79 protein-coding genes and 1 pseudogene (2 of these 80 cut by a window edge) are annotated in these 115,343 nt (G+C 64.8%); 45 read left to right on the top strand and 35 right to left on the bottom strand.

What is annotated here, in order from left to right:
- A protein-coding gene (locus ACODTW_RS00930; protein WP_488943986.1) for a TonB-dependent receptor crosses the window boundary here: on the bottom strand, positions 1-2,698 show its 5' portion. The gene continues 368 nt to the left of window position 1, outside the view; 2,698 of the gene's 3,066 nt are visible here — the first part of the coding sequence; it begins with the start codon at positions 2,696-2,698; its stop codon lies beyond the left edge, outside the window.
- Positions 2,699-3,396: 698 nt separating this feature from the next.
- Between ACODTW_RS00930 and ACODTW_RS00925 the strand changes: the two genes are divergently transcribed.
- Positions 3,397-5,670: a beta-glucosidase family protein gene (locus ACODTW_RS00925; protein WP_488943985.1), complete on the top strand. Its 2,274-nt coding sequence runs from the start codon at positions 3,397-3,399 to the stop codon at positions 5,668-5,670.
- A gap of 37 nt (positions 5,671-5,707) precedes the next feature.
- Here ACODTW_RS00925 and ACODTW_RS00920 read toward each other — a convergent pair whose 3' ends face one another.
- From ACODTW_RS00920 to ACODTW_RS00900, 5 genes are all read right to left on the bottom strand, one after another.
- Positions 5,708-6,667, bottom strand: coding sequence for a nucleoside hydrolase (locus tag ACODTW_RS00920; protein WP_488943984.1), 960 nt, complete (start codon positions 6,665-6,667; stop codon positions 5,708-5,710).
- Positions 6,668-6,733: 66 nt separating this feature from the next.
- Positions 6,734-8,680 carry a GGDEF domain-containing protein gene (locus tag ACODTW_RS00915; protein WP_488943983.1) on the bottom strand — a complete coding sequence of 649 codons (1,947 nt, stop codon included), beginning with the start codon at positions 8,678-8,680 and terminating at the stop codon, positions 6,734-6,736.
- A 136-nt stretch (positions 8,681-8,816) separates the two neighbouring features.
- Positions 8,817-9,935: a TAXI family TRAP transporter solute-binding subunit gene (locus ACODTW_RS00910; RefSeq protein WP_488943982.1), complete on the bottom strand. Its 1,119-nt coding sequence runs from the start codon at positions 9,933-9,935 to the stop codon at positions 8,817-8,819.
- Between the two features lie 155 nt (positions 9,936-10,090).
- Positions 10,091-10,675: a HupE/UreJ family protein gene (locus ACODTW_RS00905; protein ID WP_488943981.1), complete on the bottom strand. Its 585-nt coding sequence runs from the start codon at positions 10,673-10,675 to the stop codon at positions 10,091-10,093.
- Between the two features lie 65 nt (positions 10,676-10,740).
- A complete protein-coding gene (locus ACODTW_RS00900; RefSeq protein ID WP_488943980.1) occupies positions 10,741-11,319 on the bottom strand; it encodes a PAS domain-containing protein in 579 nt (192 codons plus the stop codon).
- A gap of 150 nt (positions 11,320-11,469) precedes the next feature.
- Between ACODTW_RS00900 and ACODTW_RS00895 the strand changes: the two genes are divergently transcribed.
- The 5 genes from ACODTW_RS00895 to ACODTW_RS00875 all read left to right on the top strand — a co-directional run bounded on the left by ACODTW_RS00895 (position 11,470) and on the right by ACODTW_RS00875 (position 20,125).
- Positions 11,470-12,150, top strand: coding sequence for a glutathione S-transferase family protein (locus tag ACODTW_RS00895; protein WP_488943979.1), 681 nt, complete (start codon positions 11,470-11,472; stop codon positions 12,148-12,150).
- Between the two features lie 158 nt (positions 12,151-12,308).
- Positions 12,309-14,384 carry a S46 family peptidase gene (locus ACODTW_RS00890; RefSeq protein ID WP_488943978.1) on the top strand — a complete coding sequence of 692 codons (2,076 nt, stop codon included), beginning with the start codon at positions 12,309-12,311 and terminating at the stop codon, positions 14,382-14,384.
- A 214-nt stretch (positions 14,385-14,598) separates the two neighbouring features.
- On the top strand, positions 14,599-17,067 hold the full coding sequence (locus tag ACODTW_RS00885) for a TonB-dependent receptor (protein WP_488943977.1): 2,469 nt from the start codon (positions 14,599-14,601) through the stop codon (positions 17,065-17,067).
- 231 nt (positions 17,068-17,298) lie between these two features.
- Positions 17,299-18,141 carry a glycosyltransferase family 25 protein gene (locus ACODTW_RS00880; protein ID WP_488943976.1) on the top strand — a complete coding sequence of 281 codons (843 nt, stop codon included), beginning with the start codon at positions 17,299-17,301 and terminating at the stop codon, positions 18,139-18,141.
- 283 nt (positions 18,142-18,424) lie between these two features.
- Positions 18,425-20,125, top strand: a complete 1,701-nt coding sequence (locus ACODTW_RS00875) for a hypothetical protein (RefSeq protein ID WP_488943975.1) — start codon at positions 18,425-18,427, stop codon at positions 20,123-20,125.
- Positions 20,126-20,173: 48 nt separating this feature from the next.
- Here ACODTW_RS00875 and ACODTW_RS00870 read toward each other — a convergent pair whose 3' ends face one another.
- The 6 genes from ACODTW_RS00870 to ACODTW_RS00845 are packed head-to-tail and all read right to left on the bottom strand — an operon-like array spanning position 20,174 to position 25,988.
- Positions 20,174-20,974: a glycosyltransferase family 2 protein gene (locus tag ACODTW_RS00870; protein ID WP_488943974.1), complete on the bottom strand. Its 801-nt coding sequence runs from the start codon at positions 20,972-20,974 to the stop codon at positions 20,174-20,176.
- Positions 20,971-21,873: a hypothetical protein gene (locus tag ACODTW_RS00865; protein ID WP_488943973.1), complete on the bottom strand. Its 903-nt coding sequence runs from the start codon at positions 21,871-21,873 to the stop codon at positions 20,971-20,973. The genes ACODTW_RS00870 and ACODTW_RS00865 overlap by 4 nt, the downstream gene beginning before the upstream one ends.
- A gap of 18 nt (positions 21,874-21,891) precedes the next feature.
- A complete protein-coding gene (locus ACODTW_RS00860) occupies positions 21,892-23,085 on the bottom strand; it encodes a phenylacetate--CoA ligase family protein (RefSeq protein WP_488943972.1) in 1,194 nt (397 codons plus the stop codon).
- Positions 23,082-24,017 carry a glycosyltransferase family 2 protein gene (locus tag ACODTW_RS00855; RefSeq protein WP_488943971.1) on the bottom strand — a complete coding sequence of 312 codons (936 nt, stop codon included), beginning with the start codon at positions 24,015-24,017 and terminating at the stop codon, positions 23,082-23,084. The genes ACODTW_RS00860 and ACODTW_RS00855 overlap by 4 nt, the downstream gene beginning before the upstream one ends.
- A complete protein-coding gene (locus ACODTW_RS00850; RefSeq protein WP_488943970.1) occupies positions 24,014-25,189 on the bottom strand; it encodes a hypothetical protein in 1,176 nt (391 codons plus the stop codon). Before ACODTW_RS00850 ends, ACODTW_RS00855 begins: the two co-directional genes overlap by 4 nt.
- Positions 25,182-25,988 carry a hypothetical protein gene (locus ACODTW_RS00845; protein WP_488943969.1) on the bottom strand — a complete coding sequence of 269 codons (807 nt, stop codon included), beginning with the start codon at positions 25,986-25,988 and terminating at the stop codon, positions 25,182-25,184. The genes ACODTW_RS00850 and ACODTW_RS00845 overlap by 8 nt, the downstream gene beginning before the upstream one ends.
- 609 nt (positions 25,989-26,597) lie before the next feature.
- Between ACODTW_RS00845 and ACODTW_RS00840 the strand changes: the two genes are divergently transcribed.
- Genes ACODTW_RS00840 through ACODTW_RS00830 form a run of 3 tightly spaced genes read left to right on the top strand, consistent with a single transcriptional unit; the run spans position 26,598 to position 30,199 of the window.
- Positions 26,598-28,394, top strand: coding sequence for a hypothetical protein (locus ACODTW_RS00840; RefSeq protein WP_488943968.1), 1,797 nt, complete (start codon positions 26,598-26,600; stop codon positions 28,392-28,394).
- 2 nt (positions 28,395-28,396) lie between these two features.
- The gene (locus ACODTW_RS00835) at positions 28,397-29,287 is read left to right on the top strand and encodes a hypothetical protein (RefSeq protein WP_488943967.1); all 891 of its coding nucleotides are present in this window, start codon (positions 28,397-28,399) and stop codon (positions 29,285-29,287) included.
- Between the two features lie 12 nt (positions 29,288-29,299).
- Positions 29,300-30,199 carry a hypothetical protein gene (locus tag ACODTW_RS00830; RefSeq protein WP_488943966.1) on the top strand — a complete coding sequence of 300 codons (900 nt, stop codon included), beginning with the start codon at positions 29,300-29,302 and terminating at the stop codon, positions 30,197-30,199.
- Between the two features lie 60 nt (positions 30,200-30,259).
- Here ACODTW_RS00830 and ACODTW_RS00825 read toward each other — a convergent pair whose 3' ends face one another.
- From ACODTW_RS00825 to ACODTW_RS00815, 3 genes are all read right to left on the bottom strand, one after another.
- Positions 30,260-30,898 (bottom strand): ABC transporter ATP-binding protein, encoded by a 639-nt coding sequence (locus tag ACODTW_RS00825; protein WP_488943965.1) that lies wholly within the window; start codon positions 30,896-30,898, stop codon positions 30,260-30,262.
- 86 nt (positions 30,899-30,984) lie between these two features.
- Positions 30,985-31,758 (bottom strand): ABC transporter permease, encoded by a 774-nt coding sequence (locus tag ACODTW_RS00820; RefSeq protein WP_488943964.1) that lies wholly within the window; start codon positions 31,756-31,758, stop codon positions 30,985-30,987.
- A 14-nt stretch (positions 31,759-31,772) separates the two neighbouring features.
- Positions 31,773-32,756 carry an ABC transporter substrate-binding protein gene (locus ACODTW_RS00815; RefSeq protein ID WP_488943963.1) on the bottom strand — a complete coding sequence of 328 codons (984 nt, stop codon included), beginning with the start codon at positions 32,754-32,756 and terminating at the stop codon, positions 31,773-31,775.
- A 321-nt stretch (positions 32,757-33,077) separates the two neighbouring features.
- Between ACODTW_RS00815 and ACODTW_RS00810 the strand changes: the two genes are divergently transcribed.
- From ACODTW_RS00810 to ACODTW_RS00770, 9 genes are all read left to right on the top strand, one after another.
- Positions 33,078-34,520: a sigma-54 interaction domain-containing protein gene (locus ACODTW_RS00810; RefSeq protein ID WP_488943962.1), complete on the top strand. Its 1,443-nt coding sequence runs from the start codon at positions 33,078-33,080 to the stop codon at positions 34,518-34,520.
- A 178-nt stretch (positions 34,521-34,698) separates the two neighbouring features.
- Complete coding sequence (locus ACODTW_RS00805) at positions 34,699-35,544, top strand: carbon-nitrogen hydrolase family protein (protein WP_488943961.1); 846 nt, start codon at positions 34,699-34,701, stop codon at positions 35,542-35,544.
- Positions 35,545-35,614: 70 nt separating this feature from the next.
- Entirely contained in the window at positions 35,615-37,981 is a 2,367-nt protein-coding gene (locus ACODTW_RS00800; RefSeq protein ID WP_488943960.1) for a TonB-dependent receptor, read from the top strand.
- Positions 37,982-38,037: 56 nt separating this feature from the next.
- Positions 38,038-39,648, top strand: a complete 1,611-nt coding sequence (locus ACODTW_RS00795) for a sulfotransferase family protein (RefSeq protein ID WP_488943959.1) — start codon at positions 38,038-38,040, stop codon at positions 39,646-39,648.
- Complete coding sequence (locus ACODTW_RS00790) at positions 39,648-40,832, top strand: hypothetical protein (RefSeq protein WP_488943958.1); 1,185 nt, start codon at positions 39,648-39,650, stop codon at positions 40,830-40,832. Before ACODTW_RS00795 ends, ACODTW_RS00790 begins: the two co-directional genes overlap by 1 nt.
- A 3-nt stretch (positions 40,833-40,835) precedes the next feature.
- Complete coding sequence (locus ACODTW_RS00785; RefSeq protein WP_488943957.1) at positions 40,836-41,729, top strand: LysR substrate-binding domain-containing protein; 894 nt, start codon at positions 40,836-40,838, stop codon at positions 41,727-41,729.
- The gene (locus ACODTW_RS00780; protein WP_488943956.1) at positions 41,722-43,470 is read left to right on the top strand and encodes a serine hydrolase; all 1,749 of its coding nucleotides are present in this window, start codon (positions 41,722-41,724) and stop codon (positions 43,468-43,470) included. Before ACODTW_RS00785 ends, ACODTW_RS00780 begins: the two co-directional genes overlap by 8 nt.
- Before the next feature lie 114 nt (positions 43,471-43,584).
- The gene (gene gabT, locus ACODTW_RS00775) at positions 43,585-44,868 is read left to right on the top strand and encodes a 4-aminobutyrate--2-oxoglutarate transaminase (protein WP_488943955.1); all 1,284 of its coding nucleotides are present in this window, start codon (positions 43,585-43,587) and stop codon (positions 44,866-44,868) included.
- 152 nt (positions 44,869-45,020) lie between these two features.
- Positions 45,021-46,463, top strand: coding sequence for an NAD-dependent succinate-semialdehyde dehydrogenase (locus ACODTW_RS00770; RefSeq protein ID WP_488943954.1), 1,443 nt, complete (start codon positions 45,021-45,023; stop codon positions 46,461-46,463).
- A 383-nt stretch (positions 46,464-46,846) separates the two neighbouring features.
- Here the strand turns inward: ACODTW_RS00770 and ACODTW_RS00765 are convergent, their stop codons facing one another.
- The 3 genes from ACODTW_RS00765 to ACODTW_RS00755 form a co-directional block, all read right to left on the bottom strand.
- The gene (locus tag ACODTW_RS00765; protein ID WP_488943953.1) at positions 46,847-49,183 is read right to left on the bottom strand and encodes an Orn/Lys/Arg family decarboxylase; all 2,337 of its coding nucleotides are present in this window, start codon (positions 49,181-49,183) and stop codon (positions 46,847-46,849) included.
- 160 nt (positions 49,184-49,343) lie between these two features.
- Positions 49,344-50,597, bottom strand: coding sequence for a TetR/AcrR family transcriptional regulator (locus tag ACODTW_RS00760; protein WP_488943952.1), 1,254 nt, complete (start codon positions 50,595-50,597; stop codon positions 49,344-49,346).
- A gap of 68 nt (positions 50,598-50,665) precedes the next feature.
- Complete coding sequence (locus ACODTW_RS00755) at positions 50,666-52,468, bottom strand: acyl-CoA dehydrogenase (RefSeq protein WP_488943951.1); 1,803 nt, start codon at positions 52,466-52,468, stop codon at positions 50,666-50,668.
- Between the two features lie 253 nt (positions 52,469-52,721).
- On the opposite strand from ACODTW_RS00755, the gene ACODTW_RS00750 reads away from it, so the two are divergent.
- From ACODTW_RS00750 to ACODTW_RS00715, 8 genes are all read left to right on the top strand, one after another.
- Entirely contained in the window at positions 52,722-54,971 is a 2,250-nt protein-coding gene (locus tag ACODTW_RS00750; protein ID WP_488943950.1) for a TonB-dependent receptor, read from the top strand.
- Between the two features lie 32 nt (positions 54,972-55,003).
- Complete coding sequence (locus tag ACODTW_RS00745; protein ID WP_488943949.1) at positions 55,004-56,626, top strand: carboxylesterase/lipase family protein; 1,623 nt, start codon at positions 55,004-55,006, stop codon at positions 56,624-56,626.
- Positions 56,627-56,695: 69 nt separating this feature from the next.
- Positions 56,696-57,403 carry a TetR/AcrR family transcriptional regulator gene (locus ACODTW_RS00740; RefSeq protein WP_488943948.1) on the top strand — a complete coding sequence of 236 codons (708 nt, stop codon included), beginning with the start codon at positions 56,696-56,698 and terminating at the stop codon, positions 57,401-57,403.
- Positions 57,404-57,428: 25 nt separating this feature from the next.
- The gene (locus ACODTW_RS00735) at positions 57,429-59,030 is read left to right on the top strand and encodes an AMP-binding protein (protein ID WP_488943947.1); all 1,602 of its coding nucleotides are present in this window, start codon (positions 57,429-57,431) and stop codon (positions 59,028-59,030) included.
- A gap of 39 nt (positions 59,031-59,069) precedes the next feature.
- Entirely contained in the window at positions 59,070-60,371 is a 1,302-nt protein-coding gene (locus ACODTW_RS00730; protein ID WP_488943946.1) for a glycoside hydrolase family 1 protein, read from the top strand.
- A gap of 37 nt (positions 60,372-60,408) precedes the next feature.
- Entirely contained in the window at positions 60,409-61,590 is a 1,182-nt protein-coding gene (locus ACODTW_RS00725) for a DUF3089 domain-containing protein (protein WP_488943945.1), read from the top strand.
- A gap of 14 nt (positions 61,591-61,604) precedes the next feature.
- The gene (locus tag ACODTW_RS00720; RefSeq protein ID WP_488943944.1) at positions 61,605-62,909 is read left to right on the top strand and encodes an MFS transporter; all 1,305 of its coding nucleotides are present in this window, start codon (positions 61,605-61,607) and stop codon (positions 62,907-62,909) included.
- A complete protein-coding gene (locus ACODTW_RS00715; RefSeq protein WP_488943943.1) occupies positions 62,906-64,429 on the top strand; it encodes a hypothetical protein in 1,524 nt (507 codons plus the stop codon). Before ACODTW_RS00720 ends, ACODTW_RS00715 begins: the two co-directional genes overlap by 4 nt.
- Positions 64,430-64,442: 13 nt before the next feature.
- Here ACODTW_RS00715 and ACODTW_RS00710 read toward each other — a convergent pair whose 3' ends face one another.
- Positions 64,443-65,780, bottom strand: a complete 1,338-nt coding sequence (locus ACODTW_RS00710; protein ID WP_488943942.1) for an MFS transporter — start codon at positions 65,778-65,780, stop codon at positions 64,443-64,445.
- Positions 65,780-67,603, bottom strand: coding sequence for a CocE/NonD family hydrolase (locus tag ACODTW_RS00705; RefSeq protein WP_488943941.1), 1,824 nt, complete (start codon positions 67,601-67,603; stop codon positions 65,780-65,782). Before ACODTW_RS00705 ends, ACODTW_RS00710 begins: the two co-directional genes overlap by 1 nt.
- A 170-nt stretch (positions 67,604-67,773) precedes the next feature.
- Here ACODTW_RS00705 and ACODTW_RS00700 point away from each other — a divergent pair, with 170 nt between their 5' ends.
- Complete coding sequence (locus tag ACODTW_RS00700; RefSeq protein WP_488943940.1) at positions 67,774-69,261, top strand: M81 family metallopeptidase; 1,488 nt, start codon at positions 67,774-67,776, stop codon at positions 69,259-69,261.
- Positions 69,262-69,265: 4 nt separating this feature from the next.
- Here ACODTW_RS00700 and ACODTW_RS00695 read toward each other — a convergent pair whose 3' ends face one another.
- A complete protein-coding gene (locus tag ACODTW_RS00695) occupies positions 69,266-70,369 on the bottom strand; it encodes an NAD(P)/FAD-dependent oxidoreductase (protein WP_488943939.1) in 1,104 nt (367 codons plus the stop codon).
- 152 nt (positions 70,370-70,521) lie between these two features.
- Between ACODTW_RS00695 and ACODTW_RS00690 the strand changes: the two genes are divergently transcribed.
- Positions 70,522-71,961, top strand: coding sequence for a serine hydrolase domain-containing protein (locus ACODTW_RS00690; RefSeq protein ID WP_488943938.1), 1,440 nt, complete (start codon positions 70,522-70,524; stop codon positions 71,959-71,961).
- A gap of 75 nt (positions 71,962-72,036) precedes the next feature.
- Here the strand turns inward: ACODTW_RS00690 and ACODTW_RS00685 are convergent, their stop codons facing one another.
- From ACODTW_RS00685 to ACODTW_RS00670, 4 genes and pseudogenes are all read right to left on the bottom strand, one after another.
- Positions 72,037-73,176, bottom strand: a complete 1,140-nt coding sequence (locus tag ACODTW_RS00685) for a DSD1 family PLP-dependent enzyme (protein WP_488943937.1) — start codon at positions 73,174-73,176, stop codon at positions 72,037-72,039.
- The gene (locus tag ACODTW_RS00680; protein ID WP_488943936.1) at positions 73,173-74,003 is read right to left on the bottom strand and encodes a M55 family metallopeptidase; all 831 of its coding nucleotides are present in this window, start codon (positions 74,001-74,003) and stop codon (positions 73,173-73,175) included. The genes ACODTW_RS00685 and ACODTW_RS00680 overlap by 4 nt, the downstream gene beginning before the upstream one ends.
- Positions 74,000-74,530, bottom strand: coding sequence for a hypothetical protein (locus ACODTW_RS00675; RefSeq protein ID WP_488944182.1), 531 nt, complete (start codon positions 74,528-74,530; stop codon positions 74,000-74,002). Before ACODTW_RS00675 ends, ACODTW_RS00680 begins: the two co-directional genes overlap by 4 nt.
- Positions 74,531-74,539: 9 nt before the next feature.
- Positions 74,540-74,740 (bottom strand): annotated as a pseudogene (locus ACODTW_RS00670) (TetR/AcrR family transcriptional regulator); the annotation flags it as partial.
- Positions 74,741-74,840: 100 nt separating this feature from the next.
- Between ACODTW_RS00670 and ACODTW_RS00665 the strand changes: the two are divergent.
- The 4 genes from ACODTW_RS00665 to ACODTW_RS00650 all read left to right on the top strand — a co-directional run bounded on the left by ACODTW_RS00665 (position 74,841) and on the right by ACODTW_RS00650 (position 80,671).
- A complete protein-coding gene (locus ACODTW_RS00665) occupies positions 74,841-75,323 on the top strand; it encodes a MaoC family dehydratase (protein ID WP_488943935.1) in 483 nt (160 codons plus the stop codon).
- Positions 75,310-76,641 carry an MFS transporter gene (locus ACODTW_RS00660; protein ID WP_488943934.1) on the top strand — a complete coding sequence of 444 codons (1,332 nt, stop codon included), beginning with the start codon at positions 75,310-75,312 and terminating at the stop codon, positions 76,639-76,641. The genes ACODTW_RS00665 and ACODTW_RS00660 overlap by 14 nt, the downstream gene beginning before the upstream one ends.
- Positions 76,638-78,227: a class I adenylate-forming enzyme family protein gene (locus tag ACODTW_RS00655; RefSeq protein WP_488943933.1), complete on the top strand. Its 1,590-nt coding sequence runs from the start codon at positions 76,638-76,640 to the stop codon at positions 78,225-78,227. The genes ACODTW_RS00660 and ACODTW_RS00655 overlap by 4 nt, the downstream gene beginning before the upstream one ends.
- A 278-nt stretch (positions 78,228-78,505) precedes the next feature.
- Complete coding sequence (locus tag ACODTW_RS00650; RefSeq protein WP_488943932.1) at positions 78,506-80,671, top strand: TonB-dependent receptor; 2,166 nt, start codon at positions 78,506-78,508, stop codon at positions 80,669-80,671.
- Positions 80,672-80,740: 69 nt separating this feature from the next.
- On the opposite strand, the gene ACODTW_RS00645 is transcribed toward ACODTW_RS00650, so the two are convergent.
- The 4 genes from ACODTW_RS00645 to ACODTW_RS00630 form a co-directional block, all read right to left on the bottom strand.
- A complete protein-coding gene (locus tag ACODTW_RS00645; RefSeq protein ID WP_488943931.1) occupies positions 80,741-81,880 on the bottom strand; it encodes an acyl-CoA dehydrogenase family protein in 1,140 nt (379 codons plus the stop codon).
- 43 nt (positions 81,881-81,923) lie between these two features.
- Positions 81,924-85,181, bottom strand: coding sequence for an acetyl-CoA carboxylase family protein (locus ACODTW_RS00640; RefSeq protein WP_488943930.1), 3,258 nt, complete (start codon positions 85,179-85,181; stop codon positions 81,924-81,926).
- Between the two features lie 42 nt (positions 85,182-85,223).
- Positions 85,224-86,408 carry an acetyl-CoA C-acyltransferase gene (locus tag ACODTW_RS00635; protein WP_488943929.1) on the bottom strand — a complete coding sequence of 395 codons (1,185 nt, stop codon included), beginning with the start codon at positions 86,406-86,408 and terminating at the stop codon, positions 85,224-85,226.
- A 149-nt stretch (positions 86,409-86,557) separates the two neighbouring features.
- The gene (locus tag ACODTW_RS00630) at positions 86,558-88,753 is read right to left on the bottom strand and encodes a TonB-dependent receptor (protein WP_488943928.1); all 2,196 of its coding nucleotides are present in this window, start codon (positions 88,751-88,753) and stop codon (positions 86,558-86,560) included.
- Positions 88,754-88,950: 197 nt separating this feature from the next.
- Here ACODTW_RS00630 and ACODTW_RS00625 point away from each other — a divergent pair, with 197 nt between their 5' ends.
- The 5 genes from ACODTW_RS00625 (at position 88,951) to ACODTW_RS00605 (ending at position 92,567) form a co-directional block, all read left to right on the top strand.
- On the top strand, positions 88,951-89,340 hold the full coding sequence (locus ACODTW_RS00625; protein WP_488943927.1) for an ArsR/SmtB family transcription factor: 390 nt from the start codon (positions 88,951-88,953) through the stop codon (positions 89,338-89,340).
- Positions 89,333-89,839, top strand: coding sequence for an arsenate reductase ArsC (locus ACODTW_RS00620; protein ID WP_488943926.1), 507 nt, complete (start codon positions 89,333-89,335; stop codon positions 89,837-89,839). Before ACODTW_RS00625 ends, ACODTW_RS00620 begins: the two co-directional genes overlap by 8 nt.
- 52 nt (positions 89,840-89,891) lie before the next feature.
- Positions 89,892-90,959, top strand: a complete 1,068-nt coding sequence (arsB, locus tag ACODTW_RS00615) for an ACR3 family arsenite efflux transporter (protein ID WP_488943925.1) — start codon at positions 89,892-89,894, stop codon at positions 90,957-90,959.
- Between the two features lie 5 nt (positions 90,960-90,964).
- A complete protein-coding gene (gene arsH / locus ACODTW_RS00610) occupies positions 90,965-91,723 on the top strand; it encodes an arsenical resistance protein ArsH (RefSeq protein ID WP_488943924.1) in 759 nt (252 codons plus the stop codon).
- 190 nt (positions 91,724-91,913) lie between these two features.
- Positions 91,914-92,567 (top strand): TetR/AcrR family transcriptional regulator, encoded by a 654-nt coding sequence (locus ACODTW_RS00605; RefSeq protein ID WP_488943923.1) that lies wholly within the window; start codon positions 91,914-91,916, stop codon positions 92,565-92,567.
- A gap of 35 nt (positions 92,568-92,602) precedes the next feature.
- Here the strand turns inward: ACODTW_RS00605 and ACODTW_RS00600 are convergent, their stop codons facing one another.
- Positions 92,603-93,268, bottom strand: coding sequence for a TetR/AcrR family transcriptional regulator (locus tag ACODTW_RS00600; RefSeq protein WP_488943922.1), 666 nt, complete (start codon positions 93,266-93,268; stop codon positions 92,603-92,605).
- A gap of 169 nt (positions 93,269-93,437) precedes the next feature.
- On the opposite strand from ACODTW_RS00600, the gene ACODTW_RS00595 reads away from it, so the two are divergent.
- The 4 genes from ACODTW_RS00595 (at position 93,438) to ACODTW_RS00580 (ending at position 100,021) form a co-directional block, all read left to right on the top strand.
- Positions 93,438-94,580 carry a VOC family protein gene (locus ACODTW_RS00595; protein WP_488943921.1) on the top strand — a complete coding sequence of 381 codons (1,143 nt, stop codon included), beginning with the start codon at positions 93,438-93,440 and terminating at the stop codon, positions 94,578-94,580.
- Positions 94,581-94,621: 41 nt separating this feature from the next.
- Positions 94,622-95,578 carry a fumarylacetoacetate hydrolase family protein gene (locus ACODTW_RS00590; protein ID WP_488943920.1) on the top strand — a complete coding sequence of 319 codons (957 nt, stop codon included), beginning with the start codon at positions 94,622-94,624 and terminating at the stop codon, positions 95,576-95,578.
- A 26-nt stretch (positions 95,579-95,604) separates the two neighbouring features.
- Complete coding sequence (locus ACODTW_RS00585) at positions 95,605-97,230, top strand: bifunctional 3-(3-hydroxy-phenyl)propionate/3-hydroxycinnamic acid hydroxylase (protein ID WP_488943919.1); 1,626 nt, start codon at positions 95,605-95,607, stop codon at positions 97,228-97,230.
- 139 nt (positions 97,231-97,369) lie between these two features.
- Positions 97,370-100,021, top strand: a complete 2,652-nt coding sequence (locus tag ACODTW_RS00580; RefSeq protein WP_488943918.1) for a TonB-dependent receptor — start codon at positions 97,370-97,372, stop codon at positions 100,019-100,021.
- 112 nt (positions 100,022-100,133) lie between these two features.
- On the opposite strand, the gene ACODTW_RS00575 is transcribed toward ACODTW_RS00580, so the two are convergent.
- The 3 genes from ACODTW_RS00575 to ACODTW_RS00565 form a co-directional block, all read right to left on the bottom strand.
- Positions 100,134-101,984, bottom strand: a complete 1,851-nt coding sequence (locus ACODTW_RS00575; RefSeq protein WP_488943917.1) for an acyl-CoA synthetase — start codon at positions 101,982-101,984, stop codon at positions 100,134-100,136.
- 387 nt (positions 101,985-102,371) lie between these two features.
- Positions 102,372-103,439, bottom strand: a complete 1,068-nt coding sequence (locus ACODTW_RS00570) for an efflux RND transporter periplasmic adaptor subunit (protein ID WP_488943916.1) — start codon at positions 103,437-103,439, stop codon at positions 102,372-102,374.
- Positions 103,440-103,570: 131 nt separating this feature from the next.
- Positions 103,571-106,681, bottom strand: a complete 3,111-nt coding sequence (locus ACODTW_RS00565; protein ID WP_488943915.1) for an efflux RND transporter permease subunit — start codon at positions 106,679-106,681, stop codon at positions 103,571-103,573.
- A 361-nt stretch (positions 106,682-107,042) separates the two neighbouring features.
- Between ACODTW_RS00565 and ACODTW_RS00560 the strand changes: the two genes are divergently transcribed.
- Complete coding sequence (locus tag ACODTW_RS00560; RefSeq protein ID WP_488943914.1) at positions 107,043-110,573, top strand: glycosyl hydrolase 2 galactose-binding domain-containing protein; 3,531 nt, start codon at positions 107,043-107,045, stop codon at positions 110,571-110,573.
- Between the two features lie 130 nt (positions 110,574-110,703).
- Here ACODTW_RS00560 and ACODTW_RS00555 read toward each other — a convergent pair whose 3' ends face one another.
- On the bottom strand, positions 110,704-112,125 hold the full coding sequence (locus ACODTW_RS00555; protein ID WP_488943913.1) for a M20/M25/M40 family metallo-hydrolase: 1,422 nt from the start codon (positions 112,123-112,125) through the stop codon (positions 110,704-110,706).
- Positions 112,126-112,768: 643 nt separating this feature from the next.
- Between ACODTW_RS00555 and ACODTW_RS00550 the strand changes: the two genes are divergently transcribed.
- Complete coding sequence (locus ACODTW_RS00550; RefSeq protein ID WP_488943912.1) at positions 112,769-113,569, top strand: M48 family metallopeptidase; 801 nt, start codon at positions 112,769-112,771, stop codon at positions 113,567-113,569.
- The gene (locus tag ACODTW_RS00545; RefSeq protein WP_488943911.1) at positions 113,566-114,459 is read left to right on the top strand and encodes a LysR family transcriptional regulator; all 894 of its coding nucleotides are present in this window, start codon (positions 113,566-113,568) and stop codon (positions 114,457-114,459) included. The genes ACODTW_RS00550 and ACODTW_RS00545 overlap by 4 nt, the downstream gene beginning before the upstream one ends.
- 27 nt (positions 114,460-114,486) lie before the next feature.
- Here ACODTW_RS00545 and ACODTW_RS00540 read toward each other — a convergent pair whose 3' ends face one another.
- Complete coding sequence (locus ACODTW_RS00540) at positions 114,487-115,104, bottom strand: hypothetical protein (RefSeq protein ID WP_488943910.1); 618 nt, start codon at positions 115,102-115,104, stop codon at positions 114,487-114,489.
- A 102-nt stretch (positions 115,105-115,206) separates the two neighbouring features.
- On the opposite strand from ACODTW_RS00540, the gene ACODTW_RS00535 reads away from it, so the two are divergent.
- Positions 115,207-115,343, top strand: the start of a protein-coding gene (locus ACODTW_RS00535) for a calcium-binding protein (protein WP_488943909.1). It continues 484 nt past the right edge of the window; 137 of the gene's 621 nt are visible here — the first part of the coding sequence; its start codon is at positions 115,207-115,209; the stop codon falls past the right edge of the window.

The following is a 115,343-nucleotide window of genomic DNA, read 5'->3' as shown; positions in this document are numbered from 1 at the left end:
TCTGCGAGCTGGGCGAGTAGGTGTAGTTGGTGTCCAGACCGAAGTTGGAGAAGAAGCTCTCGTCGTCCAGGAAATCCTTGAAGGACAGCTTGGTGCCAACTTCGATACCTTCGACCTTGCCGCCTTCACCCTGCATGGGGCGCGTCACCGGCACGGTACGGCGGATCACACCATCCTGATCGGGGAAACGACCGTCATTGGTGGTGCGGGTCACGACATAGCTGTCGATGTTCATGCGGAACGCCGCCAGATTCACCATGGAAGCCTTGCCGATATAATATTCGACAGCCGCATCCCAATTGGTCGCCCGCCACGGATCCAGCTCGGGATTGCCCGAAGATTCCGCACTGGTCACGGTACGAATACCCAGGCCCGGATCATCGGCCGTGTTGATCTTCAACGCGCCGCCATACTTGGCAAGATCCAGCGGCTGCATGGTCTTGCTGTAGGAGAAGCGCAGACGCAGATCGTCGGTGACGTCGTAGCTGGCATTCACCGCCGGCAGGTAATCATAGTAGCTGCGGCGCGTGGTGACATCACCGGCATCGATGTTGGTGTCGCCATAATTCAGGGTTTCACCCGTGATGTTCTGGCGAACCTGCAATTCGGTGCGGATGATCTTCACGCCAGCCGTACCAGACAAACGCCCCAGCTCGAAAGCCGTGCTCATGTAGGCGCTGTCTTCCCACATGTCGACATCGTAGGACTGACCGGGGATGATGGCGCGGTCGGCCCCGCCGAACACCTTCTTGTGGAAGGCCTCCGGATCGTCGAAATCACGCGGATCAATGGCCCAGAAGCCCGGAATGCCGGAGGTGATGGAGCCCATATTGTCAACCCAGATGACATTATTGTGGGTCGACAGCTTGGTCGGGACATTGACCGTATAGCCCTGGAACACCAGCTTGCCCGTGACCGGGTCGGGCACGAACTCGCCCGCCTGGCACTGGTTCTGGTTCATGACGACGTCGATGGCCTTCCACTGCGCCGAGCAGCCCGACGTGTTGGGCAAGCCCTTGTCGTTCACGCCCTTGCCGGCATAGAAGTTCGAGAACAGGTGGAACTGTTCGATCGACACCGACCGGTCGGACCGGCGGATACCGACATCGACCTTCTTCAGGAAACCACCCAGCGGCTCCTCAAAGTCGTAATGGGTGTCCAGGCGATAGACCTGAAGGTCGGACGACGCCTCGTTATTGCCTTCGGAGGAGAAGGCGCCGATGGCGTAGCTATCCTGGTTGGCCATATAGTCCTTCAGCGTCTTCCCGGCGCCCAGGCCACCGGAAATCTGCTTGTCGAAGCCCGACCACACGGGATGATCGCCCGAGATGTTGTAGTGGAGCTGCGGATTCTGGCCATAACCCAGCGGGTTGGGGTCGATATAACGACCACCCAGGCTGCCGACGACATTGTTGGTGTAGCGCGAGGCCGGGAACTGGGCTGCCACCGACGCCGGATAGAAAGTGCCGCGTGTACGGTCATTGGCATCGCGGAACAGGGTGAAGCGGCCGGGCGCATATTGCCAGTTGGACAGATCGCCCTGGGCCTGGCCGTTCATCGACAGACGGTTGGCGTCGGACCGCATGGCGCGGGCTTCCACCTTCAGCGGGCCGTCATTGTCGTACTTCAGTTCCGCGTTGAAGTTCTTGGACTTCGACGTGTTGACGCGGTTGACGGAGAACGAGTTCACCCACCAGGCGTCGATATCATATTCCTTGACGGCGACCCAGTCGGTGCCGGCCACAGGGACCGAGGAGGTCGGCTTCGTCCAGACGCCGAAGGCGTCGCCCGACCAGCGGTTGGAAATGTTGATACCGGCCGAGCGGTTATACTCGTCCATCTTGGTGTAGAAACCTTCCGCCAGGAAGGTGAAGCCTTCACCCAGATCGGCCTCGAACCCGCCGGTGATGGTCAGGCGGTCACGCTCCACCTCGCGGTGGAAACTCTCGAAACCATGCGGGGAGACGAATTCCTTGGGTGCCGTGCCACCCCAGTCATTGTTGCCCGACAGGCTGGAATAGCCGGCGTAATTGTTGCCCAGGTTAGCCTGGCTGCCAGCCGCCGACAGGATCACGCCGACACGGTCGCCGCGCCACGCGGCCAGACCATTGGCGACATAGTCCTTTTCCTTGGTGTCCTTGCCCGTCTGCCCCTCAACGCCACCAGTGATGGTGAAGCCATAGGGCATGTCGGACGGACGGCGGGTGCGCAGATCGATGGTGCCGGACACGCCCGAAAGGGCATTCGTCGTTTCCGTCGTCTTGTAGACGACCACGGCGTTCATCAGCTGCGCCGGCACGTCGGTCAGATTGGGCTTGGCTTCGCCCAGATTGCCGGCCGACAGATATTGTTCGCCGTTCAGCAGGGTGATGACCTGGGCCAGACCACGGATGTTGACCGTGCTGCCTTCACCGGCGTCGCGGCGGATCTGGATACCCGGCACGCGCTGCAGGCTGTCGGCGATGGTCACGTCCGGCAGCTTGCCGATATCTTCGGACGAGATGGCGTCGACGATGGCGGACTGGTTGCGCTTCACATCGACTGAGCGCTGCTGCGATGCGCGCACACCAGTGACGATGATTTCGTCCAGAACCTGGTCATTGTTGGCGGCAGGTGCCGCCTGGGCCAAGGCAGTGGACGTCACCGCAAACGGCGACACCCCTGCCAGAAGGGCCACGGCGAGGCCGCGACCGAGCATTGAATGCATCCCTGTCAAGAGATCCTCCCTCTAAGCAAAGCTTTACGTGTGATTTTCTTGGCGCCGGAATGCGCGGGATTATTCGGAGACCGGCACCTTCAGGCCGATTTCCGCTTTGACGTCTTCAGCAGGACTGTTGAAAGCCGCCCTTTTGTTTCCCCACCCATTACCGGCGTGCTTGTTCACACGCTCCCATCCTTGTAAGCCTGAATTTACGAAAGCGCCCGTTGATGTCAAGCGCTATATGTCATCGTTGTCATACGGAATGACAGCGCAAACAATCTCTGTCTTGCCCGGAATTGCGCGACTTGATCGCGTGCAGCAGCAAAATGAATTCCGCAACTGCGTGACGCGCTTGCCCAAAGGTCAGGATTTCAAATGCTTGGCCTGACCAGCGCTGTCAGGTTCCCGTCCGGGAAGGCGGTATTGTTGCCAGGATGCCACGCCGACGGACTGATATTGTCAGACCAGACTGGACAGAATCGGACAACGTTGTCTGTTTGGGCTGACAAGCGCCCTTGAGGGTGATAGGATACGTTTCCAACCGCCCGCGAGCAATGTCGGGCGGAGCGTTGGGGAGGATGGACGGCGGCCCTTTTGCCAAGGACCGAACCCATACCCTGGCTGACCCTCGATCGTCGAAACGGGCCGGTGGCGACACCCCGGTCCGTGGTGCCACGCGTATGAAAGAGAACGGAATGCGTAAGAAGAAGATCCGGACCCTGGCCACCACCCTGATGCTGGCGACGGCCCTGTCGGCCGGTTCCGTCGCAACGGCCGCCCCGGCTGACACGCCGTCCCAAGCCGCCACCCCCACTGCCCGCCCCTGGATGGATGCCAAACTGTCCGCCGACGCCCGTGCTGACCTGACCCTCCAAGCCATGACGCTGGACGAAAAGAAGGTTCTGGTCTTCGGCTATTTCGGCTCCCCCTTCAAGGACCGTAATTTCTATCCGCCCAAGGAGGCGCGGATGGGATCGGCCGGCTATATCCCCGGCATCGCCCGCCTGGGCATCCCGGCACAGTGGCAGACGGACGCCAGCCTGGGCGTCGCCACGCAGCGGGATTCGGCCGAACCAATGCGGGAGCGCACGTCGCTTCCCGCCTCCATCGCCACGGCGGCGACCTGGAACCCGGAACTGGCCCGCCAGGGTGGCGCCATGATCGGGCAGGAGGCGCGGCTTTCCGGCTTCAATGTCATGCTGGCTGGCGGCGTCAACCTGATGCGCGAGCCGCGTAACGGCCGCAATTTCGAATATTCTGGCGAGGATCCGCTGCTGGCCGGCACCATCGTGGCCGCGCAGATCAACGGTATCCAGTCGGCCAACATCGTTTCCACCATCAAGCATTACGCCCTGAACGCGCAGGAAACCGGCCGATTCGTCCTGTCGGCCAATATTGACGAGGCGTCGGCCCGCATGTCGGACCTGTTGGCCTTTGAAATCGCCCTGGAACAGAGCCAGCCCGGCTCCGTCATGTGCGCCTATAACCGCTATAACAGCGTCTATGCCTGCGAGAGCGAGTTCCTGCTGAACAAGGTGCTGAAGGGCGACTGGGCCTATCCGGGCTTTGTCATGTCGGACTGGGGTGCCGTGCATTCCACGGCCAAGTCGGCCAATGCCGGTCTGGACCAGGAATCGGGCTATGTCTTCGACAAGGAGAAGTTCTTCGGGCCCGAACTGCTGGGCAAGGCGCTGGCCGACGGGTCCATCTCCCAGGCGCGCCTGGATGACATGGTCCGCCGCATTCTGCGCAGCCTGTTCGCCCATGGCGTCGTCGACAATCCGGTCAGCGTCGAAGATCAGAAGATCGACTATGCCGCCCACGCCAAGATCACCCGCGCCGACGCAGAAGAAGGCATCGTCCTGTTGAAGAACAAGGGCGACCTGCTGCCGCTGATGGCCGGTGCCAAGCGCATCGCAATCATCGGCGGCCATGCGGACAAGGGCGTGCTGGCCGGCGGCGGGTCGTCAACCGTGTTCGGCCGCGGCGGCAACCCGGTGCCGGGCCTGGGCCCCAAGGGCTTCCCCGGCCCCATCGTCTATCACGCCAACCCGCCGCTGGACGCCATCAAGGCCCGCGCCGGTCAGGCCAGCGTCCGCTTTGACGCCGGCACCGACCCGGCGGCCGCCGCCAAGCTGGCCGCCGACAGCGATATCGTTGTCGTGTTCGCCAACCAGTGGACGGGCGAGGCGCTGGATTTCCCGCTGACCCTGCCGGACGATCAGGATGCGCTGATCGCCGCCGTGGCCAAGGCCAATCCGCGCACGGTGGTCGTGCTGCAATCGGGTGGCCCCGTCTTCATGCCCTGGCTGGATCAGGTCGGGTCGGTGCTGGAAGCCTGGTATCCCGGCACTGCCGGTGGCGAAGCCATTGCCCGCGTGCTGTTCGGTGAAGTGGATGCCAGCGGCCGCCTGCCCGTCACCTTCCCGGCCAGCCTGGAACAGTTGCCGCGTCCCAAGCTGGATGGCGAGGGCTTGGCCGAGAACACGCCCTTCGACGTCGCCTATAAAGAAGGGGCCGCCGTCGGCTATAAATGGTTCGACAAGAAGGGCCTTAAGCCGCTGTTCCCGTTCGGGCATGGCCTGTCCTACACCAGCTTCGCCTATGCCGATCTGAAGGCGGAAGTGGCGACCGACGGCACACTGACCCTGTCGGGCAGCGTCACCAACAAGGGCAAGCGCGCCGGCAAGGCCGTGCCGCAGCTTTATGTCGGCCCGGCCGCCGGTGGCTGGGAAGCGCCCAAGCGTCTGGTCGGGTTCCAGAAGCTGGAACTGGCGCCGGGTGCCAGCAGCCGCTTCTCCAGCAATGTCGACGCCCGCCTGCTGGCCACGTTCGACGTGGAAAAGAACCAGTGGGTGGTCAAGCCCGGCACCTACAAGGTCTGGCTGGGCTCATCCGCCGCCGACTTGCCGGTGACGGCGGAGGTGACGCTGAAGGGCGCCAGCTTTACCGCTGCCAAGGCGAAGTGATGTGATTGGGGGGGGCGGCGACGCCCCCCTTTTTGCATCACCCGTAATGCCGGGCCAGATCGCCGAACAGCCGGGCATAGAAGGCGTCCGTGTCCTTGACCCGCACCAGCACCTCCACATTCCCGGCCCCGTCAGGCAGCATCAGGCCAGCGCCGACGCCTGTCCCTTCCTGGACAATGTGGGTCTGGGCCCGCACGCTGTCGAACAGATCGGGATAGAACAGGCCGGCCACGGCCGTGGGGTCATGCAGGAAGGCGCCATCGGTGTGGAACTTGGGCTTGTCCAGGTGATAGGGCGCGTTCAGCATCAGCGCCACCTCCCGCCCGAAACGCGGCAGGGCGTGCGCGGCCGCCATGCGGGCCGGGTTGCTGATCAACTGGTGGGTGACATCGGCCGGCGCCAGCAGAACCGGCACCCCGCCATTCAGCACCGACTGCGCCGCCGCCGCATCCATCCAGAAATTGAATTCCGCAAAGGGCGTGACATTGCCCCGACGCACGAAATTGGGCGGCAGGGGGGCGAACGACCCACCCATGGCCACGATCCGGTCGATACGGGCAAAGGCGTCGGGCGCCCGGCGGCGCAGAAGGGCCAGATTGGTCAGCGGCCCCGTCGCCAGCACGGTGACGCTGCGCACCGGCATGCCGCGCAGCGTGTCGGCCATCCAGCCCACGGCGTCGTGAGAGGCGGCCTTGCGCCCGCTGCCCGGCAGCACCAGTTCGCCCAGGCCGGATTCGGCAAAGGCGCCATCGCCTTCCGGCGGGGTGTCACGGCCCAGCGGAGCCACCGCACCGGCATGCACAGGCGCGTCCGGCGCCTTGATGTAGGCCAGGAAATCCAGGGCGTTGCGCGTGGTGCGATCGACCGTGACGTTGCCATTGACGGTGCTGACCCCCAGCACGCGCGCCCGGTTGCCCAGTGCTGCCACCCACATCCAGGCCAGAAGATCATCGGTGCCCGGATCGCCGTCCAGGATCAGGTTGATGGGGGTGGTCATGGTCCGTCACATCGCAGGGTTGCCGATGGCCGTACTCTACGGACCTGCAAGACGGATTGAAAGATATCACGCTGCCAGACGGTTGCGACCGGCCTGCTTGGCCTCCAGCAATTTCAGGTCGGCCGCCCGCACCAGATCGGTGGGCGACAGCATGGACGGCTGGAACACGGCCACACCCGCCGACAGTGTGACGATCCCATATGGGCTGCGCTGGTGCGGCAGCGCCAGGCCGACGACGCTGTCCAGCAGTTCCTGCACCCGCACACGCAGGCCGGCCGGGTCGATATCGGTCAGGATGATGGCCGCCTGCGCCCCGCCATGGCGGTAGACGCGATCGCCCTGCCCGACATGCCGGCTGATGACGCGGAACAGGGTGCGCAGAACCTGATCGCCAGCGGCCATACCATAGGCGTCGTTATAGGCCTGGAAGTGGTCGATATCGGCCAGAACCAGGGCGAAGGACGACCGCCCCTGGCGAAGCCCCAGATCGAAGATGGAATGCAGGTCGGCCTCGAACGCGCGCCGGTTATGGATGCCGGTCAGGGCGTCATGCAGGCTCCATTCCTCCAGTTGGCGGTTGGCATCGGCCAGCGCCCGCGTGCGGGTCTGTACCAGCCCTTCCAGACGCGCATTGGCGTCACGGACATGGGCTGCCATGGTCTTGAAGGACCGGGCCAGAAGGCCGATCTCGTCCGGCGCCCCGACCGGCAGAGGCTGGCGTCCATCCGCAACGACCGCATATTCACCGGCCGCCACCCGTTCGGCAGCGGCCTTCAGTTGCAGGATCGGCACGGCCACCTGCCGGCGCAGCAGCACGAAGACCAGACCCAGCATGGACAGGAAATAGGCTGTACCGATCAACATGATGGCGCTGGCCGCCTGATGCGCGGTGGCCGCCACCAGGGCTTTCGGATACCAGGCGATGAACCACCAGTCCGGCCCCAGCAACCGGGTGACGGCCAGGTAGGCATCGTCTTCGGCATCATCGACGATCCAGACATTGCTGTCGCCACTCGGATCCGGTTGCCGCCCGGCCAGACTGTCGCGGATCAGGGCATGGATACGCAACAGGCCGGGATCGCCCAGCTTCACCAGATTGATGGTGGCCAGTTCCTTGCGCAGCCGGTCCATCCATTGCGGGTGCGCCACCAGATGCCCATCCGCCGCCAGCACAAAATTGAAGGAGCCGGGCAGATGGTCGGTGATCAGCCGTTCCATCAGGTCGTTGACCAGCACATCATGACCCGCGCTGATCAGATGCCGGCCCTGATAATCGATGGGTAGCTGGTAGGTGACCATCCAGGCCTTGGCCGTATGGTCATGGTAAAGCGGCGTCCATACCGGTTTACGCAGCGGATTGTCGGCCTGCATCGTCGATTTCACGACGGAGAAGGCGGTCATGTCCAGCCCCGCCTCCACCTCCAGCCCCCAGGCGAACCCCGGCCAGAACATGACCATGGCGTTTTCGGGCATGGCGATGGTGGTGTTGATGAAGCGGTTGTGCCAGGCCGGGCCATATTCCGCCAGAAGCTTGTAACTGAGCATCAGGCGACGCTTCAGCTCCGGCGGGAAATCCGTGACCTTGTTGCCGACAAAGCCGGTCATGCCAAAGCGCAGGATGCCGTCGCTATCGACCTTGCCCTGGAAATAGTCCGGCTTCAGCCGGGTCGCCCCATCGGCGCCGCGCTGGAAATATCGGTCGAAATCGACATCGGCCAGGATGGCGGGATCGGCATACAGCGCCAGGAAACGCTGGCGGAAGGCCTCCATGTTGGAAGCCGCCAGCTTGAAGATGGCGCTTTCCGTCCGGCCACGCTCCAGAAGGTGGGCCTTCAGATTATCCAGCGCCTCACGCTCTGACCGGTCATAGATGGTGGAATAGCCGATGGCGGTCAGGCCCAGCACGATCAGCATGGACCACAGCGCCATCCGGATAACCAGACGCCGCATCAGCGACCCGGATGCTGCCGTCCCGGCAGCCGTCCCCGGCTCGTCCTTCACTATCTGATCCACCGAGCCACCCGTTCGGGTTATCCCCACCACCAAAGTAGCCTATCGCTCGCCACCGTGGTCGGTCAACGGGTTAACATTACCGCGACGATTGGCGGCAAGCGGTTCTTGTCATGCCCCACAGGTGAAGACGGGCGCGTCAATGCGTCGGGGCCGGTGCGGCCGGCGCGCGTGCATCCTTCACCATGCCTTTCTCACGATAGAACCGCTCCGCACCCGGATGCAGGGGGGCCGCCAGCCCCGACAGGGCCGTGGCCAACTGGATAGAATGGCCGCGCGGATGGCCGTTATCCAGCATGGACCGCGTCTGCTCGTTCCACAGCGCGGCCGTGATCGCATAGACCAGTTCCGGCTTAAGATCGCCCCGGACCACCCATTGCGCCCCCACCCCCAGGCTTCGGACCGCCGGCACCCCTTCATAGGTGTCCGCCTCGATCCGGGTTTCGGTGAAATGCGGCAGGCGCTTCATCAGCTGGGTTGCGCGACCGTCATCAAAGGGGACCAGGGCAATGGGCATGCGCCGTGCCAGATCGGCAACCGACGGCAACGGAAAGCCGCCCACGATCAGGAAGGCGTCCAGTTCCCCCGCCTCCAGCCGGTCGCCACCCGCGGCGGGGCTGAGATAGAAGGGCTTCACGGTTTTTTCCGACAGGCCATAGGTGGCCAGCAGCGCGCGGGCCGTCACCAACGTGCCCGACCCCTGTTCGCCCAGCGCCACCCGCTTGCCCCGCAGGTCCGCCGGACTCTTGATGCCGCTGCTGGCCCGGACGACCAGATGGATCGTCTCCGTATAAAGATTGGCGATGGAGCGCAGGTCGGGATAGGCAGTCTTTTCAAACGGATCGGCCCCGGTCAGGGCCGCGTGCGCCGTATCAGCCTGCACCAGCGCCGATTCCAGCCGGCGCGACCGCATCAGGCTGACATTTTCCACGGCACCCGACGTGGCCTGGGCCACGACGATCAGACCGGGCACCCCGCAGGACCCGCCGCGGTCGCAGGGGCGTGAGCCCGGCGGATTGCTGACAGCATTGGCCAGCAGTCCGCCGATCAGAAAATAGGTCCCGCCCGTGGTACCCGTGCCGATCTGCAGGAACCGCACCTGTTCCCCCACCGGCGCGGCGACGCCCACCCTGCCCAGCGCCCCGGATGCCAGCAGCCCCAGGCCAGCACCCAGCACCAGACGCCGTCGTGGATCGGGACCATCCCGGTCGGTCGCGGGCGTGTCGGGGGCGGAGGAAGGGTGGGGTTGGAACGGCATGGCGCGGCAGCGTCCGTTCGCTTCATTGTTCGGGGGACAATCTTGATGGTGCGCCGGGTTAGGCCCCGGTGCAACCGGAACGGAGACGAAATGGTATAGGCCCCGCCGAAAGTCGGGGGCTGTGGCCGATATCCAACGGTTTTGTCACAGACCCGTCACATCAGGTTCAGCAGCAGGCCCAGACCAGCCAGTGCCACGATGCCGCCGGCCACCCGCGACGCCTTTCCCGCCCCCAGCGGATAGAGCGTGGCCGACAGGCCGACGCCGGCCGTCAGCAGCAGGACGCAGCCCGCCAGCATGCCGGGCCAGAACAGGGGGACACCCGTCACCGGCCCGCCCCATTGCCCCAGATTGATGCCGTGCAGCGCCCCGGCGACGGCCGCCAGCAGCAGCCCCACCAGCGACGGCAGGGTGATGGTGGCGGCCAGCAGCACGCCCGTCACCACCAGCGACGCCTCAAGCGCCAGCGCGGTATAGGGCAGGTGCAGACCCATGCGGGTCATCACCCCCAGCAGCAGCCCGGCCCCCAGCGCCAGCGCCGCCCCCGGCCCCGGCGTGCCGCGGCCCTGCATGTCCAGCCACAATCCAAGGCCCAGCAGGCCCAACAGATGCACATAGGTCAGCAGCGGCCCGGCCATGCCATGGGAGAAACCCTGCGGCACGGCGGCCAGGGCCGGCATCGCCACACCCAGCGATACAGTCAGGGCGCCCAGGATCAGGGCAGGAAGACGATAGCGCATCGCAATGGATCCGGCCGCCGGTGGAATGCCCCTTGATGGCCGCCCCGCCCCCCGCCCGTCAAGGATCAGAGACGGACGCGGCGGGCATTCTGTTGATGCAGGCGGGTACGTTCCTGCATGACCCGCACCCCGGCCGTGCGCGCCATGGGGCTGGGCTGGTATTGCAGGGCCAGCAGGATGCGTGACACAGCACCATCCGCCCCGGCATAGGGCAAGCCCAGCCGGCCGGCGCGCACGATATGGCCGCTGTCGGGGCCGATCACGAAATCCTCATAGACCGGGCCGCCGCCCTCGATCACGGCGTCGAAGAAGCGGCGCGCGCCATCGTAAAGGGCGGCCGGATAGACGTCGTCCAGGAAGCGGCCCGTGATATCCCGCCCCACCGCGATCATGGCGGCCGATCCCATGAACAGGCCGAACAGCCGCCCCTGCCCGTCCGGTCCTTCCAGCAGGGCCAGATGCGGCAACAGCGTCCGGTCGATCGCGGCCATGTCCAGCCGGTCGGCCTGTGGCATCCGGACCGTGGCATCGGCACGCCAATGCGCCAGCGCCGCCCGAAGCGGCGCACCCGGCAGGTCGGCGGCGTCGATGGTGTCGATCAGCGTCAGCATTCGGTTCAACTGGAAATCAATTGGCGACGGCATCATCCGTTCCGTGCCGTCAGTAACCCGCTTGCGTTACAGCCATATGACGGCCCCATGGCGTTATCATGCGAACGGGTCGGCCTTGCGCGGGACGCTTTGCCCCTACCCCCTTGCGTCCACACGCGCTATGTAGGGGCCAGACCTGCACGGGTGGATGAACCGGAGATCATCGAGATGAAGCTGTATGGCGCGCCGCTGAGCCCTTATGTCGCCCGCGTGCTGCTGGCCATCCGTTTCAAGGGCCTGGACATTCCTGTCGTTCCAGCCCCCGGCGGCGGGCTGAAATCGCCCGAATATCTGGCCATCAATCCCTATGGCAAGATGCCGGCCCTGGATGCCGACGGCACCGCCATCATCGAATCCGAGGTCATCTGCGAGTTCCTGGACGAACGTTTCCCGCAGAAGAAGATCCTGCCCGGCGACGATCTGGCCCGTGCGCGGGCGCGCATCATCAGCCGTTCCATCGACCTTTATGTGCTGCCAGCCCTGCTGGGCCTGCTGGGCCAGATGAACCCGGCCACCCGCGACCTGAAGCTGGTGGCCGAAAAGCTGGCCGAACTGAAGCGCGGCCGCGACGGGCTGGAGACCTTCATCGACGCGCCCTGGTGCATGGGCGATGTGTTTACCCTGGCCGACTGCGCCCTGGTGCCCGCCTGCTTCTTCATGGAGAAGTTCCTGCCGGCCTTCGGCGGGCTGGATGTCTTCGCCGACCATCCCCGCATGGGGGCCGTCTGGCGCCACGCTCAGAACGATCCGCTGGTCGCCAATCTGGTCCGGGAAATGACCGACGCCCTGGGCGATTTCATGCGCCGCCGGGCCGCCAACGCCTGACCTTTCCCTATCGATCCGATAGAACCGGCACCGCCCTGCGACCGTCAATCGGCACCACCCCACCGTTGACCGGTGGCGTGGTTGGGCGCATTTTGCCGCCCTTGTTCCCGCCTGCGCGGGGACCAGCAATCCAGAGAACAAAGACGGGAAACAAACAGATGGTGAAGCCGGTGAAGCTGGCGGTATCAACCGCCGCGACGATCGCCCTGATGGTGGGCGCGGCCCAGGCCGACGAAGGCATGTGGACCATGGACAATGTGCCGACAGCAGCCATTGCCAAGGCCACCGGCTTCACGCCGGATGCCAAGTGGCTGAAGAAGGCCCAGCTTTCCTATGTGCGTCTGGCCGGCGGCTGTTCGGGCAGCTTCGTGTCGGGCGAAGGGCTGGTGATGACCAACCATCACTGCGTCGCCGACTGTCTGGCCGAACTGTCGTCCGCCCAGAAGGACTATCAGGCCGACGGCTTCCTGGCCGCCACGCGGCCTGAGGAAAAGCAGTGCGCCGGCATCGAGATCAACCAGCTGGTGGAAATCACCGACGTCACCAAGCAGGTGGAAGCCGCCACGGCCGGCAAGTCGGGCCAGGATTTCGCCAATGCCCGCCGCACGGCCCTGTCGGAGATCGAGAAGAACTGCGCTGGCGGTGACGCGGCCCTGCGCTGCGATGCCGTGACCCTGTATCAGGGCGGCCGCTACAGCCTTTACAAGTACAAGCGCTATCAGGATGTGCGCCTGGCCTTCTCGCCGGAGGAAAATGCGGCGGCCTTTGGCGGCGATCCGGACAATTTCAACTTCCCGCGCTATGCCCTGGATATGTCGCTGCTGCGCGTCTATGAGAATGGCAAGCCGCTGAAGAGCCCGGACCATTTCAACTGGTCCAAGGACGGCAGCAAGGAAGGCGATGCCAGCTTCGTCATCGGCAATCCCGGCTCCACCAGCCGCCTGCGCACCATGGCGGAACTGGAATTCATCCGTGACAATGTCGCCCCGTCCTTCCTGTTCTTCGCCCAGGAAAAGCGCGGCCGCCTGATCGAATTCGGTCGGGAGAATGCCGACCGCCGCCGCGACGCGCTGGACGACCTGAACAGCATCGAAAATTCCATCAAAGTCTGGAAGGGCCGGCAGCTGGCCCTGGCCGATAAGGAATTTGTCGGTGCCAAGGCCCGGGCGGAGCAGGAGCTGCGTGCGAAAATCGCCGCCGATCCCAAGCTGTCGGCCGATGTCGGCGACGCCTATGCCCAGATCGAAAAGGCCCAGGCCCGCTATGCCCAGCTCTATCCGCGCTTCATCCATCTGGAACGGATGCGCGGCTTTGACAGCGAGCTGGCCAGTTTCGCCCGCATGCTGCTGCGCGCCGGTGACGAACGCCTGCTGCCCAACCCGCAGCGCCTGCGCGAATATGGCGAAAGCCGCCTGCCGGGCCTGAAGCAGCGTCTGTCCAACCCGGCCCCGGTCCATACCGACCTGGACATTGCCATGCTGTCCTTCTCGCTGACCAAGCTGCGCGAGCAGTTCGGGCCGGACGACGCGCTGGTCAAGGCCGTGCTGGGCAAACAGTCGCCCGATCAGGTGGCAGAGGCCGCCGTGAAGGGCAGCAAGCTGGGCGACCCGGCCGAACGCCTGCGCCTGTTCGAGGGGGGCAAGGCCGCCATCGATGCGTCGGACGACCCGATGATCAAGCTGATGAAGGTCGTGGACCAGGCCGCCCGCCAGGCCCGCAAGGCCGTGGAAGAGGAAGTGGATGCCCCGGTGGAGCAGGCACAGGCCCGCATCGCCAAGGCCCGCTTCGCCATCTATGGCGACAGCGTCTATCCCGACGCCACCCTGTCGCTGCGCCTGTCCTATGGCAAGGTCCAGGGCTGGACGGAGCTGGATGGGCATGAGGTGAAGCCCTACACCACCTTCGGCGGCCTGTATGAGCGCAACACGGGCGCGGCCCCCTTCGCCATCGCCCCCACCTGGGAGAAGGCCAAGGACAAGGTGGACCTGTCCACGCCCTATAATGCCGTCACCACCAACGACATTATCGGCGGCAATTCCGGCTCGGCCGCCATCAATGCCAAGGGTGAGGTGATCGGCCTGGTCTTCGACGGCAATATCCACAGCCTGTCGGGCGATTACGGGTACGAGCCCAAGCGCAACCGCACCGTCATGGTCGATGTGCGCGGCATGGCCGAAGCCCTGCGCAAGGTCTATGGTGCCCAGCATATCGTGAAGGAACTGGGCCTGAAGTAAGCGCTTCGGGTTTCAGGGATGGAACGCGAAAGGCCGTCGGGGAGACCCGGCGGCCTTTTTCACGTTCCGTCCGCAGGATCGCCCCAGGGTTGGCGACAGCCTATGCGACTATCGTAGAAATGCAACTATCGTCGAATTGAACGGACGGTTCGCAAACGTTGAATTGGCGGGGAACATGCCCCGCCGAAGCAGGGGTAGCCCGAGAGGAAACCCCATGCACGCCACCCGGATTGCGGCCCGCGCCGTCATTGCCGCCCTGACCCTGCCCTGCCTGACGCTGCCGGTGCTGGCCGATGAAGCCCCCGCCATCATTGTCGTCGCCCGCACGCCGTTGGGCAAGGGCACGGTCCCGCCGGCGGCCCCCGTGATAACGGCCGATGCCGACGCCATCCGCCGGGCCCAGGCCCTGGACCTGACGGATTTCCTGAACCAGCGGCTGGCCGGGATCAGCATCAATGAAACCCAGGGCAATCCCTTTCAGCCGGACGTGAATTTCCGCGGCTTCACCGCATCCCCCCTGCTGGGCACGCCGCAGGGAATGTCGGTCTGGCTGGACGGGGTGCGCCTGAACCAGCCGTTTGGCGATGTGGTCAGTTGGGACCTGATCCCACAGCGGGCCCTGCGGCAGGTGACCCTGCTGCCCGGATCGGCGCCCTTGTTCGGACAGAACAGCCTGGGCGGCGCCCTGGTCCTGACCGGCAAGGATGGACGCAGCGATCCGGGCACCGAACTGGCCATCGACGGCGGTTCCTTCGGCCGCCTCTCGGGCAGCCTGGACCATGGCGGCAGCGCCGGGGCGCTGGACTGGTATCTGACCGGCACGCTGGCCCATGATGATGGCTGGCGGCAGGACAGCCCCAGCGATCTGCGTCAGGCCTATGGCCGCTTCGGCTGGACCGGTGACGCCAGCCGCCTGCACCTGACGCTGTCCCAGGCCAGCACCGACCTGACCGGCAACGGTTTGCAGGAACAGCGCTTTCTGGAGCGCGACCGGACCAGCGTCTATACCAAGCCCGATAAGACCAGCAACCGCGCCACCCTGGCCAACCTGTCCGGCGACCATGAACTGTCGGGCGGGGCGACCCTGTCGGGCAATGCCTTCTACCGTCACCTGCACAGCTGGACCTTCAATGGCGACCTGAACGAGGACAGCCTGGACCAGTCGGTCTATCAGCCCGGCGCGGCGGAGCGTGCGGCGCTGGCCGCGGCCGGGTACAGCGGCTTTCCCACCTCCGGCGCCACTGCCGCCAACACGCCCTTCCCCTCCTGGCGCTGCATCGCCCAAGCCCTGCTGCAGGATGAACCGGCGGAAAAGTGCAACGGCCTGCTGACCCGCACCGATCTGGTGCAGGAAGACCATGGCGGCACCTTGCAGGCCAGCATTCCCGGCCATCTTGCCAGCTTGCGCCACGAAGCCGTCATCGGGGCCGCCTATACCGGCAACCACGCGCATTTCCGCCAGTCCGGGCAGTTGGGTTACCTGAACCCCGACCGGTCGATCACGCCCGTGCCGGCCTATGGCGACGGGGTGAATGGCGGCGATGTGGATGGCGAACCCTATGACACGCGCGTCGACCTGAAGGGGCGGGCACAGGTCTGGAGCCTGTATGCTGTCGATACTCTGGATATGGGATCCGCGCTCCACCTGTCGCTGTCGGCCCGTTATGATCATATCCGGGTGCATAACCGTGACCAGATCAACGATGACGGGGCCGACAGCCTGTCGGGCGATCATCGGTTCTCCCGCCTGAACCCCGGTGCCGGTCTGACCTGGGACGCCGCCCCGGCGCTGACCTTCTGGGCCGGGTATAATGAGGGCAGCCGTGCCCCGTCGGCGATCGAACTGGGCTGCGCCAATCCGGACAATCCGTGCAAGCTGCCCAATGCCATGGCCGGCGACCCGCCCTTGAAGCAGGTGGTGGCGCGTACGGCCGAGGTCGGGATACGCGGCGGCGGCACAGGTCCCGTCACCTGGTCGGCGGGCCTGTACCGCACCGACCTGGATGACGACATCCTGTTCGTGGCCAGCAGCCAGACGGGATACGGCTATTTCCGCAATGTCGACGGCACCCGCCGCCAGGGCGCGCAGCTGGATGCCACTGTCCGGCTGGATCGCATCGTCCTGGGCCTGGACTACACCTATACCCAAGCCACCTTCCGCAGCGCCGAAAGCCTGGGCGGCGAAGCCAACAGCAGCAACAACGCCGACGCCCCCGGCCTGGAGGGCATGATCGATGTGAAGAAGGGCGACCGCCTGCCCCTGATCCCCCGTCATGTGCTGAAGCTCTACACCGAAGCGTCGCCCCTGGACGGCCTGTCACTGGGCGCGGAACTGCGCGCTGTCGGCAGCAGCCCGGCCCGCGGTAACGAGAATGGCCAACATCAGCCTGATGGACGCTATTACCTGGGCAAGGGCACGGCTCCCGGCTATGCCCTGGTGGCGCTGACCGCGCGCTATGACCTGACCCCGTCGCTGCAACTGTCCGGCCGCATCGACAACCTGTTCGATCGCGATTATGTGACGGCCGCGCAACTGGGCGCCACCGGCTTCGACGCGGCTGGCCGTTTCATCGCCCGCCCCTTTCCTGCCATCGCCGGCGAATACCCGCTGGCACACGCCACATTCTACGCCCCCGGCGCGCCGCGCAGCGTACGGTTGGGGCTCAGGTACCGGTTTGGGTAAGCGTGACCCCATATCCGGCGTCCATCATTCCCGGCACCCCATGCGCTGGCATCGGCGCAGCCGGCCGTGGCCCACACTTGCGACAACGCCACGGGATGTCAGCGCCGTGATGGACCGAAACATTACCGACATCAATCTATAGTTCCGTGCCTGACCAATAGATAGGTTGTTAGCTATTGACGTGAACACCTGGAAAACTGCATTATCCATCATCATTTTTGGGATTAGATGATGGCCAGCATTGACATTCTTTACATTAACTTGGATCGCGCCACAGAGCGTCGTGAGGCTCTGGAGAAGAATTTCCAGGCCGCCAACTTCTCTCCCGCATGGCGGCTGCACCGGTTTCCCGCCATCAATGCCACGACAGAACTCGTCCAATCGACACCCGGGCCTGCACTGCCCGCCTTGAAGGCCAATTGGTTAAGTCATCTCACCTGCATGAAACTGGCTCTGGCGCAGAATTGGGACTCACATGTCCTGATTGCGGAAGATGATGCAGAGTTCTCGCCCTTGGCCGAACATATGGTCAATCAGGCGCTGAACTCTCTTGAATCCGTGGAATGGGATGTCGTATTTCTGGATATTCTTATCCCGCGCGCCTTCGACATGCCGTTCCTTTTTTCACTGCGGCAAAAATGCGCAAAGGACAATAGCGCCGTTCTTCTGAACCTTGGGACGTCGCGTGAACGGTTCATTTTTGCGGGAGCCGGCGCCTATATTATCAACAAGGCATCGCTGCCGAAAATGATCAGCCTGTTTACTGTTGATCAAATTCCCGGCGCGTTCGACATGATCCTGCGCAACCGAATCTATTCCGGCCAGATCAATGCGCATGTGATTTTTCCATTCCCCGCGACGGTCAGTGCGCACGCGGACGACCCGCAGGTCGGTCATCCGGACAACTGGGTCTATGATTGCAGCCTGATGCACGAGTTCCGCCGCCTGATCTGGGCCGGAACCGAGCTTAACATGGGCGCCCCCACAGTAGCGCCCGGCGGCACCACTCCCGAAATCGATCGGTTCACGTCGGTCCTCGGCCGTTTGATGGCTCGACAGTATGGGCTGTCATAGCTAAACTTATCTTTAAACTTGGACCCAATTTCCGTGGCGATCCTGTCGATTGTCTGGCGGAATCTGGGTATCAGGCTAAGCAGGGGTAAAACCGGTCGTGACCGGCAGCGTGGCTTTGAGCGGGCGCCGGGCAATCCAATCAGGCCGGGCGGGTATGGCAAGGGCGATCCCTTGTCGATAAGGACTACATTCGCCCCCTTTCGGGATGGCGACCCTGATAGAGTGTCAACCGACGCGGACGGGGCAACCAACCGTCTTGGGCAGCGAGATAGGAGAAGTTAACGTGCGTTCGGATATTTCGACTGTGAATGAAGACCAGCTCGCCGACGCCGCGATCGCTCGGATGCGCTCCCCCAACGAGATGCACATCATCTGCGTCGACGTGACGAACAAGTGCGACCTTCACTGTTCGAACTGCACGCGTCTGCTGAAAAATCAAACCAGCTTCTGGGATATGACCCCGGAAAATTTCCGGCTGGCGCTGCGCAGCCTGCGCGGATTCAATGGCGTCATCGCCATGATCGGCGGCAACCCCTGCGTCCATAAGCAATTCCCGGAGCTGTGCCGGATTTTTGAAGAAGAAATCCCGGTCAAGGGGCAGCGTGGTCTGTGGTCGAACAACCTGTTCGACTATGAGCAGCTGGTCGCGGACACGTTCGGCTTCTTCAACCTCAATCCGCATAACGACCAGCGTGGCCGCAAGTCGCTGGAACGTCTGAAGAAGTTGATCCCGCAGGTCAATTTCTTCAATGGTCATTCCCATCACTCGCCGCTGTTGACCGCGATGCAGGATCTTTATCCCGAGCGGGAGGAGATGTGGGACCGGATCTCGACCTGCGACATCAACCGCCAATGGTCGGCCACGGTTTTGCAGAACAACGGCGAATTGCGCGCCTATTTCTGTGAAGTGGCCGGGTCGTTCGATCTGGCGCGTGGTGAAGACCACGGCTATCCCGTGGTGGAGGGGTGGTGGAACAAGCCGCTGCAGGACTTCACCTCCCAGGTCAAGAAGTTCTGCCCCGGCTGCGGTGTGCCGGCCCGGCTCAAGGGCCATCTTGATACGGACGAAATCGACACCTATTCCCGCTCCAACGCCAAGCTGGCCGAGCAGTCCCTGCGCAAGCGCCGCAAGACGATCGAGATCAACTCGCTTCAGGAAGCGGAGAAGCTCAATAACGATTTCACCAACTACAACAATTATCACCAGCTTCGTACCCACACGTTCGAACAGCGCGACGGACTGATCGGTGCGCTTTACAGCAAGGCGAACAAGTTGATCGTCCGGCCCGGCGCCGTGTCGGCAACCAATGTCGGCGATGTCGCCCCCCCGGAGATGCCGGAATATGTGGTGAACCTGTTGCAGCAGGATGATTCGGTGCTGCTGCTGGGTCCTGGTTATTCGACCACCATCGTGGACATCGCCCGCCGCACCCGTTTTGCATGGGCGCTGGATCCGGACCCGGCGGCGGTCGAAGCCCTGTCCCTGACCTGTCAGGTGAATGGTTGCACCAACACGAAGGTGGAGCGGCTTGCCGCCTATGATCACAACGCCGTCGCCAAGTTCGTGCGCGGCCAGGGTCAGTGGACGGGTCTGGTTGATCTGGCAGAAGCCGAAGGCGTCACGACGGAAGGCGCCGATATCGTTTATGCGAACTGCGTCCGCGTTGACGATTATTTCGACGAGACCAGCCAGGTGGTGGTGTCGACCATCCGCGGTCGCGGGGAACTGGCGGCACTGACCGGGGCGAAGCGAACCTTGAAGCAGGCGCGCCTGCTGTTCCTGGATTTCGATGCAGACGGGTTCGCCGCCCATCCGGAAAAGCTGGAAAAGGTGGCGGAGCTTCTGAGCGACAGCTTCGAAATCGCCTATGCCCCCTTCGCCATGATCCAGGCGCCCAAGGAGTCCTTCCTGGCGCTGTTCCACAAGCTGGCGCAGGATAAAACCCCGGGCTGCATCATCTTCTGCAAGACCCCCTTGGTCTGAGCCTTGTCAGGAGCTGACAGCGTCGCCCCGATCCGGTGGGCGACGCTGTCAGCTGGCGCCTTGCGTTGAAGGCACCTGGTCGCGAAGCCCGGGGTTTATCAGGACATGGTCGGGCTCGCATTCCGGCAGCACATCGACCGGCCGCAGGCCGGCCTGATATTCATCCCGATAAGCCAGGGTCAGGTCGCGCATGCGGGTTCGCGTATCTGACTGGTAGTTCGTGGCCGGATCCGTGGTCAGCGATCTGGCATGGGTGCGACGCAGATAGAGAAACTGCTCCAGCACGACGGTACGGAACCCGGCCGCCTGGGCACGGATGACGAATTCGCTGTCCGCTGTGCAGCGCCAGGGCCGGAAGCCCCCCAGCCTTTGCCAGATGGCGCGTCTGGCGACGAACTGTCCATCCGTCCCCATGCGCCTTTCGCCGTTCTCCGGTCGGTAATCCGGCAGGGCCGGCACCACTGAGGTGGGACGAAGATGCTCGTCGGTGTAAATGCTCCACGACATGCTGAGGTCGGCACCGTTTTCCAGGGCCTCAATATGGGCCGCCAGATAGCCATCGCACATCACGTCATCTGCATCGAAGCGGGCGATCAGATCACCGTCGGCATAGCGCATCAACGTATTGAACGTCACATAGGTCCCGCGGTTGCGCCGCAGATGAACGACCAACAGTCCCGGGTAAGGCGCCGCCTTGATGTAATCTAATGTGTCGGCGCAGCCGTCGATGCCAAGCAGCACCTGCAGGCGCCAGCCGGCCGGCAGCTTCTGGCCGAACACGGCATCCAGGCTGTCGCCTAGCCACCGACGGGCATCGAACGCCGCGATCAGAACCGAAAGGGTCTTCATCCGCTCACCCCGCGGGTCAGATCGTGCAAACCGCGCCGCAGCAAGCCCAGCCACGCGCCCTGGGGTGGTGCCAAGCCACAAAACGGGGTCAGGTTGAGATCGATGATCGTATGGTTCACCCCGTCATGGACGACATCCAGGCAGAAATAGTCGAATGCATGGCAGGCGGTGAAACCGGCCAGTTGCCGGCGCAGATCGTCCGGCATGTCACCGCCCCCCGCCCACAGGTCGCGGCGATCGACATGGAACCAGCGATCATCGGGATGTTCATCTTCCTTTTTGATCAGGTCGTCGCTGTGGGCCAGGATACAGATCAGTACGTCGCCACAGCCATAGACGCGGTACAGCGTTTCATCGTGGGCAATGTAGTTCTCGATCACCAGATCGACATTATCCCACCAGGCGGGGTCAACCTCATCCCGTCGCAGCAGCCGGTAATCGTTCCAGGCCTGGATCGGGCAGTCTGCGGGAACCGAGAAGATCGGCTGCAGGTCCGCCGGCAGCGCCCGTTCTGCCTTGCCCCCGAAATTCAGGTTGGTCTTCACGAACAGCAGCTGGTCACCAGGACCCTGGCGGGCCGCCCGCGCACAGCGCACGCCCGCCTGTTCCAGCATCCGGTGCAGCGTCCGTTTGCGCATGTCGGCCAGGCCGGCATTCAGCAGTTTGATCCCGCGCTGGGCGATCTGAATCTCCAGTTCCGCCCGTCGACGGGGAAACAAGGCCGAATGCGACAGGCAATTGTGAAACAGCACCGCGTTGATGCCCGGTCCGCAGGCCCGGTCCAGCACCGAACCGTCATCGTCCCAGTCGGCTTCCTGGTGGGCCTCCACCAGGTGGCTGATCAGGTAGCCCCGCCAGGCGTTCGTCTCATAGGCGAGGATGTTCGCCAGCTTTTCCATGGATGCCTGCCTGACAATTCAGCGCCGCCGGTCGACGACGGTGGCGGTTTTGCTGGTGGTGGGATCGATATGCAGGTCGGCCAGCTTGACGGCCCGCACATGCACAGACTGGCTGTCCTTGTCCTCCCGCATGTGCCGCCGCAGCCGATCATCGATGGCCGCCAAAGTGGCCGGATCATCGCAGACGACGTGCAGGCCCAGACGGTCACAGCCATCACTGCCGAAATCCAGCACCACCTGCCAATGCGGACAGGGCGCCGCCACCGCCGCGAAGCCGCTATCATCATAGGTGATTTCGTAGAAGCGGAAGGTCAGCGGGCGGCGGCCGCGCACTTCCAGCATCGTTTCACCATCGCGCTCAACCAGTCGGCCGATATCGCCCTGGCTGTAGCGAAACAGCGGAAACCGCCGGCGCCAGCTGTTGGTGACCACGATCTCGCCAAAGCCATCGGCGTCCGGGGCTTCGATCTCCACCAGAAGCTGGGGCAGGATGCTGAACAATCCCGGTTCCTTGCTGGCGTCGCAGACGGCCCAGATGCCGGTTTCAGCACCGCCATAAAGGGACCAGACCTGCTCCACGCCGAAACTGTCGCAGAGATGGGCCCGCACACTGTCCCGCAGCAATTCGCCCGCATAGAGCAATTGCGGGATGCGTGGCGGGACCTCTCCATTCTCCCGGCACCAGTTGGCCAGCAGGGTCAGCACCGATGGCGTGCCCGCCAGGTGGGTCGGCTGGAACAGGGCTGCCGCCGCGTGCATGTCCCGATAGGGTGCCTGCGCGCTCATCGGCAGCGTGGTGGAATGGCATCGCTCCAGCAGGTCGTCGATGATCGATGCCGTGCGATAAAGCCCGGTATAGGCGAAAAGGTTGAGAACCACCGATCGTGGGCCAAAAACACCGCGCGCCACCAGGCATGCGGCCAGCGCCTGCCGTTGGGCATGGTTTTCCGCAATATCGACGGGGAAGATCAGGGGGGCTGCCGTCCTGCCGCCAGACCGGACCAGATAGACGCCACTCTTTTCCCCGGTGGGGGAGAAACCATGCAGGACCGACAACAGGTCACTTTTCTGACAGGATGGCGCCGTCCGCCAATCCTCATGCCCCTGATAGAAGGTCCGCCAGAACGGGTGGTGGCGCGCAAGGTCAAACGCCTGCGCCATGGCGGTGTCGAAATCCCCTTGGGGTCGGTCGATTGCGGGTGGCGCGATCATGCGACCTCCCGCAGCTTCGGCAGATCAATGCCATAATGCGTCAGCAAGGCACCGTGGGCGCTGCAAAAGGCGACGCGCTGGCCCGTGTCCGGCAGGCCTGCCATGGCAAAGTCCAGCCACCGCCGCCCCAGCATGCCGCACAGCCGGCGATCATCATCATCATCGCTGTGCCGAAACCGTTCCAGGCTGGGCGGGACCTGCAGGCGTCGCCAGTCACCGCAATGGTAATGCGACAGGCTGTTCGGCAGTATCCGATACTGGATCAAGGGCGTGGCCAGAAGGCCCGCCGCCGGACCGCTGCCATCGCCATCACGGCCGCCGATACGTCTGGCGATGCGATACCAGAAATCGATATTTTCATTCACATGGCAACCCTCGGCGAAGCGTTCATCGCCGATCACGCGCCGCCGGACCGCAACATTGCTGGCCCGCCCCATGAAGAAGCCCGGATGGCCCGCCGTGCGGGTCAGGCGTGGCAGCAGATGCAGGTCCCCGTCCATGGCCAGCACATGTTCCCGCAAGGCGTCGATATGGGGAAATCGCTCGCCCGCCGGCATGGAATCATATCCCAGCACCAGCAGATCCAAGCCATGGTCGTCGAAAGCCCTCAAAATCCGGGCGCAGCAATCCGGACGCCAGCAATCATCCGCATCCAGGAAGACCAGGAATTCCCCTCTCGCCCGCGCCAGCCCGCGATTGCGCGCAGCACTGGGACCGGCATTGCCGGCCTGGCGCAGCATCTCCACCTGGGCAACGCCAGCAGCAGCCAGACGCGACAGGCCAGCAGCGGCCCGCGTGGCGCTGGCATCGGTGGAGGCGTCATCGACCACGATCACCTGATCCGGCACCCTTGTCTGCCGCGCCAGCGAGGCCAGGGTTTCCTCAATATAATCTTCCTTGTTATACAATGGGATAACAATGGAAATGCTCATTCGGCCACCATGCAGGGGTAGAGTTTTCCACGATCCTGGTGCAGGTTGATCACGGCCTCGTCGGAACCCCGGAACAGCCCGCTGCCATAGCAGACGCTGTCGCGGCACAGCAGCATGCCCACCATATGGATCGGCTGCGCATAGTCCGGATCCACGAAATCCAGCTGTTGCACATAGGGTTGAAATACCAGATGCGGCCAGTCACTCCGGACCCGGTCGGCCCACGCAGCGGCGCTGCACTGTGATCGCACCAGCGTGCCGATACCGCGCCCGCCACTGCTGGGCTTGGCGATCCAATCCCCCTCCTGCCGCAGCAATGCCTCTGCCTCATCCGCGGAGCGGGCGCAGGTCGAATGGATCAGGTGCGGCCGCAGTTCTGCATAGAGATCCGCCGGCATGGCGTCACGCATGATGGCTGCGTCCGACAGGACGGCCAAGACCCGCTTGTCATGCACCAGGATCAAGGTGCGGACATCATTGAAATAATGGCCCTGCGCCAGCAGGTGATCCAGAGCCTCCGGCGGCAGGGCCAGCAGTTCACGACGATCCAGTTGCAGGATGAACCGGTCAGGGCGGCGCCCGCCTGCCAGCAAACCACCGCCATCCACCGTCAGTTCCCGCGGCGAGACAGCGACGAAATCGACCCCGTTCCGTCGCAGACGGTCGGCCAGATAATCCACCTCTCCGCTTGGCTCCTGCCCATGCACCAGCGCTGCCGTACTGCCGGGCGGAAACAGGGCCTGGAGGTCCCCCCAGAAATCCACATGTCCGTGCGACCAGGCATGGCTGACCATCCAGCCATTGAAGGGATAGCGGGCGCCGATCTCGCAGATCCGTGCCGTCCCATCGCGATCAAAGACCAGATCGGGTCGATACCAGCCCACATGATAGGGCTTGGAAGCCGCTTGCCGCAGGATTTGTTCCAGCGCAGGCGGCAGCGCATAGATCGCCGCAATCCGCGGGTCGACGAAATATCGATCCACAACCGCCCGCACGGCCGTATCCAGCAATGGGCCCAGCCGGCCCACACAGTCCCGATAGGCAGGGGATAGCTGCAATACGCGCCGCGAACACAGATTTTCCGCCGGTGACAGGCCCGCGATGGATTCCAGCGCCGTCACCCGTCCGGCATCACCCCTGTCAACCAGCGTCGGATGCAGATCCTTACGCATCGCCGTTGGGGACCACAGCCTTCAGCACAGCCGCCTTCTGTTGCATGTAGGATCGGACGATCGCCGTATGGTCATACTGCGCCCAGTCGATACCCAGCGCCCTTTCAAAATGGTTCATGGTATCCACCGCATGGAAGAAGTGCCGCTTCTCTGTTCCACCGCAATGGACCTTGATCCAACGCAGGGCACGGTCACTCTCGCGCTCGCTGAAACCGTATATGTCGCGAAGCCAGGTGGTGAAGAGAGGCAGAATAAACTCCACCTCCCCATGCGTATAAATCTCATGCACCAGCGTCGTGATCAAGGCCAGGGCGAGGTCACTCTCGCGCAAGGACATGTGATCTTTCCAATTTTTGAAGACCTTGGCGGTAGCGTCGATATAACGCGTCTGCAGCCATGCATCATCGCCGACAATACCCGTCGCCATCTCGTGGAACATTTGCGAGTGCAGGATACGGTGCGTCACCGCCAGATCCTCGTCCGTGATCCGGTGCAGACAGACCAGGGTCTGCAGCAACTCCCCCTTGTCCCGAACCTGTTCGCCGCGGTGCAGCAGCAAGGTCAGCCGGTTGCTGATCCCTGACACCGTCATGGCGCTGTTGTTGGTCTGGCTCCAGCTGGCGAAGAACCGGCGGAGATGTTCAGGGTTCTGTTCCCGCGACGTAAGCGCGCGGAAACCCTGCTCGATAGATGCGAATTCCGCCCCAACATCCGCGAAGGTTTCCAACAGTGGCTTCTTGGCGAATATGTCGGGCATCAAACGCAGAACGGGCAATATATGCGAAGCGAGGCCGTCCATCTGTTCCTACTCCACCGGGTTCCGGTTCGGTTCTGAGGGCAAATTATATATCTGATATCTACTTTTAAGATAGCGCTTCATATGATTGACGACCCTCGATCGGCCGTCAAGGTCATATTCTATGAATCCCTAAAATTGTGCATATCAATGCCAACCTAAGGGGATAGTGGCATCGCCAGTGGTCATCTCCAGGGAAGATCGTCACGCACACTTCGCCTGCCGCACGTCTCGTACTGATATTCTGCCCCGGTGATCGCAACCGATCATCGGGCTTCAATTGCCCGCGCCGCCATCTGGCGGCTCGGCTATGCCGCATGTGCGGCGCGGTGGCAGTCGCCGCGGCCCCCATACGCCTTGGCTTTTTTTGCGACTTAATATGTGTGAGTCGCTACCGTCATTGCCGCATAGGCTGAGAATGCCACAACCGTGCGACGTGAACATTCCCGCAACCAATGCCATCTCGGCCCATGCCGCGGCCAAAAGACAAGCACAATAATCTCCGACAAAGTCAATTTTGGCTAATTACCGTTGAAAATACCCCTCAATATGCCATCATATAGAACGAATTCCGATGAATTCACTAATATTCAGTGACGGTGGTGCCTAAATATGAACAGTATGTCGTCACAAATTCTGGGCTTGAACGCACTTTTTCCTCTGGATCATGTCAAACCCATCGATCTGGCAGCCATCGCCAGGATCGCCACCCCCCATGGAAAAGCAGCGCCGGTGCCGGCAGCGCAGCGGCGGAAGGTGCTGGATATCTTCGCTGATTTCATGAGGGGGCAGGGGCTGACGCCGGTATTGTGCGAACTGGCGATCATTTCAGACAAGATGGAGTGGCACCCCCAGCCGCGCCATGATCGTGGACGGCAGTTCGTCTCCCTGATCAACGCCTACCAAGGATGGATCAGTGCAGGCGACCGGTCCCGATTGGTCAGGGCCTGGACGGCGGCGATCAGTTCACTGTCCAGCCCCGCAGACAGTAGTACGGGTTGCGGGCCGCTGCATCGGGAAAAGCAAGGGAATTACATCGTCCTCAACGATCAGGTCTATGACTATTTCTCCCACCGCATCCCGCTCAGCATCGATAACTTGCCAAATGATTCGTGGGAACCCAACAAGGGGCCGCCGGAGCCGGAGAAGCTGACGCTTCCGGTCACCGGCTTCTTTCCGTTGCCCGCGAACGCGAAACGACACGCCAGTTCCGATCTGGCCAATGCCTCCATCCACATGCTGTTATCGCGGACATTGAGAACGGTGCCCGCAAGCCTGCGCAAGAAACTGCGGGACTGCATGCTTGTGATCATTCCCTTTTCCCGTCCATTCCTGGATGCCAGCGACCTGACGGCGGACCTGCGGGCGGCGCGAGCCAACCGCACCGATGGAGACTTGTTCTCCAGCTATCCGGAGCGGTCCAGCAAGGATCCTGGCGGCTGCTTTTTCGGTCTCTATTATGCTGCCGGACTTAAGAAGCCAGAAGTTTCCGAGGACGAGCGACGGTTCTACTTGCAGTGCCAATATCTGCTGACACTCAGCGCGTTGGTGGAAGCCCGTAAGAACCTGCTGCTCTATTATGAAAGCCAGACCCGCCGGAACTACGGCTACATCCTGCATCAGGTGCGCAACGACCTGGAGATGCCGCGAACGCTGATCGACACCGTAGCCCGCGATGTCGGCGAACCCCATAGAAGCAAGCTCAACATGGCCAGCGATCGCATCGGGAGTACGAAGGCCATTGCCGGACTGATGGTCGATAGCGCGAAGGCTGTCCAGACTGAGGACTCGCTCGTCACGCCCAATGTACCCATCAATGATGTCGCCCGAGAACTTAGCGTCACATTTAAGGAACAATCAGATCGCGTGGCCATTGATTTTCAGATCCGTGGAGGCGGGTTAAGCAAATACATCATTTCCATGGATGAGGTCATTGATCCATCCCAGCTGCATTTCAAGAAGCTAGGCCGGCAATTTAAGCTCTGTGATGTTAGCGATGACTCTATTTCCGTGGACTGGATCGGCCGTTTCCATCGCATCATCTGTCACGAGATCTGCGTCAACCTGTCCAAGCATGGACAATGCACGCGCCGTGATGGACTGGAAACCCGCGGAAAATGGGCTCTCGTCAGAAATGGTAAGGAATTGGGCATATATACAGAGAACATTGTCGACAAAAGAAACAAACACGCATTAGAAAACGCATTATTACTTAAATCCAGCAGCATAGAATTCCGACAAAGCACCGGTTTTGGCCAGATGCGGCTCGCAATCGGCACGCACCCACACCTCAGCGAGATAATAATAGATGTATTGAGAAAGAAGGACGCGGACTATTATCTACTATGGGTGCCAATCGGAACATTTAGTGACAGAAATATTAACAAGAGCAGGGACATCAGGGGGTAACCATGGAAATGGAAATACTAATTCTGGACGACAACTTAGCGCCCGTCGAGAACGCCATACATCGCACTATGAACAGGGTCGGTGCCTACCCCGATCCCAATAACCCGAGGAGGCCCGACCCGTACGTTGGTGGATGGTCGCTCAGTTTTCTACTGCCCTTGCGCTTGTGTGAAACTCTGCGTTTGAAATTCACCCTGTCCTGCCTGCCTGAAGAGAAGGCCAGCATGCTGGCTGCTGTCACGAATCCTGCCTTTCTGGAACGCTTTGAAATCATCTGCGTTGACGTGCATTGGGGAACGATGTTCCCAGGCTTCACGGCCACCGATTTTCAGAAGCTGGCCTACCGTTACGAAGCTGCATCCAGGCATGGCGCAACGACCACGGAGATCGGCTTTATCCTGGCCGAACTGGTCCGCGCCGCAGCGCCACATGACCCGATCATGGTCATGTTCAGCGAGGTCGACCCGACGGTGGAGGCCATTGCACGCACTCGCGAGACAATCGGTCTCTACCAGTATCTTCGCAAAGAAGACCATATGGGCTTCCTGAACCTGATCCTGCTGGCGGCCGGCCGAGGTGAAGATCGGTCGGGCAGGGCGTCGATGCGTCCCGGCGCGAACGTCTTGCCCAAGGGCGGACATGCCGCGGCCAACCTGGACTGTTTCGCGCCGCACACGCCAGAGCGTCAGATGATTGATCTGTTCGGGCCCGACTATGCGGCGACCGTCGGCAAAGCCAAACTGGTCACGGCGGCGCAGGTCCCGGTCGATGATGACAGGGATGGCATTTTTGTCCGGCGTCTTGCGAACATCGCGGGTTGGTTCCGGCGCATGGGCTATGAACTTGTGGAACAGAAAGACCAGTTCCACCTTGCCCATCCCTTGAGCCAATAGGAGCCTGCGGCGATGGTCATCAACAGGCTGCGCCAGTGGACATGGGTGGCCACGCTGGTCGCGGGCAGCTTTCTGCTGAGCTTCATCGCGACCGGTATCACCATCCATGCCAGCCAACGGCAATCCTTGAGCGTGGAGGTATGGTCGTCCAGCTTCAGCGCCTTCAGCACGACCTTCGCCGGTCTTGCCGCGGGCGCCACCCTGGTTGTGCTGCTGATCCAGACTTTCGTCACCATGCACGAACGCACCTGCGCCGAACGCCGGGAAGAGGTCAGGCGCGTGGAGGGGCAGATCGACGCCATTATCGATCGCCATCGCAACATGCCCCATTGGGTAGGACCGGAGAAGTCATGCCGCGCCATTGCTCCCAAGGTGGAACTGGGTTTCGCAGCCCTTTGCACCGCACTTCAGCGCCAGCAGCGGCGACAAAGTGACTATCCGGAAATCGAATCCCTGCCCAGCCGGTCTGTCGTCTATACGCGCTACAGCGATCTGGAACTGCTGATGTCCGCCCTGTTGGACCTTGAGAGCCAGATCGATAAATGTGTTCTGTTGGACCAGGCCGATAAGGCCCGCCTGAAAAGGCGCATGGATATCGATCTTTTCAGGGTCTATTGGAATGGGCGGCAGGCACAGCATGACCGCATGAGGAAAAGCACAAAGGACCTGCTTGGCGGCCTGCAATCAACATCGCCCGAACATATGGATGCGCTTGTTCTCTATGAGGCGGGGTTTCTGCTGATGGTCTCGATGTCGGGGACGGGCAGCGGATGCGATCTGGTGGCCATCCCGGACGACACCCAGCATTCCTGCACGGCGATCTGTGTCGAGCGGGCAGCATCACGCAAATCAGCGCTGAAGCAACTGCGCGAACTGGCCCTGCCGACGGCTGCGGCGTCTCCGTCACCATAAGGCATATCTGCGTCAGGAAAAGAGCCGCATTGGCGCGCCGGGCCAACAGCAACATCCGCCTCAGAAGAGATCGCACAGCGCGTCCGGGTCACCTGGCACGGTCGCGCGATCGAAAATCCGCAGCGAGGCACCATGGCCGGTCCGTCGCAGAACCCACAGCCGATCCGCAAACAGCATGGCATCCGTGATGTCGTGGGTGACCATTAACGTGGCCGCACCGGACAGTCGGATGGCCTCTCCCACCGCCGCGCGCGCCTCTCGCCGCAGGATCGGATCCAGGGCGGAAAACGGCTCGTCCATGCACAGCAGATGCGGGTCGTTGATCAAGGCTCTGGCGATGGCCGCCCGCTGACGCATGCCGCCGGACAATTGACCCGGATAGAGATGCAGCGCATCCGACAGCGACAGCTGCGCCGCAATCTGCTCGATCTTATCCGCCGCGCGGTCGGGCGGCACGCCGTGAGCGGCGGCCATGGCAATGTTCTGCCGAACAGTCAGCCAGGGAAACAGCTCGTGATCTTGAAAGACGAAGCCGATGCGCATCGGCTGACCGGCCGACAGCGCATAGTCTATGTGCCCCGCCCGGGGCGGGATCAGTCGGGCCAGCACCTTCAGCAAGGTCGACTTGCCCACGCCAGAGCGACCGACAATGGCAATCGTCTCCCCCGTCGCCACATCGCAATCGATCCCGTCCAGCACGGCAGAGCCGCTGAACGCGTGCGATATGCCCCTAGCCTGGATCAACAGCGGCGCCCGGCCTTCATGCCGGCAGGTTTCCCCAATGCTCACCACCACAGGTACCGCTCCTGAAGCCAGTGAAGAAGAAGGTCCAGAATCAGACCGATGAGCGCCATCAGGAATATCCCGAGCGCGACCAGGTTATAGTCATAAAGGTTCCGGCCGATCATGACGACAGCCCCCAGCCCGTCGCCCAGGCCCGTCATCTCCCCGGCCAGCACCCCGGCCCAGGCACTCAACAGGTTGATGCGGATGCTGCCCAGCAGGCGGGGGGCAGCCGCGGGCAGCACGACTTTGGCCAGGTGCTGGAAGCGTTTCAGACCGACCGCCCGCGATGCCTCACCATAACGGCGATCGGCGGCGCGCAGCGCTTCGGTAAATGCCAGCGACAGCAGAAAGACCACACCCATGAACACAATGAACACGGCCGTGACATTACCGATGCCGAACGCCACCAGACCAAGCGGCACCCAGGCCACCGGCGCCACGGGTCCGAAAAACTGCACAAGCGGGTGCATCAGCCGGTAGACCCGGTGGTGCAGAGCCACCTGCGTCGCAAACAAAAGCGCGGCAACCGTGGCCAGGGACAGCCCGGCCAGCACGCGCATGATACTGAGGATGCAGGCTTCGGGTATGGTCGATGCCTGCCCGCCGATCCCGATGCGCAGGCCGCGTTCCAGTGCCGCCGCCATGAACCGGGATGGCGGCGGAAATGGATTGGCATCTCCGGGAATGATGGAGATCAACTCCCAGAAGCCACACAGGACCAGCAGGCTCATCGCGGCACCGGAGAGCCGGTTGCGGAAATTTTCCTCCTGCATCGACGGGTGTCCCATCACTTGGCCGGAAAGAATTCCCTGCGGAAAATGTCCATGTCGACCGGCTTCATATAGCCCAGCGCCACCAGATCACCGATCGCCACGCCCAAACCCTTCTCGTTCGGGGTTGCCAGGAATTGTTCCGGCTGCTCCCGCAGGGCCTGTTCCAGCACCGGCCGCGCGACCTGATAGTAGCGACCGCTGTCAAGCGCAGCCGCGGCCTCCGCCGGGAACTGCCGGCCATACTGGTAACCCTTCGTCAAGGCACCGATGAACGCCCGTATGGCCGGACCGTTGGCGTCGATATAGGGGCGCATGCCCATCAGCACGCAGTTGGGCGTCCCTTCGCCCCAGACATCCGCATTCGTTCCCAGCGACACCGCGCCCATGGTCTGCTTCAGTTCGGTCGTGTAGGGCTTGATATGGCTCAGCACATCAATCTGCTTGGATTTGAACGCCTGCACCATGGCCAGCAAGTCATTGAAGAAGACCATGTCGAACTGATCGTAGCCGACCCCGCGTTCCTTCAGCGCCCGGTAGATCACGACGTCCAGCGTATCGCCCTGCAATGTGCCGATCCGGACCTTCTGCGGACGGCCGGCAGCGCCGGCGAGGTCATCCAATGACTTCAGCCCGGATTCGGGTTGCGCGATCATTTCCATGACGCCCGATCCCCCCATGGAACAGAGGACCTGGAAATCGCCGCCGGCGCTGCGGCCCAGATAAGGCAGGGTGAAAGGGTTGACCGTCAAATCCAACGAGCCACCGGCCAGGGCCGCATTGTTGTCACCCGGATTGGGGAAGAAGCGGGTCTGAACATCGAATCCTGCTTCCTTGAAGAAGCCCTTTTCGACCCCAAGGAAAAGCGGCGCCATGTCAAGGGCGACCAGATGGCCGATCCGGAGTACCCGTCCGCCCGCCGACGACGAGCCGAAAAGCTTCAACGCCAGGCCCTTGCCGCCGACAGCTGCGCCAGCGGCCGCGGCCGCTGCGATCGACACGATAAGTATTCGTCTGTTCATTCTTATTCCACTCCCAGTACGCAGAATGCCGGCAATTTAACATGATTAATTTAGTTCTGATAACAATTTTTGCGTCAATACACTAGTATTGATTGATATATACTTGTATTATCGAATATTCATGAAGTCACCACCGTCGCATTATCCACACAACGCCACCTGCCGTCCCCCCGCACTCCGGTCGCCGGCGGATTATCGAAGCGCGCCACCCGTTCATGGGCAGCGGAGCTGGAAGTCACGTAATTCACTTTTGAATAAGCCCCTGCCTGCAATAGGATGACGCCCAACGGGAGGTGCGGCTTGGGTGCAAGGGCAAATCAGGGTTCCATTGATCTGGGCCGTGCCTTCGATGGCGATCTGGGCCGGCAGCTGGCCGCCATTTTCGAGGTAATGTCCGACGGTGTCTGGGTCTGCGACGCCAGAACGCGGCTTCTCTATGTCAATGCCGCCTGTGAGGCGCTGAACCAGATCGACCGGCGCGGGGTGGTCGGCAAGACGGTGCGGGAACTGCTGGATCTGGGCAATTTCGACAGCGATGTGACCAGCCGCGTGCTGGCCAGCCGCCGGCCTGTCGTGATCAATCAGAAGGTGAAGTCGGGCCGCACCCTGCTGGTGCATGGGGAGCCGGTGTTCGATGCCACGGGGGCCATCGCCTATGTGGTGGGGACGGAACGCGACCTGACCGAACTGATCCACCTGCGGGAGGAACTGGAGGCGTCGCGCGCCACCATCGACACCATGAAGTCGGAATTGCTGCGCCTGCGGCTGGCCGAATGGCACGCGGGCGGGCTGGTGGCCAATAGCGGGGCCATGACGCGGGTGCTGGAAATGGCGGCCCGCGCGGCGGGGTTCGATACCAATGTGCTGCTGACCGGGCCGACGGGTACCGGCAAATCCACCATCGCGCGGGTGATCCATGACGCGTCCGCCCGCAAGACCGGTGCGTTCGTGCCCTTGAATTGCGGGGCCGTGCCGCCGACCCTGATCGAAGCGGAGCTGTTCGGCTATGCGCCCGGCGCCTTTTCCGGGGCCAGCCCCAAGGGCAAGCCCGGTCTGGTGGATGCGGCCGATGGCGGCACCCTGTTCCTGGACGAGGTGGATGCCTGCCCGCCGGAATTGCAGGTGAAGCTGCTGACCTTCCTGGACAGCCGCACCTTCTTCCGGGTGGGGGAGACCAAACCGCGCAGCGTGAATGTCCGCGTCATCGCCGCCACCAATGCCGATCTGGCCCAGAAGGTGGCCGAACGGGCCTTCCGCGAAGACCTGCGCTTCCGCCTCATGGTCCTGCCCATCGCCATACCCGCCCTGCGTGAACGGCCAGAGGACGTGCCGCCGCTGGTCCGCCGCACCCTGGACAATCTGAACCAGCGCTATGGCATCAGCCTGTCCATCGGCCGCGACGCCTTCGACGCCCTGTGCGCCTATCCATTCCCCGGCAATGTGCGCGAGCTGCAAAACATCCTGGAACGCGCCATGGTCATGTGCGATGGCGGTACCATCCGGCTGGGCGACCTGCCGCCGGAAGTGGCGGGAACCAGCCCCGCCGGCCCCGCCGATGACGGGTCATTGACGGCAGCCCTGGACCGGGCAGAACGCGCCACCCTGCTGGCGGCCCTGCGTCATTGCCGTCGGCAACAGGATCTGGCGGCAGCCCTGGGCGTGTCGCAACCCACCATCGCCCGTCTGCTGCGCAAGCACGGGCTGAGGGCCGGCGCTGGCGAAGCAAAATTCAGCAATGAATAGACGTAACGACTTCCTATTCATTATTGAATTGATCTCTGCTGGCAGTCCGACGCGCTGCTGAAATTATCCAGTAAAATCAATGACCCATCGTTTGTCCCAGCGTTGGCACGATGGCTGCATATAGCTGTGCCGTCATCAGACGCCCCGCCGAACGGGCGCGGGAACAAGGGAGTTCATTTTGGGACATTTTTCCATCGCCAACCTGCAACTGGCCGTGCGCAACGGCGACAACCGCGCACTGATCGAGCAGGAGGTGCGGCTGGCCAAGTTGCGCTTCCCCTGGATCCATATGGTCTTTTTCGGGGAACTGGCGCTGTTCGGCACCGGAACCGCCCAGGCCGTGCCGCTGCCGGGGAAGGTGGAGGATTGGCTGTGCGGTCTGGCGGTAGCACACAATGTCTGGCTGGTACCGGGCACGCTTTATGAACGTGACGGCGACCATGTCTATAACACGGCCCCGGTCATTGATCCGACGGGCCGCGTCGTCGCCCGCTATCGCAAGATGTTCCCTTTCCTGCCCTATGAGAAGGGGGTGACGCCCGGCGACCGTTTCGTCACCTTCGACGTGCCCGATGTGGGCCGGTTCGGCCTGTCCATCTGCTACGACATGTGGTTTCCGGAAACCAGCCGCTCCCTGGCCGCCCTGGGGGCGGAGGTGATCCTGCATCCCAGCCTGACCCACACGATCGACCGGGAGGCCGAATTGGCCATCGGCCGCGCCACGGCCGTCTGCCAGCAATGCTATGTGCTGGATGTCAATGTCGCGGGTGACTTCGGCAATGGCAAATCGGCCCTGTTCGGCCCCGGTGGGGAGATCATCCATCAGGCCGGCATGGGCCGGGAAATCATGCCCATCGAGCTGGACCTTGCCCATGTGCGCCGTGTGCGGGAACGCGGCTGGCACGGGCTGGGCCAGCCGCTGAAGAGTTTCCGCGACAGCAATATCGATTTCCCGCTGCTGACGCAGGAGGGTCGCCGCAGCCCGGCACTGTCGACCCTGGGCCCGCTGCGCATTCCGGACTGATCCAGGCCGTCCCCAAGCGGGGAAGGGTCGAAAATCCAAACAAACGATCAAGAATTGGGAGCTTCACGCAATGACCAAGCCATTGAGCATGATCCCCCGAACAGGCTGTTCGGCCCTGGCGCTTTGCGCGGCCCTGGCGGCATCGCCCGCCCTGGCCGCCGACGCGCCGGCACAGTTGGAAGAGATTGTCGTGACGGCCACGCGCCGTCTGTCGACGGTGCTGGATGTCCCCTACAATATCTCCGCTGTCGAAGGGTCCACCATCGACAAGGCGAAGATCCAGGACACGGCCGAACTGATGCGCGGCATGCCCGGCATCACCATGGTCGATCGCGGCTATCGCAATGGCAGCGTCGTCAATGGCGTGCGCATCCGCGGCATGAATGTCGACAGCGCCTCGCTGGGTGACTATGCCGTGTCGGCGGTGTCCACCGTCTCCACCTATGTCAACGACACGCCGCTCTTGGCCAATTTCCTGCTGCGCGACATCAAGCGGGTGGAGTTCCTGCGCGGGCCGCAGGGTACGCTGTATGGCTCCGGCTCCCTGGCCGGCACCATCCGCTATATCCTGCAGGAACCCAATACCGACTTCACCGAAGGCCGGGCTTCCATTGGTGTCAGTCATGCCGATGGATCGGGCGGCATCGGCTGGACGGCGGACGCCATGCTGAACAAGCCCTTGTCGGACAAGCTGGCCCTGCGCCTGAACGCCGCGCATATCGATCAGCCGGGGACCGTCGATTACGTCAACCTGTACAAGCTGAACGCCAAGGGCGCGCCCGATGCACCCAGCGGCATCCTGAACCCGGCCGCCAGCTATGGGACGGACAAGGATGCCGATGATGTGGACATCTGGTTCGCGCGCGCCGAACTGCTGGCTGAACTGTCGGGAACCTTCAAGCTGAAGGCATCCTTCGCGCACCAGTCCGACGATGTGGGCGGCCGACGGGCGGAAACGCGGGGGTTTGACGGCTATGGCCATGCCTATGGCCATGACCAGAACGGGGCGGTGATGGCCGAACCATCGTCGCGCGATGTCGATCTGGCGGCCCTGGAAGCCACGGCCGATTTCGGCTTTGCCACGCTCACCTCCAGCACTTCCTGGTACGACCATGAAGGGGACAGCGTCAGCGACAATAGCGGCTTCTATGCCAAGGCCGGGTTCCTGTCCTTCTATTACAACTATCCCCGCCCCGCTGATGTCGCCGTCCGTTCCTATGGCGACCGCTCCATCGTGGAGGAACTGCGTCTGGTTTCCAACGAACCGGTGGGCATCTTCGACTATGTGGTCGGGCTCTATTACCAGGATCAGGACCTGAAGTCGGATCAGCAGAATGTGCTGCTGGGCTTCAAAAACTGGTTCGATGCCAAATATCCCAAGTCGGCCGCCAGCGTGGCCGGCGACGTGGATTTCGATTATCACCGTCGCGAAAGCTTCACCGACAAGGCTGTGTTCGGCGAGCTGACCGGGCACCTGACCGACAGTTTCCAGATCACCGGCGGCCTGCGCGCCTTCAAGAACAAGGCGCGCAACCACACCACCATGGACCTGCCGCTCTATACCGCCTATTCCAGCCCGACATCGGTGGATTTCCCGCAGGATGACAGCAAGGTGCTGTTCAAGGGCAATGCGTCCTGGAAACCGGACGAGGATACGCTGATCTATGCCACCGTCTCCGAAGGCTATCGCCGGGGCGGCAGCAACGCCGTGCCCACCCGCGGCAACTTTGCCGAGGATGCGCGCTGGCAGACCTATAATGCCGACACGGCCGTCAATTACGAAATGGGCGTAAAGGGCCGCATCGGGTCACAGCGTTATGGCCTGACCGGCTTCTATGTCGACTGGAGCCATATCCAGTTGAACACGGCCACCCCCGTCTGGGGCTTCTATGTCGTGCAGAATGGCGGCTCTGCCCGCTCCAAGGGGGCGGAACTGGAACTGTCGGGACCGCTGGCGCCGGGCCTGTCCTACACGCTGGGCTACACTTATGTGGATGCGCAACTGACGGACAATGTCGTCGCCCCCTACGACCCGACACTGGTGGTGGCGGCCAAGGGCACGACCCTGCCCAGCGCACCCAGGCACGCGGCCACATTCAGCCTGCAGCATGAACAGAAGGTCGGCAACGATTTGCGGCTGACGACGCGCCTGTCGGGATATTACCAGTCCGCCAGCCGCAATGCCGTCGTCCGCTCCGCTACCCATAATGTCGGCATCGCCCCGTTCCAGATCTGGAACCTGTCGGCCGGTCTGGCCCGCGACGGCTGGGACGCGACCCTGTTCGTGAAGAATGTCTTCAATGCCGATGGCGTGACGGGCATCTTCAGCGAACGCTATGCCGGCACGTCACCGGGCCAGGGCTTCTATGGCAATACCAACCGGTATCTGCTGTCGCAGCCGCGGACCGTCGGCCTGTCGGTCAGTTACAATTTCTGACCCCCTTCGACCGGGCGGCACCCCGCCGCCCGGTCCGGATTAAGGAAAGTGCCGCGATGGATGGTCCGCCGCCGCCCGGTTCCCTGCAATCCCGCCTGGCCGAGGCAGCGGCCCTGCTGTCGCGGCGGCAGGCGGCGGCGGCGCTTGATCTGCTGGAACCGCTGGTGGGGATGGACGGAGCGCCCGCCGCTGCTTGGCTGCTGCTGGCCCGCGCCCGTCAGGCGACGGGCCGGATCGGCCCGATGCTGGACGCGGCCCGCCGCGCCGCCACCCTGTCCCCGCAGGACCGTGAAGCCGTCCTGTTGCTGGTGGAAGCCCTGGTGCAGAATGGGCAGCGGCGGGAGGCCGGCGACATCCTGGCCCGGCTGGAACAGGGGGCGGGCGATGACGCGGCCCTGCTGGACCGGATCGGCACCATCCACAGCCATGGCAATCAGCATCAGGATGCCGAACGCTGTTATGGTCAGGCCATGCGTCTGCGGCCCAACCATCAGCCCTATCGCTACAACCACGCCACGGCGCTGATGGCGCTGGGCCGGATGGCAGAGGCTGAACAGGCGCTGGACCGGCTGATCCAGGCCGACCCGGCCGATGCCGATGCCTGGTACAACCGGTCCACCCTGCGCCGGCAGACGCCGGAACAGAACCATGTCGCCGGTATCCTGCGGCGGTTGCAGGCCCTGCGCACGCAAGTACCGGGCCCAGCGCGGGGAGAGGTGGAGCTGTGCTACGCCCTGGCCAAGGAGTTGGAGGATCTGGGCGACCATGCCGCGTCCTTCCAGGCGCTGCGGCGCGGGGCGGCGGCGCGGCGGGCCCGGATGGCCTATCGCGTCGAACAGGATCTGGAAACCATGGCGGCGCTGCGCGATGCCTTCACGGCCGACGCCATCGCCGATGCCAGGACGGGTGATGGCGGTGAGGGCGTGCTGTTCGTGCTGGGCCTGCCCCGGTCGGGCACGACGCTGGTCGACCGTATCCTGTCCTCCCACCCGCAGGTGGAAAGCCTGGGGGAGACCACGGACCTGACCATGGCGCTGCTGGATGTGCTGGGCCGCGCGCCGCCGCGCCTGGAACTGGTGCAGGCGTCGCTGAAGGTGGATTTCGCCGCCGTGGGCCGGCGCTATCTGGACCGCATCCGCCAATATGGCGCGGCGGCCCCCGTGCTGATCGACAAGAACCCGGTGAATTTCCTGTCGGTCGCCATCATCCGGCTGGCGCTGCCGCGGGCGCGCATCGTGCATCTGACGCGCGACCCGATGGACAGTTGCTTTGCCATGTACAAGACCCTGTTCCGTATGGGTTATCCCTTCTCCTACGATCTGGCGGATCTGGGGCGCTATTACCTGGGTCAGGCGGCGCTGATGGATCATTGGCGGCGCCTGTTCCCCGGCACGCTGCTGGACCTGTCCTATGAAAAGCTGGTGGCCGCGCAGGAGGCGGAGACCCGCCGCCTGCTGGACCATTGCGGCCTGGATTTCCATCCCGACTGTCTGGAATTCCACCGCAACGCCGCCCCCACGGCGACGGCCAGCGCCGCCCAGGTCCGCCAGCCTTTGCATGCACGGTCGGTCGGCGCCTGGCGCCGGCATGCCGCCGACCTTGAGCCGCTGGCCCGCATCCTGCGCGCCGGCGGCATCCCCATTCCCCCCCTGCCAGGAGATGCCTGATGGCACTGGACCGCTACCGGTTGCCCGAAGGGCTTCTGGCCTACGGGTTGCTGGCGCTAACGGCCACGGCCGGCCTGTTCTATGTGAACATCATGCCGGCCCTGGTGGCCGGGCTGGTGACGGCCGGCGGCTTCGACAGCCGTTCCGCCGGCTTCGTCATGTCGGCCAATGTCTATGGCGCGGCGGCGGGGGCGCTGGCCTGTGTGCCCTTCGTGCGGCGGCTGCGCTGGCGGCCGGTGCAGGCGGGCCTGCTGATCGCCATGATCATGCTGGACATGCTGTCGATCCTGATGCTGACCCCGGCGCTGCTGATCCCGCTGCGGGCCCTGCACGGGCTGTTGGGCGGATTTTCCGTCGGGCTGGGCCTGTCGGTCATCGCCCGCACGCAGCGGCAGGACCGGGCCTTCGGCATGCTGCTCTGCGTGCAATATGGGGCCGGCGGCCTGGGTGTCATCCTGATCCCGCATGTGCAGGCGGCATTGGGGCCAGCCGCCCTGTTCCTGGCCCTGGCCGGGCTCAGCGCCCTGGCCTTCGCAGCCCTGCCCTTTCTGCCGGCCTTTCCCGTGCCTGCCGCCCGGCCGGGTGGCGCCAGCGGGTCTACCGGCCCCGCGCCCGGTACGCGGACCACGCTGGCCCTGGCCCTGCTGGCGCTGTTCCTGTTCCAGAGCGGGAACATGGGCCTGGGCGCCTATATGATCGGCCTGGGCACCAGTTCCGGGCTGGAACCCGACTTCGTGCAGCCCGTGGTTGGCATCGCCGCCTGGACCGGGGCGCTGGGATCGGCCCTGGTGGTGGCGCTGGAGACAAGATTCGGACGTGTCTGGCCGCTGACCCTGGCCGTGCTGGTCAATGTCGCGGCCGCCTGGACCCTGCATTTCAGCGCCGATCCCGGCTTGTTCACCCTGGCCAATTGTGTCAGTGCCATCACCTGGTCCATGGCCGTGCCCTACCTGTTCGGCATCTGCGCGGCATTGGACAGATCGGGGCAATGGGCCTCGCTGGGTGGGTTCTTTTCCAAGCTGGGGCTGGCCAGCGGACCGCTGGCGGGTGCCCTGCTGCTGCGCGATGACCGGTATGGGATGCTGATCGACATGTCGGTGCTGGTATTGCTGGCCTGTCTGGCGGCATCCTTCCTGTCGGCCCGGCGCATGGCGAAGCGGCCCCTGACAGCGGAGACGGTCTGATCCATGGCGCGTGCCCTTCCCCCCTTTGCCGCCCTGCGCGCCTTCGAAGCGGCCGGGCGCCTGGGCGGCATCCGCCGCGCCGCGGCCGAACTGGGTATCGAACATGCGGCTGTCAGCCGCCATGTCCGCGCGCTGGAGGATTGGGCCGGCACGGCCTTGTTCGACCGGCGCGGCAACAGCCTGACCCTGACAGTGCCGGGCCGCCGCTTCCATGATCGTGTCGCCGCCGCCCTGGCAGAACTGCATGACGCCGCCGCCGAACTAGGCGACAGCGTAAGGCAGGACAGTCTGCGCGTCTGGTGCGTGCCCGGTTTTGCCCAGCGCTTCCTGCTGCCCCGCATCGGCCGGTTCCAGGAACAGCAGCCCGGCATCGCCCTGCAGATCCGCCCGTCCGAACAGGTGCCGGATCTGGCCCGGCACGAAGCCGACATCCTGATCGCCTATGGACAGGCGAACGGGCCCGGCCTCTACCAGGTGGAAATCGCCCGGCCGCGCGTGCTGCCTGTCTGCTCGCCCTCCTGGCTGGCCGCCCACGGCCCCCTGCCGGGTCCGGCCGATCTGCTGCGCGCCCGCCTGCTGCATGAGGAGGATCAGGGCCAGTGGCGGCGCTGGTTCCTGGCCTGCGGCATCGACAGCCCGGCCGACCTGCCGGGCCCCATGCTGTGGCATTCCACCCTGGCGATCGATGCCGCGCGCAATGGCGACGGGGTGGCACTGGCCAACAGTCTGCTGCTGGGCGACGATCTGCGGGCGGGCCGGTTGGTAGAACCGGTGGCCAGCGACGTGCGGCTGGACCCCTATATGCTGGTCTGCCGCGCCGATCGGCGGCGACAGCCGGCCATCCAATCCTTCTGCCGCTGGCTGCTGTCCGTCGTGAAGGATGAAGCCCATGACTAGGGCGATCGCCGCCCTGCTGCTGGCCCTGTTGCTGGCCCTGCCGGCCGCGGCCCGCCCGCCCCTGGGTCCTGATCTGTTGCGCAATGGCGGCCGCTTCGACCGGCCCGTGCCCAATGCCGCCTTCCTGCCGGGCCCCAATGCCGTGGCGGCGGACGGCACCTTGGAAGGGGTGCTGACCCTGTCAGGCCGGGCCGACCACATCGCCGTGCATCTGGACCTGTTCGGGGAGACGGCATCGGGCACGGACACACTTTCCGACCTGCCCACCCTGCACATTGCGCTGGTGCAGGATGGGGGCTTCCTGATCCCCGCAGACCAGGGTCTGGTCATCACCGGCCATCGTCGCTGGAACGCCATCATCGGGCCCGGCCGCATCTGGCGGGAACCGGGTGATGGTGGCTATCGCCGCGCGGCCCTGCCCCTGACCCTGGTGGAGCGCAACCAAAATTGCGCCCATCAGGGCAGCCTGACCCTGCTGATCGGCGACGGACCGTCCCCCGCCGTCTCGCACGCAGCCCTGCAGATTGTGAATGAGGGCTGCCCCGTCCTGAAATTCGACCTGACTGCCCTGCTGAAGGCGGAATTCCACGCAGCGCCCATCATTGACGCAGCAGCAATCCGGGTGACGCAGGCGCGGGAATTGTTGAGCCGTCTGCCGCTGCTGCCCCTGTCGCAACTGGCGCTTGACCACCCAGGGGTGGAGCCGGATCGGCTGCTGGCCGCCTTCCGCCATCAGGACAGCGTCCAGGCCCTGGGCGTCATCGTCGATGGCCGGCATTACGCGGCCGGCTGCCGGGGGCGTACCGATGCCGCGCTGGGCCCCTATCCCTTCTGCGCTGATCGTCGCCTGCCGTCCTATTCCACCGGCAAAAGCGTGTTTGCCGCCCTGGCCCAGATGCGGCTGGGGCAGATGTTCGGCCGGGACCTCTATGAAAGGCCGCTGCCCGACCTGCTGCCGGAGGCGGCAAGGGCCGGCGGCTGGGACGGAATCACCCTGTCGCATCTGAACGACATGGCCAGCGGCCGCTATGCCAGCCCGGAATTCGAGGCGGATGAGGAAGGGGAGACCATGGCCGCCTTCCTGACCGCTGAGGGGCGGGCGGAAAAGCTGTCCCTGGCCCTGAACGGCTTTCAGCGGCACGAACCGCCGGGACAGCGCTGGGTCTATCATTCCAGCGACACCTATCTGGCGACGGCGGCCATGGCCGCCTTTCTGGCGGGCCAGGGCGGCGGCGACCTGTTCGATCTGATGGTGCGCGACGTTTATGGTCCCCTGGGGCTCAGCGCCGGGTTCACCCGCACCATCCGCAGCGACAATCGGCCTGACGGGATGCCATCCGGCTATTATGGCCTGTTCTATACGCTGGACGATGTCGCCCGCCTGGGCCGGTTCCTGGCCGATGGGACGGGCCGCATCGGCGGCGTGCCCGTGCTGGATGAACAAAGGCTGCGCGCCGCCCTGTTCCGCGACGGGGCGACCGGCCTGCCCGTGCCGCCCTTGCCCGGAAGGCCCGCCGGCGGCTGGGTCTATCGCCATAACAGCTGGGGCCGGGTGGTGACGCCGGAGACGTTCCCCGGCCTTACCTGCCGCACCATCGTGCCCGTGTTCAGCGGCTATGGCGGGGTGACCATCATGCTGCCACCCAACGGCCTGATCTATTACGCCTTTTCCGACGGGTACGAATTTCCCGTGGACGCCGCTATCCAGCAGTTGGACCGCATCCGCCCGCTCTGTCCCTGACCATCTCAGGGCGGTGACTTTCAGTCACCACCAGATGCGCGCTTGTCGCCTGCGCAAGGGACGGGAAAGGCGACAGGATCGGTCCCGTCCTTCCATGACGGGAACCTTCAGCCCATGTCCAAGAATGCCGATCTGCTGGCCCGCCGCCGGGCCGCCGTGCCCGATGGTATCGCCACCGCCACGCCGCTGTTCGCCGCCCGCGCCGGCAATGCCGAATTATGGGATGCCGACGGCCGCCGCTTCATCGATTTCGCCGGCGGCATCGCCGTGCTGAACACGGGCCATCGCCATCCGCGTGTCATCGACGCCGTGCGCGACCAGTTGGACCGCTATACCCATACCGCTTTCCAGGTCGTGGCCTATGAACCCTATGTGCGGCTGGCCGAACGGCTGAACGCGCTGGCCCCCATGGACGGGCCGGCCAAGACGCTGTTGCTGTCCACCGGGGCTGAGGCCGTGGAAAATGCCGTGAAAATCGCGCGGGCCGCCACGGGCCGGACCGGCATCATCGCCTTTGCCGGCGGTTTCCATGGCCGCACCATGATGACCATGGCCCTGACCGGCAAGGTCGTGCCCTACAAGGCGCAGTTCGGTGCCCCGGCGGCCGGCGTGTTCCATGCCCCCTTCCCCTGCCCGTCCACGGGCCTGACCACGGCCGACAGCCTGTCGGCACTGGACCGCATCTTCGCCGCCGATATCGCGCCGGCCGATGTGGCGGCCATCATCATCGAACCCGTGCAGGGCGAGGGCGGTTTCCACGCCGCCCCGGCCGACCTGATGACGGCCCTGCGCGCGCTTTGCGACCGGCATGGCATCCTGCTGATCGCAGACGAGGTGCAGACCGGCTTCGCCCGCACGGGCCGGCTGTTCGCCATGGAACATTTCAGCGTAAAGCCCGACCTGATGACCGTCGCCAAAAGCCTGGCCGGCGGCTTCCCACTGTCCGCCGTCATCGGCCGCGCGGCCGTGATGGACAAGGTGCTGCCCGGCGGCCTGGGCGGCACCTATGCCGGCAGCCCGGTGGCCTGTGCCGCCGCCCTGGCCGTGCTGGACGTGATCGCAGAGGAGCGCCTGTGCGAAAGGGCGGAACGGGTCGGTGCCGCGTTTGAGGCGGCGATCAAATCGGCCCAGCGCGGTCCCGGCGGCAATGCCGTGCGCTGGTTCCGTCGCCTGGGCGCGATGGTCGCCTTCGACATGGTGGAAGCTGATGGCAGCCCCAGCGCCGCCAAGGCCAAGGCGGTCGTCGCCGCCGCCCTGGATCGTGGGCTGATCCTGCTGACCTGTGGCCTCTACGGCAATGCCATCCGCCTGCTGGTGCCCCTGACGGTGGAGGATGAAGTGCTGCGCGAAGGCATTGCCATCATGACCGCCGCCATCGCCGGCCTGGATGCGGAGTAATACCAAACTGCGATGAGCGGAACTCATCGCAGTTTGGTATCGGCGGCGACCGCCGCCGCGCCGCACATGCGGCGTAGCCAAGCCACCGGATGGTGGCGCCGGCGATTGAGGTCGGTGATCGGTCACGATCACCAAGACACGGAATAAACACCATGACCGATACCAACCGTTTCCCCAGCCTGGCCTTCATTGATGGCGGCTGGGTCGACGCTCCGCGCAGCCTGGATGTGAATGATCCGGCCACCGGCGCCATCATCGCCCGCATTCCCGCCCTGGAGGCCGCCGACAGCATCCGCGCCATCGACGCCGCATCCGACGCTCTGCCCGACTGGCGTCGGCGCACGGCGGCCGATCGCGGCCGGCTGATCCGCCGCTGGCACGATCTGATGCTGGCGCGGCTGGAAGATCTGGCGGCCCTGCTGACGGCCGAGCAGGGCAAGCCCCTGGCCGAAGCCCGCGCCGAAATCCGCTATGCCGCCAGCTTCCTGGACTGGTTCGCGGAGGAAGGCCGCCGCGCCTATGGCCATGTCATCCCCGCGCATCAGGCCGGCCGGCACCTGCAGGTGCTGCGCCAGCCGGTGGGCGTGGTCGCGGCCATCACCCCGTGGAACTTCCCGGCAGCCATGGTGACGCGCAAGCTGGGGCCGGCGCTGGCGGCCGGTTGCACGGTGGTGCTGAAACCATCGGAACTGACGCCGCTGACGGCGCTGGCGCTTGCCGCCCTGGCGCAGGAAGCGGGCATTCCGCCCGGCGTGCTGAATGTGGTGACGGGGCTGGCGGCGGCGGTGGCCGACCCGCTGCTGGATGATCCGCGCGTGGCCAAGCTGACCTTCACCGGATCGACAGCGGTAGGCAAGATGCTGACGGCGCGCTGTGCCGCCACCATGAAGCGTGTGTCGATGGAGTTGGGCGGCAACGCCCCTTTCATCGTGTTCGACGATGCCAACCTGGAAGATGCGGCCGACGGTCTGATGCAGGCCAAGTTCCGCAATGCCGGCCAGACCTGTGTCTGCGCCAACCGGGTGCTGGTGCAGGACAGCGTGCTGGCCCGCTTCACCGACATCATGGCGGCCCGTATCGATGCCCTGACCGTCGGTCCCGGCCGCGATCCGGGGGTGCAGATCGGCCCCCTGATCCATGAAGGGGCGGCCGATCGGGTGACAGGCATGGTGCAGGCCGCCCTGGCCGACGGCGCCCGCCTGATCATGGGCGGCACCCGACATGCCGCCGGACCGGCCTTCGTGACGCCCGGCCTGCTGACCGGCGTTGCCGCCCGTTCCGCCATCGCAAGGCAGGAGATTTTCGGCCCCATCGCGGCCATCCAGTCCTTCCGGACAGAGGCCGACGCCCTGCGTCTGGCCAATGACAGTCCGGCCGGGCTGGCGGCTTACGTCTATACATCCGGCCTGGACCGGTATCACCGGGTCATCGACCAGATCGCGGCCGGCATGGTGGGCGTCAATACCGGCCTGATTTCCAGCGAAGTGCTGCCCTTCGGCGGGATCAAGGAATCCGGCCTGGGCCGCGAAGGCGGCTTCTGCGGCATCGACGAATTCCTGGAAATGAAATCCGTCTGCACCGCGGTGGGGGTGTAGGGGCTGTCTGGTTCAGGTGGAATCGGAATGGTTTTCCCTGCCGTCCCCAGCCTGCACCCATAGGTGGCTAACTTAACCTATCGCCCCCTCCTTGCTTCCCCCGCGAAAGCGGGGGTCCAGGGGCCAAAGGCACTGAATGTTGGCACTAGTGGGCCCTGTTCCCCGCTTCCGCGGGGAAGGCACCTTATTCCAAGGGGGTAAGTTAGCGCCTACGGACCTACGCCAGGGGGGGGGCGGTGGAGAGGACTTCAACCTAACAAGGTGCGGGAAAAGGCTTTCGCGTCGCGAGGGAGAGGGGGGCGGCAAGATTAGGAAAGACAGATTGCCGGAAATAGCCCGGCCGCAGCAGCGAAATGGTTTTTCCGCACCCTGCTAAACCCGTCTCACTCCCTCACAACGTAAGTATAGAACCGGATACGCCCGTCCGCGTCCTGCTTGCGATAGACACCCTGGATTTCATTGTCGAAACCGGGGAACAGGTTGGCCCCCTTCTCGAACACTTTCAGGTAATCGATCATGGGCATGGCCGCTTCCGTCAGCCGTTCGCCCGGCAGGACGGTGGCGATGCCAGGCGGATAGACCAGCATCAGCGTGGTGGCGATGCGGCCCGGCAACTGGTCCAGGGTGACGAAATCCACCTTGTTGCGGACAAGCTGCTTGGCCGCCTTGTGCGGCAGCATGGCCATTTCCGGCAGATGTTCGGGCCGGAACTGGGCGCGCTGCAGGGCGCTGATATTATGCTCGCGGTAAAAGGCATGGATGTCGCGGCACAGATCGCCCAGCCGCACGCCATTATAACGCGGTGCCCGGCGGCGTACGAAATCGGGCATGATCTCGTCCAGCAGGGCGTTGTCGTCGTGCAGGCGCTTGAAGAAGATCAGCGCACTCATCAACCCGCCGGCCTTGCCGCTTTCCACGCCGGGCGTCAGCAGGAACAGCAGCGAATTCAGGTCGTTCTTTTCCGGCACGATCTGGTTTTCACGTAAGTACTCGGCCACCACCGGAGCCGGCACGCCCTGTTCCAGATAGGCGCCGGTGCGGCGGTCGAAACCGGGCGTCAGGATGGTCAGCTTGTTGGGGTCGGTCATGGCATAGTTGGGGCCCAGATGGCTGAACCCATGCCAACCGCGCCCCGGTTCCAGCATCCAATGCGCCGGATCACGGGCCAGTTCGTCCGTCGGCACATCCTCCCAGCGCATGTCGCGCCCATCGAAGCGGGTGATGTCCGGGACAAACGGGTCAAAGAACCATTGGCGGGCGGGATCGCTTTCCTTGTCGATGAATTCCCGCGCGATGGCGCGCAGCTTCTTGCGCGTCTCAATGCCCAGGCGGATCGTATCGTCCCACAGCACCTCGCCCGACTTACCCTTCATCATCTGCGCACCGACATCCAGCGAGGCGAAGATGGGATAGAACGGGCTGGTGGAGGCGTGCTGCAAAAAGCTTTCATTGAAGCGGCGATGTTCGACGCGGCGTTCGATATCGCCGATATGCTTGTCCTTCACATGGATCTGTGAGGCCTGGCTGAAGCTGGCCAGCTGCTTGTGCGTGGACTGGGTGGTGATGATGCCGGGGCTGTCGGGGCCCAGATTTTTCACCCCCATGCCGTAACGTCCCTGGAACAGCGGGTGGAACTTCATGAAGCCAGCCCAGGCCTCGTCAAACATGATGTAATCGCAAAGCGGGCCCAGCTTTTCGACCAGCATATCGGCATTGTTGATGGTGCCGTCATAGGAACATTGCTGGATCACGGCCACGCGGAAAGGGCGCGGCTTCTTCCAGGCGTCGGGGTCCTTCACCCAGGGGTTGGTGCGGATCTTCTCCCGAATCTTGTCCTCGTCCAGCGCCTCATAATCGATGGGGCCGATCAGGCCGTGGGCGTTGCGGTCGGTTTCCAGGAAAATCGGCGTGCCCTGGCCCAGCAGCAGGGCACCATGATGGGCGGCCTTGTGGTTGTTGCGGTCGAACAGGACCAGATCGTCCTCCGCCACCAAAGCGCCCAGCACCACCTTGTTCGATGCCGACGTGCCGTTCAGCACGAAATAGGTGCGCTCCGCCCCGAAAATCTTGGCGGCTTCCTTCTGCGCGCGCAGCGCCGGCCCTTCATGCACCAGCAGGTCACCCAGATCGACGACGGAATTGTCCAGATCGTCGCGGAAGATCGCCTCGCCCAGATGTTCGACGAAGATGCGGCCGATAGGGCTGCGGCTATAGAAGATGCCGCCATTGTGACCCGGACAGGTCCACATCTGGTTGCCTTCCTCGGCATAGTCCACCAAGGCGCCGAAGAAGGGGGTTTTCAGGGTTTCGGCATATTGGCGCAGGCGGCTGATCAGGTTCTTGGCGATGAATTGCGGCGTCTCCTCGGCCAGGAAGACATAGCCGTCGATCTCCCGCATCACCTCTACCGGGATATCCTCCAGCCGCTTGCGCCGGACCAGCAGCACGATGGGCATTTCCAGCCCGCGCGCACGAACCAGGGAGATCAGGGCCGCCGCCTTGCCCTCCGACCAGCGCTTGCCCCAGTCCAGAACCATGCAGCCGATGGCGGCATCGGTGCGGATGGCCAGTTCGGCATCCTCGATGCGGCGGGCCTTGGTGACTTCAAAGCCCAGCCGCTCCACCTCGCCGATAATGTCCTGCAGCCGCGACCCCTCCAGTTCGTCCGCCTCGAACGCGGGCGCACAAACCAGGAAATTGAAGCGGCGGAAGAATTCCATATCTGTGGCTCCCGTGGGACTGAAAGATGAAACCGCGATGGCGGGTGAGGAGGGGAGCATGCCGCACCCTCAATCGCAAACGAAGTTTCAAAGAAAATCACATCGGGATAGGTGATGTGCACCGGCGGCCGCCTGCGGAACCCCGGATGGGCGGTCGGCGTCAGGGCGACAGCCAGTAGCGTTGTTGCGCCAGCGCCGTCAGGTCGTCCGCGAATTCGCGGCGCACCGTCTCCAGTGCCTGCATGGGAGAGCCGGTGGCCAGCAGCCGGATCATCTTGCCGAAGAAAATACATTGCGGCAGCATCGCATCCAGCGGACGCACCCTGGCGCCCACCCGTTCCAGTACCTGCTTCCAGGAACGGATCTGATCGGCGATGCTGTTCCAGATCATCGGGCGCAGTTCCGGTCGCCGCGACGCTTCCAGCCAGACGCTCATGTTCGCCAGATTCTGGTCGGCGAAGGCCGTCACCTCCCGCAGGAACACGACAGCGGTCCGGTCGATCAGCCTTTCCAGGTCGTGCGGTCCCGTCTCCATGGCGGCGGCCAGGCGGTAACGCTGTTTCGATTCCTCGAACAGCTGCGCCTGGGCCGCCGCCAACAGGCTGTCCATGGTGGGGAAATGATAGGCGGGCCCCGCCGGCGCCAAGCCCGCCTGATCAGCCACCGTGCGGTAGCTGACGGCAGCACTGCCCTCACTGGTCAGGATGGCAATGGCGGCAGCAATGATCCGGCCCCGCGTCTCCGCCGATTTGCGGCCGGGTTTGGTAAGCGGCGACACCGTCGCGGGGGCCGGCGGCGCCCAGATTTCCAGGGGGGAAGCACCGGACAGCAGCACGGCCGCGACCTGCGCCTCCGTCAACCCCAAAGCCAGCACCATCAGCAGCAGGCCGATCATGCCGTCGATGGCAGAGCGCGCCGTCGCCTGCGGATCGGGGGAACCTGTGGTCCGCGCGATCTCCTGCCACACCGCCGGCAAGTCAGCGAACCAGGCCTGCGCCAGGGCCAGACTTTCCGGATGGCGGGGCGCATCCAGCACGATCTCGTTCCAGCAGAGGGCCCCCTTGCGGTCCCGGCCCACGGCATTGCTCAGCAGCCGGACGACATAGTGATGGACGGACCCGTTGTGTCCGGACCGGGCCGCCCGCCGGAAGGTTTCCGCATAACCCTGCAGAATCTGGTCGGACGCGGCGGCCACCATGTCGAACTTGCCGTCGAAATAATAGGTGGTTGCCGCCAGGGAGACGCCGGCCTCCCGCGCCACCAAGCGGTGCGTGAGACCGGCAATGCCATGGCCTGCCATGATCGTGACGATGGCATCCACCATGCGGGCGCGGCGCTGCTGGGACCGTTCCTGCTTTTCCCCCCGGCCGCGCGCGGGCGGCACGGGTTCGGCTTGCTCTGTCATGCTGACCATGGCGCTTCCTTGACGGCCCGAAGGCTACCGTCCCGCCGCCCTGCACCGCAAGCCCCGTGCCGAAGGGTTCAGTATCCCAGAAACTGCGCCGGGGTCATATCCAGCGCCGTGCTATCCAGCCGTTCCACCACACCCAGCAGGGGCAGGGCCCGTGGCAGTTCGTACCGGAAGAAATAGCGGCAGGCGGCGATCTTGCCCTGATAGAAATCGGCCTCGGCTGCTCCGGCCGGCGTGGCCAGCGCCCTGTCGGCCGCCAATGCCTGTTTCAGCCACAACCAGGCGATGACGATATGGCCGCTGGCATCAAGATAGAGCGTGGCATTGGCCAGGCCGCGTTCCACATCGGCGCAGGCCTGGACGGCGCGGGTGGCCCGACCCAGCCCGGCCAGTGCTGCATGCAGGGCATCGATCTCCGCCGTGAAACCGCCCTGGGCCTCCGCCACGTCCTGGGTCTGGCCGATTTCCAGGACCAGCAGGTCCATGGCCCATCCGCCCTCCATCCGCACCTTGCGGCCCAGCAGGTCCAGGCCATGGATGCCATAGGTCCCCTCGTGAATGGCATTCAGGCGGTTGTCGCGGTAATGGCGCTCCACGGGATATTCCCGCGTGTAGCCGTAGCCGCCCAGCACCTGGATGGCCAGCTTGTTGGCTTCCAGGCAATGTTCGGCCGGCCAGGATTTGGCCATGGGGGTCAGCAGTTCCAGCATCAGGTGCAGGTCGCGGCGCTCCATCTCGTCCGTCGTGGTGGCCATCCGATCGACCAGCATCGTGCAGTAGCAGGACAGGGCCAGGGCCCCTTCCACCGCCGCCTTCTGGGCCAGCAGCATGCGGCGCACATCGGCATGGTCGATGATGGGAACCTGTGGGGTGGTCGCATCCTTGTTGTGCAAGGGACGGCCCTGCGGCCGGGTGCGCGCGTAATCCAGTGAGTAGAGATAGCCCGCCTGCGCCGACATGGCCGAATTGGCACCCACGCCGATCCGCGCCTCGTTCATCATGTGGAACATGCAGGCCAGGCCGTGGTGGGGTTCGCCCAGCAGATAGCCCAGGCAATCCCCCCCTTCGCCGAAATTCAGCAGGCAGTTGGTCGTGCCGCGCTGGCCCATCTTATGGTTCAGGCCGGCCAGCGCGATATTGTTGCAGGCACCGGGCGCCCCGTCGGCACCAACCCGGTATTTCGGCACGATGAACAGGGACAGGCCCTTCACACCCGGCGGCCCGTCCGGACGGCGCGCCAGCACCATATGCACGATGTTTTCCGTCAGATCGTGGTCACCGCCGGATATCCACATCTTGGTGCCGGTGATGCGGTGCAGGCGTCCCTCCAGCGGTTCAGCGCGGGTGCGGATATCGGACAGGGACGACCCGGCCTGGGGTTCTGACAGGCACATGGTGCCGAACCAGCGCCCTTCCATCATGGGGGAAAGGTAGGTCGATTTCTGTTCATCCGTACCAAACGCCGCCAACATATTGGCTGCGGCCACGGTCAGCAGCTGGTAATTGGCGATGCCGATATTGGCCGCCGCCAGGATGCCATTGATCAGCATGGTGACGGTCGCCGGCATCTGCAGCCCGCCCAGGTCATGGCCGAACCCCGCAGAGAACAGGCCCGCCTCGGCACAGGCGGACAGGGCTTGCCCCACCCGCGCGTCAATCCGCACGCCGCCATCAACGAATTGCGGCTCCTGCGCGTCCAGATCGGCCGCGCAGGGCAGGAAATCCCTCTCTGCGATGGCCTGCGTGGTGTCCAGCACCGCACTGATGGCGGCACGGTCAAAGGCGCAGAAGCGCGGCGTCGCCAACACCTTGTCGAAATCCAGGGTCTCGAACAGCACGAAGTCAAGGTTCCGGCGATGCACGACCAGGGACATGGCAACCGCTCCTGTCAGGTTCCGGCAAGGGCAGCAAGAGAGCCCTTGGGTTCGCGGATGGATTAAGGGCAGGCCGTATCGCCGGTCAACATATTTTGATCAATCGTACCAATTTTTTCACTGGACGCGTCTGATGCAAAAATTAATACTGACTTTCGTGTCAGTCAGTATTGACGGTCACAAGAGGGTATGAGAACGTCAATCCGTTAGCGCCAAAGCGTCGCCAAGACGCCGCCGCAACAGGGAGGAAAAATTGAGAAACCTAGCTTGCACGGCGTCGGTGACGGCGCTGCTGGCGGCTGCGTCCGCTGCTGTCGCGCAGACCCCGACCAACGACAAGGTCGTGCTGGAAGAGATCGTGGTGACGGCGACCCGCCGCGTCGAACGTCTGCAGGACGTGCCGCTGTCCATCACGGCCTTCACCCAGGCGGAACTGACCCAGAAGGGCATTATCGGCGTCGAGGGCATCGCCAAGGAGACGCCGGGCGTGGTGATGGACCAGCGCAGCAGCAACAATCTCAGCGTCACCACCCGCGGCATTTCGGTCAACGGCTATGATGCCGGGCTGCAAAGCACGACCACCGTCTATCTGAACGACCTGCCGCTGACCACCATCGGCAATTCGGTGACGCTGGACCCCAGCCTGTTCGATGTGGAACGGGTGGAATTCCTGCGCGGGCCGCAGGGCACGTTGTTCGGGTCGGGCTCCCTGTCGGGTGCGCTGCGCATCCTGACCAAGAGCCCCGACCTGACCCGTTCCGACAAGGCGCTGTCCGTCGACGAGGCCTACTCGCCCGCCTCCGACGGGCTGCGCCAGCGCTATAACGGCATGCTGAACGTGCCGCTGGTAGAAGACAAGCTGGGCCTGCGGGTCGTCGGCTTCTACCGGCACGAGGATGGGTATGTCGAGAATACGGGCACCGGCAAGAAGAACGCCAACACCCTGGAAAGCTGGGGCGGCCGGGCGGTCATGCTGTGGCAGCCCACAGAGCGGCTCAGTCTGAAGCTGATGGCGCTTTACGAGGACAGCCAGCCCCAGGATGCCTCCCTGGTGACGCCGTCACTGGGCAAGCGCAAGCGCTACACCACCATGCCGGACCTCTATACGTCCGAGACGCAGCAGTATAATGCCACGCTGGATTATGATTTCGACTGGGCGCACCTGACCAGTTCCAGCAGCTATGGGCACCAGAAGGGACATTTCGACGTCGACCTGTCGGGTACCTTCAACCTGGCCATTCCCTATGACCTGTTCAATACCGGCATCTGGAAGACCTTCGTGCAGGAAACCCGCCTGGTCTCGGAAACCGGCGGGCGGTTCGACTGGACGGTCGGCGGCTATTATCTGCACCGTGACCAGTTCCTGGACGCACGCCAGGCATCGCGGCCCGCCTTCCTGGCGGCCCGCGGGATCACCGGCCTGATGCCGGACGGCACCTTCTATTCCAGCGTGACGGATGCCACGTCCTATGAGCTGGCTGGTTTCGGGGAACTGACCTTCCACATCACCGACAAGCTGTCCGCCATCGGCGGCCTGCGCTATGGCAAATACAAGACCGATGTGGACGTGGTGTCGGGCTTCAATTCGGCCTATTTCACCTATGCGCTTGGTGGCATCCGCGGCCCCCTGACCCTGGTGCAGACCGCACCGGTCACCAGGGATTATCCGTCGGCCGAGAAATCGTCATGGAAGGCCAGCCTGTCCTATGAACCGGCACGGAACATGACCCTGTACGCAACTGTGTCCACGGGATACCGCACGCCGGTCTACAATGTCCGCGCCGGCAGCGTCAGCACCGTCAGCCCCAGCGATCTGGTCATCCCGGCCGGTGCGACTTCCGACGACCTGACCAATTACGAAGCGGGGATCAAGGGCACCTGGCTGGATGGCAAGCTGACCGCCAATCTGGCCGCCTATTATATCGACTGGAAGAACCTGCAGGTCCAGGCGAACCGCGTTTCCGACAGCGTGCAGTTCGCCACCAATATCGGCAAGGCGGTCAGCAAGGGTCTGGAAGCGGAGATTACGCTGCGACCGGTCTCCCGGCTGACGCTGGGACTGAACGGCGCGCTGAACAATGCCAAGGTGACCAAGCTGTCAACGCAGGAAGCGCAGATTTCCGGTGCCGTGGACGGTTCGCGGCTGGCCTCGCCGCACCTGCAGGGATCGTTCTTCGGCACCTACAGCTACACCATGTTCAACGACAGGCCCGCCTTCACCAGCTTCCAGATCCAGCATGTCGGCTCCTTTCCCGTCGGCTTCCCCAACACGCCGGGCAAGCCGACGGTGCCACGGCCGACCTATGACAGCACCGATGCCTATACGCTGTTCAACATGCAGACAGGCATCACCTTCGACGATCTGACCCTTACCCTTTATGGGGAGAACCTGACCAACCGCTACGCCGTCACCTATGTGCATCCCGAAGCGTTCGTCTATAGCCGCTATGCCGTGACGCGGCCGCGTACCTTCGGCATCCGGCTGGGGTACAGCCTGTGGTGACGGTGCCGATATCCGTCCGCAAGCGGACCTGGATGGCGATGGCCGGGCTCTGCCTGACCGCAGCCATCGCCGGCTGGACCGGGACAGGACTGGCGGCGTCCGGCCCGCAGGTCCGTGTGGCCGGCGGCATGCTGGAGGGTACGGTGACGTCAGACGCCGCCGTGACCGCCTTCAAGGGCATCCCCTATGCGGAACCGCCGACGGGGGAGCGACGCTGGCGTCCCCCTGTCCCGGCACAGCCCTGGTCCGGCGTGCGGGACGCGACGAATTTCGGCAAGTCCTGTCTGCAGCCACCACCGGTCCCCACCAGTCTCTATTATGGCGGCATGGCCCCGATGGGGGAGGATTGCCTGACCTTGAATGTCTGGGCACCGGCGGGGGCCAGGGACCTGCCCGTCATGGTCTGGATCCATGGCGGGGCGCTGTTGGGCGGCAGCAGTTCCGAACCGCTTTATGACGGCACGAAGATCGCGCAACAGGGCGTGATCTTCGTTTCCATCAATTACCGGCTGGGATTACTGGGCTTCCTGGCGCACCCGGCACTCAGTGCTGAATCACCGCAAGGGCTGTCCGGCAATTACGCCCTTCTGGACCAGATCGAGGCGTTGCGCTGGGTCCAGCGGAACATCGCCGCCTTTGGCGGGGACCCTGCCAAGGTCACCGTGGCGGGGGAATCCGCCGGCGGGCTCAGCACCATCGCCCTGATGGCCAGCCCGCAGGCCAAGGGCCTGTTCCGTGCCGCAATCACGCAGAGCGGCTATATGCCGGCATACCGTGCTCTGCGGGAGGAGACGCTGGGCCTTCCCTCCGCCGAAGCGCAAGGTGACGCCCTGGGTAGGCTGGCGGGGGTCACGGATGCGGCATCGCTGCGTGCCGCCGATCTGGTCACCCTGTTCAAGGCCGGTCTGGCCACAGGCTGGGCACCGGAACCGGTGATCGACGGGGTCATTCTGAAACGGCAATTGGCCGACACGTTCGCCCGTGGCGAACAGGCAAAGGTCGCCGTCCTGGCCGGCTTCAATGAAGGGGAGATCCGGTCCCTGCCCTTCCTGATGCCGAAGAACGTGCCCGACACGAAGGAGGCGTATCAGGCGGATATCCGCCAGCGCTTCGGTAACCGCGCCGCCGATTTCCTGGCGATCTATCCCGGCGACGATCCGAAGGGGGATGCCGCCGCCTCCATCCGCGACGGGCTTTACGGCTGGGCCGCCCAATATGTGGCCCGGCAGCAGGCGGCGGCGGGACAGCCTGCCTTCCTCTATTATTTCCGGCACAGCACGCCGGCACAGCGGGAACGCAAGCTGGCCGCCTTCCATGCCAGCGAACTGCCCTACATCTTCGGCCAGGTCGGCGCGGACGCGGCCCTGGGCCCCAACTGGCCGCGGCCGCCATTGAGCGAGGATGAGGCCCGGCTGTCGTCGGCGATGATGGGCTACTGGCTGTCCTTCGTCCGCGATGGTGTTCCCGGCAACGACAGGGTGGCCCCCTGGCCGCGTTATGTACCGGGCCAGGGCGATTATCTGGATATTGAAACACGGCCTTCCGCCCGGCGTGGCCCGCTGACCCCTGCCTTCGCCTTTGCCGATGCGGTTGTGGAGGATCGGCACCGTCAGGGGCGCGCCTGGCGGCTCGACATCGGGTTCTCTGCCTTTTAACCCTACTTGGGTGTGGGACGGTCCGGTATCCGTCCCGCAAGCGGCGTCAAGTCGGGAGTCTGGAGTATCATGAGCAACGTTGAACAGCCCACCCGCAGCAAGAACCACAAGGCCCGCGTCCGGGAAGAGTCCATCGAGCGCATCCTGGACGCGGCCGAGCAACTTTTTGCGGAGTTCGGCTATCACGGCTTCACCTTGAAGGATGTGGCGGCCCGTGTCGGCGTCAGTTCGACGCTGATCCATTACCATTTCAGCGGCAAGGACAGCATCTGCGAGGCTGTATGGGCGCGCAAGGCGCCGATCTCTGCCCGCAACCGCCTGGAATCCATGCGGCGCTACGCCGAGGAGGTCGGGGACAGGATCACGGTCGAAGGGGCGCTGGCGGCCTGGATCGATGCCGACCTGAATGTACAGATCGAGGAAACCGACCAGTGGCGGGCCTTCGGCAAGATCGCGGCCCAGGCCAACAGCGCCGCCGGCTGGGGTGCGGAAAAGATGACCAAATATTTCAATCCGGTCGTCCTGGCCCTGATCGATCTGTTGAAGAGGGCCATGCCCGACTGCGACGAGGAGACGATCTTCTGGGGCTACCATTTCGTATCCGGGGCCATGACGCACAATATGGCGCGCACCGGACGTCTGGACGAACTGTCCCACGGCCTCTGCTCCTCCGACGATTTCGTCTCCATCCGGCGGCACATGGCCAAATTCATGGCCGCCGGATTTGAAGCCATCTGCCGGGAGGAAGCGGCCCGGAAACGCAAGACATCCCCCTAGCGCCCCGTGGGAGCGACGCAGCACCATGACCAGCCCCTTGCCCCCCGGCGCCATGCAGCCTTATGCGCTGACGCTGGACCGTTTCATCGACCATGCAGCCAAGTGGCATGGCGCAACGGAGGTCGTGACGGCCGGCAGCGGCGGCACCGGTGCCCGGATCGGCTATGCCGCGCTGCGCGACCGCGCCCGCCTGCTGTCCGGTGCCTTGCAGGCATTGGGCCTGGGGACCGGCGATAATCTGGGCCTGCTGGCCTGGAACAGTCAGGCGCATATGGAATGCTGGTACGGGGCCGTCGGGGTCGGGATCGTCTGTCACACGCTGAACCCGCGTCTGTCGCCGACGCATCTGGCCGCGATGATCCATCAGGCCGGCAATCGTGTGCTGGCCGTCAGCCCCGACCTGACGACCCTGGCGCGGGATCTGGCCGGACTTTGCCCCTCACTTCAGCATATCGTGGTGCTGGACGAACCCGGCATGTCCGGCCCCCTGCCCGATTGCGGCCCCGCCCAGTCCTGGCATTACGCCGATCTTCTGACAACCCATGGCCATGCCGTCGCCTGGGGCGGGGTGGATGAGAATGCGGCCGCCGGCCTGTGCTTCACGTCGGGCACCACGGGGGCGCCCAAGGGCGTCACCTACACGCACCGGTCCAATTATCTGCACACGGTCCACCAGCTTCAGGCGGATGCCTGCGGCCTGACCGCACGCGACTGCGTGCTGGTCGCCGTGCCCATGTTCCATGCCAATGGCTGGGGCTTCCCCTTCTCCGCCCCAGCAGCGGGTGCAAAGCTGGTCCTGCCCGGCCGCCATCAGGATGGCGCCAGCCTGGCCCACCTGATCAACCGCGAAGGTGTCACCGTGGCGGCCGGCGTGGCCACCGTCTGGCTGGGGCTGGCCGACCATCTGGACCGGACGGGCGGGCAAACGCCGTCGCTGCGCCGCGTGATGGTGGGCGGGGCAGCGATGCCGCAGGCACTGATGGACAGGCTGGAACAGCGCCTGGGCGTCGTCGTCCAGACCAGCTGGGGCATGACCGAACTGTCGCCCCTGGGCACGGCGGCGGCACCGACGGCGCCTTTGCGCAGGGCGTCACAGTCGGGCCGGCCGGCCTTGGGCGTCGACCTGCTGCTGACCGACGCGGACGGGGTCGCCCTGCCCCAACAGCGCGGCCGGGAGGGGCGGCTGCGGGTGCGGGGTGCCGCCGTGGTGCAGCGCTATTTCGGGCAGCGGGAACCGGCTGTCGACGCCGGTGGCTGGTTCGATACGGGCGATCTGGCCAGCATTGATGATGTGGGCAATGTCACCATCACCGGCCGCGCCAAGGACCTGATCAAGTCGGGCGGCGAATGGATCAATCCGGGCGAGATCGAAGCCATTATCGGCGCCCTGGCCGATGTGGCGCAGGTTGCCGTCATCGGCAGGGCCGACGCCAGATGGGGGGAACGCCCCGTGCTGGTGGTGGAGCCGCGCCAGGGGGCGGAGATCGCGGACGATACATTGCTGGGCGCCCTGCGGCCGCGCGTGCCCTCCTGGTGGCTGCCCGATGCCGTCGTGCGGGTCGGCGCCATGCCGGTGGCCGCCACGGGCAAGATCGACAAGACGCGCCTGCGTGCCGACTACGGCTGATTTCTGGGTTTCCCAATAAAAATAGCCAGGGAGGATCAGATGAGGACGACACGCCGCCAGATGCTGGCGGGACTGGCCATGGCCACGACACTCCGCCCCTCCCTGGCAAGGGGTGCATCGCGCCGACCGATGCCCAAGGGCTTCCTCTGGGGCTCGGCCATTTCCGCCCATCAGAGCGAGGGCAACAATACCAATTCCGACAGTTGGCTGCTGGAGCACCTGCCGGAGACGGTCTACAAGGAACCGTCGGGTGCCGCCTGCGACAGCCATAACCGCTATGCGCAGGATTTCGCCATCGCCCGCGCCATCGGCCTGAACTGCTACCGGTTCGGCATCGAATGGGCGCGGATCGAACCGGAGGAAGGGCGGTTCAGCCAGACGGAGCTGGATCATTATGCCCGGGTCCTGGCCTCGTGCCGGGACCATGGGCTGCTGCCCATCGTCACCTACAACCATTTCACGGTGCCGTTGTGGTTCGCCGGGCGCGGCGGGTGGGAGGCACCGGACAGTGCCGACCTGTTCGCCCGCTTCTGCGAACGCGCCACGCGTGCGCTGGGCGATCAGATCGGCATGGCGTCGCCCTTCAACGAGGCCAATATCCATTTGCTGGTTAAGGTCTTCCGCCTGTCCGCCACGCCCGAACATCGCGCCAGGCGGACCCGAATGATCGAGGCGGCGGCGCGCGCCACCGGGTCGCCAGCCTTCTCCTCCATCCTGTTTGCCGACCCCGACCGGATCGAACCCAACCTGCTGGCAGCCCACGCCAAGGCCTATCAGGCGATCAAGGCCGGCCCCGGTGATTTCCCCGTTGGCGTCACGCTGACGACCCAGGCCGTGGAAGCGGTGGGCGCGGACAGTCTGGCCCCGCAGGTGGAAGCCACGCTCTATGGCGGCTGGTGGGACGCGGTGAACCAGAGCGACTTCATCGGCGTGCAGGCCTATACCCGCATCCGCGTCGATGCCAAGGGGCCGATGGCGCCGCCCGCCGGGGTGGAGATGACGGCGGCCGGGTACGAATATTACCCCAAGGCCCTGGGATCGGTGATCCGGCTGGCCGCTGCGAAAACGGCCAAGCCCATCCATGTCACCGAAACCGGCATCGCCACCGATGACGACACCCGCCGCATCGCCTGGCTGGATGACACCGTGGCGGAGGTGGAGCAGTGCCTGCGCGACGGTATCGATGTGCGCAGCTACATCTACTGGTCACTGCTGGATAATTTCGAATGGACGCAGGGATACGGCCAGCATTTCGGGCTGGTTTCTGTCGATCGCGACAGCTTCACCCGCACACCCAAGCCCAGCGCCCGCCATCTGGCCGGGATCATCGAGGCAAACTAAGGGCACAAGCCCCGGAAAACGAAACAGGGAGAGCGCCATGCGTAAAGTGGGAAAAGGGCTGTTGCTGGGCGCGGCCCTGGCATCGGGTTTCATCCCGGTGCAGGCGGAAACGCCAGCCCCGGCCGATTACAGCGTCGACAGCAGCTGGCTGTGCCGGCCCGGCCGGAACGACGCCTGTGCGCAGGATCTGTCCGCCACCGTCATCCGGGCCAATGGTGAGATGGCGCGGGAGGAGTTCAGGCCGGCGGCGACCCCCGCCATCGACTGTTTCTATGTCTATCCCACCGTGTCGACCGATCCCGGCGGCAACAGCGACCTGAATGCCGGCCGGGAAGAGACCTTCGTGGCCCAGGTGCAGTTCGCCCGGTTCGGGGCCCAGTGCCGCACCTTCGCGCCGCTGTACCGGCAGGCCACCTTGACATCCCTGCATGCCCGCATGAATGGCGGCGCCGGCCCGGCGGCTGACCGTGCCCTGGCCTATGGCGACGTGCTGGCCGCCTGGCGCCACTATATGGCGCATGACAATAACGGCCGCGGAATCGTCCTGATCGGACACAGCCAGGGGGCGGCTGTGCTGCTGTCCCTGATCAAGGCGGAGATCGACGGCAAGCCGGTGCAAAAGCAGCTGGTGTCCGCCATCCTGCCGGGCACCAACGTCGTCGTGCCCGATGGTGCGGATGTCGGCGGGTCATTGAAGCATATCCCGGCCTGCCGTGCGGCTGACCAGACCGGCTGTGTCATCTCCTACGTGTCTTTCCGGGACAATGTGCCGCCCACCAGCGCCGGCCTGTTCGGGCGGGGGGTGGAGCCGATGACCATGCAGGCCTTCCCCAATGCCCACGCGCTCTGCAGCAATCCCGCCAGCCTGGGCGGCGGCTCGGCACCGCTGCGCAGTTATTTCCAGACCGATTTTGGTGCCTGGGCGCAGGCCGGCTTTGCCTGGACGCAAAACGGGCAGCGGATTGAAACCCCCTTCGTCACCACGCCCGGCCTGCTCAGTGCCCGCTGCGTCACCGACGGGCCAAACAGCTATCTGGCCGTGCATGTGGAGGCGGGCAAGGACGATGCGCGCACGCAGGATGTCCCGGGCGATGTCGTCGTGAATGGCCGCCCTTTCCCCGACTGGGGGCTGCATCGCATCGACATGCATATCGCCATTGGCGATCTGGTCGACGTGGTGGGTCGTCAGGCCGCCGCCTTTACCGCCGCCAAGCGCTGAGAAGGGGGCAGACCATGACGGCGACAGCATCAAGCAGTTCCACCACCAGGGTCGCGGCCACGGCCGGGGTCGCGGCATCCATCGAATGGTATGATTTCTTCATCTACGGCACCGCCGCCGCCCTGGTGTTTCCTTCACAGTTCTTTCCAGCCGACCTGCCAGCCTTCGCGGCGCAGATCGCCGCCTTCAGCACCTTTGCGGTCGGCTTCATCGTGCGACCCCTGGGCGGCATCGTCTTCGGGCATCTGGGCGACCGATACGGCCGCAAGCAGGCCCTGTCCATCGCCCTGCTGATCATGGGCATTGCCACCACCGGCATCGGTCTGCTGCCCACCTATGCGCAGGCCGGCGTGGCAGCACCGCTGGCGCTGGTGGTGCTGCGCTTTGCCCAGGGGCTGTCGGTGGGTGGGCAATGGGGCGGGGCTGCCCTGATGGCCATCGAAAGCGCCCCCGCCCACCGGCGCGGCTTCTATGGCAGCTTCGTGCAGATCGGCGTGCCCGTTGGGCTGGTGCTGGCGAACACCGTCTTTCTGCTGGTCAGCGAGACAGTGTCGTCCGATGCGTTCCAGTCCTGGGGCTGGCGGGTCCCCTTCGTACTGTCGGTGGTGCTGGTGCTGATCGGTACCTATGTGCAGCGGCGACTGGAGGAACCGGACGAATTCGACCGGACCGCCGCCACCAGGCCCGATCAGGACCGCGAGTTGCCGCTGGCCAAGGTGCTGCGCGACCATCTGCCCGATGTGCTGCTGGCCGGCGGCGCCTTTGTCGCCAACAACACCTGCTTCTACATGGCCATCACCTATATCGTCGCCTATGGCACCGCGACCCTGGGCATCGCGCGGGAGACCATGCTGCTGGCGGTGATGTCGGCCAGCGGCATGATGCTGCCGGTACTGATCATCTGTGGCGGCCTGTCGGACCGGTACGGGCGGCGCGGCATCTTCCTGATCGGCGCGGTATTGAGCGGGCTGTGGGCCTTCGCCCTGTTCCCGCTGGTGGAAACCGCGTCGACGCCGCTGATCATCCTGGCCATTGCCGTGGAGATGCTGTTCATCAGCATGATGTACGGGCCGCAGGCGGCCCTGTTCGCGGAACTGTTCCCAGTCGATGTGCGCTATTCGGGCGCGTCCTTGGGCTATCAGGTCGGTTCCGTGGTCGGCGGCGGCTTTGCACCGATCATCGCCACGGCGCTTTACGCGCATTACCAGTCGACCCTGTCCATCTCCCTCTACCTCTGTGCCATGTGCGCCGTGTCATTCTTCTGCGTCGTGGCGCTTGGCCGGCGCGCCAGCCGCGCTACCGCGTGGAGCAAGGCATGATGCGGGCGACACGACGAGAGCTGATGCTGGGACTGTGCGCCGGCGCGACGCTGCCGGCCTTCCAGGCCCTTGCCGGAACCAGGTCCTGGCTGACCAAGGTGAACAAGCGATGGATCCTGTCGGAGGCAGAGGCCGTCGGCTGGCACAGGATCAAGGACGAAATGGGCCCGGCCCTGACCGGCAATGCATCCTGGCAGCACTTCATGACGTTCCTGGAAACACGACTGGCGGCATTCGGCTGTGTCGACATCCAGCGATCCGCCTGGAATTTCACGCGCCGCGAAAGCAGCATCTGGCCGGACGACAGCCGATGGGGTCTGGTTTCGAACGGTCGCGCCATCCCTGCATCAAATTACGGCGCCAGCTGCGGGTTCACCGGACCCGCGGGTGTGACGGCACCTCTGCTGCTCTGGGACCCGATTGCCCAGCCCGATGTGACGGGGCGGATCGTCGTCTTCCGCCCCGTCCCCCGGCCCGAATTGCGCAGCGCCTTCAGCAACAGCGACTATGAGGACACAACCCCCTTCGACAGCTGGCCGGTGGAGGGGCGTACCGTTCCCCAGGCCCAGGATGGCACCGGCTCCATCTCCCCCGTGGTCTGGGACGAAATGACCGCCACGTCCACCTTCGTCCGCGAGATCGCAGCAAGACAGCCCGCCGGGGTAATCTTCGCCACCAACCTGAACCGGGCGTCCGCGGCGGGTTTGTATACTTTCCCGGTGCCCGACCATTATGGCTTCCCATCGCTCTATCTGGACCGCAGCAGCGGCGATCAGGTCATCGCGGACACCAAGGCAGGCGCCCAGGCCTGCATCCGCGTCGAGGGGGTGGAACAGGACGCCCAGGCATACCAGCTTGTCGCCCGCCTGCCTGGCCGCGACCATGGCACTGACAGGGACCGGCAGATCCTGCTGCGCACCCACACCGATGGTCCGTCGATCAGCCAGGACAATGGCGCCCTGGGGCTGCTGGCTGTCATCCGCTATTTCGCGAACATTCCGCGCCGCGACCGACCTCGCACCCTGCTTCTGGAACTGGATTGCCGGCACTTCATGCCGGGCGCTGAAAAGCGCTGGGAAGGGCAGGATTATTTCGCCAAATATCCCGATGCACGCAGCCATGTCGTGGCCCTGGTCGCCATGGAGCATATGGGCCAGATCGAATATGTCGCCGACGGCGAGGAGATCAGGCCAAGCGGACGGTCATTGCCGACATGGATCTATTCAAGCGCCGATCCGTCCATGATCGATGCCGCCCGGCAGGGCGCCATCGACAATAATATCAGATCAGCTGTCATCCGGTCGCCGGGCCGGCCGGGCCGGCATGGTGCGTCGCAAGGGCTCTGGTATGGCATGTCCAAGCACGGGCCAGCCCTGGGGCTGGCCACCTACGGCCTGCAGGGTGATCTTGGCGCCTATTGGGCCTTTTCAGGAAGGCTGGACCGTTTCGACGCCAGATCGTTCTGCCGGCAGGTCGGCATGTTCGCACAGTTGACCGGTTTTCTGATGACCGCTTCCTGACAGCCCCCGGTCCTCAGCAATCATCGGCCCGCGTGAGGCCCCGGCTGCGGCGCAGCAGCAGCAGCGCCGCGATGCCCGACGACAGGGCCACGATGGACATGGACCAGCCCACCATCTGTGGATCGCGGAACAGGTAATCCGTCAACAAGGCGGTCATCGCCGTGCCCACGGCCAGCCCCATGATCACATTGCAGAAGGAAACCAGCGCCGTCCCGACCCCGCGCATCTGGTTGGGGATCACGTTCTGCAGAACCGTGATGCCGACAGTGCCGCTGATGGAGGAATTGAAGATCCATACGCCAAACAGCGCGATGGCGATGCCGCCACTGCCGGCCAGCGCAATGCATCCTCCCGTCAGCCCGACCGCCACGGCCAGCATGGCAACCGACAGCCGCCCCCGGTTGCCACCGCGACTGGCATGCCGGTCACTCAGCAGACCGCCCGCAATGGTCCCGGCCCCGCCGATGATGATCGACGCGATGCCCAGCGATCCGGCAATGTCGCCGGGGGAATAGCCAAAGCGGCGGGTCAGCAGGGACGGTATCCAGTTCTGGATGGCGAAATCCCCCGCAGAGATCAGCGACACGGCCAGATAGAGCGGCAGCAGCAGACCGGCCCGGCTGCGAAACTCCCTCAGCACGGCGCGCAGGTCGGGAATATGGGTCGGCTCGTCGGCATGCACGCGACGTTCAGGCTCACGCAATGTCAGCAGCAGAGCCGCCGGCGCCACACCCGCCAGACCCAATATCAGCAGGACCGACCGCCAGGGTGCCAGCCCGTCCAGCAAGGGGCCGATCAGCGGCAGGGCCGCCAGACCCCCGCCATTGGCATATTCCAGCAACCCGCCCCCGATGACGATGGCCGCACCGCTGCCCACGGCCATTCCCGTCAACAGGCAGCCGATGGCCAGCCCACGGCGATGCGGCGGAAACAGGTCGGCAATCATGGAGACAGCGGCGGGCGCAAAGGCGGCCTCGCCAATGCCCACCCCGATGCGGGCGGCAAACAGGGTGCCGAACCCGTCGGCATAGGCGCAGGCGGCCGTACACAGGCTCCAGGTCACCACGCCGGCCAGAATGACCAGCCGCCGCGCCATCATATCGGCCAGGCGACCGAACGGCAGGCCCGCCACGGAGTAGATCAGGGCGAAGGCCAGGCCCTGGACCAGCGCCACCTCCGTATCCAGCAGCTTCAGGTCGGCCCGGATCGGATCGACCAGCAAGGACAGAACCAGACGGTCGGAATAGGACAGCACCGCCACGATGAAAAAGACCAGCAGGCTCCACCAAGCCAGCAGCGGGGACGGCCAGGCGCTGCCTGGCGCCTGGTCGGTTGCAGTCAAAACACTCATTACCGCTCACTCCAGGGGCGCAGGTCGATGGTCAGGCTGCTGGGCTGGTCGGGTGTACGGGCGATCGTCCAGACATCCCCCTTTCCATATTGGCGGAAGGTGCCCGCATCGGCCCCGGCCAGGGAAATCCGCAGCCGGTGACCCTTGCGGATCAGGGCCGCAACGGGGAAGGTCGGGAACGCCACCTCCACCACCTGTCCCGGCGGGACCGGCTGCGCATCGGCGCGGTTATAGGTCACGGCGGGTTCGGCCTGTACATAGGGCAGGCGCCCCGCCACGGCCCTGGTGCCGCGATGCATGGCCCGGAACAGGCCCTCCGTCAGATAGGTGACGCGCCCGTCCGGGGCCACGTCGCTGAGATAGGCGAAAAAGGCCGGATCGCCGGTCCGGCTGGCCACGAACAAGCGCACGGACGGCGTGCCCACCATCTCCATGTCCCGGTCGAAGGGCGCGCTGGTATAGGTCAGCAGCCTGGCGTCGGCCAAAGCGCGGTCGCCATAAGCCGCAGGCATGCCGATCTGTGTCGTCCAGCGCGTGGCCTGCCCCGTCGTGGCCGTATCATCGACCTTGTAGCTGTCACTGCCAGCCACGCCGGGAATGCCCCGGGTCAGCGCATTGCCGGGCGCAAAGTGGAAGGTCGCGCGCTTGACATCGGCGGGCGGCCATTCTGCCGTCGTGCGATAGACACCCGCACCCAGCACATAATAATGGATGACCCGCGTCACCGGTGTTCCGGCCCGCACATCGGCCAGGAACCGCGACATCATCTGCCATTGCGCCTCGGGCGCAGGCCGGGGCGTAGGATCGTCGGGCAGGAACGGATCGCTTAAACGCTCCCCATCATGGCTGTTGGGGCTGATCCAGACTTCCATGGGCACGCCGGGCAGGGATCGGTAGCGGGCCAGCACCCCCTCCGCTGTGCCGGCATCCATCCAACTGGCCCAATATTGCACCGGCACCTTCTGCTGCGCGATCCCGGCCAGGCGCGAAGCGGGGCTGCTGGCGAACATGCTGTAGCCATTCGCCCCCTTGTCGTCGCGGAATTCCGCCTGCCGATAATCATCCGGCTTCCAATGCCGCCGGGCCGCCATGGCCGCCCGCATGCGGCTGAAATCCCCGTCCTCATCCGTGGCCTGCAGACGCGGCCACAGCTTGGGGCAATCCTCCGCCCGCGCCATGCAATCCAGCGGCGTCTTCGGGTCCAGCGACTTGCCATAGTCGCGCAGCAACGTGTCGCCGCCCCACAATTCCATCATGAAGTCGTTGGCGACCCCGCCCGGCATGAAGAGATTGAGATAGGCGTCGAAATCGCTTTGCCGGATGACAGCACCGGAAAGACCAGCGGGCGATGCCGTCGCCAGATCGGCCGTGTCAGCCATGTAGGATACGCCGGTGGCGAAGACCTGCCCGTCCGACCAGGGCTGGGATTTCAGATGCGCGATCAGGCTGTCCATGTCGCGCACTTCATCCGGTCCCAGTTCGACCATGCGGTCGCCGAAGGAGGCGGTGGAGCCGCGCGTGTCGACGACCGCCACGACATAGCCTTCATCCAGAAGGCGCGCGTACCGTCCGCCTTCGCCATGCTGGTACAGGTTGGCGCGGCCATAGCGGGTCTGGATCAGCACGGCGGGATGACGGCCGCCTGCGGCCATCGTCTTGGGAAACCACAGGCTGACGGCCAGTTGCACCCCATCCTGCATGGGCAGGTAGTAGGAGCGGTCGGACCAGCCGGCCGGCCGTTCCGCCACGGCGGCGGCGGCCGTCGGCACCGCACCGGGCACCTGGGCGGCCAGCAATGCCGCCCCCAGCATCAGACTTTTCACCACTCGCCGGCGTCTGGCGGTTCCATGATCCGCCGCTGACGTCCCTCGCCTCATCTTCCTGTTCCCTTGGCTTTGTTGCCTTCAGCGGGGCGCAGCTTTGACAATTGTCGTCCCGGCCCCTACGATAAATGAGACTGATCTCATTTTTATAAATTGGCAAGGGGAACATCATGGCACCCAGGGCTTTCGTTGCCGGGCTGGCGCAGGAAACCAATGTCTTCGGCCCGCTGCCCACGGGCCTGCGCAGTTTCAGCGGGCGGTTTTCCGTGCCAGGGCGTTGCGACGATGGCGCGCCCCCGTTCCCGGAATCGCTGCTGCTGGGCGGCCGGCGGCGGGCGGCGGACGGGCTACTGGATCTGGTGGAAGGGCCTACGGCCGGGGCGCATCCGGGCGGGCTGGTCACCCGCGTCGCGTATGAGGCGCTGCGCGACACCATCCTGTCGGCGCTGTCAGCAGCCTTACCCGTGGATATCGTCGCCGTGCACCTGCATGGGGCAATGATGGCCGACGGCTATGATGATTGCGAAGGGGACCTTTTGGCGCGAATCCGGGACCTGACCGGCCCCGGCTGCGCCATCGGGGCCATGATCGACCCGCATGCCCATGTCTCCCACGCCATGGTGCGGGCGGCTGACATCCTGGTCGCCTATAAGGAATATCCGCACACGGATTTCCGCGAACGGGCCGAGGAGGTCTGGGACCTGCTGCTGGCCACGCAGGCCCGCCGCATCCGCCCCGTCACCGCCCTGTGGGACAGCAGCACCATCGGCATCTTCCACACCTCCCGGCCCGATATTCGGGCGCTGGTGCAGGAGATGCAGGCGATGGAACAGGACGGGCGCGCGCTCAGCGTCTCCCTGATCCACAGTTTCCCCTGGGGCGACGGGGTGGATTTCGGCACGCGCGCCCTGGTCACCTGCGATGGTGACGGGGCCCTGGCAGATCGGCTGGCGGCGGCTCTTGCGCGACGGGCCCGGACCCTGGCGATGGAGACCGACGGTGCGACGGTGAGCCTGGACAAAGCCCTGGCCTGGCGGGCGGAGGACCGGGCGCCCGGGCCCTATGTCCTGGCCGACAGTGCCGACAATCCCGGTGGCGGGGCCGCAGGCGACAGCACCTTTGTCCTGGCCCACCTGCTGGCGCGCGGGGTAGAGGGGGCCTGCATTGGTCCGCTCTGGGACCCGCAGGCCGTCGCCATCGCCCTGGAAGCGGGGATCGGCGCCCGGTTGGCCCTGCGCATCGGCGGCAAGACGGGGCCGCTGTCCGGCGCGCCGGTGGATCTGACCGTGGAAGTGGTGGGGCTGAACCCGGCCGCGACGCAGGATTTCGCGGGCGAGGCCTTCCCCCTGGGGGCCGCCGTAGCCGTGCGCGGCCGGGGCATCGACATCGTGCTGGTCAGCGAACGCGACCAGGCGCGCGGACCCGACCTGTTCACCGGCCTGGGCGTCAGCCTGTCCGACAAGGACCTGATCGTGGTGAAGTCCAGCCAGCATTTTTACGCCGGCTTCGCGCCGCTGGCCCGCCGGGTGCTGTATCTGGATGGTCCGGGCAGTCTGCAGACCGACCTGACCGCCTATCCCTATCGCGCCGTCATCCGCCCCCGCTGGCCCCTGGACCCCGTGGGACAGGAGCCATGGGCCGTGACGGGGCCGGATTGACGGGTCAGTCCCGGAACCGGGCGGGTGATACCAGCGGCAGCCAGCCGCCGGTATCGAACCCCGGATCAGTGCCGGTGATCAGCGCGGCGGCCAGGGCGGCGGCGGCAGGTGCCGTCTGGATACCAAAGCCCCCCTGCCCGGCCAGCCAGAACAGCCCCGGCACTGCCGGATCGAAACCGATCACGGGCTGTTCATCCGGCGCGAAGGTGCGCAGGCCGGCCCAGGTGCGCTGCACGCGGGTGATCTCCAGATCCGTGACATTCTGAAAATGGTCGGCCGCGACGGCGATGGCCATGTCGTCGGCATAAGCGTCAGACGGAGGAGTCGGTTCCGCCTCTGCCGGGGACAGCATCAGCTTTCCCCCTTCCGGCTTGAAATAGAACCGTCCTTCCATGTCCGCCACCATCGGCCAGCCGCTGACATCAACACCGGTCGGCCCGTCGATGATGGCGGCACTGCGCCGCTTGGGAACCAGACCAGGATCGATGGCGCCGAACAGCCCCGCCACCTCGCCGGCCCAGGCACCGGCCGCATTGACGATGAAGGGGGCCTGAAAGGTGCCGGCCGGCGTGTCCACCTGCCACACGGCCCCCACCCGCCGCGCCGCCCGGGCGGCAGCGGCGGTGAAAAGCCGCCCGCCCTGCCGGCGCAGGTGCCGCAGATAGGCCGTCTGCATGCCATGGACATCCATGTCCCGGGCTGTCGGCTCATGGTAGGCCCAGCGCAGGCGATCCGGCTTCAGGGCTGGCAGCAGCGCCACCACCTCCTGCGGGGTCAGCCGGGGCAGGTAGTCCAGTTCGGCAAAGGCCGCCTGTCCGACATCGTCGAAGGTGACATATAGCAGGCCGCGCGGGCTCAACAGCCCCATATCCACCCCTGGCACGCTGCCTTGCGTGAACAGGGTCCGGCTGTAGGCCGTCAAGGCCCGGACAGGCCCCACCCCATAACTGTCCACGAAGATGGCCGCCGACCGCCCGGTCGCGTGATAGGCCGGATGCTCCTCCTGCTCAAGAACACAGGTGTCACCATGGCCGGACAGCAGGGCGGCCGCGGAAAGGCCGGCCATGCCGGCGCCGATAACCAGAAAGTCGCAGGTGATAAGGGTCATGATGGTCGCGTACTCTTCAAGGGTGGCGGCCCCATCCTGGCACAGCACAGGAGTGGCTTGACAAAGTCATAAATTAAATATGATCTCATACTCAGTTTTTAACTCCACACAAGCCCCTTTCATCAAAGGGGGCAGCCTGAAAGCGAAGATGCATGACGACGAAACCGCTCTCGCCCTCCGTTCCTGCCCTTTCACGTCGCTTCCTGATGGGCATGGCCGGGGCCGCCGCCATGGCCAGCACCGCCCCCGTGGCAGCGGCCGCGACCAGCGTCAATGACCGATCCGCCGCCATTGACGGCATCATCGACAGCGCCATGCGCAAGGGCGGCTTTCCTGCCATGGTCGTGGCCGTGGAACAGGGCGGTCAGGTGATCTATCGCCGCGCCTTCGGTCTGGTCGATGTTGAGAACGGCGTGGCGGCAACGCCCGACCATGTCTTCCCCATCGGGTCGGTGACCAAGACCATGACGGGTCTGGCCCTGATGCAGTTGGTCGCTGCGGGCAAGCTGGGCCTGGACGATCCGGTCGGCCGCTACGTGGACGGCCTGTCGCCACCGGTGGCGGGACTGGCCCTGCGCCATCTGGCCGACCATACTTCCGGCCTGATCGGCTATCTGGATGTCCCAGGCTTCCCGCGCGACAGCCAGAAGCCCTTCACGCGGGAAGAGGTGGTGGCCGCCTTCAAGGACCTGCCCCTGCAATTCACCCCCGGCACGCGCTGGAGCTACACCAATTCCGGCATCTATTTGCTGGGACTGGTGATCGAGAAGGTGTCCGGCCAGTCTTACGCGGATTACCTGGCCCGCAACCTGTTCTCGCCGTTCGGCATGGCGCGCAGTTCGATGGAAGGCTGGGGCGCCGTGATCAAGCAGCGCGCCCATGGCTATATGGCCAGCCGGGGCGGACTGCGCAATGCGCCCCGCTATGACCCGCTGATGCCCTTTGCGGCGGGGGCCGTGCAGTCGACCGTTGATGACATGCTGCGCTATCGCCGCGGGGTGTTCGGCGACGGGCCGACCACCCTGCAGGTGCGCGACCTGATCCAGCAGCGGGAACGGCTGTCCAGCGGCACCCTGCTGCCCTATTCCATGGGCTGCCTGGCCGTCACAGAATTCGAAGGGCATCGGAAGCTGGGTCATCCCGGCGATATTTTCGGCTTCTCTTCCCAATATGCCTATTATCCCGACGATGACGTAACCATCGTCATCCTGTCCAACCTGCAAGGCAGCCCGCTTTCCATCGTGTCGGTGGAACAGAAGGTGGCGCGTGCCGTCCTGGGGCTGCCGCAGCCGGTCGCCGTCGACAAGCCGCTGACGGAAAAGGAGGCCAAACGCTTCGCCGGCCGCTTTGAGGTGGGCGAGTTGCGCTTCGCGGTGGACCAGATGCGGTTCTTCTTCCGCGATGGCGCCCTTTACGTCGCCTTCGGCGCCCAGGCGGGGGACGAGGAAGGGTTGCCGCTGCGCTATCAGGGCGGGGACCTTTTCGTCTCCAGCCTGGATGACGAACACCGGTTCCGTTTCCAGGGCACGGGCACCAAGCGTCAGATGCTGATGTCCTATTATGGCAGCGTGTTCACCGCCACCGCGCTGTGACACCCACGGTCAAAAAGTTTGACCGTGGGTAGGGCAGGACCCGGCGCCTGCGGGGACAGCATGAGGGGGCGTGGCCTATTGCGAGCGGCCGCGCCCCGTCACCGGCCAGATATCCACCAGCATGTCGCCGCGCACGACATGCAGATGGTCATAGAGATTGACCGTCGGGTCGCAATGCGGGGTCATGCAGGTCAGGACAGCGCCGATGGACAGGTGCTGGGCGGTATCGGCAAAGCTGACGCGCCCCTGCTCATCCCCGAAAAAGGCGTAACGGGCGCCGGCCGGCGCACCGTCCAGGATGACGGGCACGCCCGTCTCCGTCGCAAACGCCTTGCAGCCGGCATCAGTCGTGCACTGGCCGGGGACATTGGCGCTGATCACCGTCGTCTGCACGAACAAAGCCGTCTGAAACGGCACGGGCTCCGCCCTGTCCGTCCAGATATCGGCATATTCGCGGTCCATGAAGATATAGGAACCGACCTGCAGCTCTGTCAGCACACGGAAGGCCGGGTCGATATCGAAACTGCCCGTGCCGCCGCCGGTGACGATCGAAGGCGCCAGTCCGGCCGCCGTCAGGGCGTCGCGCAGCGCCTTTGTCAGGGACAGGGCATCGGCCAGCACCTGCCGCCGCGCCGCCCATCCGGCCACATGCATGGCATGACCGGCATAGGCCTGCACGCCCCGGAATTCCAGGGACGGCGCCGCCGCGATGCGACGGGCCAGATCAAGGCCTGCGGACACAGAGGTCACGCCCGTCCGATGCTGGCCCACATCCAGATCGACCAGCATGCCCAGCCGCAATCCGGCGGCAGCCGTCGCGTCTGCCAGGGCCGCGACATTGTCCGGATGGTCCGCGACAATCATCGTGTCGGGCGCCCGGCGCAACAGCCCTATCAGCCGTTCGATGCCTTGTTCCGTGACCACGGGGGATGTCAGCAGCAGTCCGCCGATCCCCTGCCCGGCCAGCGCTTCCGCCTCCCCCAGCTTGGCGCAGCATTGGCCTACGGCACCGGCCGCCAGCTGCCGCCGCGCGATCTCCGCGCTTTTATGCGTCTTGGCATGGGGACGCAGGGCGACACCCTGCTGCCGGGCCGCTTCCGCCATGGCATGCAGGTTGGCCTCGAACCCGTCCAGGTCCAGAACCAGGGCCGGGGTGTTCAACCGGTGCCGCGATCCCGCCTGCCCGATCAGCGCCGCATTGACGGGGCCGGTCATGGCGATGTCGCCATGCGCGCGAAGGACAGGAACATCAGGAAGCGCGACACGGCCTGGATGTCCGCCGCCCGGTAACGGATGGTATAGGCGTCGATCCGCGCCACCTCCGGCAGATAGGACAGCCATTCGGCCACAAAGCGGGTGCGCAACCGGATATCCAGGTCGATGGGCCCGTCGATACGGAAGACGGGGGCCTGACCGACCAAGGAAACAGCCTGTGCTGTCGCATCACGCAGGCGCGCCAACGCGACCGACAGCGCGGGGTTCAACGCGGAATAGCTGCCATAGGCCTGTTTCAGTACGGCGCCGGCCAGATGGTCACCCAGCAGCCCCCTGGTCTCCGCCACACCGACATCGTCGCTGGCAACCATCAGCACGGGCACGCCATGGGCGCCGGCCAGGGCGGCGCTGATCACCGCTTCACTGGCCACCGCACCGTTCAGGCGGATCTCGTGGATGAATTCGCTGCTCATCGTGTGCGACAGCACGCCGTTCGGGTTGGTGCCGCCGGCATGATAACCGACCAGGAAGCAGCCATCGAAGCGGCCGATCTCGATCCCCTGCATCATGCCCAGCGGCCGGGGCCAGGACCGGACAAGCTGCACATAGTCCGGCAAGGCCTCCATCTTGATATTCTGACCGTTGCCATGGCTGTCGCTGACAATCACCTCCGTGGCGCCGGCGGCGTACGCCGCCTCGCACACGGCGATGGTGCTCCGGGTCATCCAGTCGCGCGCAGCTTCATATTCGAACCCGCCGGGGCGCGTATGCTCGCGGCTGACGACGCCGCAGATGCCTTCGATGTCGGCTGAAATATAGAATCTCATGACGGCTTCCGGCTTGTCCGGGTTGGGGCCAGCCAGTCGGCGAATGTCGCCACGGCGGCAGGCAAGTCCGCGGGTGCCGGCTGGTCGGGATGCAGCACGCGCAGCCAGATCAGGCTGACCGCGTCGGCCACCCCATCATCATCCATCCCCAGCCCGGTCAGCAGTTCATGCAGTTCCGGGTCGGGATAGATCACCAGCCGCCGCACCAGTTCATCCATCATGCCGCCCAGGAAATAGGCGGCCAGCATGGCATTCCCCGTCTCCTCCCCGCGGCGCCGGCGCACGCCTTCGGCAATACGGCGATACCAGGTGCTGTTGGCCGCCTGGGACAGGCGGGAGAATTCCGGCGCCTCGTCCCCGACCTGCAGGATGCAGCGCATCAGCCCCGCATTGGCCCGGCACACGGCAACCCAGCGGCGATTGGCCAGCTGGATGGACTGGAACGCAGAACGACTGCTGCTCCCTTCCCGCGGGGTCTCCAGCTTGAAAAAATTGTTCAACAAATCCGTCAGGACCGTCAGGGTCACATCCGTCTTGTCTTTAAAGTATATATAGAAGGAACCCTCGGCAATCTCAGCAATCTCAGTAACGTCCGCAACACGGAGCGCATGATACCCCTTCTTCTCAAGGGCCTTCGCTGTGGCAATCTTTATCCTTTCCCGTGTTCTCTGCCCTTTTTGTTTTGGAGGGTCATCACGGTAGGCGGATTCCAGGTACTCTATATAGGATACGTTCATAATTTATCTTTGCCGGCGCGCTTTTCCGGCATCCTTCGTGATTGACACGCCAAATAAATGAGGCCAATCTCATAAAAATTCAAGCGACAATGAGACCGTTATGAACGATGCCCTCGCAATTGCCGGGCCCGGCTTCCTGATGCCGGGCGCCGAACTGGGCCCTTCGGCCTGGATCACCATCACCCAGGAGATGATCAGTCAGTTCGGCCAGACCACCCTGGACCCCGATCCGATGCATGTCGATCCCGAATGGGCGCGGGCCAACGGACCCTATGGCGGCACCATCTCCTTCGGGTTCCTGACCCTGGCGCTGCTGACCCACATGCTGCACGACGCGGCCGGGACGGCGCCGGAAGCTGAACAGCGCCAGGCTGGCCATTTCCTGAATTACGGCTTCAACCGGCTGCGCTTCGTGGCGCCCGTGCGCTGTGGGGAGCGGGTGCGCGGCCATTTCAAGGTGGCGAAGGCCGGCTATGACAAGCAGGGCCGCTGGCAGACCGTCATGGCCTGCGAAGTGGAAATCGAAGGCCAGGAACGGCCCGCCCTGGTGGCGGAATGGCTGTCGATGCATGTCGCGGATTGATCCGATGCCGCCGGCATCACCCGTGATCAAAGGCGCGGAAATCGGCCTCTACGCCGCCGGTTCACTGGGCACCGGCATCTTTTCCACCGTGCCGTCCGTCCTCCTGCTCTATTTCTGCACCCAGATCCTGATGATCGCGCCGGGCGTCGCGGCCCTGCTGGTCTTCCTGCCCAAGGCGCTGGCCCTGTTCTGGGACCCGTTCGTGGGCGGATGGTCGGACCGTGCCACCAGCCGCTGGGGCCGCCGGCGTCCGTTCCTGCTGCTGGGCGCCCTGGGCACGGCATTGGCCTTTGTGGGCCTGTTCTCCCCACCCGACCTGCCATCCACCTGGATGATCGTCTGGGTCGGCCTGGCCTATCTGCTGCTGGTCGGCCTTTATGCCTTCTTTGCCGTACCCTATGTAGCATTGCCGGCGGAATTCACCAGCCAGGCCGATGAACGGGCGCGGCTGGTCGGCTGGCGCATGGCCGTGGTCATGATCGGGGTACTGGTGGGGGCCGGTCTGGCGCCGGTTCTGGTCGCGACCTTTGGCGGCGGTCGCGCCGGCTATGCCGGCATGGCGTTGTGGGTCGGCGGGGCATGCGCCCTGTTCATGCTGTGCCCGCTTCTGTTCCTGGCGGGACGGGACGGACCGGCAAGGCGACAGGGCGGTCAGCGCCGTTCCATCCTGCCTCCCTTCCGGCAGGCATGGCGCGACCGGCCCTATCGCCGGCTGCTGGCCGCCTATGTCCTGATGCTGACGGCGGCATCCCTGCCGTCATCGGCCACACCCTACTTCATCACCGGCCCCCTGGGCCGTGGAGAGGGCGATATCGGCACGGCCCTGGGCCTGATGCTGCTGGCCGCCAGTCTGGCCGCACCGCTGCTGGCACGGGCCGGGCGACGTTGGGGCGACCGCACCGTGTTGCGGGCGTCGATCCTGGCCTATCTGCTGGCCAGCATCCTGATTACGGGCGGGGTCTGGCTCGCGGCGGGCTGGCCGCTGATCCTGGCCGGCTTCGTGCTGGCCGGTCCTGCCTTCGCCGGGCAGCAGGTACTGCCCTACACCATGGTCAGCCACCTGATCCATGACCGCGCCGGAAAAGGCGAGGCGGAGGAAGGGGCGCTGATGGGCCTGTGGACAGCGGCGGAAAAACTGGGACTGGCGCTGGCACCGCTGGTGACGGGCCTGCTGCTGTCACTGTCCGGCGGCGATATCGCCGGATGGCTGGCCCCGCTGATCCTGGCCGCGACCTTCCTGTTCGGCGGCCTCTCCCTTTTCCTGCTGCGCGCGGGCGCGAATGACGCCCCAGACCTGACCGGAACCGGACCAACATGACCTTGCCCCTTCCCCCGCTGCTGCCCCGGATCAGCGATTACGCGACCTGGCAGGCCGACAGGCAGCCCGACGCCATCGCCATGAAGCTGGATGGTGCCACCACCAGCTATGCCGCGCTGGTCGCCCAGATTGACCGACTGGCCCGTGCCCTGCTGGCGGCCGGCGTACGCAAGGGCGACCGCGTCGCCACCTTGCAACCGCCCAATCCCCAATATGTCGTCGATTTCCTGGCCGCAGCCTCCATCGGCGCCATCTGGGTCGGGCTGAACCCCCGCTATCAGTTGGACGAACTGCGCTATGTCGTCACCGATGCGGAACCGCGGGTGCTGCTGGGCCGACAGCGGATCGGCGACCGGCGCTACGATGTCGATCTGACGGCCCTGGCCGCCGCCTGCCCCGCGGTGACGCATCTGGTCCTGCATGAAGCAGAGGAGCCGCTGCCGGGGGCCATCGCGCTGGAGACGTTCCTGGCGGCCGGCGCGGGGGTGGATGATGCGCAACTGGCGACAGCGCGGGCCGATTGCGGTGGGCGCGATCCCTGCCTGATTGTCTACACCTCCGGTTCCACCGGCAAGCCGAAGGGCGCGCTGCTGCATCATGACGGATTGGCACGGTTCAGCCTGGGCCAGAATCAGATCTGGCCGCTGGACCCGCTGCGCGTCATCAACTATTTCCCCATCAATCATGTGGGCTGTGTGGCCGATTGCACGCTGCCCTGCCTGCTGGCCGGCGGCACGCTGATTTTCATGGAAAAGTTCGATGCCGGCGAATGCCTGCGCCTGATGCAGGCGGAACGGATCACGCTCTGGGGCTCCGTCCCCAGCACCTTCCCGATGCTGCTGGACCATCCCGGTTTCGCGACGACGGATCTTTCGGCCGTGCAGCTGATCGTCTGGGGCGGTGCCAGCATGGATGCGGCCACCATCGACCGGCTGGCGGCCATTCAGCCGCGGATGGCGACCAATTACGGCATGACCGAAACCACCAGTGCGATCACGGTGCTGGAACCCGTCACCGACGCCGAATTGCTGGCACATTCGGTCGGGCACGCGTTTGACGGTGTGGAGATCCGGCTGGCCGACGCGGATGACCGGCCCGTGTCCGATGGCACGCCGGGGGAGATCCAGGCGCGATCGCCGCTGAATTTCCTGCGCTACTGGCGGCGGCCCGACGCCACGGCGGAAGCGTTCACGGCCGATGGCTTCTTCCGCACGGGCGATCTGGCCGTGCGGCGGCCCGATGGGCGGTACCGCATCGTCGGCCGGATCAAGGAGATGTACAAATCCGGCGGCTACAACGTCTATCCACGGGAGGTGGAGGCTGTGCTGCGCGCCTGCCCCGGGGTGACCGACGCCGCCATTGTCGCCATCCCTGACCCCGTCTGGCAGGAAGTCGGGATCGCCTATATCACCGCCGCAGGCCCGGTGGAAATGGCAGCGATACAGGCGTTCCTGCGCGACCGGCTCGCCCATTACAAGCTGCCCAAGCGAATCATCCTGCTGGACGAGCTGCCCTTGCTGCCGATCGGCAAGATCGACAAGGCATCGTTGAAGCAGCGCGCCCTGGCCACATTCACGATCGGCTGACGGGACCCCTTCGACGGCATCCGGCACGCCCCACCCGCGCGCCGGATGCCGTGTCATGTCCGCACGAACCCTGCCTTTGCGCGCAACCGCGCCGCCGAAAGACGCCCACCGTCACGGTCATTTTATAAAATTGAGATCATACTCATTTTTCCTTGACTGGAGGCGCGGTTCGGCATTCGATCAGGGCTACGGCGCGGATGGAACAACCATCGCCGACCGGCCCGGTGCCGGCGGACGCGCTGTCGGGAGCTTCACCGTCATTTCCTGGGGGATTACGAATGAACAAGCGAGTGATGCGCGGCGTCGGCCTGTCCTGCGCAGCGATTGCCTTCCAGGCCGCGCTGCCGGCCGTGGCGCAGCAGACGGAGACGTCCGGCGTCGTGCTGGAGGAAATTGTGGTCACGGCCCAGCGCCGGGCTGAAAGCATGCAGGACACCGCCGTATCCATCAGCGCGCTGACGGGCACCGATCTGAAGGATGCCGGCATCGGCCGGCTGGAGGATGCGTCCAGCGCCCTGCCCAATGTCTATATCGGGCCGCGGGATCTGCGTACCACCTCCATCACCATCCGCGGCATCTCCGCCGATCTGAACAATCCAGGCCTGGATCAGAGTGTGGGCGTCTATGTCGATGGCGTCTATATGGGCCGCGCGGCCACCATCAATTCCAACCTGTTCGATCTGGAGCGGATCGAGGCGCTGCGCGGGCCGCAGGGCACGCTGTACGGGCGCAACACAGTGGCGGGCGCCGTCAATTTCATTACCCGCAAACCCACCGCAGAGGCTCGCACGGCGGGCAGCCTGTCCATCGGCAATTACAGCGCCGCGCGCGCTAATGCCGTCACGTCGGGGGCCCTGACCGATACGCTTTTCGCCTCCATCTCCGCATCCCTGGATACGCGCGACGGACTGGTCCATAACAAGGCCACGGGCACCGATCTGGACGATGTCAACGGGTCCGGCGGGCGCCTGACCCTGGTCTATGATCCCGGCGGAGATGTCGATGTGACGCTCCGCGCCGATGCATCGCGCGACCGCACCCATTCCGGCGCTTTCGACATCCTGAAGAACGGGGTTATGGCCGGCACCCCGCTGGCCGATGCCGATCCCTATGATCGCACGGTCAACCAATCCACCGACACGACCCAGAAACGCGATGTCTATGGCGCCTCGGCCGAACTGAACTGGCGGGCAGAGCCGGGCACGCTGACGGCCATCACGGCCGGCCGCGGCTACAAATGGGATAATATCCAGGAGAATGACTATACCGTTCTCGACATGCTGGACACGGGCATCAAGGAAAAGCAGAGCCAGCTGTCCCAGGAAGTGCGCTTTGCCAGTGATTCAGCCGATCGGTTCAGCTATGTGGTCGGCGCCTTCTATTTCGACCAGCAGCTGGACACCATCTCCAAGGTGCAGGTGGGCACCGATCTTGGCATCTATCCCAAGCGGGTGCCCGTCTCCATCTATGCCGATGTCAATACCAAGAGCTATGCTGCCTTCGGCCGCGCCACCTATCGTCTGACCGACAGCGTCAACATCGCTGCCGGCCTGCGTTACACCTATGAAGAGAAGAAGGTCGATTTCAAGCAGGATGGCGACCCCTATGGCGCCATTGCCGGATCGATCCCCCGCCGCCTGATCAAGGGGGACGAGGACAAGGTGTCCCCGTCCCTGACGCTGGAATGGCGGCCGCAGGAAGACATGCTGACCTATGCCAGCTACAGCCAGGGCTACAAGTCAGGCGGCTTCAACATCTATTCGATCACGGCCACCGACGATGCGTCCTACAAGCCGGAGAATGTGGACAATTACGAAGTCGGCCTGAAAAGCGAGTTCCTGGACCGGCATCTGCGCTTCAATGCGGCCGCCTTCTTCATGGATTACCGTGACCTGCAACAGAACCAGCTGGTCACCACGGCCGGCGGCATTTCCCGCTTTCAGACAGCCAATGCCGCCAAGGTGGAAAGCAAGGGGGTGGAACTGGAACTGACCGCCATCCCGATGCAGGAGCTGCAGGTGACGGTCAATTATGGCTATGTCGACGCCACCTTCACCTCCTACCCCAACGCCACCGCGAAGGGGGCCGATTACACCGGCAACCATCTGGCCCTGGCGCCAGCGCACACCTTCAGCGCCGCAGCCGAATGGACCCGGCCGCTGGTGAACGATCTGGAATTCTACTTGCGGGGCGAGGTCAGCTATCGCAGCCGCATCTTCTTCGCCTCCAACAACACGTTTGACGATCCGGGGCTGACCCTGCTGAACGCGCGAGCCGGCATCGGTCCGGAAAGCGGTGCCTGGCGGGTCACGTTCTGGGGCCGCAATCTGACCAACGAAACCTACGCCATCAACCAGTTCGAAGGCGCGGTTCTCTCCGGCCAGGTGGTCCAGGCTCTGGGCACGCTCCGTACCTACGGCGTCGAGCTGTCGTTCCAGTTCTGATAGCGCCATGAAAACGGGCCCCCGCGGCGTCGCGGGGGCCCTCATCTTGTCTTTATGAAGCCACCGCGGTCACAGGCGTTTCACGATATCCCGCGAGATGACTTCCTTCATGATCTCTGACGTGCCGCCATAGATGCGTTCGATGCGCGCGTCCACGAAGGCCCGGGCGATCGGATATTCCATCATATAGCCGTAGCCGCCATGAAGCTGCACGCATTCGTCGACGACACGGCCCAGCATCTCTGAATGCCAGAGCTTGCCGGCAGCCGCATCCACAGCCGTCAGCCGGTTCGACAGCCGTGCCGTCAGCAACTGGTCGCAGAAGGCCCGTCCGGCCATGATCTGCGCCTCCATCTCCGCCAGCTTGAAGCGCGTGTTCTGGAAATCGATGATGTGCTGGCCGAATGCCCGGCGGTCCGCCGTATAGGCGATGGTTTGGGCCAGTGCGGCCTCCGCCCTGCCCTGGCAGAGGATGGAGACGATCAACCGCTCCTGGGGCAGCCCCTCCATCATGTGGATGAAGCCCTTGCCCGCCTGCCCCAGGAGATTGTCAGCCGGCACGATCACATCGTCGAAGAACAGTTCGGCCGTGTCCTGCGCATGCTGACCCATCTTGCGCAGGTTGCGTCCGCGCGAAAAGCCCGGCGCATCCCCTTCCACCACGATCAGGGAGATGCCGTGGGCACCCTTTCCCGGATCGGTCAGGCAGGCGACAATGATGATATCGGCATTGTGCCCGTTGGTGATGAAAGTCTTCTGACCATTGATCCGCCAGCCATCGCCATGGGGAACCGCCACCGTCTTGATCCCGGCCAGGTCAGACCCGGCACCGGGTTCGGTCATGGCGATGGCGCCGATCCTTGTGCCCGCCACCATGGCCGGCAACAGCCGCTGTTTCAGCGCCGCACTGCCGAATTCCTGGATATAGGGCGCGACGATCAGCGAATGCAGGGGAAAGCCGGCCCCCGTGGCACCGATCCGCGCCAGTTCCTCGCACACCACGATGTCGAAGCGGATATCGGTGCCGGTGCCGCCATATTCCTCCGGCAACCAGGCGCAGAGCAGGCCCAGCGCCCCCGCTTCCTGCCAGATTTCCTTCGGCACCCGGTGCCCTTCCATCCAGGCATCCTGATTGGGCAGCACGCTGTCTTCGCAGAAGCGGCGGACGGTGGCACGAAAGCTTTCATGGTCGTCGTTGAAAATCGCCATTCTTTCCATGGTCTGTTCCTTGATCTTGAAAGACAGGGCGTGGTCAGGGCCGCGTCCCGAAGGATGGCCGGCCCCGTTGCTCCGGCAACAGGCGGTAGGCATCCTTCACCCAGTCGCACAGCAGGGGCCGCGTTTCCCTGGGGTCGATAATGTCCTGCACCCCAAACCGTTCCGCCGTGCGGAAGGGCGAGGCAATGTCCTCAAGCTGCTGTTCGATGGCGGCGATGGCGGCCCGACGGTCGGGCGCGCGGTCCAGTTCCGCCCTGAACGCCGCCTCGATCCCCCCCTGCTGCGGGATTGATCCCCAGCGGGCCGAGGGCCAGGCCCAGCTTCGGCCGGCACGGTGACGGTTGACGATGCCCGCCCCGCCGACCCCGAACACGCGCCGCAGGATAATCTCCGCCTGGGGCACAGTCGCCTGATAAAGGGCGGTGATGGCGCGGGCGCCAAAGCGGATGGTGCCGGCCCGCTCCGCCGCTGCCCCGATCGACATGCCCGCCTGGTCGGTCAGGCTGACGATGGGCAGGTGGAAGGTCTGGCACAGATCGACCAGACGGGTGACGGCCATGGCGCCTTGCGCCGTCATGGTCGCCCCCTTCTCCGGATCGGTGGCCAGCACGCCGACGGGACGGCCATCCAGCCGGGCCAGGGCAGTGACGGTCGACCCGCCATAGTCGGCAAAGCGGAACAGCGACCCTTCATCGAAGATGGCCCGCAGGATGGGCGCGATGGCATAGGGGCGCCGATCGTTGCGCGGGATGGCGGCGGCCAGGGCCGGCTCTCGCCGGTCGCAGGGATCGGCACTGTCCTGACAGGGTGGCAGGTCGAACACGCTGGACGGCATGTAGGACAGGAAGCGCCGGATGGCATCGAACGCGGCCGGTTCGTCGGGCAGGATGCGGTCGACCATGCCGTTATCGGCATGGATCGCGGTACCGCCCAGTTCCTCCTTCGACAGATCCTCACGCGTCGCGGACCGGACGATGGGCGGGCCGGCCGTGAAAATCTGACCAATCCCCGCCACCATGACGGAAAAATGCGACATGGCCAGCCGCGCCGCGCCCAGCCCGACCGTTGGCCCCAGGCAGGCAGCGGCGACGGGGACCAGGGACAGGTTGTCTGTCACCGCGTCCCATCCGGGGTTGACCGGCAGATAATGGAATCCCTGTTCCAGCGCCATGGTGACGCTGCCGCCGCCGCTGGCACCATCCAGCAGGCGCACGACGGGCAGGCGCATCTCGCCGGCATACCGTTCGATGAAGATCTGCTTCTCATGGATGGCTGCATCGCCCGATCCGGCCCGCAGGGTGAAATCATCCACACCGATGACCAGCTTGCGCCCATCGGCGCGGATCGTGCCGCCGATGAAGTTGGCGGGCGACAGCCTTCCGTCCTGATCGGCAAAGCCCGTCAGGGCGCCGATTTCCAGAAAACTGCCGGGATCGCCGAAGCGGTCGATCCGTTCGCGGGCTGTCAGCTTGCCCGCCGCGTGCTGGCGCGCGATCTTGTCCGGCCCGCCCATACCCCGGGCGATGGCAAGACGACGCTCGATCTCCGCAATCTCCGGCTGCCATCCGTCGGCGACCTCGTCCTTTTCAGCCGGTCCGGGGGCATGTGGGGTGGCACCGTCGTCCGCCCGCAGCAGGATCAGCGATGCCCCGGCCGCCACCTGCCCATCCCGCGCGACCCGGACCGCGGCAACAATACCCGCGCATGGTGCCACCACCGGGTGTTCCATCTTCATGGCCTCCAGAACCAGCAACAGCTGCCCCGGCCGTACATGGTCGCCAGCCCCGACCGAGATCTGGATGATGATCCCCGCCATCGGGGCGCGCACCGTCAACCCTGGCTCTGCGTCCGCGTGCGACAGGACGCCCGTCGCCCCCTCCGCGATGACTGGCGGGACACCGTCGATCGGCGACGGACCGGGTGCCGGCTGCCATCGGGCGGCGGCGGACAACAATTCGCCCAGATGCGCGGCGATAAACCCCGTGTCGAACCGCCCGGACAGGAACAGCGGATGTTCCAGAATGCCGGCGATGAAGGGGATGTTCGTCTCCACCCCCTCCACCCGGAATTCCCGCAACCCCTGGGCGACGCCCCTGGCCGCCGCCGGGAAGGAGGGACCGCGGACGATCAGCTTGGCCAGCAGCGGGTCGTACCGTGTGCTGGTCGCGTAGCCCGGATGGCCCATCCCGTCCACGCGCACGTTCGGTCCCGACGGCGGCTCATAGGTGCCAAGGCGCCCCGCGCTGGGAACCGCCGTGCCGTCGGCGCACATGGTTTCCAGATTGATACGGGCCTGGATGGCCCAACCCCTGGGGGCCGGGGGCTCCAGCAGACCAAGGTCGGACAGCGACGCCCCGAAGGCGATGGCGATCTGCGTCTGGACCAGATCGACGCCTGTGATTTCCTCGCTGATCGTATGTTCGACCTGCAGCCGCGGGTTGGCCTCGATGAACCAGAAATCCGGACCGGCCACAAGAAACTCGAATGTGCCAAGGCCCTTGTAGGCGACATGACGGGCCAGGGTCAGGGAGGCGTCGATCAGGCGCTGGCGAAGGGCGGGGGCCAGTTCAGGCGCCGGCGCGATCTCGACCAGCTTCTGGTGGCGGCGCTGGATGGAGCAGTCCCGTTCCCACAGATGGCTGACCCGGCCGTCACCATCGCCGACCACCTGGACCTCGATATGGCGGGCCGCCGGCAACAGCCGTTCCACATACAGGTCGCCATTGCCGAAGGCCATCATGGCTTCCGACGCACAGCGTGCGTAGGCCTGTTCCAGGTCGGCCGGATCATGCACGACCCGCATGCCGCGTCCGCCACCGCCGGCCACCGCCTTCAGCATGACCGGCCCCTGCACCAGTGCAAAGGCATGTGCCTGATCCAGCGATGTCGGGCCATCGGTACCGGCAGCGACGGGCACACCCAGCCCTATCGCCAAGGCACGGGCGGCGATCTTGTTGCCGAACAGGTCCAGCGTTTCGGGCGACGGACCGATGAAGGTCAGCCCGGATGCCGCACAGGCCCGGGCAAAGGCGGCATTCTCGCTGAGGAAGCCATAGCCGGGATGGACCGACCTGCACCCGGTCCGTATGGCGACGTCGATGATCGACGCCATATCCAGATAGGCGGCTGGCCCCTGTCCCGGCAAAGACCAGCTTTCGTCAGCATGGCGGCAATGGGGCGCGTCCGCCTCGTCGGTCGCATGGATGGCGACAGTGGTCTGCCCCAGCATCCTGGCGGCGCGTGCAATCCGGATGGCAATCTCGCCCCGGTTCGCCACCAATAACTTTTCCATTGGTCTCTCCATGCTTTCGCCCGGTGGCGACAGGGCGCGGGGTCAGTACAGCACCTCGAACAGGCCGGCGGCACCCATGCCGCCGCCGACACACATGGTCACGACGACGTGCCGCACACCCCGGCGCCGCCCCTCGATCAGGGCATGGCCCACCATGCGGGTGCCGGACATGCCATAGGGGTGACCGACGGAGATGCCGCCACCATTCACATTCAGAATGTCAGGCGGAATGCCCAGGCGGGCGGCACAGTAAAGCACCTGCACCGCAAAGGCCTCGTTCAGCTCCCAGAGGCCGATATCGTCGATCTTCAGCCCGTACCGTGCCAGCAGCTTCGGTACGGCGAAGACAGGGCCGATGCCCATCTCGTCCGGTTCCGTCCCCGCCACCGCCATGCCCAGATAGCGTCCCAAGGGCCGCAGCCCCCGTCGCACGGCCGTATCCTGATCCATCAGCACACAGGCTGACGACCCGTCGGAAAGCTGACTGGCATTACCGGCCGTGACGCAGCCGTCGGGGCCGACGGCCGGCCGCAGCGCTGCCAGCCCCTCCAGCGTCGTGTCGGGACGGTTGCCCTCGTCCCGCGTCACCGTGACATCGCGAAAGATCGTGTGCCCCGTCGCCTTGTCGATCACCGCCATACGGGCCGTGACGGGCACGATCTCCGCGTCGAACGCACCGGCGGCCTGGGCCCGGGCTGTGCGCTGCTGTGACAGCAGAGCATATTCGTCCATCCGCTCCCGGCTGATGCCGTAGCGCCTGGCCACGATCTCCGCTGTTTCCAGCATGGGCATATAGGCGGTCGGAACCATGGCCAGCAGCTCTGCGTCCGGATCGCCGCGCATGGATGGCCCCTGGACCAGGGAAATGGATTCCACCCCCGCCGCCACGCAGATATCCATGCCGTCGACGATCACCTGCTTGGCCGCCGTCGCTACCGCCATCAGGCCGGATGCACATTGGCGGTCAATCGACTGGCCGGCAACCGTCACCGGCAGGCCGGCACGCAGGGCGGCATTCCGGCCAATGGCAACCTGCGACCCCTGTTGCAGGGCCGCCCCGACCACAACATCGCCGATATCGGCGGGGTCGATGCCCGCCCGTGCCACGGCGGCCCGGATGGCGTGGGCGGCCAGTGTCGGTGCCGGGGTCGCGTTGAAGCTCCCCTTGAAGGCCCGCCCGATCGGCGTGCGGGCCGTGGAGACGATGACGGCATCACGCCTGCTCATGCCACCCCTCCCGTGCGGGTCGCGCCGGCAGCAAAATCGATCTCGCTTCCCATATTCTCTCCTCTGCCTGCCGTCGGTGACGGCAGGCATTGAAACAATAGTGATCTCAGTTTTATTTCATGGACCTGAAGCCGCGGCCGTCCATCCGTTCAGAACGCGACCTTCATTTCCACGCCATAGGTTGCGGGTTCACCCAAGGTGATCAGCTTCTGACCGTTGAGCGTGTTGTCGTAGAGATCGAACAGACGCGTCATATAGGTCTTGTCGAAGACATTCTTCCCGTACAGCGCAAGGCGCCAGATGTCGTCTTCCGACGCCAGCGTCAGCCGCAGATTGACCAGGCCATAGGCGCCGACCCGGCCATCGGGATCGTTATTGGTGGTCAGGTAGGTGCGGCCCCGCAGCTGGTACTCCGCCTGGAAGGACAGCGGTCCGAACTGCGTCGGCAATGTATATTCGCCCTCGATCAGGCCCGTATAGTCGGGCGCGTAGGGAATATGGTCCAGCGGCTTGCCATTGGGCTGCTTGCCTTCATCATAGGCCGCATCCTGGACCGACAGGTTGCCCGTCAGCCGCAGACGCGACGTGACCCGCGCGGTCGCCTCCAGCTCGATGCCCCGGCTGTGCGCCTTGCCCGCATTGAGGATGATGGGGTTGTAGAACGTGGTCGCCGGATTCTGCGCCGTGATCTGGATGCTGTCCCATTCCATCGTATAAAGCGCAATGTTCAGCGCGAGGCGGCGGTTGAACAGTTCGGTCTTCACCCCCGCCTCATAGTTCCACAGCGTCTCCGGCCCGAAGGCAATGCCGTTGGCATCACCCAGCGCGTCGTTGAAGCCACCGCTCTTGAAGCCTTTGGCCGCGCTGATATAGGTCATCACTTCGGGGCTGACCCGGAAGCGAATGTTGGCGTTGGGGGTGAAACGGCCCCAGCTGTCCTCCGCCTTGACGGTCGTGGAGCCACCCAGGATCTGATACGGATCGACCTGGCTGTAATCGATGCGCTTTTCATCGTGGGTGTAACGGCCGCCCAGAGTCACATCGATGCGGCTGTCCGCCGACCAGGTGGCGCTGGCGAAGGCCGCCTTGCTGATGGTCGTCATCCGGCCCGTCGACCCAATGACAAGGCCGTTCATCGCCGGCACACCGAACAGGTCGGCCGTCGCAGAACCCAGTTCAATGAAGCTCTGGTTGTCCGCCTTCTGATGGAAATAATAGACGCCAGCCAGCCAGGACAGCGCCCCGGCGGTGCCCGCGACGCGGAATTCGTTGGAAACCCGCTTCACCTGCTCCGGATCGCCATCATAGCTGAAGGAGAGCTGGCATCGGCAGGTGTCGGTATCGCTGCCATAATCGTGCTGGCGGTAGGAAAGGATGTCGACAATCTCGATATCCCCCAGCACCGTCTTGAAATTGGCCGCATAACCGTCGGAATTCAGCATTTCCCGGCTGGGGCGATTGGCATTGACCTTGCGGTCGAACGGATCGGTATTCAATGCATAGCCCTTTGCCAGCAGCATTTTCGTGGCAAGGGCAGAGGGGTTGTATTTCAGCGTCTCGAAGACCAGCGTTTCCTGGTTGGCTTCAGCGTGATCGGCAGTGACCAGCAGTTCCGTGTCGGGGCCCGGCGTGAACAGCAGCTGTGCCCGCCCCGACCAGGTCCGGCGGTTGTTGACGTCCCGGTCCAGGAACAGATTGTGTTCATAGCCATCGCGATGATCAACAATGGCCGCCACCTTGGCACTCAGTATGCCCTCGACCAGCGGACCGGACAGCGACGCCCCCAGTCGGCGGCGCTGGTAATTGCCCAGATCGGCGGTGACGGATCCTTCCACATCGTCGCCCGGCCGCGCCGTGGTGATGGCAATCACGCCGCCGATGGTGTTCCGGCCATAAAGCGTGCCCTGCGGTCCCCGCATCACCTCCACCCGGGCGATGTCGTAAAGGTCCAGATTGGCGCCGGGACCCTGGCCCACATAGACTTCATCGACATAATAGCCGACGGCCGGATCGGCACCGGCCGACCCGGCAGAGCCGACCACGCCACGCAGGGATGTCGGCGAGAGCTTGAGGTCGCCGAAATTCCCGTAATTCAGCCCCGGTGTCACCTTCGCCACATCGACCAGGGAGGCAAGCCCGCGCCGGGCCAGCGCCTCCTCGTCAAGGGCAGTGATGGAAATCGGCGTGTCCTGAAGCCGCTCCGTCTTTTTGCGAGCCGTCACCACGATCTCTTCCAAGACGACGGCCTCCTCGGCCGGCGGCTTCCCATCCGCCTGTGCCCAGGCCGGCACGCCCCCCAGAACCAGGACCGGCGCCACCCCCAATAGCCATCCGCGAAATCCCATTTCAGCCTCCCCGCTTTTTAATGAAGTTGAGATCATACTCATTTTTCAGCAGCTGGGAAGCTGAATCCGTGCTGACGCGGTGACTGCATCATCCTGCCGGCCAGTTTCGTCGACGGGACAGGAGCGTCCGGCATCTCCCCGGCACCGAAACCTGGAAGCGGCTTGACTCAGTTTCATTATTCGACGATCATAGAAAAATGGAAACGAAAGCTGCCACCGACGCCTTTGCTGCCCTGTCCCAGGAAACGCGCCTGGGCATCTTCCGCTTGCTTGTCCGTGTGGGCCCGAACGGGCTGACGGCAGGTGAAGTGGGGCAGCAAATGGGCGTGCCCGCGTCCACCTTGTCGCACCATCTGGCCACCCTGGAACGGGCGGGCCTGCTGCGATCCTGGCGGGTGCAGCGGCACATCCATTACGCCACCGATTTCGAGGGCACGCGCCGGCTGCTCAGCTTCCTGGTCGAAGATTGCTGTGCCGGCCGGCCGGAACTTTGCGGCAGCGGCATCATGGATGCCGCCGTTGCGTGCACCGCCGCCTGCGGCCCCGAACCACACGGGCCCGAACCCGCTGGAGGAAGTGATGAGTGACACGCCCTACAATGTGCTGTTCCTGTGTACCCATAACAGCGCACGCAGCGTCATGGCCGAATGCATCCTGAACAAGGAAGGCAGCGGGCGTTTCCATGCCTACAGTGCCGGCAGCCAGCCATCCGGCCGCATCAATCCCTTCGTGAAGGATCTGCTGGAACGTCTGGGACACGATCTCACGGGCGTGCGCTCCAAGACCTGGGATGAATTCGCACTACCGGACGCGCCGCAGATGGATTTCATCTTCACGGTCTGCGACAACGCCGCCGGGGAGGTGTGCCCGGTCTGGCCGGGGCACCCGATGACCGCGCATTGGGGCTTTCCCGACCCGTCATCGGCCACTGGCACCGACGCCGAGAAGGCGGCCTTCACCGCGGACGTCTATCGCCAGATCCAGCGCAGGCTGCAGCTGTTCATGAGCCTGCCCCTGGCCTCGCTCGACAAGATGGCGTTGAAACGCAAGCTGGCGGAAATGGCGCAGCAGGGGGGCGGGTCATGACCGGCCTCGCCCCCTTGCCGTCCATCCCTGCCTTTCGCCAAGGTCCGCGCCCGTGAACCAAGCCGCCCCCGCCCGTCGCCTGTCCTTCCTGGACCGCTTTCTGACCCTGTGGATTTTCGCCGCCATGGCGTTGGGCGTGATGCTGGGCAGCCTGTTTGAAGGACTGCCCGCCGCACTCGACCGGCTGTCGGTGGGCACCACCAACGTGCCCATCGCCATCGGCCTGATCCTGATGATGTATCCGCCGCTGGCCAAGGTCCGGTACGAGGAATTGCATCAGGTTTTCGCCGACAAGCGTATCCTGGCCCTGTCGCTGATCCAGAACTGGGTCGTCGGGCCGGTGCTGATGTTCGTGCTGGCCGTCATCTTCCTGTCCGACCAGCCGGATTATATGACCGGCCTGATTCTGATCGGCCTGGCGCGCTGCATCGCCATGGTGCTGGTCTGGAACCAGCTGGCCTGCGGGTCGAACCAGTATGTGGCCGGCCTGGTGGCCTTCAACTCCATCTTCCAGATCCTGTTTTTCAGCCTCTATGCCTGGTTCTTCCTCGGCTTCCTGCCGCCTTTGCTGGGGCTGGAGGGCAGCGTCATTGACGTCTCCTTCTGGACCATTGCGGAGGCGGTGCTGATCTATCTGGGCATCCCCTTCCTGGCCGGGTTCCTGACCCGCAAGGTGCTGATCCGGGCCAAGGGGGAAAGCTGGTACGAAAACCGGTTCCTGCCCCGCATCTCCCCCATCACGCTGGCGGCCCTGCTGTTCACCATTGTCGCCATGTTCAGCCTGAAGGGCGGCGATGTCGTGCGCCTGCCGCTGGACGCGCTTTCCATCGCCGTGCCGCTGACGATCTATTTCTTCATCATGTTCCTGGTCAGCTTCTTCATGGGCCGGCTGATCGACGCTGACTATCCCCGCGCCACCTCGGTCGCCTTCACGGCAGCGGGCAATAATTTCGAACTGGCCATTGCGGTGGCCATCGCGGCCTTCGGCCTGGCCTCACCCGTGGCTTTCGCCGCCGTCATCGGGCCCCTGGTGGAGGTTCCGGTGCTGATCCTGATGGTGCAGCTTGCCCTGTGGCTGGGCCGCCGCTGGTTCCCGGCAACGGCACCGGCCCGGGGGTGATGCATATGAACCGCCTGCGTCCCCTGGCCGACCCGACCCACCTGCCCGCATTCGATCCCGCCTATGCCCATCAGCGCCCCGCCATGGGGCTTGGCCCGCTGGAGCGCAAGCCGCGCATCCTGCTGCTGTACGGATCGCTGCGTGAACGGTCCTTTTCCCGGCTGGCGGTGGAGGAGGCGGCTCGTCTGCTGGAATATTTCGGGGCCGAAACGCGCATCTTCGACCCGTCAGACCTGCCGCTGCCCGATCAGGTGAAGGGCGATGACCATCCAGCGGTGCGGGAATTGCGTGACCATTCCATCTGGTCGGAAGGCCAGGTCTGGTGCAGCCCCGAACGCCACGGCCAGATCACCGGCATCATGAAGGCGCAGATCGACCACCTGCCCCTGGCCATGGGCGGTATCCGCCCGACCCAGGGCCGCACCCTGGCCGTGATGCAGGTATCGGGCGGATCGCAGAGCTTCAATGCAGTCAACACGCTGCGCATCCTGGGCCGCTGGATGCGGATGTTCACCATCCCCAACCAGTCCAGCATCGCCAAGGCCTTCCAGGAATTCGACGAAGCCGGCCGCATGAAGCCGTCGGCCTATTATGACCGCATTGTCGATGTCATGGAGGAACTGGTGCGCTTCACGGTGTTGCTGCGCCCCCATGCCGACCGTCTGGTGGATCGTTATTCCGAAAGGCGGGAGGCTGGAAAGCCCATCGACCCCACCACCGATCTGGCCACATTGGCCGTCACAGGTGGGCAAAGCCGCACCTGACCAACGACCCGCTGCGGCAGGATACCGTCAAGCGATCCGGCGACGCCGCACCTGCACCACCGCCGGGGACATGATCGGCAGTCATGCAATAATGGCGTTCATCGGAACTGATGATCCCATCGACCTTGATGGGTATTCTTTCGATTGATCAGGCAGCCAACAGGCGGGCTGCCCGCTGGAGATGACGGGAATGGCGGACAGGACGCTGGAGGCAGCGGCAGGTGGGGACAGCAAGCCGGTGTCACGGCGGGAACGCCGGCGCAATGACACACGCGACCGTCTGCTGAAGGCGGCGCTGGAGGTCATGGCCCGAAAGGGGCCGGAAGCGACGACGGTACAGGAGATCACCGACGCTGCCGATGTTGGATTCGGTTCCTTCTACAACCACTTCCGCTCCAAGGACGAAATCCACGCCGCGGTGATGGAAGGGTTGCTGGACCATTTCGGCGACGCCGTCGATCGGCGCATCGCTGCTTTGAGCGATCCCGCGGAAATGGTGGCGGCCGCACTCCGGCTGACATTCCGGCAGTTGTCCATGGAACCATCCTGGGCGGATTTCCTGCTGCACCAGCCGATGTCTGTCGATTTGCTTGAACGCGGTCTGGGCCGCCGGTTTTCCCGCGATCTGAAGCGCGGGGCGGAAGATGGTCGCTTTCCCGCCATTGATGGCGACGCCGCCATCCTGGCAACCGGCGGTGCCGCGATCGGGCTGCTGGCAGCGTTACGCGCCGGCCAACTGGGGGACGCCGCGCCTGAACAGGTCGCCCTGATCATGCTGCGCCTTCTGGGCCTGTCGCCCGCAGACGCGGCCGACATTGTCGGGCGTCCGCTGCCCGTGGGCTGATCATTGCAAGGCCTGGCCGGCCACGGCGATGCGCATCAAGGACGGATATGGAGCAGGATCGAATCATCCGGCAGCTGCAGGACAGGCACCGGTCTGCGCGCAATCCCGTCCGCATCCGGCTGTGGCACCCCCAGTGAAATAAGGATAGCCCGGACCAGATCGACCGGATAGGCCGGCTCCACCGTTTCGCTGTGAAGGCGATAGGCCGTTGCCAGCACGGGCCCCGCCACCAGGTCAAAGCCCAGCGACACGGAATCGATGGTGAATCTGCCCTCCCTGATCCCATCGCGCAGATCGCGGGGCAAGTATTCGCTGACCAGATTATTCCCGGAGAGAACGCGCATGCCCCCCCGCGCAACGAAGGCGGAGAGCTGCGGATTGGCGCGAAACACCTCAAAGAACAGTCGGATGCCGGTGCCGATCCGGGCCGCCGGGTCCGTTTCCTCCCGGACCACCGGGTCGACAAGCCGCATCAGCTCGTCCGACAAGGAACTGGAAACGGCGGACAGCAGATCATCGTTGGTTCGGAAATAGTTATAGAACGTGCCCCGTGACACACCGGCTGTGCGGATCAGGTCATCGATGACGCTGGCGTCGATCCCCCGCTCCGCGAAGACCTGCAGCGCCCCCTGTACCAGACGGGCCCGTGTGCGTCCGCGCCGCTGTGCCCCCACCCGTGGCCGATGATCCGTCTCAACCATATCCCCACATCCGGTCAGTCCTTGCGCCCGCACCATACCACAGAAAGGTCGGTCCGCTGGAATTATCAAAATGCCGATTGTGTCATTTTGACAGTTATGTCATCTTGACAAAGAAACATAGCTGGACACACCGTTTGTCCGCAACAAAGTCACCCTGGGGAGGGACAGCATGGCCGACCGGGACATGGCGTCGTGCATTTTTGAGACCTGGCCGGAAAGCCGCCTGCCCGCGGGTGTCCAAAGGCTTCAGCGTCCCGCCACCGTGGCCCGGGCCACGGGTCTGGCATTCCTGCGTTTCCAGGTGCCGAACCTGGAACGGACCGCGAGGTTCCTGACCGATTTCGGGATGAGCCCGGTCACCGACAGGGTCGATCGGATCGTGATGCGGGGGGCGGGAACAGCGCCCTGTCTTTATGTCGCAGACCGGGGAGACCGCCCGCGATTTGTGGGGGCCGCCTATACCGTCGGGGCCGACACCGATTTTGGGCGACTGACGGCGCAAGCCGGCGGCCGCCGGCTGGGGTCGGCCGAGATTCCGGGCGGTGGCGAGGGGGTGGCCCTGGTCGATCCCGCCGGGTTCGGGGTCTGGCTGATCCGCGATTGGGCCGACATTCCCGAACTGCCGAGCCGGCCGCCCGTGCCGCAGCCGATGAACATGCCCGACCATCGCCCGCGGGTGAATGCCGGCATCCGGCCGGCCATGCCGGCGGCACCGGTGATCCGGCTGGGCCATATGGTGTTGCAGGTCACGGACTTCCCCACCATGGCCGCCTGGTACATGCGCCATCTGGGCCTGATCCCCAGCGATGTCCAGTACCTGCCTGATGGCAGCACGGCCCTGACCTTCTTCCGGCTGGATCTGGGAGACGCGCCTGCCGATCACCATACCCTGGTTCTGGTGGGCGGTATCCAGAACGAATTCGAGCACAGCGCCTACGAGATGATCGACCTGGACGCGATCGGCCAGCGCCAGCAGCAATTGCTGGCGGGGCGGCACCGGCACATGTGGGGGATCGGCCGGCATGTGCTGGGCAGCCAGTTGTTCAATTACTGGCGGGATCCGGATGGTTTCCAGTTCGAACATTATACCGATGGCGATGTCTTTACCGCCGATTACGAGCCCCGCTATTCCCCGTTCACGGCCGGCAGCATCTGGGCCTGGGGCCAGGATGCGCCGGCCGGCATGCGCGGAAAGCCCTCGCTGCCCATGGTCTGGCGTCTGCTGACAGCCGTACTCAGCGGCCGGGTGTCGCCGGCACGCCTGAAGCAGATGGGCAAGGCCCTCTCCCAGCCCGCGCGTCCCTGGCTGTAACACCGGCGCCGCTGCGCCGCATTCCCCGAGGAACCTTCAACATGAGCCTTGCCGTCGTTCGATACGAACGCGCCGGCCGCGTATTCTGGGGTGCCCTGTTCGGCACCCGCATCGCGGAACTGAGCGCCGAATTCACCAGCACGGGGGACCTGCTGCGCCATGGCCAGCCCGCCCTGCGGTCGCTGCGTCCCGACGCGGCGTCCATCGCACTGTCGGCGGTTCGCCTGCTGTCGCCGATAACGGCCAACCAGCAGGTCATCTGCCAGGGCATCAATTATGAAAGCCATGTCCGCGAGTCCGGACTGGACCCGGCCAAGATCCCTTTCAACCTGTTCTTCCGCAAGGCCAGTTCCAGCCTGTGCGGGGCAAACGACCCGGTTATCCGTCCGGCCCATGTCCGCCTGCTGGATTACGAGGTGGAGTTGGGGCTGGTGGTTGGCCGGGATGTTGACGGACCGGTCGACCCCGGTCCCGACCGGCTGTCCGACATCCTGGCCGGCATCACCATCCATAACGACATTTCCGCACGCGACGTGCAGTTGCCGCAGGGCCAGTTCTACAAGGGCAAGAGCTATCGCAGTTTCGGTCCCACCGGTCCTGTCCTGCTGCTTCTGGACCCGCAGGAATGGCGTCGCTGGCCGGAGCTGCGTCTGCGCCTCAGCGTGAACGGGGAGATCCGGCAGGACGCCCTGGCGGGCGAGATGCTGCACCGCCCCCACCGGACCCTGGCAGAGCTGTCCGGCCTTCAGGACCTGCAGGCTGGCGACCTGATCGCCACCGGCACGCCGGCCGGATGCGCCGCCCGGGCACCTGGACGCCTGACCATGTTCATCATGCGGCATTTCGTGTCCGAGGCGACGAAATGGCGACTGTTCATCGGCAAGGGCATGTCCAATCCCCGCTACCTGCGGCCGGGCGACGCGATGCGGCTCAGCATCCGTACCGATGATGGCGGCATCGACCTGGGTGAACAGGTCACCCGCGTTCAAGCATCCTGACCCAAACGCGAAGGAGTTGTCGGGACATGGCAAATAATCTTCCTTCCGCCGTGGATGTCCTGATCTGCGGCTTCGGGCCGGTCGGGGCGACATTGGCCAATCTTCTGGGCCGTCAGGGGGTACGAACCCTGGTGATCGACAAGGCCACGGAGATCTTCGCGGCACCGCGCGCCATCGCGTTGGACAATGAGGCGCTGCGCATTCTCCAGATGGCGGGGCTGGAGGACGGTGCCTTCGCCACGATCGCCATTCCACGGGTGCGCATGCACTCCCCCTTGTACGGAATGTTCGCCTGCGCCCAGACCAGCGGCGCCACCGACGGCCACCCCAATCTCGTCACCTTCTTCCAGCCGGAACTAGAACAGGTGTTGCGCAGCCGGCTGGATGACCATCCCTTCGTCACCACCGCCACCGGGATGGAGCTGCTGGACTTCTGCCGTGAGGGCGGCGGGGTGCTGGTGCGGCTGCGACAGGCGGATGGCGGCGAGCCGTTCACAGTCAGGACCCGTTTCCTGGTCGGGGCCGATGGTGCCGGATCAACCGTACGGCACCAGCTGGCGATCCCGTTCGACGGTGAAACCTTCGTCCAGGATTGGCTGGTGGTCGACGCCAAAGGGGTGCCGACACCCATCGATGATGTGGAATTCCTGTGCAATCCGCGGCGGCCCGGCCCGCGCATGGTCGCACCCGGGGACCGCCAGCGTTGGGAATTCATGCTGAGGCCGGGGGAAACGCGGGCGGAGATGGAAGATCCTGCCATGGTCCGCCGGCTGCTGCGACCCTGGGTCGGCGATACCGGGGTGGAGATCGAGCGCACCGCCGTCTATCGCTTCCACGCCCGCATCGCGCAGCGGTTCAGCGCCGGGCCGGTCTTCCTGGTTGGCGACGCCGCCCACATCACCCCGCCCTTTGCCGGGCAGGGGCTGGTGGCCGGACTGCGCGACGTCGCCAATCTGGCCTGGAAGCTGGCCTGGGTGCTGAAGGGTCGGGCAGCACCAGCCATTCTGGACAGCTATGATCAGGAACGGCGGCCGCATGCCCGAAGCATCATCAATCTGGCCCGACTGATGGGCCGGCTGATCATGCCGCAAAGCCATGCGGTAGCCCTGCTGCTGCACGGGGCCGTGCTGCTGTTCCGGCAGATTCCAGGGCTGCGGCGCTATATCGACAAGCTGGAAATCAAACCGCCCCATCATTTCAAACAGGGTCTGTTCCTGAACGGGCGCGCCCCTTCCCCGCTGACATGCGGCTGGCTGCTGCCGCAAGGCTGGGTGCGCCCGGTCGGCGGCGGCCAGGTTGTCGCCGGGGATGAGGCGCTGGGCCAGGATATGCTGCTGCTGGGCCTTGGTGTGGACCCGGCCTCGGCCCTGACACCGGATCAGACACGCCGCTGGGCCGCCTTTGGTGGCAAGACGGCCCGGTTCATGGCGCGTGGCGGCGGCATGGCCATGCCCGGCGCCTGGGAAGATGTCTCCGGCACGCTGGTTCCCGGCCCTGCCGCTGGCTGGGTGGCGATCGTGCGTCCCGATCGCACCATCGCCGCCGCAGGCCCGCTGGAAAGGGCGGGCGACATGGTGGAAGAGGTGCTGGGCCTGTGCGGGGCACCATCCACGACACCGATGGCGGCGGGATCGGCACAGGCGGCGGCCTGATCGGTAACGGTACGGCCGCCGTCGCAGTCCGGGCCGACAGGACCTTCTTGATTGTCAAAAAGGACACCAACGGACCGGCCCGCCGCCGGCCCGAACGGGGCTCCGCGTTCAAAAATCACCATACAAACAGGGGGATAAAATGACGTCCAAGGGAGGACTCTGCCTGCGCTCGACCACCTGCCTGGTGGCCGGCACCATGATGATGATCCCGGCGTTGTCGGCCATCGCCGCGGAAGCCGACCAGCCGATGCTGGAGGAAGTGATCGTCACGGCGCGCAAACGGTCCGAAAAGCTGCTGGACATACCGGCATCGGTAGGGGCCGTGACCATGGAAACCATGGCCGAGGCGGGTGTGAAGAATATGGGCGACCTGCAATTCAAGGTCGCCAATTTCACCATGGCGGAAAGCCCCATCGGCACCTCCATCGGCATCCGCGGCATCTATTCCGGTATCAACCAGGGTTTCGAACAGTCGGTGGGCACCTATATTGATGGACTGTCCTATGGCCGCGCCCAGCAGGCGCGCGCGCCATTTCTGGATGTGGAAAGGGTGGAGGTCCTGCGGGGGCCGCAATCCATTCTGTTCGGCAAGAGCGCCATCGCCGGCGCGCTGAACATCACCACGGCACAGCCGCAATCGACCATGGGCGGCTATGCGCGCCTGGCCTATGAACCGGATACAGACGGGTTCGAAGCCACTTCCGCGGTCACCGGCCCCATTACCGACAAGGTGCGCCTGCGCGTGGCCGGTCGATACAACCGCACCGACGGCTATATGCGCAACGCGACGCTGGACCGGCCCGAAGTGCAGCGGGAGGATTGGCAGGTCCGCGGCACCCTGGCCGCCGATATCGGGGAGCGGCTGACACTGACGCTCAAGGCCGAAACCGGTCGGTTCGACGCCACGGGCCGGGAGACGGAGATCATTGGCGAGACACCCGCCCTGTTGCCGTCAGCCAATCCGCTGTCGACCTTCGTCAATGGTCTGACCTATGCACAGATCCTGTCAGGTGGGGGTGCTGTTCCCGTCAACGCCCGCATCGCAGCCGTCAATGCCGCCACCGGCATGCAGCTGCTGTCCCTGCCCGCCGCTGGCAGTGCGACACTGGACAATGTTCGCAATGATACCCGTTCCGCCAATGGCGACAGCAGCAGCAACGATGCCCAGACCTATCTGCTGCGTGCCGACTGGGATGCGGGCTTTGCCACCCTGACGGCGATCAGCGGGGTGACCCGCTTCAGCTATGACGAGGAATGCGACTGCGATTTCACCGGCGCGCCCCTGCTGGACGCGCCACAGGCGGAGACCTACCGGCAGTTCAGTCAGGAAGTCCGGCTGGTCTCCAACGGCGGTGGCGATCTGGATTACATTGCCGGCGGCTATTTCCAGCATTCCAGCGACGATTATCGCAGCAGCGTCCGCATCACCGGCAGTTCGCCCCTGGTCCCGCTTGTCTACAACCAGGGTTATGGTGCGGCGTTCGAGGCGGCGGCGGCGGGGTGGCTGGCAGCCCACCCCGGGGATGCCGCCGGGGCCGTGGCGGCGGGCCGGGCGGCCGGGACCGCTGGGGGCGGGGCCGGCCTGGCCCTGGCCGGAACACAATCGACCAGTCAGGCCCGCGTAACAGCCGATCAATGGTCGCTGTTCAGTCAGGCCACCTGGCACGCCACCGACAGCCTGCGCGCAACCTTCGGTGCCCGGTTGAACCGTGAAACGAAGGATGGGGAGCGGTCCAGCCGGATCACGGACGACCATGGCGCGCCGCTGACCGGTCAGCAGGCATTGCTGGCCCCGCTGGCCTATGCCGGACTGCTGGGCATCACGACGGAAAACCTTCTGGCTGTGTCGCGGTCCGGCGTGCCGGGCGTGGCTGATGCCGCAACTCAGGCCCTGGCCCGCCTGGGCGCACTGCCCGTCACCGGCAGCCTGTCCAAAACCCGCCTCACGCCGTCGGTCAGCCTGCAATATAATCTGACCCCCGATGACATGGTCTATGTTTCCTGGGTGATGGGGGCCAAGTCGGGTGGCTTCGATTATCGCGCCAACAATCGCGGCGCGGCCGCAAGCATGGCCCAGTCGTTCCGTTTCGAGGAGGAGAAGGCGCGCACCTGGGAGGCGGGGCTGAAATCCCGCCTGTGGAACGGACGGGCCGAGGTCAATCTGGGCGCCTTCCATACGGATTACGAGGATCTGCAGGTCTCGATCTTCGACGGGCTGCTGGGCTTCAATGTCGGCAATGCGGCGGCGGCAACGGTCAAGGGCGTAGAGATGGACGGGCGCGTCGCCCTGGGCGGCGGATTGTCCGCCCATGGTTCCTTCGCCTGGACCGATTTCCGTTTCGACAGCTTTCCCAACGGCCAATGCTATCCCGGACAGGCCCCCACGGGGCCGGCCGCCGATCGCGGCTTTTGCAGCTATGCGGGCAAGACCAACCAGTTCGTCCCCGATTATTCCGGCTCCGTCGGCCTGTCCTATCTGCGCGACATCGGCTCTTCCCTGGTGTTGAGCGGATCGGCCGACCTGTTCTTTACCGGCCGCTACCATACCTCTCCGGCGCTCGACCCCAGCCTGATCCAGCCCGCCTATGCCCGGCTGGATCTGCGCCTGGGTCTGGCGGACGCGGATGATAGCTGGGAAGGTGCGGTGCTGGTCCGGAACGTGACGAACCAGCGCCCGATGACCTTCGCCGACACCACGCCGCTCAGCTACGGCGTGTTCGGCGCCCGCAGCGCCTTCGCCTATTTCGCGCAGGGGCGCAGCGTGACCGTGCAGGCCAAGGTCAATTTCTAGCCTGCGATCGTCCGTACCGGCCTCGGTCCGGGCGCGATCACGCGACAAGGCAAAACAAAAAAGGCCATCTGGTGCTGCTGTCAGCATCAGATGGCCTTTTGACCGTCACCCGTCAGCGGGCATCCACCGTCACGGTCAGGGGCAGGTTGCCCAAGGCAGCCCGGACAGCGGTCAGTGCGGCCTGCGGGCAGGAAACGGTGACGTTGTAACGCCCATTGGCCTCCGCCACGGCAATGACCTCGCCTTCCAGGTTTTCCCAGGCCAGCGTCCGTTCCACCATCCGGCGCGCAAGATCAAGGCGCAGCGATGGTTTGTGGATCTTGCCGACGGGCGTGACCGGCATGGTGTCGATGATCTCGATCCGCACGGGGCAGGCGGCCCGCTCGGGGATGCCGACACGGGCGAAGGCCAGCATCTCCTCCGGGTCCAGCGCCACACCCGGGCGGGGGACGACATAGGCAACCGGCAGTTCACCCGCATAAGTATCAGGCTGGCCGATGGCAGCCGTCAGCGCGACACCGGGATGGGCCGCCAGCCCCTCTTCAATCACCTGGGGATCGATATTATGCCCGCCGCGGATGATCAGATCCTTGGACCGTCCGGTCAGCCACAGATAGCCATCCGCATCCAGGCGGCCCAGGTCGCCGGTGTCGAACCAGCCGCCCGCGTACCAGCATCCCTCATTATCGCTTGGGTCCAGATATCCCGGGAACAGATTGGGGCCGCGGATGACAACCCGGCCGGCCTCACCGGCCGCGCAGTCGGTCAGGCTGCCATCCGCATTCAGCCGGACGCAGCGGACCTCCTGATAGGGCAGGCGCAAACCCACGGAGCCCGGCCGCCGCTCACCATGGCGGGGATTGACGGAGGTGACGCAAGTGCCCTCCGTCTGTCCATACCCTTCCCGGATCACGATGCCGGTGGTTTCTTCGAAGCGTTGAAACAGTTCCAGTGGCAAGGGTGCCGCCCCGCATATCACCTCCCGAAGGGTCGATGCGGCAGCGGGATCGCGCGGCTGGTCCAGCAATGCCGCCAGCACCGTCGGCACGGCGCTGAACGTGGTGGCACCGACATTGGCGGCGATGGTCCAGAAATTTCCGATCACGGCCTTGTCGCGATAACCGCTGGCGGTCAGCAGCACAACGTGGCCACCACCCGAAAAGGCCGACAGGCCGGTGACGATCACGGCATTCACATGGAACAGGGGCAGCCCGGACAGGATGACGTCGCTGGTGCCAAGCTGGCTCTGCTCGGCAAGCACGCGGGCCTGGAAGCTCTGGTTGCGATGGGTCTGGATGGCCACCTTCGGGGCCCCGGTGGTGCCGCCGGTCATGAAGCAGGCTGCGGGGTCATCGGGACGGATTTGCCGCCCGCTGACCAGCCTGTCCGCCGGTTCAGCCGCCAGCAGCGCATGGAAATCGTAACAGGCCGGTGCCGTGGCATCGGCATCACCCGGGCCCCCCACCGCCACCAGGGCCCGCAATCCCGGAACAAGGGCAGCGACCTGCTGCGCCTTCTCCCACAATTGCGGCGACAGGGCGGGGCCGGCGGTGACCAGAATGCGGGCCCCGATCCGGTTCAGAAGGCCGGCGATCTGTGGCGGTTCCAGCAACGGGTTGACGGGTGCCGCCATGCCGGCGGCTTCAGCGCCCCAGATGGTCAGATGCGTCTCGATCAGGTTGGGCAGCAGAACGGCGACCGGCGCCTCCAGATGCGCGCCCAACCTGGAAAAGGCATTGGCGGCCTGGGTGACGCGGGCGAAAAGCTGACGATAGCTCAGGTCGACCGCAGGTGCTGCATCCTGGGCGCGGGCCAGGAAACCAAGGGCAGGCCGATCACCATATCGATCCGCAGCGTCGCCCAGAAGACCATAGGTCGTCCAGTCCGTGGCCAAGGAAACCCAAGGCGTGGCTTCCAAAGCTTCGATCTCCGCCAATGAGCGGACAGCGCCCCGAACAAGCATGTGCGATTTCCCCGATTCATGATTATTCTGATGAAAATATCATTTATGATATTTTCGTCAACGCCTCTCACGCAAAGCGACGCCGCCTGCCCCCATCCGCGAGACAGGGGCACTGGAAGCGATATCAGCTTTGCAAGTTAACGGCACCGCGACAACGTCGCCGCGGCCTGCTTCAACAGGGCAGCAGTGGTCCGACGCGCGGCGCGTCCCCGGCCGTCATCTTCGACCAGCGCTGCATGCGCAAAGGACCGCTCCGCGAATGGCAGCGGCCCTGGCCGGACGATGGCATTGGCACAAAGGGCGACGGTACAGCAGCACCGGCAGCTCTCAATCACGCCGCGGGCAGATGGCACCCGGGCCTGGGGGCATGGCGGTTCACATGCCCGGTCAGCTCACCTTAGGGGACAGTTCGACATCCTGCCCCTCGCGCAGCCGTTCGGCGCCACGCACGATCAAGCGGTCACCGTCATGCACATCGCCCGTCACCTGCACCCAGTCACCGATGCTGGTGCCGGTTTTCACGGCCACGCGTTCGGCCTTGTTCTGGGCATTCACCCTGAACAGCCAGGTGCCGTCACCGCGCAGGACCAGGGCGTCGCGATGCACCGCGACAACCTGTTCGGCAGTGGCCAAGGGCAGGCCCACCTTGACGGCCGATCCCACGATCCAGGGGGCCTCCCCCTTCGGCAGGGACACGCGCACCTCGAAGGTGCGGGACTGCGCCTCGCCGATGGCGATGATGCGGGTCACCTTGCCGCGCGCCGTCTGGCCTTCGATGTCCAACGGCACTTCGCTGCCCTCCACAATATGGCGGGCGATGGAGACCGGCGCCTGGGCGCGCACTTCCACCTGATCCACGGCCACCAGACGGGCCACCTTCACACCGGGGGCCGAATATTCACCGACCTCCAGCATCCGTTCGGCCACCTGACCGCCGAACGGCGCCTTCACCACGGTGCGTTCGATCTCCAGCGCGGTGCGGTCGCGGCTGGCCTGGGCGCGAACCATATCCTGGGCCAGCACATCGCGCCGGCTGGTCGTTTCCTCCAGCCGGGTGACGGGGGTGGTGCCGCGCTCGGCCAGCTGCCGCTGGCGCTCCACCTCGCGTTCCTGAAACGCCAGCTGGCTTTCCAGGCTCTTGATCTGCGCCTCGTACTGGCGCAGTTCCAGGCGCAGCAACCGGTCATCGACCCGCGCGATGGCCTCTCCCGCCGCGACCCTGGTCCCCGCCTCTGCCATCCAGATGACGCGTCCGGATACCTCGGCGGCCACATCGGCATCCTGTCGTGACATGACGCTGCCCGGCACCTGCAGCTCCGGCGCCATCTGTCGCAGACTGGCCGCGGCGACCGTCACCTTGGCGGCGGGGGCGGGGGCCTGCTGTGCCGCTGCCGGCAGTGCCAGCACGCCCAGCAACAGGGCAGCGACGATCGGGTGCGCGTTGCAGCGGGTCATGGCGACCTTCCTTGGGGCTGGGGCTATTTGCATCCTTGTAATGAAATGCCCGTTAACTGCGGGTTTCGATATGTAACGGCGGTGTAAAGGGAAGAAATAAGCGGAGGCGATGATAATGACGGGCACCCCCGTCACTCCGCCGCCAGCCGCGTCACCTTGGCGCCATATTCCGGACCTGGTTCCTCCATGGCCCGGCGTTCCTTCTCACCCAGCCGCAGCAGGGCCGGCAGCAGCAGCAATGTAAACACGGTCGACACCGCCAGGCCGCCTGTCAGGACGGCGGCAATGCCGCGATAGATGACGCTGCCTTCACCCGGCACCACGATCATCGGGGCCATGCCGGCCACCGTGGTCAGCGTGCCCATGAAGATCGGCTGGATGCGCGACCGCAGGGCATGATGCACGGCCTCTGCCCGCCCCTTGCCCTCCGCTTCGCACAGGCGCGTTTCATCGACCAGCAGGATGGCGTTGTTGACCACGATGCCCAGCAGGATGATGAAGCCGATCATGGTCAGAAGGTCCAGCGGCTGGAACGTGAACAGGTTGGTCACGTCCAGCAACGCCAGCCCGCCCACGGTGGCCAGCGGGATCGAGATCATCACCATGGCGCTGTCCTTCACCGACTTGAAAGTCAGCGCCATCAGCAGGAACAGAAGACCCAGGGCGATGATGAAATTCTTGCCCATGGCCGCCACGGTGGCGTCCAGCCGGTCCGCCGACCCGCCATAGCGCAGCGTGCCGTCGGCAGGCAGAAAGGCGCGGAGCTGCGGTTCGATATCGCGCCTCAGCATGGTCATCACATCTTCAAGCGCAATATTCTCACCGGGCTGCAGGTTCAGCGTAATGGTGCGGCGGCCATCGACACGGGTGATACTGCTTGGCCCCACTTCGCGGGTAACCGACACCAGCTGGCCCAGCGGCACCACAGTCCCGGACGGCGTCGCCACCGGCATCTGTTCCAGTTCCTCCGGACCCGTCCATTCCGGCGAGCGCATGATGATGTCCAGTCGGTTCTGTCCGTCGAAATGTTCACCCAGCCACAGGCCATCGCCCAGCGCGCGCACCACCTGCCCCACCTGAACGCGGGTCCAGCCCACCTCGGAGATGCGGCGGTCATTGGGCAGGACGGTCAGCTGCGGCTGTGCCATTTCGGGGTTGGGATTGGACCAGGACTGCACATCAGGCAGCTTTTCGCGCAAAAGCGCCAGCCCCTTGGCCGCTGCCTCTGACAGGCCCGCCGCGTCGGAGGATTGCAGCAGGATGGAGACATTGCCTTCCGCCCCCAGCCCGCCAAACAGGTTGCCGCGATTGGTGAAGCCCTGCACATCGGGGAAACCGGCCAGGATCTCGTCCTTCACGATACCCATCATCTCGTCCAGTTTGGTGTCGTCTTCCAGACGCACCGCAATGGACCCGCCGCCGGGCCAGCCCAGCACGTAGAAATTCTTGGCCTTGGGCTGCTTCTCTCCCGTGTAGTAGGGCATGAACCGGTCCACGATGACCTTGGCCACCTCCTCACGCGACAGGTCGACCGAGGTGCCGACGGGGAAATTCAGAAAGGCATCGACACTGTCCCGCTTTACCGGCGGCAGATAGGACATGGACGGGAACAGCAGGTACGACCCGCCCAGCGACAGGGTGACCAGCCCCATGATCACGGCGGCGCGTTTCCGGTTGCTGCTGGTCAGGTCCATGATGCGCAGCGACAGCCATTCCACCCACCTCGCCTCGCCATCCATGCGCGGGGTCACCTTCATCAGCTTGGCCGTCGCCACCGGCAGGACCGTGGCACAGACGATCAGGCTGATGGTGACGCCCACGGCGATGGTGAGCGCCAGATCGGCAAAGATCTGCCCCTCGACCTCGCGCATGAACACGATGGGGACGAAGGTGATGACGGTGGTGGCCGTGGACGCGAACAGCGCCTTGATGACGCGCCGCGTGCCCTCATGGCTGGCCGCGTCATTGCCCATGCCGCGGTCGCGCATGCGGACAATGTTCTCCAGCACCACAATGGCGCTGTCGATCACCATGCCGACCGCGAAAGCCAGACCGGCCAGCGAAATGACATTGATCGACCGCCCCGTGATGGCCAGCACCGCGAACAGCGACAGAAGCGAGATGGGAATGGTCATGGCGACCAGCAGCGTCAGTTGCGTGCGCCGCAGGAACAGCCATAGGGCCGCGACCGCCAGCACAATGCCGGACAGAAGATTGCCGGTCAGCAGGCCGATGGCACTTTCGATATAGACGGACGGATCGAAGCTCTGGTTGTTGGTCAGGCCCTTGGCCTTCATTTCCCCGTCGCGCATCCCGGCCATCAGGGCCTTGACCTCGGTCAGCGTGGCCAGGACATTGGCGCCCTCTCGGCGGATGACGCGCAGTCCGATGGCCTCGTTGCCATTCTGGAAGGCGTATTGCCACTGCCGGCCCAGCTGCACCTTGACCTCGGCCACGTCGCCCAGCTTCACAGGCCGGCCGTCGCGCCATTCCAGGACCAGATCGCTGAACTGTTCCGGCTTGAACCGGCCCTTGTAGCGGACGGTATAGATGCGCCGTCCATCATCGACAAAGCCGCCCGTCACGTCCTGCGCGCGACCCACCAGGCCCGATACGGTGGGGATGGTGATACCATACTGCGCCATCTTGAACGGATCGAAGATGATCTGCACTTCCTGCTGCGGTGCCTCCGCCTGTCCGCCGAAATCCACCCGGGCCACGCCCTGGATCGCCTCGATCCGGGGGATCACGTCCTCAATGATGTAGTGGTAGTGGTCGGTCAGGCTGCCCGGCGTTCCCGGCAGCTTCTGAACGAAATAATAGATCAGCGTCTCATTGGCATTGTCGCCGCCACCCATGATCAGGCGCGGCGGATCGGCATCGGCGGGACGGGAGGGGATGCGGTTCAACCTGCTGATCACGTCCAGCATGGTCTGCTGCATGTCGGTCTTGGCATCGAATTCAAGGCTGACGAAGGCGCCGCCGGGGTTGGCGAAGCCCTGCATCTCGGTCACGCCGGGCAGACCTTTCATCACATCTTCGATGGGCTCCAGGATCTCGCTTTCCACCTCCTGCGGGGAAGCCGCGCGCCAGGAAGCCTCGATGCCCAGTGTAGGTTGCTTGACCTCGGGGAACAGCTGCACCGGCAGGGTCAGGGCCGACCAGATGCCCAACCCCAAGGCGATCAGCACCGCAACACCCAGTGCTGCTGGATTGCGCAGACCCAGCTTGATGACGTCCATGACCGTCCCCTGTCCATTCGGGAGGTTCGGGAATGGCGGCCGCAGCCTTCCAGTATCCATCCCGCCCATCGGGCACCATAGGCAGGGATATGTAACCTGTCCGTAGAGCTTGGTTAATGAATCGTAGGAATTTGTAACGGACCGTTACATGACGCCAATCGGGCGGGCCGTCATCGCCGCCATGATCCGGTGCGTCATTCAACCCTGGAGCATCAATCTCGGGTCGCCCGATATATAGCGCTTTTCCAATTATGTAATTTGATTTATTTATTCTATCCATCGCCGCCCGCGTCCTGTCCGGCCCTGGGCGACCAAAGACAACGGCCCCCTTTCAACGGGTCGAAATGGGAAGGAAATGTCGATGAAGCAGGCATTTGTGCGCCGCCTTGTCCGCGCGTCACTGTTGACCAGTCTGGCCGCCGGAATCGCCGTGCCGCTGGCCTTCGGGCAGGCCTGGCAGGGTTTGGGCGGGTCCGGCAGCAATGGGCCGGGCAGCTTCGGCCCCTTCGACGCGCAATTCCCGGCCGGCGGTGACGGCATCGCCAAGCCGAAGCTGGAAGAAAAGCAATCGCCCGGCACCCCCATCGCGGCCGGCGCACCCTTCACCCTTCACGCCTGGGTGCAGGCGGAAGCGACGGCCAAGGGCCGGTCGTTGCTGGGCGGTTTCGCCACGGCTGACCAGCAGGCCCCGGCCTATTTCCTGACCCTGGTCGATGGCAAGCCCGCCCTGCTGGCCGGTGGCAAGGTCATCAGCGGCGGCAAGGTGCTGACCCCCGGTCAATGGGCCTTCCTGGCCGTCAGCTTCGATGGCGCCAAGGCCCGGCTTTATGCCGATGGCAAGGAAGTGGCCTCGGGCGACGTGACTGCGCCCGCCGCCTGGCCGCAACTGATGCTGGCCCCGCGCCGCAGCCGCACGGCGACCTTTGTCCCCGCCGATGCCGCCCCCTTCGCCGGCCGTCTCGCCAGCTTCACCACCCTGCCTCGCGCCCTGACGGCGGCGGAGATCCAGACGGCGGCGGCGGTGAAGCCCGTGCCCGATCTGACCAATTTTGAAAATGGCGCCCCCACCTGGGCCGTGCAGGTCCGGCAGATGTATGGGCAGGTCGCCCCGCAGGACCCCTGGACCCGGCCCAAGGCCAAGACCGGCCCCAGCGCGCCCGTCGCCAAGCCGGTCGTGGAAACCCCTGCCCTGGCCGCGAAGGCCAGCGGCGAATGGGTGCTGGGCGCCTGGAAGCTGGTGGAAGCGCCCAAGGTCGCCGCCGGCCCCGCCGCGCTGTCACAGCCTGGCTTTGATGCGAAATCCTGGTACACGGCCACGGTGCCGGGCACGGTGCTGACCACGCTGGTCGATCGCGGTGTCTATCCAGATCCCGATTATGGCCTGAACAATCTTTCCATCCCGGAAAGCCTGAACAAGCAGGATTACTGGTACCGCACCGAATTCACCGTGCCGGCCGATCAGGCGGGCCGCCGGCTGCAACTGGTGCTGAACGGCGTGAATTATCAGGCGGAAGTCTGGTTGAACGGCCAGAAGCTGGGGGCCATGAAGGGTGCCTTCATCCGCGGCCGCTTCGATGTGACGGGCATCGCCAGGCCCGGTCAGCCCAACGCGCTGGCCATCCGCGTCAGCCCCCCGCCGCGCCCCGGCCTGCCGCATGAGGAAAGTCTGACCTCTGCCGTGGGGGAGAATGGCGGCATCATGGCCCTGGACGGCCCGACCTTTGTGGCATCCGAAGGTTGGGACTGGATTCCGTCCGTGCGCGACCGCAATACGGGCCTGTGGCGCGATGTGGTGCTGAAATCCACAGGCGATCTGCGCCTGGGCGACACGCAGGTGGTGACGGCCCTGCCCAAGCCGGACAACTCCGTGGCCGATGTCAGCGTAACGGTGCCCATGTGGAACCTGTCGGACAAGCCCATCAATGCCACCGTCACGGCCAGCTTCGACGGCATCACCGTTACCAAGCAGGCCAGCATCCCGGCCGGCGGCGGTTCCGTCACCCTGTCCCCGTCGGAATTCCCGCAATTGTCGGTGAAGAACCCGAAACTCTGGTGGCCCAACGGCTATGGTGACCCGGCCCTGCACAAGATGCAGGTGACGGTGACCGCCGACGGGCAGCCGTCGGACACCAGGGAAATCCGCTTCGGCATCCGTCAGGTGACCTATGAACTGTCGCTGATGGACCAGAAGGGGGCGCTGCGCCGGGTGGAAGTTGACCTGACCAAGGCCAAGGCAACAGGCGAGCGCATCATCGACGTCACCCATGCCGGCATCCGCAAGGTGCCGGACGGCTGGGCGGCCTCGCTCTATCCCGGCGCCGAAAACTCCCCCGCCGTCAAGCCGGCCGATGCGGCCGAACTGTCGCCGCACATGGTCATCAAGGTGAATGGCGTGCGCATCGCGGCGCGGGGTGGCAATTGGGGCACGGATGATTGGCGCAAGCGCGTGGCCCGTGACCGGCTGGAACCCTATTTCCGCCTGCACCGCGACGCCCATGTCAATGTCATCCGCAACTGGGTGGGCCAGAATACGGAGGAGGAATTCTTCGATCTGGCCGATGAATATGGCCTGATGGTGCTGAACGATTTCTGGGCCTCGACCGAGGATTACCAGATCGAACCGCAGGACGTGCCCCTGTTCATGGCCAATGCCGCGGATGTCGTCCGCCGCTATCGCCACCACCCCTCCATCGTCCTGTGGTTCGGCCGCAATGAAGGCGTGCCGCAGCCCATCCTGAACGAGGCCTTGGCCGACATGATCCGGACGGAGGATGGCACCCGCCATTTCACCGGATCGTCCAACCGCGTCAACCTTCAGGGCAGCGGCCCCTATAATTACCGGGAGCCCGAGACCTATTTCACCGAGCATGCCCAGGGTTTCTCGGTGGAGGTGGGCACGCCGTCCTTCCCCACGCTGGAAGCCTTCAAGGCTAGCATGCCGGCCAGCGAACATTGGCCGATTTCCGACAGCTGGGCCTATCACGACTGGCACCAGACGGGGAATGGTGCCGTCCAGACCTTCATGGATGCCATGGCCACGAAGTTCGGGGCCGCCAGCAGCCTGGAGGATTTCGAGCGCAAGGCCCAGATGCTGAATTACGAGGGCTACCGCGCCATCTTCGAAGGCATGAATGCCGGCCTGTGGACGAAGAATTCCGGCCGCATGCTGTGGATGACCCAGCCCGCCTGGCCCAGCACCATGTGGCAGATCCTGACGCATGATTACGACACGCACGGCGCCTTCTACGGCATGAAAAAGGCGTCGGAGCCGGTGCATGCGCAGCTGGACCTGCCCGACCACCGCATCACCATCGTCAATAATGGCCGCGAGGGTCTGAAGGGCCTGAAGCTGACATCCCGCGTGCGCTCCCTGACCGGCAAGGCGCTGGCCGACCGTACGGCCACGCTGGATGCCGGGGCCGGCAGCGTGGCCCATCCTTTCACGCTGGACCTGAAGGACCTGCTGACAGCTGAAAAGCTGGTGCTGGTCAGCCTGGAACTGGCGGATGGGTCCGGCAAGGTGCTGTCGCGCAACGATTACTGGGTCGCCGCCGACGCACCCGCCCATCAGCGGCTGAACGAACTGCCCGCCGTGCCCGTCACCCTGTCGGCCAGCGGCAAGGTCGGCGCGAATGGGGAAGTGTCGCTGGACGTCACCCTGTCGAACCCCGGCACGGCCCCGGCTTTGCTGGCCAAGCTGACCCCGCAGAAGGCGGACGGCACCCGCATCCTGCCGGCCTATCTCAGCGACAATTACGTCACCCTGCTGCCGGGCGAAACGCGGCATGTGCAGGTGACCTACCCGACCAGTGCCGGCGGCACGGATGCCACCCTGGGCTTACGCGGCTGGAACATCCAGCCGACCAGTGTAAAGGCGACCATCACGCCCTGATCCCTACCCGCATCATGGGGGCTTCGTCCCCCAAAGGCCCGTCACAGCAAGGTGCTACCTCCATTTCCCCAAGCGCCGGATCGTGACGGGCCTTTTTTTATTCCACTTTTCCATTCCACTCCGGAAGCCCTCAATGCGCTTCCGACTTCTCCACCGGACCGAAGGCCACCGGGCTTTCGGCGGCCAGCCAGACGAAGCTGGCATAGGCGGCGACGGCCTGATCGATCTTCTTCGGATCGATCTTGTCCAGCGTGTCGTCGGCCGTGTGGTGGTAATCGAAATAGTCCGTACCATCCAGGCCCAACCCGCCCGTGGGCACGCCTTCGGCCGCCATCGGGCCGATATCGGGGCCGCCATGGGTGCTGCCCTTGCCCGGCACGATGCCCAGGGGCGCCAGAATGCGGCCGATGGCGTCGGTCACCGGCTTGGCTTCCGGCCGGACATTGGCGTTGAAGGTGATGACCGGGCCGGCGCCGAAATCGGCCTCCGTCCCCGCCTGATGCTTGGGCAGTTCGGCCGCATGCGCCTTGGCATAGGCGAAGCCGCCGATCAGGCCGATCTCCTCTGCCCCGAACAGGACGAAGCGGATGGTGCGGCGCGGCGCCTGCGGCAGGGATTTCAGGATCCTGGCCGTGGCCAGCACGATACCGACACCGGCCCCGTCATCCAGCGCGCCGGTGCCCAGGTCCCAGCTGTCCAGATGGGCGCCGATGACCACCACCTCGTCCGGCTTCTCCCGGCCCTTGATCTCCGCCAGCACATTGGCGTCCGACAGCTTGCCCATCTGCTGGCTGGCCAGCGTCAGTTTCAGGCTGACCGGCCCGCCCAGCGCCAGCAGGCGGTTCAACTGGTCGGCGTCGGGATTGGACAGGGCGCCGGCGGGGATGGCCGTCACGCCCTCGGCATAGCGGGTGATGCCCGTGTGCGGGAAACGGTGGCTGTCGGTGCCGATGGACCGGATCAGCAGGGCCACGGCCCCCTTGCGCGCCGCCGCCTCCGGCCCCTTGCCGCGCACGCCCACCGCCTCGCCATAGCCGCCGCCATCCTGCAACCGGCTCATCTTCTTGTCCACAAAGGCGATCTTGCCCTTCAGGCTGCCTTCGGGGGCGGCTTCCAGATCCTCCAGCGTGTCAAAGCGCACGATGGGCGCCGTAATGCCCTCTGCCGGCGTGGATACGGAATGGCCAAGCGCCGCCACATGCAGATGCTGGGCGACGGGCGTCAGTACATCGGCCGACTCCACGCCGCGTTCCCAGCCATCAACGGTAAAGGGCTCGACCTTGATATTGACCAGGTCCAGTTCCTTGAACCGCGCCTGCGCCCAGTCATGGCTGGCCTGGGCGGCGGGGGATCCAGCCAGGCGCGGGCCGACGCGCACCGTCAGGGATTCGACAAAGTCCTTGGCGCCGGAACCGGCCAGGGCCTTGGCCTGGATATCCTTGGCTGTGGCAATGGCGGCTTGGGTGTAGGGATTGGCATCGGCCGCAAATGCGGGCTGCCCCAGGGCCAGCAGCGCCACACCGGCCGCCAGCAGAAAACCGAAACGCTTCAAGGCACTTGCTCCTTCGACGGACGGTCGGGGCCGGACCGCCCCGCAGGAACGGAAGGGTAACAAAATCGGTCGTTTCCGGCGCAACTGTTTTGTAATGGATACAATATTCTCGTTTTGTTCGCTCTCTCGCTGGTACCAACCCGGCTTCCGGGCCCATGCCGTAACCTTCGGGATAGGGCCAAAAGACCCCACGCAAAAATGCTTGACGCCCATGCATGAAGGGAGCACCATCAAATCGTAACAAAGACATGGAGGGTGGTTTTGAAGATCATAACGCCCCCGGCACAGTGGGCGGCCGTATAGGAAACGGCGATCAACTGGGCTCCGCAACCTGGGAGGGTGTGTAGAAACATGACCCCACCGCAGTACAATTTCGCGATTACTTGATATATCGCAGCAACCATCTCGAACCCACGCTTGACATAGGTCCTGTGGTTTCGGATTGATACGGAAACCCCCGCAGGCGCATCCAGCTGCGGGGGTTTTCATTTGTCCGGGCCCTACATCGGTTCTGACAATGTACTGGCAGGGCAAAATACGGCCGAAGCATCCGGCACCCGCTTGGCTGTTCCGTCGGCCACCCCATATGGGATAGGCTGCCAGCACCCCCGCACCCAGGCGCCCCCCCCCCCGTGTCGATCCCGTGAATTTCCTACGCAAGATCCTGTCCCCTGCCGCCCCGGCCAAGAAGCGCGCCAAGCCCGCGCTGCCGCCGCCGCGTACCATGGCGCTGGACAGTGTGCCGGTCCCGGTGGAGGTGCGGGTATCAGCCCGTTCGCGCCGCCTGTCCATGCGGGTGGACGCGGCGCGCAATGTCGTGCGTATCTCCACCCCGCCGCGCGTGCCGGACGCGGATATCCGCCTGTTCGTGGGCCGCCATCTGGAATGGCTGCGGCAACGGCTGTCGGCGGTGCCCGTCACCATTCCCTTTAATCCCGGCGCCACGGTGCCCATTCTGGGGATCGACCATCTCATCCGCCATGTGCCCGCCGGCCGGCGCACCCCGCACCCCGTGATCCTGCCCGATGGCCGCCGGGAATTGCAGGTCGGCGGAGAGGTTGATTTCGTCGCCCGCCGCATTACCGATTACCTGAAAGCCGAAGCGCGCAAGCGGCTGACGACCCGGGCACAGGAAAAGGCGGCGCGGCTGGGCGTGACCATCGCCGCGGTCAGCATCCGCGACACCCGTTCCCGCTGGGGAAGCTGTTCGCCCGACCGGCGCCTGTCCTTCTGCTGGCGCCTGATCATGGCACCGGAACCCGTGTTCGATTATGTCGTCGCCCACGAAGTGGCGCATCTGCGGGAAATGAACCATTCCGCCCGCTTCTGGGCCCTGTGCGCCAGCCTGACCGACAGTGTGGACGACCATCGCGACTGGCTGCGCGTCAACGGTGCCCGCCTGCACCGCTATGGCACCCCGCCGGGACGGGCGGGGGCGGCATGATCGACAAGCTGGAACTGTTCCTGGCCCTGGCCCGCGCCCGCCATTTCGGCCGCGCCGCGGAAGAGGCGGGCGTGTCCCAGCCCACCCTGTCGGCCGGGGTGAAACAGCTGGAAGACATGCTGGGCGTGCCGCTGGTGGTACGCGGATCGCGCTTCCAGGGCTTCACGGCAGAAGGGGAGCGGCTGCTGGAATGGTCGCGCCGGCTGGTTGGCGACTGGCGGTCCATGCGCCAGGATATCGAGGCGCTGCGCAAGACGGTCTGTGGTCATTTCCGTCTGGCAGCCGTGCCCACGGCCCTGGCCATGGTGCCGAAACTGACCATCGCCGTCATCGACAGGCATCCGGGCGTGGATTTCCTGGTCATGGCGTCCAATTCACAGAAGATCATGGAACAGGTGGAAAACCTGGCCATTGATGCCGGCCTGACCTACCTGGACAATGAACCGGTCGGCGCCTTCATCCAGATCCCGCTGTATCGGGAGCGGTATCACCTGATCACCGGGCCCGACAGCCACTTTTCCGGCCGGACGGAGGTGCGGTGGGCGGAATTGCAGGGGGTGCCGCTCTGCCTCTTGTCGCCCGACATGCAGAACCGCCGCATCATCGACCGCGCCCTGCACCGCGTCGGCGTGAAGGCGGAAGTGGCGATCGAGTCCAACTCCATGACGGCCCTGGCCGCCCATGTGCGCACGGGCCGCTGGACCAGCATCATGCCCACCGTGCTGATGGAGGCTTTGGGTCTGCCCGCGGAACTGAAAGCCATCCCGCTGATCGACCCGGTGATCGAACATACGATCGGTCTGGTCATGATGGACCGGCAGCCCCACTCCCCCATGTCTGCCGCCATGATCGCGGCGGCCAAGCGCGTGTCCCAGATATTACCGAAGTGAGCCAGCCGACCGGCAGGACCGCCGGTATTACTTCGCCGCCTCGGCAAGCTCCTCTCCGACACCCAGATCCCGCAACCGTGCCATGGCGCTGCCTTCGCCCAGCCGGATGCTGTTGTCATGGTTTGCCAGCACTTTCTGCGCGTCCTGCAGCATCCTTTGCTTCCAGGCGTCGCTGTCACGGCGCAGCTTCCTGCCATCCTCCGCCAGGGCATCCTGCCGCACCTGCAACCCGGACTGGTCAGCACCCGGCCGCTGCCGCTCCGCGGCGATGGACAATGCCTCGCTCACCTGCGCCAGGCGTTGATCGGCATTTTGCTGCATGGCGCTCACAAAACCCTGCGAGGAGGAGGAAGCACCGGTATCCATTCGGGCCGATTTGACAAAGCCGGAGAGGCCGTCAGCCAGCTCCTCGGCCGAAAGGGTGCCGGATTGAACCAGACCAACCAGCTTCTCCCGAAGCTTGTCGTTCAAGGACGAGAACAGATCGCCCGCCGCGCCGGACAATGACTGCGCCAGGGGGCTGAGCGAAACGCTTTCCTGCGGCCCGGGACTGGCCGATGCGGCCGGCTTCTGCTCCGCCACCTTCTGGAAACTGGATGTGGGCGTGGCATCGGTCACCACATATGCACTCGATATGATGTTCATATCATCACCCCCACTACCCGATTGACAGGGCACAGCGATATCATATCTCCTATTACGTGTCAATAATTCGAGACACTCTACAATATGAAACATGAGAGAATAATGGCATTCATAACGGGGACCTCCGGCAATGATACGTTGCCATCCCCTCTGAGCGAAGCCAATACCATCAACGGACTAGATGGAAACGACACTATCGGCGGCGGTAATTTGAATGACTTCATCTCCGGTGGCAACGG

It is taken from the genome of Niveispirillum sp. FG148 (genome assembly GCF_057809655.1).
The sequence above is the reverse complement of the archived record's forward strand: the minus strand, read 5'-3'. Positions and strand labels throughout refer to the sequence as shown.

Bases quoted from the DNA above. Each gene is read 5' to 3' on its own strand.
- ACODTW_RS00695 (WP_488943939.1), bottom strand. From the start codon at position 70,369: ATGACCCTTATCACCTGCGACTTTCTGGTTATCGGCGCCGGCATGGCC.
- ACODTW_RS00680 (WP_488943936.1), bottom strand. From the start codon at position 74,003: ATGAGATTCTATATTTCAGCCGACATCGAAGGCATCTGCGGCGTCGTC.
- ACODTW_RS00835 (WP_488943967.1), top strand. From the start codon at position 28,397: ATGGAAATGGAAATACTAATTCTGGACGACAACTTAGCGCCCGTCGAG.
- ACODTW_RS00840 (WP_488943968.1), top strand. From the start codon at position 26,598: ATGAACAGTATGTCGTCACAAATTCTGGGCTTGAACGCACTTTTTCCT.
- ACODTW_RS00540 (WP_488943910.1), bottom strand. From the start codon at position 115,104: ATGAACATCATATCGAGTGCATATGTGGTGACCGATGCCACGCCCACA.
- ACODTW_RS00785 (WP_488943957.1), top strand. From the start codon at position 40,836: ATGGCGCGTGCCCTTCCCCCCTTTGCCGCCCTGCGCGCCTTCGAAGCG.
- ACODTW_RS00870 (WP_488943974.1), bottom strand. From the start codon at position 20,974: ATGAAGACCCTTTCGGTTCTGATCGCGGCGTTCGATGCCCGTCGGTGG.
- ACODTW_RS00690 (WP_488943938.1), top strand. From the start codon at position 70,522: ATGACGACGAAACCGCTCTCGCCCTCCGTTCCTGCCCTTTCACGTCGC.
- ACODTW_RS00890 (WP_488943978.1), top strand. From the start codon at position 12,309: ATGGTGAAGCCGGTGAAGCTGGCGGTATCAACCGCCGCGACGATCGCC.
- ACODTW_RS00660 (WP_488943934.1), top strand. From the start codon at position 75,310: ATGTCGCGGATTGATCCGATGCCGCCGGCATCACCCGTGATCAAAGGC.
- ACODTW_RS00850 (WP_488943970.1), bottom strand. From the start codon at position 25,189: ATGCGTAAGGATCTGCATCCGACGCTGGTTGACAGGGGTGATGCCGGA.
- ACODTW_RS00925 (WP_488943985.1), top strand. From the start codon at position 3,397: ATGCGTAAGAAGAAGATCCGGACCCTGGCCACCACCCTGATGCTGGCG.
- ACODTW_RS00620 (WP_488943926.1), top strand. From the start codon at position 89,333: ATGAGTGACACGCCCTACAATGTGCTGTTCCTGTGTACCCATAACAGC.
- ACODTW_RS00590 (WP_488943920.1), top strand. From the start codon at position 94,622: ATGAGCCTTGCCGTCGTTCGATACGAACGCGCCGGCCGCGTATTCTGG.
- ACODTW_RS00830 (WP_488943966.1), top strand. From the start codon at position 29,300: ATGGTCATCAACAGGCTGCGCCAGTGGACATGGGTGGCCACGCTGGTC.
- ACODTW_RS00665 (WP_488943935.1), top strand. From the start codon at position 74,841: ATGAACGATGCCCTCGCAATTGCCGGGCCCGGCTTCCTGATGCCGGGC.
- ACODTW_RS00710 (WP_488943942.1), bottom strand. From the start codon at position 65,780: ATGAGTGTTTTGACTGCAACCGACCAGGCGCCAGGCAGCGCCTGGCCG.
- ACODTW_RS00755 (WP_488943951.1), bottom strand. From the start codon at position 52,468: ATGTCCCTGGTCGTGCATCGCCGGAACCTTGACTTCGTGCTGTTCGAG.
- gabT (WP_488943955.1), top strand. From the start codon at position 43,585: ATGTCCAAGAATGCCGATCTGCTGGCCCGCCGCCGGGCCGCCGTGCCC.
- ACODTW_RS00720 (WP_488943944.1), top strand. From the start codon at position 61,605: ATGACGGCGACAGCATCAAGCAGTTCCACCACCAGGGTCGCGGCCACG.
- ACODTW_RS00600 (WP_488943922.1), bottom strand. From the start codon at position 93,268: ATGGTTGAGACGGATCATCGGCCACGGGTGGGGGCACAGCGGCGCGGA.
- ACODTW_RS00545 (WP_488943911.1), top strand. From the start codon at position 113,566: ATGATCGACAAGCTGGAACTGTTCCTGGCCCTGGCCCGCGCCCGCCAT.
- ACODTW_RS00730 (WP_488943946.1), top strand. From the start codon at position 59,070: ATGAGGACGACACGCCGCCAGATGCTGGCGGGACTGGCCATGGCCACG.
- ACODTW_RS00845 (WP_488943969.1), bottom strand. From the start codon at position 25,988: ATGGACGGCCTCGCTTCGCATATATTGCCCGTTCTGCGTTTGATGCCC.
- ACODTW_RS00770 (WP_488943954.1), top strand. From the start codon at position 45,021: ATGACCGATACCAACCGTTTCCCCAGCCTGGCCTTCATTGATGGCGGC.
- ACODTW_RS00760 (WP_488943952.1), bottom strand. From the start codon at position 50,597: ATGGTCAGCATGACAGAGCAAGCCGAACCCGTGCCGCCCGCGCGCGGC.
- ACODTW_RS00740 (WP_488943948.1), top strand. From the start codon at position 56,696: ATGAGCAACGTTGAACAGCCCACCCGCAGCAAGAACCACAAGGCCCGC.
- ACODTW_RS00715 (WP_488943943.1), top strand. From the start codon at position 62,906: ATGATGCGGGCGACACGACGAGAGCTGATGCTGGGACTGTGCGCCGGC.
- ACODTW_RS00655 (WP_488943933.1), top strand. From the start codon at position 76,638: ATGACCTTGCCCCTTCCCCCGCTGCTGCCCCGGATCAGCGATTACGCG.
- ACODTW_RS00585 (WP_488943919.1), top strand. From the start codon at position 95,605: ATGGCAAATAATCTTCCTTCCGCCGTGGATGTCCTGATCTGCGGCTTC.
- ACODTW_RS00605 (WP_488943923.1), top strand. From the start codon at position 91,914: ATGGCGGACAGGACGCTGGAGGCAGCGGCAGGTGGGGACAGCAAGCCG.
- ACODTW_RS00860 (WP_488943972.1), bottom strand. From the start codon at position 23,085: ATGATCGCGCCACCCGCAATCGACCGACCCCAAGGGGATTTCGACACC.
- ACODTW_RS00900 (WP_488943980.1), bottom strand. From the start codon at position 11,319: ATGCCGTCGCCAATTGATTTCCAGTTGAACCGAATGCTGACGCTGATC.
- ACODTW_RS00725 (WP_488943945.1), top strand. From the start codon at position 60,409: ATGCGTAAAGTGGGAAAAGGGCTGTTGCTGGGCGCGGCCCTGGCATCG.
- ACODTW_RS00575 (WP_488943917.1), bottom strand. From the start codon at position 101,984: ATGCTTGTTCGGGGCGCTGTCCGCTCATTGGCGGAGATCGAAGCTTTG.
- ACODTW_RS00560 (WP_488943914.1), top strand. From the start codon at position 107,043: ATGAAGCAGGCATTTGTGCGCCGCCTTGTCCGCGCGTCACTGTTGACC.
- arsH (WP_488943924.1), top strand. From the start codon at position 90,965: ATGAACCGCCTGCGTCCCCTGGCCGACCCGACCCACCTGCCCGCATTC.
- ACODTW_RS00580 (WP_488943918.1), top strand. From the start codon at position 97,370: ATGACGTCCAAGGGAGGACTCTGCCTGCGCTCGACCACCTGCCTGGTG.
- ACODTW_RS00745 (WP_488943949.1), top strand. From the start codon at position 55,004: ATGGCGATGGCCGGGCTCTGCCTGACCGCAGCCATCGCCGGCTGGACC.
- ACODTW_RS00595 (WP_488943921.1), top strand. From the start codon at position 93,438: ATGGCCGACCGGGACATGGCGTCGTGCATTTTTGAGACCTGGCCGGAA.
- ACODTW_RS00885 (WP_488943977.1), top strand. From the start codon at position 14,599: ATGCACGCCACCCGGATTGCGGCCCGCGCCGTCATTGCCGCCCTGACC.
- ACODTW_RS00880 (WP_488943976.1), top strand. From the start codon at position 17,299: ATGGCCAGCATTGACATTCTTTACATTAACTTGGATCGCGCCACAGAG.
- ACODTW_RS00780 (WP_488943956.1), top strand. From the start codon at position 41,722: ATGACTAGGGCGATCGCCGCCCTGCTGCTGGCCCTGTTGCTGGCCCTG.
- ACODTW_RS00790 (WP_488943958.1), top strand. From the start codon at position 39,648: ATGGCACTGGACCGCTACCGGTTGCCCGAAGGGCTTCTGGCCTACGGG.
- ACODTW_RS00630 (WP_488943928.1), bottom strand. From the start codon at position 88,753: ATGGGATTTCGCGGATGGCTATTGGGGGTGGCGCCGGTCCTGGTTCTG.
- ACODTW_RS00795 (WP_488943959.1), top strand. From the start codon at position 38,038: ATGGATGGTCCGCCGCCGCCCGGTTCCCTGCAATCCCGCCTGGCCGAG.
- ACODTW_RS00625 (WP_488943927.1), top strand. From the start codon at position 88,951: ATGGAAACGAAAGCTGCCACCGACGCCTTTGCTGCCCTGTCCCAGGAA.
- ACODTW_RS00645 (WP_488943931.1), bottom strand. From the start codon at position 81,880: ATGGCGATTTTCAACGACGACCATGAAAGCTTTCGTGCCACCGTCCGC.
- ACODTW_RS00865 (WP_488943973.1), bottom strand. From the start codon at position 21,873: ATGGAAAAGCTGGCGAACATCCTCGCCTATGAGACGAACGCCTGGCGG.
- ACODTW_RS00765 (WP_488943953.1), bottom strand. From the start codon at position 49,183: ATGGAATTCTTCCGCCGCTTCAATTTCCTGGTTTGTGCGCCCGCGTTC.
- ACODTW_RS00910 (WP_488943982.1), bottom strand. From the start codon at position 9,935: ATGCCGTTCCAACCCCACCCTTCCTCCGCCCCCGACACGCCCGCGACC.
- ACODTW_RS00920 (WP_488943984.1), bottom strand. From the start codon at position 6,667: ATGACCACCCCCATCAACCTGATCCTGGACGGCGATCCGGGCACCGAT.
- ACODTW_RS00635 (WP_488943929.1), bottom strand. From the start codon at position 86,408: ATGAGCAGGCGTGATGCCGTCATCGTCTCCACGGCCCGCACGCCGATC.
- ACODTW_RS00565 (WP_488943915.1), bottom strand. From the start codon at position 106,681: ATGGACGTCATCAAGCTGGGTCTGCGCAATCCAGCAGCACTGGGTGTT.
- ACODTW_RS00570 (WP_488943916.1), bottom strand. From the start codon at position 103,439: ATGACCCGCTGCAACGCGCACCCGATCGTCGCTGCCCTGTTGCTGGGC.
- ACODTW_RS00685 (WP_488943937.1), bottom strand. From the start codon at position 73,176: ATGACCGGCCCCGTCAATGCGGCGCTGATCGGGCAGGCGGGATCGCGG.
- ACODTW_RS00650 (WP_488943932.1), top strand. From the start codon at position 78,506: ATGAACAAGCGAGTGATGCGCGGCGTCGGCCTGTCCTGCGCAGCGATT.
- ACODTW_RS00855 (WP_488943971.1), bottom strand. From the start codon at position 24,017: ATGAGCATTTCCATTGTTATCCCATTGTATAACAAGGAAGATTATATT.
- ACODTW_RS00820 (WP_488943964.1), bottom strand. From the start codon at position 31,758: ATGCAGGAGGAAAATTTCCGCAACCGGCTCTCCGGTGCCGCGATGAGC.
- ACODTW_RS00905 (WP_488943981.1), bottom strand. From the start codon at position 10,675: ATGCGCTATCGTCTTCCTGCCCTGATCCTGGGCGCCCTGACTGTATCG.
- ACODTW_RS00700 (WP_488943940.1), top strand. From the start codon at position 67,774: ATGGCACCCAGGGCTTTCGTTGCCGGGCTGGCGCAGGAAACCAATGTC.
- ACODTW_RS00735 (WP_488943947.1), top strand. From the start codon at position 57,429: ATGACCAGCCCCTTGCCCCCCGGCGCCATGCAGCCTTATGCGCTGACG.
- ACODTW_RS00640 (WP_488943930.1), bottom strand. From the start codon at position 85,181: ATGGAAAAGTTATTGGTGGCGAACCGGGGCGAGATTGCCATCCGGATT.
- ACODTW_RS00800 (WP_488943960.1), top strand. From the start codon at position 35,615: ATGACCAAGCCATTGAGCATGATCCCCCGAACAGGCTGTTCGGCCCTG.